Genomic DNA, 115,343 nt, shown 5'->3' with positions numbered 1-115,343 from the left:
AGCAACATTTTGTGCAGATTTTCTGCCTGCTGCTTTTCTTTGGACTCGTACTTGAGTTCGGGTATTTTGGTGACACCGTCAACCAATTTGGCGATTCCGTCGCCAAATGCCGCACGCAACTGTTCCGTGGTGGTTTCGGTATCTTCAACCACGTCATGAAGCAGTCCGGCTACTATCACGTCCTCGCGCATGTGGAGTTCAGCGAGAATTTCCGCAACTGCCAGCAGGTGCGTGATGTAAGGCTCGCCTGACAGTCTGCGTTGGTTCTTGTGCGCATCAAAAGCAAACAAGAATGCACGCTCAACTGTTGCGAGGTCGGCATTGGGGAAGTTTTGGAAAAGAGCAAGTCGAATCGTGTCAAGAGACCGCAGAAACTCAGGCTCGATCCTCGAGAACTGAGGACCTGCCAGTTGTGGGAGAATGGCTACACTTGAATGCGGCTCGTTCTCGGCGAGTTTAGGCGCAGGCTCTGACATTTTATTGCTTCAATCATGTTTTCCCAAAAAAGCTAACGTATTCCGACCGTCTGTGTTTTGTCAGCTATCAGGCTTCAGAAAGGGGTGTCGTCGATCGATGGCATGGAGTTATCACCGAAGTCAACGGACTGATCAAATGCCGGTGCCGGCCGTTCAGATTCAAGCGGCGCGAACATTGTAAACTCCTTTACAAATGAAAGCGGCAATGAGCCTGTCGGGCCGTTACGGTTCTTAGCCACAATAATCTCGGCCAATCCTTCGATCGGATAGGACTGAGTCCCGATCTCGTACTGCGGATCCTTTTTGCCCTTGAACAAATCCTTGTAGTACTCGGGCCGGTAAACAAACATCACGACGTCGGCATCCTGTTCAATAGCACCGGAATCCCGCAAATCTGACAGCAATGGGCGGCGATCGCCGCCTCTGGATTCAGGCGCCCTGGACAGCTGCGAGAGCACAATGATCGGAATCTTGAGCTCTTTGGCTAGATTCTTCAGAGACGCAGAGACATAGGCAATCCACTGCTGTTGATTGTCCACCATTTGGGGAGGAGTAATCAGCTGCAGGTAATCTATGACAATGAGATCAACCTTATACTCCAACCAAAGTTGCCTCGCACGAGCACGCAGCGTGCTCATGTCCAAGCCGGGTTGGTCGTCAAAGAACAGATTCAGGTCGGCAAGCCGGCCTGCATGCACGGACAACCGACCGTATTCTTCCTTGGTCATGCGGCCGGTGCGAAGTCTCTGCAGACTAATATGCGCCTCACCGGAAAGCATACGCAGCACAAGCTGCCTGACGTCCATTTCCAGCGAGAATATTGCGACACGCGCGTTGCTTGCATGCGCGGCACCGGTGGCAATGTTCATCGCAAGTGCCGTCTTGCCCATTGAAGGACGGGCAGCTATAATGATGAGTTCGCCGGGGTTGAAACCGGTGGTGAAGTCATCAAGTCTGTCAAACCCTGACGAAACACCATGCACATGGCCTTCACGCTGCTTCATGTGCTCGATATGCTCAATTGTTGACTTCACCGCTTCAAGTGAAGAAAGAGCGTTCCGACCGCGGCGTCTGCCGATTAAATCCACAAGACCGGTCTGCACTTTTTCAAAGACCTCGTCGGCACGCGCTGTCGGATCGCTGGCAGCGCCGACCGCCTCCGCACTAAGCGAAATTACATTTCGCAGAAGCGCCTTTTCGTGCACAACGCCGGCATAGTGTTCGATATTCGCCGATGTGGGCACTTCCGCGGCGAGCTCGCTTAAGAATGGAACGCCGCCGACTTCATCGAGTTTTCCGATTCGGCGAAGTTCACCCGTGACCGTTATCAGATCAATCGGTTCACGGCGCGCGTCCAACTCGCTCATGCATAGAAACAACGCGCGATGGTTCGGTCTATAAAAAGAAGCCTGTTCAACCAGATGCGCTATCCTTGCGAATGCAGCCCCATCGGAGAGCAGGGCACCAAGCAATGCCCGTTCCATCTCAGGCGCTTGCGGAGGCACGCGCACTCCGGCAAGATCGGGATTCTGTGATCGATCGGATGTTGCTGGGTGTGCCACAATCTTACCTTATTCTGCCTGCAAAACGTGATCAATCATCACGTCAATTCATCCAAGAGCTTTCGCAGCAATCGAAAGTCCGCATCGCCGTGAACTTTCTGCGTCATATTGCGCAGAAAATACGCAGGATGATAGGTCACCAACAGGCTCATGCCTTCCCACGGAATCACCCTTCCCCTCAAATCCTTCATCGGTTCGTCAGTGCCAAGGAGCTCATTCGCAGCATGCTTACCTAAACACACCACTATGTCGGGACTTATTAAAGACAATTGTGTTCTCAAATAGGGCCGGCAGGTGGCCTTTTCAGACGGAAGCGGGTCTCGATTCCCCGGCGGACGACATTTGAGAGTATTGCAAATGTAAACATCCTTGCGATTGATACCTACTTCAGACAACATCGCATTCAGCAGCTGTCCGGCCCGTCCGACGAATGGGCTGCCCGACAGATCTTCGTCGTGTCCCGGTGCTTCACCAACGAACACAATTCGAGCATTCGGGTTTCCATCCCCAAAGACAAACTTCGTTCTCGTTTTACCCAACTCGCACTTTGTGCATGAGCAGATTTGTGCTTCAAACTCAGCAAGGCTGGACGGCAGCGGGGTTATCGAATCCCTTAAGACCAGCAATTCTCTCGTTTTCGCAATACGTGCCACCTGGTGTCCAGCGGGAAGATATAAGTCGTCTTCAAAGAGCGAAAGGTTCTCAAGGTAGCCGATTACTGAGTGGTTACTCATGCAACCGGTTCTGTTGCTTCGGTCTTCTTTGCAGACTTCTTGGAAGCTTTCTTCGAAGCCTTCTGACCTCCGTCCGTGCTTGCCGCAGTCTTCGCGGCTTTCTTCCTTACAGATTTCTTCTCTGCCACAGGCTTCTCCGTGCTTGCTGCTTCGGGAAGTCTTGCTTCAACCGACTGCGATGATTTTGGTCTTCCCTTTGATTTCGCGTTTGGCTTCACGTCACCGCTGGCAGGCTGATTGGCCGCGACTGCTGCAGTAGTCGGTGGCGGAGCAGGCACACCCGCAGGTATCTGAGGCAGACCTGATTGCTGAGCTGCCAGCGCGGCAAGCCGCTCCCTGCGTTCCCGCGCTCTCCGTCCGCCGCGTCGTGATTTCTTTTTGCTCTGAGCTGATTGCTGCTGCGCGGCAGGTTGAGCCAGAGATTGCTGCGGCTTCGAGACCTCCGGCTGCACTGTTCGCGGCTCGGCCTCTTCCTTTCGAACCTGAGTCACTTCCGCAGTTTTTGGTGCCTGTCCGTTCTGGTCTATGATCTTGGGTCTGTCGCCCTTCTTGTGCTTGCCCCTTTTGGTCTTGCGATCCTGTCTCTTAGGAAGCTGCGGCTCCTCCAAGTCGAGACCATCCAGCTTAATTAATCCAAGATCTGTATCGTCCAGGACTTCATCGGGATCGACATCGACTTCCAAATCCAATTCAGGTTCTACCTCAAGTTCGGGAAGCGGATTTCGATAAAGCTCCATAACCGCATTCAAGATTTCCCTTGCCACTTCCCGTTTTGACTGAAGCGGCAAGTCTTGAACGCTACCGTTGCGGTGGATAATGAAAACTTGATTTGTTTCCACTTGAAACCCGCTGCCTTGTGCGAGCGGATTGTTTGCCACAACGATGTCCAGGTGCTTTTCGCGAAGCTTTCGGAGCGCATTATCAAGCACATTCTCGGTTTCCAATGCAAATCCGACGATGACACGGTTTCCTTTGTTCTGAGAAATGCCTTTCAAAATGTCCTCGGTCGGCACGAGATTAATCTCAGGATCTGGATCGCCCTTCTTTATTTTGTTCTTGGCAGTCTGATCAAATGTATAGTCGCTGACGGCCGCAGACATTAAAAGAATGTTGCAGTATGGAAACTCGCGCTTAACGGCTTCGGCCATTTGGCGCGCTGTTGTTATCCTCGTCAGACGAACTCCGCTCGGCGGGATAACTTCGCTCGGTCCGGAAATCAATGACACATCGGCGCCTCGTTCACGCGCCTCTTCTGCGAGCGCAAAACCCATTCGGCCGGAGGCGCGATTCGTCAGAACGCGCACAGGATCCCAACTCTCTTCGGTTCGACCGCCAGTTACGAGGACTTTAACACCGCGCAAGTCTTGCGGCGCGCTAAGCAGATGCCTGACTTCCGCATAAATTGTCTCGGGCTCGGCGAGTCTGCCTATGCCTTGCTCCTCGCCTGGCCTTGCCATATCTCCGGATTCAGGAGGAATAATTCTGAATCCACGCTTGCGAATTGTGTTCAAATTGTCCTGCACAGCAGGGTTCGCCCACATTCGCGGATTCATGGACGGGCAGATCACACGGCGACGTTCATAAGCAAGCAGAATGGTTGTCAACAAGTCGTCCCCAAGTCCGCATGCTATTCGGCCAATATTATCGGCAGTTGCAGGTGCAACCAGAATTACTTCAGCCCACGAAGAGAGTTCGGTATGCCAAGGCGACTCCTTGCCATGCTCAGGAAACATCTCGACGTAGACTTGCCGACCAGTTACCGTCTCGAAAGTGAGCGGCGATACAAACTTCGTAGCAGCGGTCGTCATTACAACCTGTACTTTGGCACCGGCCTGAATGAACAGACGGGCTACTTCCACCGCTTTGTATGCCGCGATACCTCCCGTAACTCCCAACAGTATTCGCCGCCCCCCAAGTTCACCTGCCTGTCGCGTTTCGCGATCCGGGCGGCGGCTACTCTTCATAGCGCTTCTCGATCTTACCGTCGACCATTTCGTTTATCGCGAGGACAACGGGCTTGGTAAACTGAATCTTTTCGCGTTCAATCTCTTCAATTTCCACGGTATCGTCACCGCTTTCGGCGCGAGCGCGGGCAGCGGCTTGTTCCAGAACCTCCGTCTGCCCCAGATGTCTGTCAATTCGTCGCTTCTGCAATTCGCCAATCTGTCGAGCCCGACGCGCGATTACGAGCACTGCTTCGTAAACGTTTTCTGCCTTGCCAACAAATGATTCTGGATGCGTGTCACGTGTGTAAGCCATGTTTCTCTCTTTTTGATAATCCCTGCGAAGATCCCCCATTGAGTCTTCGCGAATACTTGATCTGTCAGGCAAGCGGCCATTTGCTCTCAACGCAGCGCAATACGTCCGCGACGGCCTGCTCAATTTCGTTATTTACAATAATGCAGTCGAATTTATCCATATACGCCATCTCCATTTCGACACGTTCGAGCCGCTTGTGGATAACTTCAGGACTGTCTGTTCCCCGTTTAGAAAGCCGTTGCTTCAGCACTTCCATTGATGGAGGTTTGATGAAGATTGTCAAAGCATCAGGATAGTGACGTTTGATGTTCGATGCGCCTTTGACATCAAGATCTAACACCATTGTGTTCTTGTTTCGAAGCGCTTCATCCACGATTGCTTTCAATGTCCCGTACATGTTTCCGTGGACTTCTTCGTATTCCAGAAAGGCGCCGGCATCTACACGTTGCATGAACTCCGGTCGAGTGAGGAAGAAGTAGTCCTGCCCATGAACCTCACCAGGACGCGGCGGCCGAGTCGTCGCGCTGCATGAGAATTTCCACTCCGGATTTCTCACTCTGACGGCTCTAATGACTGTCGTCTTTCCAGCGCCGGCAGGCGCCGCAAATACGATCAACCGGCCTGTATCACTCAAGATTCTGCACCTGCTCGCGCAGTCTCTCTATTTCCTCCCGTATACTAACCGTCAAATGCGATATCTCCAGACTGGATGTTTTTGATGAAATAGTATTCGCTTCCCTGTTCATCTCCTGCAGGAGGAAACCCAGCTTCTTGCCGACAGGACCATCCGGTTTGTCGAGCGATTTGCGAAACGCCCCGACATGTCCGTCAAGGCGCACACATTCTTCTGTGATGTCAAGTCGATCCGCAATCAACGCGAGCTCCATCTCCAAGCGGTTGCTGTCGTAGCTTTCGGACGGAACCAACCGCTGTATTCTATCTCTTAGCTTCTCCAGCGCACGAGTTGGAAGGCCCTCCTGCGCTTTCCGAACTTCCTCCAAGGCACCTGTGATAACGTCAAGCCGCTCCATCATATCGCGAGTGAGGACTTGTCCTTCTTCCAGCCGCATTTGACGAAGGTTCTCAATTGCCCTTTCCGTCGCGGCCGCTGCAAGCCGGAGGGTTCGTTCTGCAACTTCGGGCGGGTCAACAGGAGTTATCACTTCCGGGAACTGAAGCAGATGCTCAAGGTGAATTGACTCAGTTATGCGCAAGTCAGTGCAAAGATCCTGTAATTGCCCTGCGACTCTTCGCGCCGCGTCAAAATCTATGCGCGCAACCATCGCTCCGGTGGCACGCACTTCATTCAACGTCAGAGTTATCTTGCCCCGCTCGACTCCCTTTCGACAAAGCTCCCGCAACTCCGACTCAAAATTGGATATGGTGCGGGGAGCCCTTAGCCCAAAATCGAAATATCGATTATTAAGTGTGCGAAGCTCTGCGCTAACCGTTGTTCCGTCTTCCGTGGCCTCGCCTCGCCCAAAGCCGGTCATTGAATAAATCATATCAACTTTGCGAGATGAGTACGGGTAAACAAGTTAGAATTCGACTCCGAGTGACGCACGGTGGGTTAATCCTAAGTCTTCATGATCCTCGAGCGCAGCGTGCACAGCCAGACTTCCAAACTGGAGTCCGGCTCCGGCGGTGAATCGTTCACCTTTCACACCTGCGCGTATCGCCACAGCCTTGGAAATCAGATACTCAAGTCCAAGTCGCGGCTCAATAGAAACTGGTCCTGCGGCGATTAGTTCTGCCTCACCGCGTGTTTCAAATCGCACTTCTGCATCACCGACAACGGTAATATCCGCATTCATGGCCTGCAAAGGCGCAGACCAGCTTCCGCCGACTCCAACATTCGGAAGTATTGACTCAGTTCTCCCCGTCGACCAAGTAATCGTGCTAGTTGTTAAATCCTTCACGATTGCACCAAACTCCGCATGGGATCCGATTCTTCGTTGCACTGCCAGATCAAATCCCAACCCCAGCGCAGTTTCGGAGGCCAAGGATTTTGTGAGCAATTTTGCGGAAGCGCCGCAATTCCAACCATTTCCGAGTTCCCTTCCTCCAGAGGCAAGCACAGCGAATTCGTGGTCTCCAGTTTCACCACTTACCTCGACACGATTGTCGTCAGAAAGAGGACGGGATGGATCGCTAAGTTTGGTCAACGGAATGTCGCCAACGCGTGCATATAGAACAGAAATTGCGCCGGATACTCCGCTTCTCATGGGAGTCGCATATGAAGCGAAGTCATATGTAAACAGATTGTCAAACTGGGAGGCATGCATGAATTCTGCCGATCGCTTCTCAAGTGTCGCCAACGCGGCTGGGTTATAATAACCAGCCGTAGACATTAGCGGCGATGCAATTGATGCTCCCCCCATTGCCAACGCACGCGCGCCTGCCCCCAACGACATGAACTCTCCGGCATACCGACCGATAACCCATTGTGCATGAGCATTTTGGCCGACGCAGAGAATGAGAAGTGTTATGGTGCTGCACCAAGTTAAGCGCATACTCCGCTCCATCTTACTAATCGCAAAAACTACAGTGCCCCGCTTGGATTTTCAGACGGGGGATTTGAAAAGCAGAGATCAATTTTTGAGCGCAAACGGCGCGAGCGGTCTCCTACCATACTCCTATATTCTGTAAAAATAAGGATAAACTGATGCAGAGTCAAGACTTCTGGCGTGAGTTTGCACTCCGACGCTCATCAACTAACTTCTTAATTTCATATAATTTAGATAGAGCGTCACGCGGAGTTAAGTCGTCCAAATTGAGGTTTTGGAGGGCATCGGCTACCACCTGAGTATCAGATTCAAATAGAGTTAGCTGGATTTTGGACGCTGATTTGGGGGGCGGCTCGTTCGGTATTTTGTGCGAATCTTCCCAAATTGGTAGTAATTCACGGGCTCTTGCAACGACTTCATGCGGGAGCCCAGCCAGCCGCGCTACCTCCACCCCATAAGACCGGTCAGTTTCACCATGAGAAATTCTGTGAAGGAAAACAACGCGGTCACCCCACTCCTCAACATCGACTCTTGCGTTAAATATCCGCGGAAATCGCTCGGCCATTTTGTTTAGTTCATGATAGTGTGTGGCAAAGAGAGTCTTGCCCGCCACGTCATCGCGTTCATGAAGATACTCCGTAATTGCCCAGGCAAGTGAAAGACCGTCGAAGGTGGAAGTACCTCGTCCGACCTCATCAAGAATGATAAGGGATCTTGGAGTCGCACTTCGTAAGATGTTTGCGACTTCCGACATCTCAACCAGGAATGTTGACTCACCTCCTGCCAAATTGTCACCAGCTCCGATTCGCGTGAATATTCTGTCAACGATGCCAACCTCGGCAAAGTCCGCAGGTACGAATGAGCCAATTTGGGCAAGAAGAACTATGAGCGCTGCTTGCCGCAGGTAGGTGGACTTCCCAGACATATTTGGTCCGGTTAAGATCATGATCTGTCGGCCGGACGCATCCAAATCAAGATCGTTGGCAATGAATCCGTTGGCACCAGACACCAGCCTCTCAACGACAGGATGCCGACCATTCACTATCGAGAGCTTGGTTCCCTCGTTTACAACCGGTCTAACATATCTGTGGTCGCGCGCAACCACCGCAAAGCTGACAAAAACGTCAAGTTCCGCGAGTGACCTTGCAATTCGAGTCAGAATTGGTCCGTGGCTAATCAACTCCGTCCGCAGTTTCTCCCAGATCTCCTGTTCAAGCCGCTCTAGTCTCTCATCGGCGTGCAGAATCTTCTCTTCCCAAATCTTTAAGTCTTGGGTCACAAATCGTTCTGCACCAGTAAGAGTCTGTTTCCTTATGTAATCAGCCGGAATCCGCTCTTTGTGCGCGTTTGTAACCTCAATGTAATAACCGAATACCCGGTTGTAGCCAATCTTGAGAGACTGTATTCCCGTGCGATTACGCTCCTGGATTTGATGTTCCTGCATCCATGTCCGCGCACGTGTCCCAATTGACCGGAGTTCGTCCAATTCTTCCGAATAACCCGTTCGAACTGACTTACCTTCTCCTATCATTGCCGGGGGATCGTCAGCAATGATGGAAGCGATCAGACCTGAAATCTCCTTGGGTTCGTCGAGATCCGCCGCTATCCGTATGAGCGGAGACTGCGGCAAGTTGAACAGCGTACGTTGAATGCCGGGAAGCATTTCCAACGTTGCTCTGATTGCCAGTGCGTCCCGTGGCGATGCACGCCGAGTTGTCAAACGAGACATGACCCGCTGCAAGTCAGCAGTCTCACGGAGCTTCTCGGACAGCGTTGAAAGTACTTGAGGTTCTGAGACCAACGCTTCAACGGTATCCAAACGCTCTGTTATCGCTTTCAAATCTGTCAAGGGTGCCAGAAGCCATCTTCGCAGAAGCCGTCCGCCTGCAGCCGTTCTCGTTTTGTCAATTGCATGCAGCAGCGTCGCTTCCTTCTTCCCGCTTTGAGAATCAACAAGTTCCAGATTTCTTCTTGTCGAAGGATCCAAGACCAATTCCCGTCCGCTGGAAAAGACCCGTAAGTCTGGCAGCAGTTCTTGCGGATCCTTTTGCTGCATGCGAAGATAATGGATCAATGCTCCGGCTGATCTCATTGCAGGCAGCATATCCGAAAGGCCATAACCTTTTAAGTTCGCAACATTCAAATGGCTTTTCAGCGCTCTATCGGCTCCGTCGGCCGCGAATTGCCACTGCGGGACGGTAGTCACTGCACAGCCATGCAGCGAGGTAATCGCTGCCCGCACTCTCTCAACATCCTCAACGCTTGCAACTACTTCCGCCGGTTCCAACGACACCAAACGGGCCGGCAATTCACTCGCAGGCAAGACTCCTGTAAAAAACTCCTGCGCGGTGATATCCGCATATGCCAGACCACAAACATCGTCTTCGAATGTAACGGCCGCCAAGTAGTTATTCTTTTGATCCTCAAGCTGTGTCTCTGAAAACGTCGTACCTGCGCTGACGACTTCCGTCACCCCTCGCTTGACAATTCCTTTTGCAAGCTTGGGATCCTCAAGTTGATCGCAGACCGCAACTCGGTAACCCGCACGCGTCATCTTGCTTAAGTAGCTTTCGAGCTGATGATGTGGAAATCCGGCTAAAGGTACGTCCCCTTCACGCCCGTGGTTTCGACGAGTGAGGGTCAGGCCAAGCACATTGGCCGCCGTCACCGCATCTTCATAGAACAGCTCATAGAAGTCCCCCATGCGATAGAACAGGATCACATCCGGATACTGGGATTTGATCTCTGCATATTGTTTGAGCATAGGTGTGGACATATTTCTGTCAGTCAGAATGAAGCGCCGTCCTCACGGACGGCGCAAGTCATGTCAAGATTCATTCCCGCGCAGGACAATTAAGGTACTGTAACCAGAACCGCCGGCACGTCGAATTTCGCCTTAATTTTGTCACCAACAGCGCGCGCCTGCTCTTTGGATTCAAACGTGCCGACTCGGACCTGCATCAAATTGTCTCGCGGGACAAGGAATACGTCAAATCCTTCAGATCGCAACTTGGCCGCAATCTTGTGAGCGTTGTCATGCAAAGCAAAAGCTCCAACTTGAACGTACCAGCCCAGAGGATTTTTTCGAACAACGTCATGCGGCTGTTTCGGCTCTTCAAGCGGCCTTACGCTCTCAGGTTCGGCGGCACTGGCCTGCAAAGAGCTCAAACTTGAATTCATGATACCGGTGTCCGTCCTTGCTTCCACTGCCTTGCTGTAGTCCAGTGTGATACTCTCGGCTCTTTCCTTGCCGTCTGTGTGCGACTCTGAATTCGCCGGCGTCGTGTCCAACCGCTTTGCTTGGTCCGAACTATCGCTGACGGTCAACTCAGAGGCAGTCTCATCATTCGGCAATGCGTCACGAGTCACCGAAGCAATCAACGGTCTTTCCATTTCATACGTGCTTTGCTCATCCGACGTCCACTGACCAGGCTCGGCTACCGGAGTCGACTCCAGTACAAGTGATGATATGTCAATCCCCATCGAAGCAGCCTGAAGCAGGCGTTCCTGAGCGAATTCGTCACAGTCTGTGCCCGGAAAACGAGCAGAGATTTCGCGATAGAGAAAACACGCTTCGATTGCGTTGGGTTCACGAAGGGCGTCAAGCAGCAGGTGATATCGCTCCGGTGCCTCGGATTCCTCCAGTATTCGCTGTGCTTCAAGGAAGCGGCCTTCCCTCAGCAGATCGACCGGTGACTTCCTTACCGTCTGTCCCACACTCAGGGAGGCAATTAAGAGCACAAAGATAATCCTATACATTATAAGTATCCACCTTACTGCACTTTGGACACATCCACAATGGCTCGCGGGAAATATTCCCGCAGCTTGAGCAGGAATACTCGTAGTTTTCCTTCATGACACGGGAAAGCACGTCACGTGACATCTGCAACACTCCGTCAACATCATGGACGTCATGATACATTCGAATGAGTCTTCTTCGCAGCCACAAACTCTCCGGATTCAATTCCAGACCATTACGCAAGATGGTAATAGCGCCCCCTGCATCACCTTTCTTTCGCATGAATCTCGAAAGTGCCGCATATGCATGAACATTCTGCGGGTAATTCTGGATAACACTCCTGTAAATCTGCTCAATTTCGGAAAACCGCCCGAGGTCAAACAATTGTGACTCAAGCCTCTCAAAAGCAACATAGCTCTGGGCAGGATTCACATCAATAAGTCGCCGCCAAATCTTGACCGCGTCTTCAATTCTGTTTTCCCTGACATAGGAATCTCCCCAATATAGGTAGGGAGCGACAAGTGCGGCGTCGTGCTTAATGGCCTGTCTGAACTGGATACGCCCATCTCGCTCTTTCCCGCTCTGGCACAACCGCACTCCCTCGAGCGTCTTCAGAACTGCAAGTCTGCGGCTTGTACCTGGCTGGGCATGGCCATTCAGTTTCTCTGCGGATTCGTATGCAGCCTGCCATTGACCCTGTGCAGCCAAAAGTTCACTCTTCTGCTGGAGCGCCCACGCATCCTTTTTGGAAATGCCCAGCATTTGGTTAACGCTCTCCAGCGCACGATTGTTATCGCCACTTTTCACGTAATCTTCTGTGAGAGAACGGTAAATGTCGAGCTTCTGTTTGTCGACCAAGTCACCGCGCAAAGTCAGTGCACGGTGAATCTTTATGGCGCGGGAAATGTCGCCGGCCTGCGCGTAGAGCTGACCAAGACGCAAGTACGCGTCGATGTTATTGGTATCGGCAGTAACCGTGTCGCGGAGTTTCTGAATCGCGCGCGGATTGTCACCATCGAGGATTGCTCGCAGGCCTTCGGCGTACGAGGTGGTAGGAGAAGAACTACGTCTTACTTTCCAGTCCTTGAAATAGGACGCGGCGCCAATTCCACCGGCAATGATGACCAGCAGGAACAGGAACTCAAAGAATGTCATGGATGGGGCACTCCGCTTTCAGTTCCTTCCTCTTCAATCATGAAATTCCGTAGTCTTTCCAACTCACTTTGAAGGGCTTGATTCCGCCGCTTTTGTGCCGAAATTTCACTTCTTAACCGCAATTGATTGATAACAGCAACCAGCAGGCTCACAATGTATCCCACAAGCGCGGCGAGAAACAACATAAAAGAGAGAGGCAGCTGCGGTGATTGCCAAGTAATTATCTGAATTTGCACTTTTGGTTCAGAATTCTGCGAAAGGAATCCGACCAGAAAGAATATCACAATTAGAAATAGCAGCCAGCGTATAATCCACATGGATTTGCTCCGATTATGGATGAAAATTAGGGGAGTCTAGAAGCATGAAATGTAAATCCGGAAAGCGAATCAAGGCGGACTCTGACCAAGTCTCCGACCTGCTCTTCCTGCTTCGGGAAGACCACGGGCCGAAAGTCCGGAGTTCTGCCGGACCACATTGACTTGTCTTTCGGTGCAGGTCCTTCTATGAGTACTTCAGTTGTTGTTCCCAACTGCAGCTCGTTACGCTCCCGGGCGATTTTCTGCTGCAGTTCAATCAGACGTTCGAGACGCGATACCTTGACTGCATCCGGCACATCATCCGCAATTCTCGACGCCTTGGTCAACGGGCGTTCTGAATACTTGAACATGAACGCTGTGTCGTACCGCACTTCATTCATCAAGCTATAGGTCTCCTCAAACTCTGCATCAGTTTCAGAAGGGAAACCAACTATGACATCTGTAGAGAGCGCAATGCCGGGAACAAGCCGCCGCGCACGCGTGACTATTCCGAGGTAATGTTCCCTTGTGTATGGCCTGTTCATTTCCCGCAGTATTCTGTTGCTGCCGGCCTGTACGGGAAGGTGCAGATAAGGGCATATCTTGGAATGCCCGCCCATCGTTTCCAGTAACTTGTCGGAGATGTCACTTGGGTGAGAAGTCATATAACGAACCCGCGAAATGCCATCAAGATCCGCAACGGCCGCCAAACAGTCCGCAAAGTCGTGACCTTCCCACCGGTATGAGTCGACATTCTGACCAAGCAGCATGACATCTCGGACACCTTTCGAAGAAAGATGCTCGACCTCGCGCAGAATGCTCGGCAACGGACGGCTGCGCTCCCGTCCTCTGGTTCTGGGCACAACACAGAAGCTGCAGAACTTGTCACATCCGCGTATAATTGTCACAAAAGCGGTAACACCACCGTGATGACGGGGCAGGATATCATCGTAAAGTTCTTCACGAAGAAGGGTAGTTTCCAGCAGTCCCGGACTACCCGGCGGCGAAATGAACCGTTCTTCAAGTAATATTGGTAGACGTCGGTACGAGTCCGGCCCCACCACAATGTCGACGTACGGGTGAGACTCAAGTATCTCTCTTCGCTTAGCTTGCGCAACGCATCCCAGAATTCCGATAACTCTTGACGGATTACCTTTCTTGAGTGCAGAGAGATTTGCAAGCTGACCAAGCGCTCGTACCTCTGCTGTTTCGCGGATCATGCAGGTATTAATTAGAACTACATCCGCTTCTTCTGCTGAACCGCAGAAACGATAGCCGGAATCTGCCAGCATGCTCTCAATAGTTTGAGAGTCGGAGACATTCATCTGACAACCGTATGTCTGTATGTACACACGCGGACCGGTTCCATCGGAATGCGGGAACGGTTTGCGTGCGGACTCGCTTAGTCCATGCTGAAGTGTGACGAGTTCGTGCAATTTTAGAGGTGGATTGGTATTTGTTCGGTAAGAGAGATTTCGAATTCGCTGACTTTGGCCTTCAAAGCGAGTAGTTTAACCCCTCGGTTCTCAGCGGCACGAAGTGCCTTGCCATACACCGGATCAATCCCGTCGGCAGGTGAAAAAGATTCGGCTAAATGATGCTGCACCACGTAGACCATGTACGCCTTCACGCCCCTGGATACGGCCCCCATGAGTTCATGAAGATGTTTTGTGCCCCTTTCAGTGATGCTGTCAGGGAATAATGCAACACTGTTTTCTACAAGGGTTACATTCTTGACTTCCAGCAGTGCTTCGTCATTCCCAAGACCGAAATCAATACGGGATCCGCTTTGCAATCGAACTTCACGGCGATAGGTTTCGAATTCTGCCAGTTCGGGTATGCTCCGCTTATCCAGGCACTCTGCAACAAGAGCATTGGGAAGATGTGTGTTTATTCCGACCCATTTCCCCTGAATTTCAACTAATTCCCAGGTGTAAGGAATCTTGCGCGACGGGGAGTTGGAATAACTCACCATGACAGGCGCATTTGTTACACATAACCCTTTCATGCTGCCGGTATTGGGAGTCACGGCCGTGATCTCCCGCCCGTCGTCCATCAAAATGTCTGCGAGAAACCGCTTATACCTGCGCAGCAATCTTCCGCGTTGCAGAGGCTGTGGCAGTTTCACGAGACTTCAATCGGCTCCAACATCACCTGCAGGCTGGCAGTCAAAGTACTCCGCGACAGACTTACCTGTGTCTGCGATCGCATATCCTTAATCGATATTTCACCACGTGAACGTTCCTCAGGCCCGCAAATCACCACAAGTGGAATCCGCTGCTGATCCGCATAGGAAAACTGCCTCTTTAGTCGGTCACTGTCATACCATATCTCAACTCGAAGCCCAGCGCGTCTCAATTCCGCGGCCACTTCCAGGTTGTGCGAAACACCTTCATCGTCAAAGCGCGCAATTAGTACCTGAGTTTCTGATGGTACTTGGACAAACTGATTAAGTTGTGTGAGTGCAGTTTGAATCCTGTCCAATCCTATTGTTGTGCCCGTCGCAGAAACATTCTGTTTAGAAAAAGTTGCCACCAATCCGTCATACCGGCCTCCGCCAGTCAGCGATCCAAGATGCGGCAATTCAGGCAATGTGGTTTCAAATATGGGACCGGTGTAGTAATCCAGACCTCGTGCCAAAGTCGGGTCAAAATGCAATCTCTCCTTTGGCACACCAAGACTGCAAGCAGAAAAATAGACTTCCTCAATCTCTGATAACCCTTGACTTGCCATATTGCTCTTTGCCACGCGGCTGCGCACCTCTAGTAAGTCCGGAGACTCGCCACTCACTTTGATCAAGTCTGTGATCAGGCTTCGCGCGGCGTCTGCAGGTATACTGTTTTTGCGAAACTCTTCTTCGACCCCGTCCCAGCCGATTTTGTCGAGTTTGTCGAGACATCGGCAGAAATCGTAGAAATGTGTGCTGTCACCTGTAACAATTTCTGACAAGCCGGCCAAGAATTTCCTTGATGAAAGTCGAATCTTGAACCCGCGCAATCCAATTGCCGAAAGAATTTCATTTGTTAGCGCGAGAATTTCCGCATCAGCAAGTGGTGAGTTTGTCCCCAGAATGTCGGCATCACATTGTACGAACTCGCGGTATCTTCCTTGTCTCGGTTGTGGTCTGTCTGCGCGCCATACCGGCTGAATTTGATAGCGTTTGAATGGTCTAGGCAATTCCGCATACTGGGCGATCACGCGCGCCAATGGTACCGTCAGGTCGTATCGCAGGGCAATGGCACTTTCGGCAGACTCGTCGGTTTCACCCCGGGCTCGCTTGATTTCATAAATCAGCTTGTCGTTTTCTTCGGACTTGCCGGTCAAAATATCCAAATACTCGATGGCTGGTGTCTCCAACGGCTGAAATCCGTACCGCTGATATGCCTCCTCGATAACTCGCAGGATCTTACGCCGTGGAATCAGTTCTGATGGCAGAAAGTCCCTTGTTCCTCGGAAAGTGCGTGGTTCGATTCGTTTCAAAACTTAAATTATTGTTTATTATACGCAAAAAGCTCCGAGTCCGGAGCTTTTTCGCAAAGTCAAATTATGCTTGCTTGCTTAGTCCGGTTCGCCTAACCTATTAATATCAGAGTTTTTAGACGGAAAATCAAGCTCCAACTCATCCGCCAATCGGTATCTTCGTCCGCGCCTGTCGCCTTCTGCAGCCAAAACACCCGCGGCGGCCAGCCCTCGAAGCTTTACCCTCATGCAGGATTCTGACATTCCCGTTGCTTCCGCAACTGATGACGTCGTGAACCAGTGGCCACGCGTGCGAACGAGATGGCTGACAAACAGGCTGGATTGAGGGCCAATTGCGCCGCAAATCGTTTCCGCAAGAGATTCGGCAATCTCCCTCGGCACTTCACAGAAATGATTCGTGAAGGATCCCAAAGTAGGTGCGATGTCGTCAACCGAAATGAACTCTGAGTCGCATTCAAGAACCGTCCGTTCGATTACCTGCTCCAATTGACGAACATTTCCGGGCCAATCATAAGCACAAAGAAGTTTTTCGGTCTCGACGGCAAACCCAGCCGGTGTCTTCTTTCCATATATCATTTTCATTTTCTTTAGAAGGCATCGCGAGATCTCGGGGATATCCTCCTTCCGGTCGCGAAGAGAAGGTATCAAGAGTTCGGTCGAGAAAAGCCGGTAAAAAAGTTCTGGCTTGAGATTGCCACGCAACACTTCTTCGCGCAAATTCGCCTTTGTCGATGAAATCACTCGTACGTCGATCTTTCTTGCGAATGCGCATCCCGTTGGCTGAATCTCTCCTGTATCGAGGAGTCGAAGCAATGCCGCTTGTGCACTTGCCGGTAACTCGGTCACTTCGCTTAAGTATAGTGTTCCGCCATCTGCGGCCTCAACTTTTCCAATTTGCGCCTGCGATTCCGCCTCGGCAAACCTGTTTCCAAACAAGTCCGAAAGAGCAAAATTCGGGTCGAGCGCTTCACAGTGCACTTCAATAAACGCGTTGTCCCGGCGAACTGAGTGATCATGAATAAGCCGGGCAAATTGACCTCGACCGGTTCCGCTTTCCCCGTGTATAAGTACTCTTGCATTCGTGCACGCAAGACCCAAGGCACGACCTACGGCAGCTTTAATTGCCTCAGAATTGCCAATAATCCTTGCGTCATTTCTTGCGACCTGCGGCGATGTTTCATCATCAATACCGCAACCAAAGTCGGGTAGTCCGGCCGGAAAAACATGTCCCAATACATCTAAGTCTTCCAGCTTCCTACGGCCGTTCGGACGACTTCCGACGTCAGTTCCGGAAATCAATTCCCGGATTTCAGTTTCGATGTGAGATTGAAGCTGCTCGTCAACTTCCAGTCCACGGTACTTTGCGGTTATCAATGCAATATCAAGAACTTTCTGTTCAAAAGAGGTTTGCGGCCTCGCCTTCATGAGATACCCCCAATGGAATGATAGAGAATTTGTTTACGTCAACCAGCCCTTGATCTGTTAGTTTCAAGCTGGGAATAACTGGTAGTGCTAAGAATGATAATGTCATAAATGGTGAGTTAAGCTTGCAGCCAAGGCTTTTCGCAGCGTTATGCAATTCATCAAGCTCTGGAGCGATCTCCGAAGCCGACTTGTCAGACATTAGACCGGCAATAGGGAGTGGCAGGCAGGCCAGGACTTTTCCTTTCTGCACAACGATCCAGCCTCCACCAACTTCTCCTAAGGTCCTCGTCGCGACGAGCATATCGTCGTCCGACATTCCGCAGCAAATCAGGTTGTGCGAGTCGTGTGCAACCGTAGAAGCAATCGCGCCGGAAGAAATTCCAAATCCGCGAACAAAGCCTCTGCCTATCGAACCTGACTTTCCATGCCTCTCTATTACTATCAACTTTGCGATATCTTGCCCGGGTGAGCACGTTAAGTTACCGTTGCTTTCAGGCAGCCGAGCAGTTGAGCCGCCAGTCACTATCTGGTCCGGGATGACATCAATGATGTTAACTTCCGCATGACTTGGAATCTTGATTGAGTCCAAAGAGACGGGAGGCAGTTTCACCGTGTCCTTAACACCATGTAAGGCAGGCTTCTGAATGCTCACGAGCAATTCACCGTCACGCGCAACTTCAGATCCTTTATGCCAAACTCGCAAGGCTCGAAAACTTTTCAAGTCTTCATAATGGACGAGGTCGGCAAAACGTCCCGGCGCAACCACACCAGTGTCCATGACTCCGAACAGTCGTGCCGTATTGGTGCTCGACATAGACAGTGCGGTCAACGGGTCAAGTCCCATCTTCACGGCCTTTTGCAGCGTTGCATTCATGTGGCCTTCGGTCAGAAGTTCATCGGCGTGTCTGTCATCCGACACAAATGCAAATAAGTGAGCAGTCTCAGGTTTTACCAGCGGAAGCAATGCTTCAAGGTTCTTTGCCGTTGAACCCTCTCGAATGAACACAGCCATGCCTCGACGCAATTTTTCGTGCGCTTCAGCAAGGCTTGTGCTTTCATGGTCCGTTTCAACACCCGCAGCAACATATGCGTTCAGCCACTTGCCGCGAACTCCCGGGGCATGACCATCAATAGGACGTCCGGTGCCCAATTCGATCTTCTCCAGTACCTCGTCGAGACCCAGGACCACACCGGGGAAGTTCATTACTTCCGCAATTCCTCGCACACGTGGATGACCAAGAAACGGCTGCATGTCCCGCGCAAGCATTTTGGCTCCAGACGTTTCCATATTAGTTGCGGGAACACATGAAGGAATCATCACCCAGACAGTCATCGGAAGTCCTTCCGAGCTCTCCAGTATATACTGAATGCCGCCGGAACCAAGAACATTTGCTATTTCATGGGGATCGCAAAACACGCCACCCGTACCAAACGGAACCACTATTCTGGCAAACTCCGGCGGAGTCAGCAGAGTCGACTCAATGTGAATATGACCGTCAAGCAGTGCAGGCCCGATCAAACCGCCGTGCAAGTCAATTGTCTCCACAGCTTGATACTCACCGAAGCCGGCTATTCTTCCCTCAAAAATCGCGACATTGGTTTGCTCCATTTCATGCGAAATCGTGTTGGCCAGCGTCACATTTTTCAAGAGCAGGTCCGCCGGCTTGTCACCGCGAGATACCGCGAGCAATCGCTTTTTGGTTTCCAGATTCATGGGAATGGAATTCCTTTTCCAATCAGTTAAGTTAGCACAGATTGCGCCGATTTTCAATTCTTATCAATAGAAAAAACTGCCAACTTCAATGGCAGTTTCATCATGTGAAAACTCATAGCCTGCTTTAGACCAGCTATTAAACTCTTATTCAATTCCGGAGGTTCTGACAGCGAAATCAGTTCATGTTGTAGGACAATTTGTAGGAATGCTGAAAATGGTCTTTTTGACTTGTACAAGTCAGCCGACAATTAGAAGAATACTATCTTGTGCCGCAAACCGTTTATCCTGAGGTGACGAGACAAAGAGTCTACTTCAGTAAGCGTCTCAGTCAGACGGTGATAGAGCTCGTCATCTGTCATCAGCTTACCCGCAGTCCCAGTTCCGCTGTTCAAGTTCGCTACTAAGGTTCGAATCTCATTCGCCACATTAGTGAGGGATGTCATTGCACTATCCACCGAAGCAAGCGTTCCGTCCGACTTGGCATTCAAAGTTTCTGTCAATTCACGGGCGGATGCCATTGTTGCCCGAAGATCGGCAAGCGACGCTTCTAACTCTTCCCGATTTGCTTTCAACATAGAGGCTGATGTTTCCGCGAGCTCGGCCGTGCTTTGCATGGTCCTTGAGAGATTTGACTGATTCGAAGAATCGCCAAGCACCCTGTGCGCGTCGATCAAGACTGAATCAAGATGGTTAAGCGTTACTTCGATACGACCGGTGAAGTCCTGCATTTTGTTCATCATCGCCGCCATTCCCTGAGGATCGGTACCCTGCAGGTCGACGGTAATGTCGGCTCGCGGCTGACTTGTGCCTGTATAAATGCTCAGAGCTTGTCCGGCCATCACCGTCGGAGACTCAATCGTAATCACATAGTCAGAGTATATTATGACATCTTCATCAACGGTTGCCGATACTCGAACGTATCCGTCGTAAAAGTCGATACTGACAACATGTCCCTTTATGACGCCGTTTGCAAGGAGGTTAGCACCCTCTTCGAGTCCGCCCGTGTTTTTAAACAGGACAGTGAATTCATAGCGTTTAGCCTGTAGTCGGAATCCCTTGCCCCACATGATTCCTCCAATCAGAATTACTAGAGAGACCAACACGGTTATTCCGACCTTTAGTTCTTGCTTCATGAAGTTAGCCGCGATATGCGACCGGAGTTGTTGAAGGGAGGTCCTGACAAGTGATTCGAATTCCACGTTGAATCATTTCGTCCAGCGCCATGCGATCCCAGTTTGATAGAAATACATACGGGAGGAATTCCTCGCTCTCCTCACGGAAGTGCAAGCCGCCAATGTGAAGTTTGGGCAAGTGCGCACCTTTGTGGACAAGCTTAAGGGCGTCGCCAGGGCTTTCAAGTACGAGCATTGACTTTGATTTCGAGTAACTACCTTCAGAAAGTCCAAGTCCTGCTTCATCCAAATCCACAATGTCAATCTTGGTTCCTGAGGGTGCACCGGCCTTTAGTGCGGCAGACATTCCGGAATCGAGGACCATGCGGTCGTTCGCAAGTATCAGCCATTCCAATCCAAGCGCACTTACCCAACCGACCATTACCTGTCCGTGCAGCAATCTGTCGTCAATGCGAACAATCGGGTACTCGTTCTTCTTTCTATTCCAAAGAAAAGAAATCATGCAGGTTGTCGTGTCTGAATTCCGCGCACGGCGTCATTTTCCACTGTCCGGGACAGCTCCGCAAGCGACAGCTTTTCGCGCTTGGTAAAGTAAGATAGAAGCATGGGAAGATTAACGCCGGAAACAATGGCTGTATCGCCTTGAATCTTGCCCAAAGAACAGCAGGCCATGAACGGGGAACCACCACACAGATCTACCATAATCAGTGTAGGTTCATTCGTAAGCAATTCTCTGACCTTGCTTTGAATCTGTTCAAGTGACAGTCCGCTATTCGACAGGACACTTGCACCTTCTTGTGGACCGAGAACGGATTCCGCCGCCTCATACAGTGACTTTCCCAGAGTTCCATGCGTGACAAGTATCGCGCGAATCATAGGTTATTCAAAGTCTTTTTCCAAATAGGACTGAAGCGATGTGCGGTTCTCCATCATCTCTGAAAGAGCTTTTCCAAACTCTTTTGCGGGGTGATATCCGTAGACTTTCAGATGAAGGTTCAGCGCAATTGCCTCTGCAATCACCGTAATATTCTTGCCAGGGAAAATCGGAAGGATAACATGTGGAATTCTAACGCCCAAATATTCCTTGTATTGTTCTTCAAGTCCGATTCTCTCATAGTCCACATCTCCACGCCAATCGACAAGTTCTACTTCGGTCTCAACCCGCTTCTGCATGCGAATGGCGCGAACACCAAACATCCTTCCGACGTCTATGATTCCGATTCCGCGGATTTCCATGTAGTGCCGAAGTTTCTCACGCCCCGTACCCATTAAAACATTTTCAGCGGTTCGCGTGAGTTTGACCATGTCGTCCGAAACAAGCCGATGTCCCCTTTCGACAAGGTCAAGAGATACTTCCGACTTGCCGATTCCGCTTCGACCGGTAAAGAGCAATCCGGTACCGTAAACATCCACGAGCGATGCGTGAATCGACTCAGTCGGAGCAAATTTGTGATCAAGATAATCTGACAGAAGGTGCGTCATCTCCGTCGTCGTTAAAGGAGATGAAAAGATGGCGACATTTGCTCTGTCAGCCGCTTCGACCAACTCAACAGGAAGTGAATTATCGTTTGTAACAATAAGACACGGAATGTTGAACTCAAAGACCCGTGAAAGCGTCTTCCGGCGTTGTTCGTCAGTCAGACTTGCAAGGTACTGAATCTCGGTATTCCCGAGAACCTGCACCCTGTCATATGTAAAGAGCTCAATGAACCCCGCCAATGCCAGTCCAGGTCTGTGCAATTCCTTCTGCGTGATTTCGCGCGACAATCCACGCGGGTTATTCCGCAGTTTCAGCTTCAGCCTGGCCTGATTCTCCTGGTAGAAGGCACTTACTTGCAGGGTGTCGGTCATCTATCTTGGGCCGCCTAATGCTTAGCGTGAGTCTTTTCTTTGTACTTCTTAACTTGTACTTCCAACTTATCAACCGCAAGTACGGTGGACTTTCGGAAGTCGTCGGAAATCGCCGAGGCATTAAGAACTGTTCCGTCAACCGAAATATGAATATTTGTCTTTTTGTCTTGCTTATTGAAGGTGAACTCGATTTCGCAGTGCAGAATGTCGTCTGCAAATTTCAATAGTCGCTGAACTTCGGTTTCGGCGAAGTCTTTTAAGGTGTCTGTAGCGTTGAAATGAACTGCGGTGATCTGGGTTCTCATGGCTCCGTCCTTTTGGCGTTACTTGTCCGCCGTCTGGTTTTCGGGTGATGGTTCGCCGGCATGAGGATGAGCTTGGTTGTACACTTCCTTCAGCCGCCGAGCTGTTACGTGCGTATAGCGTTCGGTCGTCCTGACCGATGAATGTCCGAGCAATTCCTGTACCGCACGAAGGTCGGCACCGCGCGACAGCAAATGTGTGGCAAAACTGTGTCGAAGCTTGTGCGGGCTTGCTCCCGGAAGCCAAGCACCAAGCCTTTGCTTGACAATCTTCGCAGCCCTGAATCTTGTTAACGGCAGTCCTCTATCTGATACCCACAGATGAGAACTTGCCAGTGACGGAAACTGTTTATTCTTCGCCGTTATGTAGTCCCACATTGCGCGAACCGCACCACGTGAAAGCGGTACCACTCGCTCCTTGTTGCCCTTTCCAAGAACCCTTACCGTACCTGCGCGCAAGTCGAGAGTCTCCATAGTAAGACTTAAAGCTTCTGAAATGCGAAGGCCGCCGCCGTAAAGCAATTCAAACAGTGCGCGGTCACGAACGTTTGGCCACGAATTCCCAAGTGCATCGATCGCCTGGGCTAATGTCTCCTCGCTGAACACCCTGGGCAGACTCTTTTTAACACGCGGCGGGTCAAGGAGAACAAGTGGATTATCTCTAAGCAATCCGCGACGACGAAGATATTTTGAGAAATCACTGAGAACGGCGCGCTTGCGCTGCAGCGAGCTTGCAGCAAGGTTAGTTGAAGCCCACGCGTACACGATATCCCGAAGGTTCGTGAAATCCCAGTCAACTATCTGAGGTTCACGACTTAGGTTTGTTCTGAGGAGTTGCAATGCCTGCGCAAGATCCCGGTTGTACGCAGCTTGCGTATGAGCGGATCGGCGTCGTGCCGAAAGCTCGGATAGGTATTCGTCAGCGAGCTCCGCGATACTCAGGGTTTTGCTGCCGTTTCTTTCTCGATTTTGTGTTTGCACTTCGGACATTGGTGAACAAGACCTGCTTTAAGGTTCTTCTCCTCCATGTAGGCATTACCGCACTCTGGGCATTTCACAGCAATCGGCTTGTACCAGCTTACAAAATCGCAATTGGGGTAGTTCGAGCAGCCAAAGAACACTTTTCCGCGACGGGACTTTCTGGCTCCGACTTTGCCGCCGCATCCTTCGCGTGGACAATCAATTGCATTGGGGTCAGGCATCGGCTGAATGGTCTTGCACTCCGGGTAGCCTGTGCAACCCAGGAACCATCCAAATCGACTCTTCTTTGGTGCCATAGGCTTACCGCATTTCGGGCAATCTGTAGGCGGGAACTCGGGAGTCTTTTCGGCTTCCAGTGGTTCCGTGTACCGGCACTCGGGATAGTTCGTACACGCGATGAATTTACCTGCCCTGCCCCATTTTACAACCAACTCGCCTCCGCACTCAGGGCACGGCTTGTCCACAGTTTCCTGGATAGCTTTCTTTAACTCCTGTCTATTCTGGTTGACCCGCTCAAGGTCAACAGAAAAGGGCTTATAGAAATCCTTGACAACTTTCTGCCACGCAATACTATCGTTTTCAATCGAATCAAGTTCTTCTTCCATTTGCGCGGTAAAGGAAACATTGAAAATGTCAGGAAACTGCTCCACAAGAACTTTGTTTACTGCCTCGCCCAAGTCTGTCGGCTGAAAACGCCGCTGTTCATTCGTAATGTACTTGCGTTTGATGAGCACCGAAATAATCTGTGCATATGTACTCGGCCGGCCGATACCAAGTTCATCTAATGTTTTGACCAACGAGCCAGGATTATATCGCGGTGGGGGTTCCGTGAAATGTTGGGTCGGCGTGATCTTTTCCGACGGATACTTCTTGCCAACTTTTAACTCAGGGAGTTCGTTGGTCATGTCCGCTTCAATCTGCTCACGCGCGTCTTTCGGAGTCTCGTCGATCGCCTCAGCAAGAACCTGCAAATGGCCGGGAAACAACATTCGGCGACCGCCCGCTTTGAACTCATACTTGCCGACTATTAAAGTCGCGGTAGTGACTTCGAATCTCGCATCCTCGGTTTGAGACGCGACAAATCTCTTCCATATCAGCTCATACAGTTTGAATTGTTCGGGCTTCAGGAACTTCTTCAGTGAAGAAGGATCCCTGCTGATATCCGTCGGGCGAATCGCTTCATGGGCATCCTGAGCGGAATTCTTGGTTTTGAAGATGCGGGGAGACCCGGGCAGGTACTCTTTGCCATAACGGTTCTTGATGAACTCCCTGACGCTTTCAAGGGCTTCCGGTGATACCCGGACTGAGTCCGTTCGCATGTAGGTAATTAAACCGACTGAGCCATCTTTCCCGAGTTCGATTCCTTCATACAACTGCTGTGCAGCCGACATTGTGCGGTCATTTGAGAATCCCAGTCTGCGGGCGGCATCCTGCTGGAGAGTTGATGTCGTGTAGGGCGCGGCAGGTGACGACTTGGATGGCCGGGACTTGAGGTCAGTTAATGTAAACTCCTGACCGGTACAATCCTTGACAATCTTCTTCGCCGTCTTTTCATCAGGAACCTCGGCTTTCTTTCCGTCAATCTTCGACAGCCGGGCCTCGAAAGTTTCCTTCTTGTTTGCAGCAAGCAATGCCGCGATTGTCCAGTACTCTTGAGGAACAAACGCACGAATTTCCTCTTCGCGTTCGCAAATCAGCCGTAATGCAACAGACTGCACGCGCCCGGCCGAAGTACCTTTTGCCACAATCTTTTGCAGCAACGGAGAAACAAGATAGCCGACAAGACGGTCAAGAACCCGACGTGCCTGCTGTGCATCAACCTTCTGCTCGTCTATTCTGCCAGGTTTTGCAAGCGCTTTCTTTACCGCGTCGCGGGTAATTTCATTGAATAGTACGCGCTGAATCTTGTGTCTGTGTTCATCGCCGATCTCATGCGCGATATGATACGCGATTGCCTCACCTTCACGATCGGGGTCAGTTGCTATGAACACTTCATTCGCATCGCGCGCATTCCTTCTGAGCATAGAGATGACGTCTTCCTTGCCAGAAATCGTCACATACTCAGGTTCAAAGTTCTTCTTGAGATTAACTCCAAGTTTCTTCTCCGGAAGATCACGGACATGCCCGACTGACGCTGCAACTGCGAAATCTTTTCCTAAATAGCCGGACAGAGTTCTTGCTTTGGCAGGCGATTCAACAATGACAAACTTTCTGCCAAGCGATGATACATCGGCAAAGGTTCCGTTTGAAGATCGCGATTGCGCTCTCTTGGCGGATGTCTTATTTGCCGAAGCCGTATTCGAACGACCCGGGGCAGATTTCGTCTTTCCGGCCGATGTCCGCTTTGCCGCCGCCTTCTTGTCAGGTGACTTGGATGCTGACTTGGACGTCGTCGAGGTTTTCTTCTTTTTGGTCTTTATGGGCATTTCAGTTAGAAAGCAAAAGCTTCAAGCGCGAGCTCAAAGCTTTGATTTGACGAGAATTGTGACAGCCGTGTAACATCGGCTAAATACATAGAAATTCGGCGTTTTCGCCTAAATCCCGGATCAGTTATGTCAGTGAATCAGTTCAGGAGTCATACGAGCTGAAGCCACAGGGACCATGCTTTCCCCCGGCAGGAGCTCCTTTTCAAACAAATGGGTTGCCACCATCATCTTCATTTCTGACATTTCGGCGGCAGGCGAGCCCATCATTACACATCTCTCAATCAGTTCTTCAATATCAGAATGCGTCAGCACACCAAGGCGCAAAAGCTGAAGGACGTGTCCCAACGCATCACTGCTGATGTATTGCGATTCAATGTCATGAAGAACGCGGAAGGCATTGGGGTTTTGTGGTTCAGCGATTTGCGAGCGATCACGGTTTCCCATGACGCGCTGGTTAAAAACTGAGAACGCCGTGGCCACTTCTCGCCTCGAAAAACCCTGCTTGATCAGGTCTTCCGAGATTCCATCAATTTCATCCAGATTCACGCGGCGAGATTCAATCTCACCAATTACGTACAAAATAATCTCAACTATTCGTTGGTCCATGCAGTGGCCTTCCATTTTACCCTTGCCGGGGTGGGCGAGTTCCACGGTACTTATGTCTATAGCCTAAGTCATAGACAGATCTGCTTTTAGCCATTCGGACGAGGCTCAAGCCAATTTTAGCGAAAAAAACTACTAAAGGCAAGCCTTCTCAATCGGAAACTTCTTCCGCCGCACCGTGGCACTTCTTGTATTTCTTCCCACTCCCGCACGGGCATGGGTCATTTCTACCCACTCTTTCGCCTACTCTGACAGGCTCCTTCTTGCCAACGGCTTCAGTGCCGCCCTGGGGACGGCTCTGCTGGTCACCGCCGCGAGGTGCCTGGGCATAAGCGAGTCCGGAGGCGCTTGCATGTGAGTAAGTCATCGCCGGAGTTCGTGTTACCGTCGATGGTCGCTGCTGAGGTTCAGTCTGTGAGCTTGGCTGTAAACGGTAACTAAAGATGATTCTCAAGGCATCGGCGTTGACTTCGTCCAACATGCGCTGAAACAGCGCAAACCCCTCCTTCTTGTATTCGATGAGGGGGTCCTTCTGGCCATAGGCTCGAAGCCCAACTCCTTCTTTCAAGCCATCCATTGCATAGAGGTGGTCTTTCCAGCGAATATCTATTACTCGCAGAATAGCTTGCCTCTGGAGGTCTCGGAACAAGTCGGACCCAAGCAGAAGCTCTCTGTTCTTTTTTGCCTCTTGAATCCGGTCCATTAACATAGCAGTCTGGTCCGATGGCTTTGCCAGGAAGAAGGCATCATCCCGTGAGAAATCAATCAGGAATGTTCGCATTACCTCTTCCACAAAGGCATCCCGTGCTATGCCATCTCCTTCGCCATGCTTCTCGAAGATGTAATCCACAAAATCGCCAATCATCTCTTCAACCAGAGGCGCTGGGTCTTCACCCCGCAATGCAATGTTCCGTCTCGAATAGACAACAGACCTCTGTTGATTCATGACATCGTCGTATTCAAGCAAGTGCTTTCGGATGCCGAAGTTGTAGGCTTCGACCCGTTGCTGAGCCCGGCTTATTGACCGGGTAATCATGCCTGCCGAAATCACTTCTCCCTCTTTGAGCCCAAGCCTGTCCATAACCGACGCCATTCGGTCTGACCCGAACAGTCGCATCAAGTCGTCTTCCACTGATACGTAAAACTGACTCGCGCCAGGGTCGCCTTGGCGTCCCGCACGACCTCGCAACTGGCGGTCGATCCGGCGAGATTCATGTCGTTCCGTACCCAGAATGAAGAGCCCGCCTTCCGCGCTACTCTTATCGCCTTCCTTGCCTTTCCATTGGACAACTCCCTTTCCCAACTTGATGTCCGTACCCCGGCCCGCCATGTTCGTCGCAATTGTAACAGCGCCGGGTTCTCCGGCCTTCGCGATTATCTCGGCCTCTTTCTCGTGCTGCTTGGCATTCAAAACACTATGCGGAATGCGCTTGCCCTTTAGCATTCGAGAAATAACCTCGGAAACGTCCACAGATGTCGTGCCCACAAGGACTGGTTGGCGACGTGCATGCAGTTCAGTGACCCGATCGATTATGGCGTTGTACTTCTCGCGCTTCGTGCGATAAATCAGGTCGTCCATGTCAATCCGGCGTATCTTCTGATGAGTCGGAATGACCATTACTTCCAACTTGTAGATCGAATAGAATTCCGTTTCTTCAGTTTCAGCCGTCCCGGTCATACCTGCGAGTTTCGAGTAAAGACGGAAGTAGTTTTGCAAAGTAATCGTGGCAATCGTCTGGGTCTCTCGTTCTACCTTTACCCCTTCCTTCGCCTCGATTGCCTGATGTAATCCATCCGAGTATCGCCGTCCCGAGAGGATTCGGCCGGTGAATTCGTCCACAATTTGGACCTTTCCATCCTGGACCACATATTCGACATCCTTCTCGTAAATCGTGTACGCTTTCAGCAGTTGCGACACATTCTGTACACGCTCCGCACGATGTGCGTACAAATTCTGAATTCGGGTCTTCTCTTCAGCCTTTGCCTCCTGTGAAAGCTCAGGGTTCGCGTCCAGTTTTGCAAACTCGTCGGCGATATCCGGCAAGAGAAAAAGATCTGGGTCCCCTCCAAAATACTTCGTTAACTGTTGTCTGCCCTTCTCAGACAGATCTGCTTGATGAGACTTCTCGTCAATGGCAAAGTAGAGTTCTTCATCAAGAGTGTGCATCTTCTTGTCACGGAGATACTCGTTCTCGACTCGTTGCCGAAGCTGAGCGTTGCCCGGTTCTTGAAACAGCTTCAGCGTGCGCTTATGTTTGGGAAAGCCACGTTGAAGCATCAATAACCGTTTCCCTATCTCGAACTCATCAGGCTTCGACTCTTGAAGCATTTTCTCAATTTCGTCCGCAACTTTAATTGCCAATTGAGATTGCAAACGAACCAGCTGCTCAACCGAAGGTTTCATTTCTTCATAGCGCTGAGTTGAATGCTCAACCGGCCCGGAGATAATGAGCGGCGTGCGTGCCTCGTCAATCAAGACGCTGTCTACTTCGTCGACAATCGCATAGTGATGCCCGCGCTGGACTACGAAGTCAATATGGTGTGCCATATTGTCGCGCAGATAATCGAATCCGAATTCGTTATTGGTTCCGTAAGTAATATCTTTCGCATACTCCTCGCGACGTTTGGTCGGAGACATATCCGAAGTGATAACTCCGACGGTTAAGCCAAGCATGTGAAATACCGGAGACATCCATTCGGAGTCGCGCTGTGCGAGATAGTCATTGACCGTCACCAAGTGGACGCCGAGACCAGGAAGAGCGTTGAGATAGAGCGCAAAAGTTGCGACAAGAGTTTTGCCCTCGCCGGTTGCCATTTCCGCAATCTTCCCTTGATGCAGGGCAATGCCGCCGATGATTTGCACATCATACGGAATCATGTTCCAGGTCATTTTCTGTCCGCGAACCTCATACTCATAACCAACTAGACGACGACACGCATTCTTGACGGCTGCGAATGCCTCGACCATCAAATCATCGACTGATTCGCCGGAAGATAAACGCGACCGAAATTCATCTGTTTTGGCGCGCAGTTCCTGCTCCGTCAAGGATTGGTACTGCTCTTCGATTTGGTTTATGGCACCAACGAGAGGCAACAACTTCTTGGCTAATCGCTCATGTTTGGTGCCGAAGATCTTGGACAGAAAGAAATCGAACATTTAGATGATTCTCGTCTAATGAATGGGCGGCATTTGTGCCGCCCGTCAGTTTCCGTTTTGTTACTACATCCCTATGAATAATCGGGACGCAAGGAATTCAGGCAAGCCCGCATCTCGGATCTTCTGGGCCGCTTTTTGAACATCATAACTCACGCGAGACCACTGGAAATTCCCTGTTTCTGTATCATATACTAAATAACTTGCGTGTGGATTTCTATCGCGAGGTTGGCCGACTGACCCGATGTTAATGATTCTTCGACCTTCAGGTCCAGCAAAATGTGCAGGTATGTGCGAATGACCAATGAATGCTGTCCGGCCTGGCGGCATTATGGCAAAGTGCTGTGCCGCTTCATCTGGGTTGTGAATGTAATTCCATGCACTTGGATCCTTTGGAGTTGAGTGCACAAACAGCACTTCCTCTTCCATGTGAGTCAGAGGTAACTCTCCGAGCCACTGCTGGAATGAGTCCTCAATGCATTTCTGCGACCACTCAATTGCTGCGCGCGCATACGCGTTAAAGAACTGCATCGGTGTAATGCCGCAAAGGGCGCTATCGTGATTGCCCATAACCGTTGCGGCACAGTGTTCCCGGACCAGTTCACAGCATTCATTCGGACTTGCTCCATATCCGACAACATCGCCAAGACATACAATTTTCTCGAGATTCTGGCGACCGCAATCTTCCATGACCGCTTCAAGAGCGGGCAAGTTGCCGTGAATATCGGATATAACGCCGATCTTCATCGTTGCACAGTTTCGGACTCAAGTTTCTGTTTGCGCAGGTCGTTCTTCTTCAGATCTGCACATACTGCATCCAAAATTCCGTTTACGAAACGTCCGCTTTGCCCGGTAGAATACTCTTTGGCCAGTTCAATCGCCTCGTTAATGGTAACTTTGTACGGGATATCATCGAAGTACAGAAATTCCGCAATGGCCATGCGAAGAATGATCAAATCAATTACCGCCAAACGAGCTAAATCCCATTTCTGCACGGCCTTGCGAATTGACTCGTCGATTCGCTCGTCACCGGAAGCAACATGTTCACAGAGTTTTCTGCAGAAACCCAAATTTGGGTCTTCCTTGGCATCTTTGAGTATGTCGCCGAAACACTGCTCGACGGGATATCCGGTAAGCCGGGTGGCATAAAGCACCCGCAGCGCCCACTCGCGAGCGGATCGTCTACTTCGCATTCAGATTAATGTCCTATAGCCAATAATGCAAGTTCAAAGAATCTTCGCGGCGACCTTCAATCAAGTCGAAAAACGCTGATTGAATCTTCTTGGTAATCGGCCCGGCCTTTCCTTCGCCAATGATGACCTTGTCTACCGAACGAACCGGTGTAACTTCTGCAGCAGTGCCGGTAAAGAACACCTCGTCAGCAATGTAAAGAAGTTCGCGAGGAATCAGTGTCTCGGTCACCGTAACACCAAGCTCTTTAGCCAATTGGATAATGCAGCCACGGGTGATTCCCGGCAGGACAGAAGCACCAAGCGGCGGGGTCACAATCTTGCCGTCTCGAATGACGAACACATTCTCACCTGATCCCTCAGACACATATCCATTCATGTCCAATGCTATGCCTTCCGTAAAACCAAGATTCTGCGCGTCAACCACGGTCAGATGCGAATTCGCATAGTTTGCCGCAGACTTGGCCAGAGCCGGGAGCGTGTTTGGCGCAATTCGAGTCCAGCTTGATACCATCACGTCAACACCCTGCTCAAGCGCCTCAGGGCCAAGGTATTTACCCCACCTTAATGGGATGATCACACATTCAGTGGGACAAGCACGCGGATGCACACCCAATGAGTTGTATCCTCTGTAGAAGAGTGGTCTGAGATACGCCTCTTCCATATTGTTTGCAATCACCACTTCAGCACACGCCAGTTCAATCTGCTCGTGAGTAAACGGCATGGGCATGCGGTATATTTTCGCCGAGTCAAAGAAACGGCGGATATGCTGCTTCAGTCCCCAAATTGTGGTTCCGCGCTCCGTCTTGTACGCGCGAATACCTTCAAACACGGCTGAACCATAGTGAAGTGCGTGGGTGGCAACATGTGTCGTTGCATCTTCCCACTTGACGAGTTTGCCACTCATCCAGATCTTAAGTGTTTCGTCAAATGCCGATTTCGCCACTCTCGGCTCCTTTTGTATAACTGTTTCCATTAGCTGCTCAGTAAAGTTCGTGCAATGATAGTTCGTTGTATTTCAGATGTGCCCTCGTAAATCTCAGTTACTTTCGCGTCTCGCAGCATTCGCTCGACTGGAAAATCCTTGAGATAGCCGTTGCCACCGTGAATTTGCACTGCTTCCATGGCTACCTTCATGACCACGTCGGATGCATAGAGCTTAGCCATGGCCGCCTCATTTGTAAATTTCTGACCCGTGTCCTTCTTGCGTGCCGCGCTGTAATTCAACAAGCGTGCAGATTCCGTCATTACTTGCATGTCGGCAAGTTTGAACTGTATCGCCTGAAATTCCGATATTGGTTTGCCAAACTGTTCGCGTATTTTCGAATATTTGACGGCCTCGTCCAAAGCGCCTTGCGCAAGACCAATGGCCTGTGCGGCGATTCCAATTCTGCCGCTATCCAATGCTGTCATGGCAACCTTGAAACCATCGCCTTCCTTGCCCAATAGATTCTCTTTAGGCACGCGGCACTCATCGAGAATGATCATGCAACAGTCGGAGGACCGGATTCCCATCTTCTTTTCATTCGGACCGCGCTTAAAGCCCGGGAAACCATCCTCGACGATGAATGCACTGATTCCCTTCGCCTTTTGCGTCTTGTCCGTACGTGCCATTACAATAAATGTATCTGCAATGATGCCATTCGTAATGAAGGCTTTTTCGCCGCTTAAGATATAGTCATCCCCGTCTCTTATCGCAGACATCGATAGCCCGGAAGCATCAGATCCTGATCCAGGTTCCGTCAAGCAGAATGCGCCAAGTTTCTTGCCTTCCGCCAGAGGACGCAGGTAACGAGCGTGCTGGTCCGGTGAACCATATTTTTGGAGGGGATAGCAAACGAGGGAGTTGTTCACGGACACAACGACACCTACTGCCGGATCAACGCGTGACAGCTCTTCGATAACGATGGCATATGTCACCGTATCCATCCCCGCCCCGCCAAGTTCTTCTGGAGTGTTTACTCCCATGAACCCGAGCTCGGCGATCTTCTTGCAGATTTCGACAGGAAAGATACTTTTCTCGTCGCGCAATGCCGTTGTAGGAGCCACCTCTTTTTCGGCAAATTGGCGAATTACATTCTTTACTTCAAGGTGCTGTTCGGAAAGGAGGTGATCCATGTTAAATACTGCGTAATTTAAATAATCGAATTGGTTTCGTTACACTGACACTTTGACTGCTGTACCACTTGCCGAGACCATGAGCATCGATCCGCCGGAGCCAATCACTTCGTAATCAAGGTCGACTCCAACCACTGCATTCGCACCAAGTTGCTTGGCATTGTCCGCAAGTTCCTGCAATGCAATGTCACGCGCCTTCCGCAATTCGTTCTCATACGCGGAGCTTCGACCCCCAACAATATCTCTGATACCGGCGAACAAATCCTTGAAGATGTTCGCTCCCACAATTGCCTCGCCCGCCACTACACCGAGGTACGCTTCTATCTTTCGCCCGTCGACGCCGGGGGTAGTTGTGATAATCATGAAGTTGCTTCCTATTTTGCGTAGTCGTAAAATCCGCGGCCAGACTTTCGTCCCAGATAACCTGCAGCTACATATTTCTTCAGCAAAGGACATGGACGGTATTTCGAGTCACCCAAATCTCGGTGCAGGACATCCATAATCGCGAGGCATACGTCCAAACCAATTAGGTCTGCAAGTGCCAACGGTCCCATCGGATGGTTCATGCCGAGTTTCATGACTCCGTCGATTGCTTCAGCTTCGCCAACACCTTCCATCAAGCAGTACACGGCCTCATTTATCATCGGCATAAGTATCCGGTTAGACACAAAGCCGGGAAAGTCATTAACCGTAATCGGAGTCTTGCCGAGAGCCTTTGAGAACTCGACGACTGCTTCGTGGGTTGAGTTATCCGTGGCAAGACCACGTATGACTTCAACCAGCTGCATCATCGGAACGGGATTCATAAAGTGCATGCCGATGAACTTGTTTGCCCTTTTCGTTGAAGCCGCGATTGTTGTTATTGAAATTGTGGACGTATTTGACGCAAGAATCGCGTCCGGCTTGGCAAGAGAATCCACTTTCGTGAAAAGATCCTTCTTAACGGACTCACTCTCGACGATTGCCTCTATCACGATATCCGCATTCCGCACACTTTCAACAGAAAGTGATCCATTAATCCTGCTTAGTGTTGCAGTTTTATCTTCCTCGGACAAGGTTCCCTTGCTCACCTGGCGAGCCAGGTTCTTGTCAATCGTCGACAATGCGCGATCAAGCAGTGCCTGTGATGTTTCGATAAGCTGAACTGTGCAGCCTTTCTGTGCACAAATGTGAGCAATCCCGTTGCCCATTGTACCGCCGCCAATCACGGCTACATTTGAAATTGTCATTATGAATTATGATTTAATTTATAGCATTTCAACGGCGAGTGCAGTCGCCTCGCCACCGCCATTGCAAATTCCAACAACACCCCGCTTCGCACCACGATCACGAAGCGCATGAAGCAAGGTAACAACAATTCGGCATCCAGAGGAGCCTATTGGATGCCCCAAAGCCACTGCACCGCCCCAAACGTTTACTTTGTCTGCGGATGCACCGATCTGCTTCATGTTATAGAGTCCAACCACAGCAAAAGCCTCATTCAGCTCAAACAAATCAACATCAGAGACCTTCCAGTCAATACGTCGCAGCAATTTCTGAACAGCCGGTGCCGGTGCAGTAGCGAACCACACAGGCTCATGACTGTATGTAGTATAGCCGACAACTCTGGCCAACGGTTTCAGTCCGCGTCGGTGTGCCTCCTCAAACGACATCATCATGACAGCCGATGCACCGTCGTTGATCTTCGATGCATTTGCCGCCGTGATTGTGCCGTCTTTCTCGAATGCAGGCTTCAGCTGGGACATCTTTTCAAAATTGACATTGGGGGGCTCTTCATCAACTTCGATTGACACCTCACCCTTTTTGCCTTTAATCACGACCGGGACGATTTCGTTCTTGAACTTGCCATCCTTCTGAGCGGAAATGGCACGGCGGTATGATTCAGCTGCGAATTCGTCCTGTTCCTCTCGAGAAATCTTGTGCTCGCGTGCGCACTTTTCAGCGCATGATCCCATGTGGATGTTGTTATGCGGGTCCCAAAGTCCGTCAGTGATCATAAGGTCATTTATTGAGCCGTTACCTAAACGGTATCCACTGCGAGCGCGATCAAGAATGTATGGCGCAAGGGACATGTTTTCCATGCCGCCGGCAAGCATAATCTTTGCTTCCCCCAGCGCGATACTTTGAGCTGCGGACATGATGGCACGCAATCCCGATGAACAAACCTTGTTGACTGTCCATGCAGATACTGTATCGGGGATTCCTGCAAAAAGTGCAGCTTGGCGAGCGGGTGCTTGTCCTGCCCCGCCCTGCAATACCTGACCAAGGATTACTTCATCAACCTCATTGGCTTCGACGTTTGATTTATCGAGATTCGCTTTCAGAACATGTGCCGCCAATGCTGGCGCGGGAACTGATGCAAGCGACCCCATAAAGGTTCCAATTGCCGTGCGTGCGCCTGATGTTATGACAGGTGTATTCGGGTTCATTACGTTTAATGGACTTTAGTGTATTATGATTGTTGAACTATATGTTCAAAAGTGAAATTGTCTTCCGACACTCGTTTCAATCTTCCGAGCCGGTTTCGCGGTGCGTGTACAAGTACGACCGCGTCCTCATTTTCTGCCGCAAGCGACAAATACTTCCTTTTGGCGGCCGCAAGTTCGTCCGGATTCTGGTCGTAAGACATCCCGCTGTCCATCGCGAGCTGAGCCGTTGTGGGAAGCAGATCGCTCAAGTAAAACAGCCCAGGTTGTCCATCATTTCCGACTCTAACAGCCATATGCCCCGCAGTGTGTCCGCCAGTCCAATGGCAACCTAACCACGGAAGAACTTGACTATTCTGTTCGGTCAGCAATTCGAATTTTCGACTTGCGTCTAGCGGTTCATAATCATCCGCGCTATAACCGTCGTCGCCGGCAAGGTGTAAGCGGCGCGCGTTTTCCAGTTCGGTTGCTTGCAAGACCACCTTTGCTCTTGGAAATGTAGGCTCAAGTTGACCGCTGAATCCAATGGTCGTGCACGCCCCGGCATGGTCCCAGTGCAAATGAGTCAATACAACGAGGTCAATGTCTTCACGTCTCAGACCAAGAGTTTTAAGCCGACTAAAGACTCTCCTTGGCCAGTCAAGATTGTAACTGCGTCGCTCCGCGATTCGTTCCTTGTCACCCGTACCCGGATCAACAATAACCGTCAAGTCGTCGCCACGAAGCAGCAGACTATTGAACCCGACCTTGATCCTCGGCCGAAACTTTGACTTGTTGAGCAGTTCAGCGTTCCGGCCTTTTGCGATCTTCACGAAAGTCTCGGGACGCAATTCAAACAGACCATCGTCCAACACATCAACCTGGACTTTACCAACAGTCAAACGCATGTCGAATGTGCGCGCACGATATACATCAGGCGAAAACAATCAACCGTTTGCAGCGTCCCATTCTTTGAGAATCGCTCGCGCAATGACTAATCGTTGAATCTCTGATGTTCCTTCACCAATTTCAGTCAATTTGTTGTCGCGAAACATTCGTTCCACGGGGTATTCGCGAATGTAACCATATCCGCCGTGAAGTTGGATAGCTTGAGATGTCACTTTGGCTCCGACTTCGCTGGCAAAAAGCTTTGCCATCGCAGCTTCCTGAGAGAAGTCTTCGCCCTGATCTTTCTTCCTAGCGGCATCAAAAATCATATGACGTGCAGCTTCGATATTCACGTACATGTCGGCCAACTTGAATTGTGTAGCTTGAAAATCCGCGACTCTCTGGTCAAAGGCCTTTCTCCCGGTAACGTATTTTAGCGTTTCGAGATATGCGCCTTCCGCCAAGCCCAGCGCCATCGCGCCAATGGAGATTCGACCTCCATCGAGCGTCATAAGCATCTGCTTAAAGCCCTCGCCGGGTCGTCCTAATAAATTGTCTTTAGGAACTCTTACATCGTTGAAGTGGAGCACAACAGTGTCGGAACCGCGGACCCCTAGTTTTCGCTCCTTCTTGCCAACGGCAAATCCGTCCCAGTCGCGTTCGACGATGAAGCAGGAAATCCCACGAGTACCTTTGCCTTTTTCGGTGACGGCACTTACCACATACGTCTTTGAATAAGATCCATTCGTGCAATACACTTTTGTGCCGTTAAGAAGGTAGTGATCACCCTGATCAAGGCATGTCGTCTGCGTCGCGCCGGCATCACTACCGGCTTGCGGCTCCGTAAGACCAAACCCACCCATGTGCTTGCCTGCACACAGGTCAGGAAGGTACTTCTTCTTCTGCGCCTCAGTTCCAAACAAGTAGATGGGGCCACAACCTAACGAGATGTGTGCAGCTAATCCTAGCGCTGTTGAGCCGCAGACTTTGGCGACTTCTTCAACCGCCAAGGCATACGAAGTGTAGTCCATTCCGGCACCACCGTACTCCTCAGGGTACGGAATGCCCATCAGTCCGAGCTCGCCCATTTCCGCAAAGATTTCTTCAGGAAATCGTTCCGTCTCATCAATTTCCGCAGCAATAGGCTTAATTCTAGTTTGAGCAAAATCGCGCACCATGTCACGAAGCATTTTCTGCTCTTCAGTCAGAGGGAGTCTGTCTCCAAGGCTCATCGGAGGTCTGGTTCCTTAAGGTTCGTCGTACAAATTATCTAGTGGATTATCACCGGCACCTTCATTCCTTCGCCGGTTTCGTTTCAATTCGTCTTTAAGCGCCTGATACTCCTCTGGAGAGATGTCTGCATCACGCAGCATCCGCTCAATCTTCTCGAGATCAGGCAACTTTTTCTTGTCCGCTGATTTCTTATCATTACTTTTCATGAGTAGATCCAATCGCAGCGGCGATTGACCGCGTCAAATAGTCATTCGAAGATTGCGTCTCGTCCAGTGGGACTTCGAATGTTACGGACGGTCTCGCGCCGCGCGCAATAAGCGGTCCGATTAAGGTTGAGATATTTACTACACCCCGGCCAAGTCCCCAATGCAGATCGGATTCTCCGTCATTGTCGCTAAGATGCAGATGAACGATTTGCTCCGAAAAGCTATCAATCCAAGATTTGGCAGGAACCTTTGAAAAGCACGCAGAGTGACCTGTATCGAAACACATTCCGAGGAAAGGATGTTGAACCCGTTCGAATATCTCCTCAAACAATGTTGTGTCGAGCTCGTAGGTGTTTTCCATGGCCAGTACAATACCATTGTTCGATGCAATATCGAGCAGCTGGTTTAGCTTGACGCAGAACTTGTCAAGCCAGACAGGTCTGTAAGTCGTCGGGTACTGAGGCAAATAGCCCGTGTGAAAAACAATCAGAGGTGAACCAAGAATCCGCGCGCCTTCGATGCTTGCCGCCAGACACTGGTACGAATACTCGGCAATATGATCGTCTTTAGACGCAATGGCAATGCTATTGAACGGACCGTGGCATGCGACCGGCAGCTGTGCCTCCGCAAGATCATCCGATAATCCAAGCAGGGTGTCCCACTTAACCCGGGGCCACAAATCCGAGGTGTCATTGAATACTATTTCTATTCCAAGACCGATGTCTGAGACTCTTGGAATCGCCATGGCAACGTCTCGAATCCCGATATAGACACACCGTGGATGCAGGATGTCTGTCATGGCTTCTTTAGCTGGACAAGCGGTGTATCTGCAGACACAGTTTGTCCGTTGGATACATGAACAGCTTCAATCGTGCCCGCCCTCGGCGCCCGCAGATTATGCTCCATCTTCATTGCTTCAAGTACAGCAACAATTTGATCTTTGGCCACAAATTCACCGGGTCTCGTATCAATCTTTATCACAATGCCAGGCATCGGTGCGCGAATGACATCAGCGTCTCCATGCACCGTGTGTCCTTCAGTCGATTCTTCAAGCTCGGTCAACTCATACACATACCCGTCAAGCCAGACATATGCTTTGTCCTTCTCTCTGGCGCTGACTGCCGTGTAGTTCCGTTCTGAGGTCCGAAGACTGACCCGTTGACCACTTTGTGCGACCCGAAACGTAGTAGCGTCATCACCAATGGCTATTTCGACTTCTGTCGGTGACCGCCGTTGAAATGACGCACAAACTGTCGCATCCCCGATTTGAAAACACCTTTTCACGATCCAGTCCCTGCAAGCCGCCAGTCACCAAGCGTTATCCATGGTGTTGATGCTGATTCAGTTCTTTGATTACCGGAGGTTCGATGTGCAATACGACTGAACTCGTGCGCCACAGAAAGGACAGCTGCCAGTTTATCCCCCGACGGCTTCGGCTGCTTCCAATCATCAAAAAACTCTGAAAGAAAATGCGTTGTTAGATTGCCTTTGTTAAACTCTGGATGTGCCAAGACTTCTTGCATGAAACCAATGGGAGTCTTGACTCCTAACAAGATATAGTGCTTCAATGCGTCTCGCATCCTGCGAATTGCGTGGTCGCGATTGTCTGCCCAGCAAATCACTTTACTCAGGATTGGGTCGTAATATACTGGCACTTGAAATCCTTCACAGATCCCGCTGTCAATTCTCACTCCAGGTGCATGAGGTTCGTCAAGCTTCAAGATTGTTCCTGTTGAAGGAAGGAATCCATTATCCGGGTCCTCTGCGTAGATTCGGCACTCTATCGCATGACCCTGGAACTTGATCTCATTCTGGGTTTTTGGTAAACTTTGTCCGGCGGCGACGGCAAGCTGCCATGCGACCAAATCTTCACCTGTAACCATTTCGGTCACAGGATGTTCAACCTGCAATCGGGCATTCACTTCCAGAAAATAGAATTCACTTCCGTTCAGAAGAAATTCAACCGTGCCAGCGTTACGGTAGTCGGCCGCCTTCACAATCCTGATGGCAGCTTCACCCATTTGCTCACGCAGTTCCGGAGAAAGGGCAACACTCGGACTCTCTTCAATAATCTTCTGATGACGACGTTGAATTGAGCACTCCCGTTCGCCCAAGTGCACCGCATTCCCCGTATTGTCACAGAATACTTGAAATTCGATGTGACGGGGATTCTTAATGTACTTTTCCAGGTAGACCGCGTCATCTCCGAAGGCAGACATCGCTTCTCGCTTGGCGGCATCAATCGACGACTGCATTTCAGAGGAACGCAGTACAACGCGCATGCCTTTGCCGCCACCACCAGCTGCGGCCTTGACTAGGACCGGGTATCCGATTCGCTCTGCTTCCTGCAAAGCTTGCTCGGCGGTTGCATTCGGCAGCAACGCGCCAGGCGTGACCGGAACATTGTTTCTTAACGCTAACTCACGAGATGCAATCTTGTCGCCCAGAAGTCCCATGGCTTCGGCGGGCGGACCAACAAAGATCAAACCGGCGAGTTGTACGGCGTTAGAAAATTTCGGGTTTTCAGACAGAAATCCGTAGCCTGGATGCACGGCATCAGCGCCGTGCTCACGCGCCGCAGCAATTATCTTCTCAATATTCAGATAGCTTTCGCCCGCCGGGGACGATCCAAGGTGAACCGCTTCATCTGCGGTTTCAACATGAAGCGAATCGCGATCGGCATCGCTGTATATTGCGACTGTCTTGATTCCTAGTGCGCGTGCTGTCCGCATTATGCGGACGGCAATTTCACCCCTGTTTGCTACAAGGAGCTTGCGAATCACTTTCTAACGCTCCAGCTAGGTTTACGCTTTTCAAGCAAAGCCGTGAGACCTTCCTGACCTTCCGGACTTACTCTTTGACTTGCTATTTTCTTGGGAGCGTACTCTCGGGCAATGTCAAGCGACATTCTGGGAACATCACGAAGAAGTTCCTTTGCAGTTGCTTGCGCGCTTGGAGCAGCCGCTAACAGCTCATTGATCCATTTCTCGACGGCTTCATCCAAGCCGGATTCTGGAACAACCTCGGTTGCAAGCCCAATTCTCTCGCACTCCCTTGCTGAAATACGACGACCCGTCAAAAACAACTCACGTGCCCGACCTTCTCCAATCCTGCGCAGCACGAAAAGCGATATTGTTGCCGGTACAACGCCGAGTCGCACTTCGCTGAATGCCGTCACTGCATTCTCGGCCATCACGACAATATCTGAACAGCAAAGCAGACCCGCACCTCCGCCAAATGCACCCCCTTGAACGCGAGCTATAATTGGTCTGGGAAACTCGTAAACAGACCGGAACAAATCAAATATCTTCTCCGCATCCCCGATGTTCTCCTGCATGGATACGTCCCTTTGCGCCCGCATCCAGTTTGCATCTGCGCCTGCACAAAAGGTCTCGCCGTCTGCAGTCAGTACAAGAACTCTGAGATCGTCGTTGCTTCGAAGGTATTTCAAACTGTCCGTCAGTTCGGCAATGACTTCGGCATTCAATGCATTGCGAGCTTCGGGTCTTGCCAAAGCAATTCGGGCTATACCGTCAGTGACTTCGAGTCTCAAAAAGCTCACTTAACAACCCCCGGTAAATCACGGAGGGCGGTTTCCAGTTCAGCCAGTTTCGCCGAACCAATCACATATGTCTTCCGTCCGTGCTTAACTTCGAGTCCCTTGCCCATTCGCATATTGTAGTAGGTCTTGCCGCGATAAAAGTGGATTCCAACGCCAGCCAAAAAAGGAATTTTCTGCGGACCTATTATTTCGATCTCGTTCGATGGTATTCGTTTCGTCCAAATGCTCGGCCCAAATGTCAATCCGGAAGCCGTCACTCGCGTTGTCATTTGCATAAAGGAACTCATCAGCCAGCTTATACCAATCCCGGCCGCGAACATACTTAGTACAACAAGCAGCGGCATCTTGGTAAAAACCGGTATCACGAAGAACGCCGCGGCGGAAGCAAGAGTTAAAGGTCCTCGCAAAGGTATGTCCTGTTGCTCCTCAAACAGCGTGCTCTCCATGGTTACATTCGGTAAACGCCCGGCTGGTACTCAGGGACAGGCGCGTTGGCGGACATCGCGATTCCCAATCCCAGCGCGTCTCTTGTTGAGAGCGGATCCAAGATCCCATCATCCCATATCCGAGATGTCGAATAGTACGGATTGCCTTCCCGATCATATTGTTCGAGAACCGGCTGCCGGATTGCCTCTGCCTCTTCGTCCGTCAATCTTTGTTGCTTTGCCTCAAGTTGCTCGCGCTTGACTTGCACCAAAACATCCGCCGCTTGTTGCGCTCCCATCACGTTAATCCGTGAATGCGGCCACATCCATAACAATCTTGGGGAATATCCTCGCCCGCACATCGCGTAGTTGCCGGCACCCGCAGAGGAACCGATTACGACTGTGAACTTAGGGACATTTGCGCATGCTACTGCATGCACCATCTTTGCGCCGTCAGAAGCAATTGCGCCATGCTCGTATTCTTTGCCGACTATGAAGCCCGTAATGTTCTGCAGAAAGACAAGCGGGATTTTGCGCAAACAACAGAGTTCGATGAAATGTGCACCTTTTTTCGCGGATTCACCGAATAGTACACCGTTGTTGGCAACTATACCGACAAGATAGCCGTGAATTCGAGCGAATCCGCAAACAAGTGATGTTCCGTACCGGGCTTTGAATTCCTGAAACCGTGATCCGTCGACGATTCGGCCAATAACTTCCTTCATATCAAAAGGCTTGCGGACGTCAACCGGCACGATGCCAAGAAGTTCTTCCGGTTCGTAGTAAGGTGCTTCAGGCGACTCGTGATCAAACTGAAACTTCGTTGAGTCGCCTAATGACTCAATAACTGATCGGGCAATGTCGAGGGCATGAGCATCGCTCTCGGCAAAATGGTCTGCAACGCCACTGATTCTGGTGTGAACATCTGCACCGCCAAGTTCTTCCGCGCTAACATCCATTCCTGTCGCCGCCTTGACGAGTGGCGGACCGCCGATGAAGATTGTTCCGGTACCTTTGACGATTATCGTCTCATCTGACATTGCAGGAACATATGCGCCGCCAGCCGTGCAGGACCCCATGACAACTGCGATTTGTGGAATTCTCCGCGCACTCAAGTTCGCTTGATTAAAGAATATTCTGCCGAAATGGTCACGGTCCGCAAATGTACCAGCCTGTTCCGGGAGAAAAATCCCGCCTGAATCTACAAGATACACGCAAGGAAGGTGATTTTGCATCGCGATTTCTTGAGCGCGAAGATGCTTCTTAATAGTCATGGGGAAGTAAGTTCCCCCTTTGACTGTAGCGTCGTTCGCAACCACCAATACTTCCTTGCCGTGTACCACCCCTATCCCAGTTACCATCCCTGCCCCGGGCGCTTCGTTGTCATACATGTCGAACGCAGCCAGCGGACTCAGCTCAAGAAACGGAGTTTCCGGATCAAACAGACGATTCAGGCGTTCCCTTACAGGTAATTTGCCGCGGGCAATGTGCCGCTCAATATGCTGTTTTGGCCCGCCGGCAGGATGAAGTGCCGTAAGCTTTGAGCGCAAATTGTCCACGAGCGACTGCATGGCTGCGGCATTCTCTGCAAAGCCCGGATCAGTCGGACGAACGTTAGTCGGTAGTCGCTTCAAGAGGATTAATTCAGTTTGCTCGATTTGCCTTACGAATGGCGATCTGTCCATTCACCGAACTGCATTCCACAAGATACTTGCCGCCATTTACAACAAGTTCAAATTCGTCGCCAATCATTTTCTTCTGGTGGTCACCCGACCACTCCGAATAAACAGAACCGTTTATAACCGAATTCGCGACAACTTTCATATCCGAATTCTCCGGAAGTGCCAGCGTTATCACTCCATTGGCTGTTGACGCAGAGATATTCCCTGCCAATGACCTATGCACGGAAACGTTGATCTCCCCGTTAGCCGTATTGAATTCGCTGTTTCCATTCAAAGTGCCGATGTCAACAGTCACCTGCCCGTTCGCACACGAAGCATTCAAGAAACCACTTACACCCGTTGCTGACAGAAACGTAATCTCGCCATTTGCGCATTCAAGATCGGCGCTGCCTGTCATTTCAGCAGCTTCAATTTCTCCGTTCGCACAAGAAGCGGTCAAGTCAATACTACGTGGAGCGGAAATAATGAAATCGATGTTGGCGCTTATGTCGTTCCACGACAATTTCGATTCTGGATATTCACCATAAACGCGCAAATTTTCACCAGAGCGCTTAACTATGGGTCTGAATTCCTTAAGAAACTCCTCGCCGTCCTCGAGATTGTCTGCCTTGATCTCTACGCAGGCTTCGACATATACAGAGCTGCGGTCTTCGCCGGTCAGCCGGATGAAGCCGTTCAATGATTCGATCTCAAGTGTCTTCAAATCCATTGCGGATTCGTCGAATCGAAGCGTATCACGATAGACGTATTCGTCACCCGTTTTTGCAAACTCGCCGGCGCTCGCTGCGGACAGATATGCGAGCACACAAAACAGTACTTTCTTCATTAATGCTTCCTTTCTAACGTGAAGTTGGAAGCGGGACCTCAAATTTGGGTTCAACATCGCTCGCACGGTCGCGCAAATTAAGGCTGTAATTGCCATAGCCCAACCGCACTATTTCAAGAGGTGGCACTCCGGCACCCCGATAAGCAACTACTTTCGCGCCATCTGCACCGGAGCCAACATACTTGGTAACCAAAAACTCGCCGCTGAAGAGTTTGAGAGTCTGTTCTTCGCCGGCCCGCGGATGATCTTCCCGGTCATAGTCAAGCTGCCCGGTAGGCGGACCAAAATAGCAGTTGGCAAGTTCTTCCTTGTTCAGTCGCCAAAGAGAGCGATAGGCTTCGCCCAGGCCGCCATTAGCCGAGAGAACGAGATCAAAGTCCACAGAAGGTCGGTCATCCTCAAAACTCTTAAATGTGGCCTGAAACCAAGCGGATGGCTTGCCAAGCCAGGTTACAGACCCAAGATAAATCACGGTCACATGTGCAAGCACAGGACCAAAGGGTCCGGAAGTCTCAGACCATTCTGTCAGCGCGTACGTCGCGCTTGTACCGGTAGTCTCGTCGTCAAGAAATCCACGATAAATCAACCTGCGAACCCAAGTGAGTGCCTGAGCCTTGAGTTCCGAAGTTTTGTCACCTTCGCTTAATTGTAAATCCTTAAGTTCACCCGACGAAGATGTATCAGCTTCAAGCGAGTCGGTTTGCAGTGAGTCTTCATTGACTTTCGGCTTGTTCGGGTCATAAGAATATTGCGCCTGCGCAGGCAGCAGAATGAGTAAAAGCAGTGCAAGTGCTGCGTGGCGAGCAATGAGCATCAGAATGTGGCTTTGCGAGTGTTCTTAACAAGGACTTCTGTCAACTTCATGGGTTCAACAATCACAGCACCCTGGACCCCATCACCATCCCAGCCATTCGCATACCAACCTGCGCCATCTTCCACAAACAGGCTGTATTTGCCCTCCTTGCAAGCGATAGTGAACTTGCCGGATTCGTCGCAGACAGTTTCGGCCACCAGCTTTGCTGACACAGAATCCACACTCGCCCCGGGAAGTCCCTTAACCGGTTCATAGAGCCGCACCCGAAGACCTGAACCCGGTTTAATCTGTTTGTCGCGGGTCTCTTTGTCAAGCATCGGCATGAAGTTGCCTTCCCAGATTTCGACTACACCTGTTACACCGCTCGCCGGAGCCGCCGGGGGGTCTTGGTTCTTAGCTTCCTTGCGACCCATACCAAACGCGCTAACCGCCATAAGGAGAATCGCAACCAGTCTTATTCTGCGAAAGTTCATCGAATGTCCTTTATGCGAAGTTGTGTCGTCTTACGATTCTGATACTCGTTCTCCTCAATCACATACACCATTTCATAGGTACGCCGACCATTCATGAATTTGTCAATGTGATCGCCGAGATTAAAGCCGATTGCCTCAAACTGCGCGCCATGCTGAGACGCCATCAGTTTCAGGTGATTCTGACCGACTATTCGCGGAGGGTATGACGTGGAGAGGTCTCGAGTGACAAATGTCGGCCGCATATTCTGCGGGCCAAAGGGCTCGAACTTCTTCAAAGTGTCAACAACTTCAGGCGTTATCTGATCAAGTCCGATCTCGCTTTCGATACGCACTTTGCGGACCAAATCGTCACTTGTCATCAATTCCTTGCAAGCCTCCTCAAACCTTACCTTGAAGGCTGCAATGTTTTCGGCCGGTATCGTAAGTCCCGCGGCATACTTGTGGCCGCCAAACTGCTCCAGCAAATCGGAACAGGCCTTTAGTGCATTAAAGATATCGAAATTTGAAACGGACCTTGCCGAACCTTTTCCCATTCCATTTTCTACCGATATCATGACTGTTGGACGGTAGAATTTCTCAATCAAACGAGAAGCGACTATCCCGATGACTCCAGAGTGCCATCCTTCGCGCGCCAGCACGATGGAATGGCGTTCAAGCGGATTCATGGTGTAGCGAATCTCTTCGAGTGCCTGTGCAAGGGTGTCGTTGTCAATTTCCTTGCGCCGACGGTTCTCCTGCTCCAATACTTGTGCGACTTCCCGAGCCTGTGCCTGATCCCGCGTTGTCAGAAGCTGCACAGCACGCATCGCGCTGCCCATGCGTCCAACAGCGTTGATACGAGGCGCGATGTTGAAGACAATTTGTCCAACATCAATTTTGCCGCCTCGAACGCCGGCCGATTCAATTAGGCTGGCAAGTCCAACCTCGGGAGCATCGTTCAGCTTCTCGAGCCCCTCTTTCACTAACACCCTGTTCTCATCCACCAAAGGAACGATATCCGCCGATGTTCCGAGTGCCACAAGGTCTATATACTTGAAGGCGTAGTCGCTGGCAAGCCCAAGTGTTTTTGTAATGCCTTGGGCTAGCTTGAAAGTAACCCCTACTCCAGCAAGCTCTGTAAACGGATAGCCGGAATTGGCACATTTCGGATCAAGTACGGCAAGTGCATCCGGCAACTCGTCCGCCGGCTCGTGGTGGTCACTGATGATCAGCTCGAGTCCAAGGGACTTTGCATATCTGGCCTCTGCTACGGATGTGATACCGCAGTCAACTGATATGACAAGCTGCGCACCCTGTTTCTTAACTTCATCGAGGCCGGCCTGTGATATTCCGTAACCCTCGTTCTGGCGGTCGGGAATGTAGGCCAGAACATCGCCACCGAGATCCCGCAGGAACAAATAGAGCATCGAGACAGACGTGATTCCGTCAACATCGTAATCGCCGTAAATCGCAATGCGGTCGCGGTTCTGAAGCGCTTCAACGATACGATCAACGGCCTTATCCATTCCTGCCATCAGGAACGGGTCATATAGCTGAGATGGCGAAGGATTAAAGAATCTCTCCACCAGCTCAGGGGTGTCCATCCCGCGGTTCAATAGAATCCGCGCGACGGTATAGGGGACTTGGGCTTGTCGGCTTAGGCGCTCAATCTCCTCATGTGGCCGACTCTCCACCATTTCCCATTTGGGTTGCATGGCTCTTCCTGTATGTCATATAAACAAAAAACTTAGGGGGTAGGGAAAAAATTCGAAATTTGAAATGAGAAATTAGAAAGAAGGCAAAGATATTCTGCTTTTCGAATTTCTAATTTCCTATTTCCTATTTTGGTTTGCTGGGTTCGCCTATAAGCCGAATTCTGTACCCTTGCGGGCAGTGATCATCTATCTGGGATACTGATTACTCAGCACCTCGGGCGGCCTACCCGCCGGAACTTGTGCCCCGCGAGCAACGGAGACTTCCGGCATACTTGGCCTTGCTTCAAGCGGGGTTTTCCCTGCCACATCCATTACTGAATGCGCGGTGCGCTCTTACCGCACCTTTTCACCCTTACCCTTGCGGGCGGTATATTTTCTGTGGCACTTTCCGTTGCGTTGCCGCACCCGGCCGTTAGCCGGCGCTCTGCTCTATGAAGTTCGGACTTTCCTCACCTGAAATCAGGCGCGATCACCCGGCGAACCGTTAATTGTGCGTATTACTCTTCTCTATGTTCTATACTTTTGAGCCAGTCCTTATCGAGTGAAAGCTCAATTGTTCGCAAAGAGTTTGAATCTTGATCAACGTAGAAGATAGAAATTCTATGAAGTCTCTCTTTTTTGGTTTGCGGAGCGTCACCGCCCGTGTCGGTCGACTCAGCAAGTAACATTTTAACAATTTCGGTGGGCAGATCAAATGTGAAGAGCTCTTCATCCCTCGCATTCAGAATTTTCCCACCCAGATCGTCGTCAAGATTATAATAGATCCTAACTTCTTGGCTCTGAAGCGCCATTTCACGAATTCTCGGATTGCTATTTGGCACCAAGAAGATCGGAACGTTTCCTGGAAGCATAGCCAAAAGGCCTGTATCGAGTCGTTTAGTCTCAGTTAGAAATTTGTCAAGTGCAGTTTTATAAGCTCGAGTACGTGATTCGACAAGCCCGCCATTAAAAGCTGTTTCCCCGGGATACAATTCACTTCGCACAAATTTACGCGCATTTTGGATTCTCCCTGGCTCGCGAATATTGGGGTCCATTCCCATGGCTTCATGTGTCACGGCAAACATTTCATTAACAAGGTCGCGAAGAAAACCAGAGTTTCCAACTGGAATCATGTATATATCGTGTGCAAACCCGAAGCGTTCAGCTTCAGGAGAAAAACCTGATGTGGAAACGATCGCATGCTGATAATGGTATCGAGAACTCGGAGTATGTGGTAATCCACACGTTTTCCAGAATTGTTGAACATCGACGGCAACGCCAAGGGTGCTCCGGAGAATCGGGAGGCCAACTGAATTGGGAGGCGTATAAGCTTTCGCTTCAAGAAGAAGTCTCTGAGGATGCGTGAACGGTGCTTGATACTTATAGTCTGCGATGGCGTCAATCTGATGCTCCGCGCCACGTCCAACAACCGCAATTCCTGCGGAATGAGGTGTCAAAGTTTCGTCTTTTGGATCAATAGAGAATAACACACTGTAGCCAGACTTACGAAGCAAATACAGAATTGCCTCTTCTAGGAGCATACCTCGAATCAAGTCAGTAAGATTTGCCACAATTGCCCCTATTTAACCAAATAATCCTATAACTTCTGGATGTCAATTGTGAAACCATTCTTCTGAAGATGCTTTGCCAAATCTACCTTAATTTCTTCGACAGTATGTTTGTATTGATAGTGCACAAGCCCCCTTAGGTCAGTTGGATCTTCAAATGGCATATCGACGTCGCTCTTGTGGATTATTGCCACTTTGTCTCGGCCTAGGCGGCCAAGTGCCCACCCAAGCTCCAGAACTACATTTTGTCTCGCTCTAAGCGCCAAAGGTGAACCGTGACTATCTCGTAGACGTCCTTCGTCATCTGGAGTAAGCAGCACACACACAAATGTACAAGCATTAAGATGCTGTTCAAGTCTGTCAATGATCGTCGAACCATCAGGATGTATACGACCAATGATTATCGGGTTTATGTCAATCCGCCTAAGAATCAACTCAAGTTGATCCCTTGCAGTTGAATCTCTTCCATACACTACGAAGACAGTATCTATTGTAGCTCTTGCTGATTCCTTTGTCAAAATCCGCTCCGTGGATTCTCCATCGAGCGCCTTGTTAACTAACCTATCCGCGTCTTTGTTTTCTTCCCGCGGTATATACCGAATTCTAAGCTGAAAACCAACTTTCTTCTTTGCTTCTCGTACTTCGGAATGAAGCGTGGCCAAGCGCGGCTCTTTGATTTTCCACTCGCCCAGAACTTGATTGACAATCAACAAACTGTCGCAGGCTACGCGCAAAACGCTTGCTCCGCTGGACGTGATGACCGGGTCCGTCGCGCAGACTTCCAATAAGCGAATCAGCGCGCGATACTCGGCTTCGTTGTTCGTGCCGTGTCCGATGTAGGTCCCCTCTTCATAAAGCAGGTTCCCCTTGTCATCGTGTATCACAATTCCAATCGCCGCCGGGCCGGGATTGCCGCGCGCGCCGCCGTCAATATGTGCGTGAAGTTCCAACTACAGGCTGTCGAGATCCGGTGCGATAAAGCGACCGCATGCCTCACAGGCATAAATGTCCCGTGATTGCTTGATTATCACTTGAGTTTGCGGAGGAATCAACGCGAAACAGCCGCCGCACGCTTCGCCAACCAAAGTAGCAATTCCGCGGCCATCCTTGGCATCCCGGATTCGCTCATAATGCGCGAGCAATCGCACATTCAGGTTCGCCGCGGCTTTACTGCGGCGTGCAAGCAACTCGGTTTCAAGGCCTGCCGTTTCTTTCAACTTGCGCTCAAGTTCTTCTTCCCGGGCAATCTTATCCAAACGAAGTTGCTCGAGTTCGGTCTGCCGTTCTTCGACCAATTGAGCCAGCTCAACTGCCTTTGTTGTGTTGGCTGAAATCAGTGCCTCAAACTCGCCTATCTCGCGCTTAGCGGTTTCCTGCTCAGTCGTGATTGCGTCATATTCGCGGGTCGTCGTAACCGAGTATAGCTGCTCCTGATACTTCGTCAGCTTCTCACGGGCCACTGCAAGTTTGTGACCCGACTCGCCCGCGACCTTTTCCGACTGTTCCCGTTCTTTATCCTTTGAAGAAATAAAGGATTCATACTCCCTTATTCGTTCAGCAAGATCATGAACCTGCTCAGGGAGGCCTCCACGTTCTTCTGCAATTTCCGCCAATTCTAAATCAATTTCTTGAATTTCTGACAGTGCGCGCAAGGCACTTCGAACCTGTTCCGGAGTGGCGTCCTGGATGATCACTTCTACTTTGCCTACCTATACTGAAATGGTGTAAACTAAAACGAAAAAAGGTGCGCGAAGATTTGTCCGCACACCTCAATCGAACTGCATTTCCCTGCCCACACTGCACGGGGAGTCAAATGTGATATCACAATACAGCGTGGTGCGCAAGACAAGGAACTCCGTTTTCATCGCTGGTACCGGTGGTCGCCGCGCGGTGGGCCCACCAGGATTCGAACCTGGAACCGACGGATTATGAGTCCGCTGCTCTAACCGTTGAGCTATGAGCCCATGCTCCGCCAGTTGCCTCTTCATCAGAGGAGGAGGCGACTCCACACGGTCACCGCAACACCCGCGCGTCCTCCGAAGCTCCATCACCAGCGTAGACTCTTAATATACAAACCTACCGTGACTTGTCAAGCCACCCGATTTGCCTAGTCAGATAATCAACTTTTTGTTTTTCTTGACTTTATTTCTGACAACGCCTCCTGCTTGAGAGGGCAGTTCGCCGTGTTGCGTTGAGCTACAGGTCGTACCGAAGGTAAAGCGTGGGGTGGACATACCACTTGCCGGTCTCATATCCTCCGTCATCAGTATAAGCTCCGGCGAAATTGCGCGAAATCTCGATTTCCGACCCGAAAACAACATGTCCTCTTCGGACCTGAAATTGGGGCTCGGCTTGAATGGAAACAGGTTGTTCCCCATATTCGTTAGTATTCCAGTCAACGTAGCCCAGGATCTCAAAGGGGGAATTCGCAACCGGCACGAACCATACCCCGGTTAACTGCCAACCCAGTTTCGCTCCAAATTCTTGTCTTGCAAGAATTTGGAGTTCAAATACTGCATTCCCCGACTTCAGTTCCGTCAAGGCCAGACCAGCGAGAAGCGTACGAGGAATCAGCTTGCCCGAATAACCGTCTGACGGCGTTACGCCATCGTTGAACTGCACTGATGCGTTCAAATGTCCGAGTTTCTGTGGCCTCATTAACTCAAAATGCCTTGAAACCTCAAAATACGACTGCTCCTGTCCGCTCGAACCAAAATCAAAGTCGGCAAAGAAGAATGTTGAACCGATTCTGTCACCACTCCAAACTTCCACGGTGGAGGTGAACACCTCTCGGTTAAAATCCCGATGCAGTTGGCCATTTACGTAAGTGTCGGCGGCATGGACAGAAACAGCTATCAGCAACAAACTGAGTATTAGAGGCATGTCCGGTTTTCCTTTCCTTTGTGAAGCCTGCTTGAGGTTTTCCGGTACTCAAGCAGACCAGTCCATTCGGTTACTATCAGTATTTTTGTCGAAGTTTAAGGGCATTTTCCTGCATTGCAGATGGAAACTGCCGGTATGGAGGTTTGATAGACAGCAAGTCTGCATATACAGTTTCATCAATTTCCAGAGATTCTCCCGCCAAGTTTGCACTTAACTGATCAACTGTACGAACTCCAATTATTGTCGATGTCATCCACTCCGGCTTCAAGGTGAATGCAATTGCCAAACTAACCGGAGAAACGCCAATGCTCGATGCAATGCGATTATGCTCGGCGACTGCTCGGTAGTTTGCCTCATTCCCGAACCGATCACCCCACCACCTGCCGGCATCACCGCTGCTGAACCGTCCGAGAGGACTTGTGAAATACTTGCCCGTCAACAGGCCGCCTGCCAAAGGTGACCAGCCAATTATGCCGGCACCATTGTGGGAAGCTGAAGGGACAATCTCAATTTCAATATCCCGTGCCAGCACTGAGTATTCAGCCTGATGTACAACAAAAGAATGCCAATTACGCAGCCGTGAGAGGCCAATTGCTTCACTGAATTGCCAGCCGAAATAGTCGCTTGCCCCAATATATCTGACCTTACCGTGCTCTACCAGTGAATTGAGAGCGCTTAAGGTCTCGTCAAGTGGTGTAATCGGGTCCCAAATGTGGACGTAATAGAGATCCAAAAAATCTGTCTTGAGCCGACGCAGTGAGGCTTCGCATGCATCTACCAGATGCTTTCTCGTTGCGCCACAGTTGTTTGGTCCGGGTTCTACCGCCCAGAAGCCTTTGGAAGCCAGAATCACGTCCTTCCGGCGGGCCCCCAGAATGCGTCCAAGGTATTCTTCAGATTGCCCCTTTGCGTACACATCGGCTGTGTCGATGAAATTCCCGCCCGCATCAATGTAGGCATCGACGATGCTCCGCGCCTCATCAAACTCGCATCCGTATTCCGGATGCCCAAAGGTCATGGTACCTAGACAAACACGGCTTATTCTGACGCCCGTCTTGCCCAGATTTGCAAGCTTCAAGATGACTCCTTCATGATTTTGTGCAAGATAACCGTGAATTACATGATAAGCAAGCGCCAGGAGTTTTCTCCTTGATTATCCCGTTGGCTTAGCTTAAATTAACAGCAATGCATATGAAACTGCTAATTTTCGACATAGACGGCACCCTGACTAGTTTGGACGGCGCAACGTATCGAGCATACTCCAAAGCATTCCTTGAGGTTTTCGGCCGCGAACCGGTTACCGAAGGACTCTCCATGCATGGCCGGACTGACCCACTGATTTTCAGGGAATGCTTTGAACGCACGGGACTGAGAGGTGACTGGCGACAAGGTTACGATGAGTTCAAACCTAGGTATCTGGCGCACCTGCCCGAGGCAATTTCGTCAAGCCCGCGGGCAAAAGTGCATGCAGGGGTACGAGAACTGCTTGACTCTTTGCGGTCCAAGCCAACTGAATTCGCCTTGGCGCTTGGGACTGGAAATATGGAGCCAGGGGCGCGTGCCAAAATCGGACACTTTGGGTTGAACAAGTACTTTCCAGTCGGAGGTTTCGGGGACATCCACGAAGAACGGTATCTGATCATGAGGGACGCCGTAGCCGAAGCCGCGCAGCATTACAAATATAATTTTGAACCTGAAATGACTTGGGTAATTGGGGACACCGCGTTTGACGTTGAGGGCGCGCGCCTGGCCGGTCTGAGAAGCCTCGCGGTGGCAACAGGCGGGAAGTACTCTATTGAAATGTTGCGGCAGACAGGTGCCGACGCCGTCGTTGAAAATCTGAGCGATACGCAGGAGATTCTTGGACTCTTCGTCTAGCAAACCGGTACACGCCAATGGCCGGTTGTCATTGCTCGGCTTAATGGGAGTCCACATTACCTTGACAGGTGGTGGGTACGTTGTGAATAAGCTGGCTCTCCGAGAATTCCATCCATTGGCCTTCGGATTCTGGAGATTGATAATCGGATTGATTGGTCTTTTACTCCTGACAAAGTGGGCAAGTGCATGGCCCAAAATAGAGAAACGCGATTGGACTCGCGTCATCTTGCTTGCAGCCGTCGCCGTCCCGGTCAATCAACTAATCTACCTCTACGGAATGAGCATGACCGTTCCTTCCCATGCGTCGCTGCTTTACGGTACAACTGCGGTGTTTGCTTTGTTTCTTTCAGCCGCGCTAGGTTATGAACGGATTATGCGGCACAAGGTTCTGGCCATTGCTGTCTCATTATCGGGACTGGCACTGGTTGTTACACGCGGAGGTCAGTTTGATGTCAACTCATCCGTGTTCACCGGTGACGTCCTGATTTTTGCCGCCGTGCTCGCATGGGCAACTTACACTGTTCTGGGCAAGCCGCTCGTCATTAAGTATGGCGCTGTTCCGGCAACATGTGTACTGCTTATTGTCGGAACAGTCATCAGTCTTCCCTTTTTGATTACCTCTGCCGTTCATCAGGATTACTCTGGAATCACATGGATCGGATGGGGCGGGGCGTTGTACTCCGGTCTCCTTCTCACCGTCGTTGCCTATATTGTCTGGTATCGGATTCTGTCAAAGATTGACCCGTCGCAAGTTGCCATATTGACTACACCGCAGCCGGTTGTCGCAACGTTTCTGTCGTCTTTTTTCGTTGGGGAGGTCATAGGGTGGCCGCTAGTCATAGGAGGACTGCTTGTGATTATCGGTGTGATATTGATGGATGCACCGGCGTTTGTTCGCCGTGCAGGTGAGTTTCGCAGAAAAGTAGTGGGATAATATGATGTCCATCGCAGGCAAGAAAGTCGGTATCTTCGTAGAACACCATTATCAGGACCTCGAAGTCTGGTACCCAGTCTTAAGACTGCGGGAAGCCGGCGCACGAGTATATCTCATCGGAACGGGTTCATCACCGGAGTATGTCGGTAAATATGGATACCCGGCCAAAGTTGACAAAACGGCGGATAAGGTTAAGGCGGCTGGTCTGGACGGTCTTGTCATTCCCGGCGGTTGGGCGCCGGACAAACTTCGTACCCATGACTCAGTGCTTGAGTTGGTGCGCGAGGTGAACCGTGCCAAGAAACCAATTGCATGCATTTGCCACGGTGGGTGGGTTCTCGTTTCAGCAAATGTCTTGCGAGGTCGCAAGGTGACAAGCTATGTCGCCATTCGCGATGACATGGTGAACGCAGGAGCAAAATGGGTCGACGAGGAGGTTGTTGTTGACAAGAATCTGGTCACTTCTCGAAAACCTGAGGATTTGCCTGTTTTCATGCGAAACTTCATCGAATTGCTGGCCGTATAAAGATGACACGCGGCGACGTCGTTGATTTGCTCGAAGAATACGCATTGCTGCTCGATCTCTTGAATGAAGAGGGAATCCGCAGCAAGGCTTTCGCTAATGCCGCCCGGCAACTCTCCACTGTTGGAGCTTCGCTTGAAGAACTTCTTGTCGGCAATCGGCTCTCCATGGTCAAAGGCATCGGACCGTCATTGGTTCAAGTCATCAGGGAATCCGCTGAAACGGGAACATTTGCTGAACTCGAAGCTACTCGACTACGTGTGCCTCGCGGTGTTCTTGATTTGCTGAAGGTGGAGGGCCTGGGACCGAAGAAAGCCCAAACTCTTTGGCTGCAGGGGAAGATTACTTCTCTTGAAGACCTCGATGCGGCAATAGATTCTGGAAGATTGGCGACACTGTCCGGGTTCGGTGGAAAGACACTTGAGCGGTTCAGAGCCAGCATCGCTTTTATCAGACGGTGCGGAGCCCGGAAACTGCGTCACCATGCGCGTGCCGTGGTGGAAAAACTCACGCATGACTTGCAAGGGATCCCGGGGATAGTTTCTGTTCACTTTTGTGGAAGCTACAGACGTCATGGTGAGACTGTAGGAGACCTGGATTGCGTCGTGTGTGCGGATATACCAAGACACTCAAGTATCCGCGAATGTATACTTGGACATCAGGACATCACATGGAGCTCCACTGAAAGCGACATTTGGACAGGACGGCACTCGTCCGAGATTGATATTGAATTGTCCATCTGTGCTCCCTCCGAATTAGGTACCAAACTGGTGCAGGCAACGGGTTCCAAGGCTCATTTGGCGGAACTCAGGAAACATGGCGAATTGCCATTGTCGTCAACGGAGGAGGAGGTCTACGGCATGTTAGGGCTGGAAAGTGTGCCGCCGCCATTGCGCGAGGAAGGACTTGCGCTGCGAAAAAAAGGACAAGGTCCGTATTCTGAGCAATTGAAGCGACAGGACGTGAGGGGAATCTTGCATGTGCATACGACATACTCAGATGGTCAGCATTCATTAAGGCAAATGGCGGAAGCCATGATCGCTCGAGGCTACGAATTCTTGGGAATAGCAGATCACTCGAAAGTCGCCGCATACGCACGCGGGCTTGACCGGGATCGTGTCTATCAGCAATGGGAAGAAATCGACGATCTGAACAGCGAACTTGCACCGTTCAGGATTCTTAGGGGAACGGAATGTGACATCCTTCCGGACGGCACTCTTGATTTTGACGACAGCCTGCTTTCTCAATTCGATTTCGTTGTTGCATCCATTCACTCAGGGTTCGGCATGAGCGTTGATCAGGCAACAGACCGCATATGCAGAGCTCTTGAGAATCCTCATGTCGACATACTTGGACATCCAACCGGACGGTTGCTGCTGAAGCGAGAGGGGTATCCAATTGACCATGACAGAGTCATTGAATGTGCGTCCCGAAACGGCAAGGCTATTGAGCTAAACTGCAGCCCGCACCGCTTGGATCTCGATTGGAGATGGTATCAGACGGCACTTGAACTTGGTGTTCCAATTCCTTTGAATCCGGACGCTCACCAGGCTTCCGGCCTCGATGAAATTGACTTTGGACTTGAATTAGCCGCAAAAGGCCCAATTCCTGCCAGCCTGTGCCCTTCCACGTGGACAGCAAGCGAATTTATTTCGTGGTGTAATTCTCATAACTAGGCAATGATTAAGTCTTCCCTATCCGCAATAATCAAACAGTTACCTGAGTCTGACTTCAGGTCCCGTTGCCAGGCGCTGTGTGACCTGCTCCGATCAATCAATCCTAAGTACGATTGGATAGGAATTTACTGGGTCGATGGCGATCAGCTCACTCTGGGGCCTTGGACAGGCGATCAGCCGACGGAGCACGTTCGCATTCCGATTGACAAGGGTATCTGCGGAGCTGCGGTCAGGGAGCAGCAGACGATTATCGTGGACGACGTGAATGCTGATCCTCGTTATCTGTCTTGCTTTACCCATACTAAGTCGGAAATTGTTGTCCCGATTTACGCGGACGGACTCATCATCGGCGAGATTGACATTGACGGTAAAGGTATTGGTGACTTTGATGCTTCAGATAAGAATTTTCTGGAAGAAGTTGCCGTTTTAATCGGGAGAGAGTGGCCGGGAAGATGGTAAACAAGCCGCCACTGATGATATCGGTGTCCGGAGTTCGCGGAATTGTCGGAGAGAGTATGACCGCTTCGGTGTGTCTGCGCTGGGCACAGGCCTTCGGACATTTGTGCTCCAAAGGTACTGTTGTCGTCGGCGGCGACAGCCGTGTGAGCAAAACAATGATGCGGGCAGCGACCATCTCCGGACTTGCGTCGGCTGGCGCGAGTATTATAGATGTCGGCGTTGTGCCAACACCGACTGTATCGCTCGCGGTCGAGCGGCATTCTGCATCCGGCGGAATCGCGATTACTGCAAGCCACAATCCTGCCGAGTGGAATGCTTTGAAGTTCTACGGAAGCGACGGACTGTTTATTGACTCAGGCCAAGGTCAACTGCTGCGTTCCCTCGTGGAAGGGGACCGCTCTTTTGATGTCCCTGCATTTGAAGTTGGTACGTACGCAAGGGATGAACATGCAATTGAAAGCCACTTAAACGCAGTTCTCGGCTTGCCATTTCTCGACGCCGATGCAATTCGAAAACGAAAGTTCAGAGTCGGTCTGGATGCTGTTCACGGCGCAGGCGGGGAGCTACTGACCAGAATGCTTGATATGCTGGGCTGCGAGGTCGTGAGCTATCATGTTGAACCAACAGGCAGATTTCCTCGCAATCCGGAACCAACGAACGAAAATCTGCGAAAAATCTCCTCTGCAATGAGAGAGGATCGTGTTGACATCGGATTCGTCCTTGACCCCGATGCAGACAGACTCGCTCTGGTAAGATCGGACGGGTTGCCTGCAGGAGAAGAATTGACACTTTGCGTAGCAGCGCTTGCTGCGTTGCCGCACATACCGGGTCCGGTGGTCGCAAACTGCTCAACTTCGCTTGCGTTACGAGAAATCGCGAAGGACTTTAACCGCGAGTACTTTGAAACAAAAGTTGGCGAGGCCCATGTGGCTCGGAAGATGATAGAGGTCAATGCTGCAATTGGAGGCGAAGGCAACGGTGGAGTGATGCTCCCCATGATTCACGCAGCGCGTGATTCAGCTGTCGGAGCAGCACTTGTCCTGAAGGCGTTACTTGAATTTGGCGGTACTTCAGCGGACTTGTTTGACAGTTTGCCGCGGTTTTCTCTCGTTAAGAAGAAGCGGGAATTTAATTCGCTTGAGGAGCAAAGAGAAGCGATGGAGCGCTTGAATTCGGTAGATTCGCTTGGAACGCCCGATTGCCTAGACGGACTGAAGTGGCGAACCTCTGATGCGTGGGTGCAGGCTCGTCAGTCCAATACAGAACCGATCGTGCGCGTGTTTGCCGAAGCTTCGTCAAGTGAGCGGGCGGAAGAACTAGCTGATTTGATTCTAAAAAAACTAAGCTGAAATTGATTATAACCCTATTTAACTACTAATGGATCATGTCGCATCTGTAATTCTAGGCGGCGGACGAGGCACAAGGCTCCATCCGCTTACGAAACCAAGGTCGAAGCCGGCAGTGCCTTTCGGCGGAATGTATCGGCTGATAGATATTCCCGTTTCAAATTGCCTGCACTCTGACCTCAGTAAAATCTTTGTTGTAACGCAATTCAATTCAGCCTCGCTGAACCGCCATGTGTCGATGACTTATACATTTGATGCCTTTCGTGACGGTTTCGTGACGGTGCTTGCAGCGGAACAGACCATTGATACAAGCGATTGGTTGCAGGGTACCGCCGACGCCGTGCGAAAAAACCTTCGCCACATAAAGCCGTCCAATCCAACCGATGTATTAATCCTGTCAGGCGACCATATATATTGGATGGACTATCGAGGCATGCTTGCTCTACACCGCCGTTCCCGGGCCGATATCACGATCGCCACGTATCCCGTGACAATTGAAGATGCCAAGAGGTTCGGGATTATGCAGGTGAGTGATGAAGGCCGTATCACAGCTTTCAAAGAGAAACCAGAGAACCCCTCCGAAATCAAGGGTTGGGAACTTTCAGGTGAAATGTTTCGTTCCGACGACTTTGACACGGATGAACAGGTTGTCATGGCATCCATGGGTGTCTACATAATAAAGTGGGAGGCTATCGAACAGTTGCTTGCTCCGGACACGGGATCGGATTTCGGAAAACATGTGATACCTGCTGCAATACATTCGCACCGTGTCTATGCCTATCCTTTCAGCGGCTACTGGGAGGACATCGGAACCATTAAGAGCTATTATGATGCCAATTTGGCTTTGACAGACCCTCAACCGCAATTCGCACTTTACGACCCTTCCCTCCGCTTGTTCACAAGACCGAGATTTCTTCCAGGCGCGAGTATGCGAGAAGTCTACTTGAAGAGGGCGATGGTATGTGCCGGTTCGAAGATTGAACATGGTGCAGTTGAACATTCGATACTCGGCACACGGACGATTTGCAAGTCCGGTGTCAAGATTATTGACAGCGTTGTCTGCGGCGCCGACTATTTTGAGACGGCTGAGTCACTCAAGTTAAACAGGGAAATCGGACGTCCTGATGTGGGTATCGGCGGTGACACCGTCATTCGTCGCGCAATCATTGACAAGAATGCACGAATCGGCTACGGTGTTCGCATTGACCCGGGCGACAACATGGCCGATCACGACGGCGATGGATATGCCGTTCGCGATGGAATAGTTATTGTCGAGAAGGATGCGGTTATTCCGGACGGCGCGGTCATCCCCGCTCGTTAGCAGTCGTGCAGCTTACTGATTTAATAGCGCGAAAGCAGCGCGGCTTGCAGTTAAGCGATGCCGAAATAGATGACTTGGTGGGGGACTTCACGAGTGGGTTGATTCCCGACTACCAAATGTCGGCTCTGTTAATGGCGATTTTCTTCCGCGGTTTGAATGACAGGGAAGGATTGAGGTTTCTTGATGCGATGATCCAATCCGGAAAACGGCTGGACTTTAAGCATATTCCCTGCGTCAAGGTGGACAAGCATTCAACCGGCGGAGTGGGTGACAAGACCTCTTTGATTGTTGCTCCAGTCGTCGCAGCTGCTGGTCTCGCCGTTCCGATGATTTCGGGTCGTGCTCTTGGTCACACCGGAGGAACTTTGGACAAGCTCGAAAGCATTCAAGGCATGAAAGTCAACCTTGACGTTGAAGAGTTCGACCGTGTCCTGCGGACACATGGCTGTGCGTTTGGAGCACAAACGGACGAAATTGTGCCTGCCGACCGGAAACTATATGCGTTACGGGATGTCACGTCTACAGTTGCAATTCCGCCGTTGATTGCGGCGAGCATCCTTTCGAAGAAAATCGCCGAAGGGACTGATGCGCTTGTAATGGACGTGAAGATCGGTCCGGGAGGATTCCTTGAAAGTGAACAGGAAGCACGGGATCTTGCGCAGAAACTCGTGACATGGTCGAAGCATTACAGAGTCAGGACCATCGCCTATGGGACGGACATGCACGAACCTCTGGGCAGAACCGCGGGAAACGGCATCGAGGTCGCCGAATGCTTGAAAGTTCTGTCAACCGGTGCCGGAGATGAAAGACTCCTGGAATTATGTGAACTCCTTGGCGGGACGATGCTATGGCTCGGCGGAGTTAGCGAATCTGTGGAAAGCGGTCGTCGCAAATTCACTGATATTCTTTTGTCGGGCAAAGGATACTCACGATTCTGTGAAATTGCAGAAGCTCAAGGTGCAAGCACCAGGGCATGGAGTCAGTTCGCATCGGGTTATCCCGCGCTCTTCAAACGGGAAATCAGGGCTGAAACAGACGGTATAGTTCGTGAGATTAATCCGCGAGACATCGGTTTGGCCCTCGTGGAGATCGGCGCAGGAAGAAGAATTGCCAACGCGGCCATTGATCACACTGCAGGCATTGAGTTTTGCGTGAAGCGGGGCGATAAAGTGCACGCGGGAGACTTACTTGCTGTGATGCAATGGAGCAATCCAGATGTTAATGTGTCGGCATGCCTGTTACAAATCCAGAAGGCGTTCGAAATCGGGGCAGTAAGCTCCCCTCCTCGTCCGCTGAAGTATTTTGAAATTAACTGATTCTTTTAAGCCATGCCTAAATCAAGGAAAGTGCAGTGGTCAAATGGATGAATTGCTTGAAAAGAAACTACGGTCGTTGAAGTTGAAGCTCGCGATTGCTGAGAAAGAACTTCAGGCGTCCTCCGGAAAGTGGAAACTGGGTGCGCTCTTGGGAGCTGGCCATGCAAGCGCAATGAACCGCGAAGTCGTTAAGCTGAAGGATCGCCTTGAAGGCAAAATTGAGAAGTTAAAGTCGGAGATTGACGCTATCGTCGGCGTGGTTCCCGAATCGAAAAAGGCGATAAGCCCCGCAAAGGAATCGTCGGCTCGGGTAAAGGAGCCTGATAAGCCGGTCAAGAAGGCTTCTGCCAGCAAGTCCACTCAAAAGGAGCCCGCGAAGAAGTCCGCCGCACCTTCGAAAAAGACTGCAAAGAGTGCCGCCAAGAAATCCTTGAAGAAGTAAACCGGTAAGAAATGACAAAGGGCCGCTATTCGAAGCGGCCCTTTTGCAATGACGTCATCTCAGATATTACTGCGCGTGATTGCGAAACTTCTCTTCAAGTTTTGCCTTGGGTAAGACCCCTGTCACGGTTTCTACCAGTTGGCCGTTCTTGAAGAAAAGAACTTGAGGGATATTCAGCACTCCGTATTTCCGAGGAACTTCAGGATTATTCGCTATATCAATTTCGCCGATTACGGCCTTGTCTGTCCAGTCAGGTGCAAGTTCCTTCAGCATGGCGTGGACTTTCTTGCACGGGGCGCACCATTCAGCGCCGAAGTCAAGAACGGCAAGGCGGTCTGCCCGCAGAATTGTCTCTTCAAAATTAGCATCTGTCACGTTGACCAGGTCAGCCACGTTGTCTCCTCAAATGATGTTGCTTCGTTCTACAAATTGTGTTGGTCAAGAAGAGCTATGAATTCTTCGGCAGGCTTGAATCCAGTGAATCGAGCTATTTCACGATCACCCTTCTGAAGGATAACCGTTGGCATTCCGGTTATCTTGTATTTCTTCTTCATTTCGGAGACCCAGGGAGTTTCCTTTGTGAAGTCAAGTTTTAGCCGGACAAAGTCTTCAACCCGCTTCTGTACGGCCGGAACGACCCAAGTCTTCTCATCCAGCTCCACGCAGGCGACGCACCAATCCGCGTATACATCGATCAGCACAGGCATATCGTTTGTCGTTGCCAAATCTATCGCCTGTTCTTCCTTGTTCACCATCCATTCGAGTTCCTGATGAGTTCCGGTTGTTGCTGTGCCGGCAATCGCGTTAGGATAGAAGGACTTAAACAAGAATATGCCGCCAAGAAGAAAAATCACCAGTGTAAAGGCCTTGCCAATTTTTTGTCTCGCTGTCGCCTCGTCAGAAAGCATGTCAAATGCACCTGAGAAGACCGAGAAAGTAATCAGCAGGATGGACCAGCAGGCATAATAGATGGACTCGGGAAGCGTAAGTCTGAGCATGTACAATGCTCCAGCGAGCAGAACCCATCCAAAACCCTTCTTAACAGACTCCATCCACGAACCCGCGCGCGGCAGCGCTTGGATAGCTCCCGCAAATGTCCCTATGACGAGAAACAGCAGTCCAAGACCAAGCGAAAAAGTGAATAGTAGCGCCCAGCCGTAAAACAAGTCACCTGTCTGGGCTACCCAGGCCAGCAGCGCAACAATGACAGGGCCAACGCACGGCGCCATGACTAGACCGGAAGCCATTCCCAAGAGAAGCGGCCCGAAGAATCCCTTTTTGGTTGACCCGCCAACAAGACTTGTTTGCAATGCCGATGGCAGCGCAATATCGAAGGCACCAAGCATGCTAATGCCCATCACGGCAAAAACAAGTGCGATGACGATATTCACGACCGGCGAACCTGAGATGGAACCAAACAATGTCCCGGTCGCTGCCGCGAACAGCCCAAGTGAACTGTAAACAATTGCTATTCCAAGAGCAAAAATAAACGAAAGAGCCAGTCCGCGGAGTGGTTTTCCTGCACTCGCCCCGCCAATATACCCAATTGTAATTGGAATGACGGGATAGACACAGGGTGTGAAACTGGCAAGAATTCCCCCTAGGAATGCAACAAAAAACGCCGTCCACGAACCTCTGGCGAGCGCAGCCATCAGCCGTGCCTCAAGACCCTGAGGCTCTTCAGGCTTTATACCTGCACTGCCGGCAAAAATCCGCTCATTGGCTGCAACAACTTCTGTCCCGGCGCCAACTATTTCTGTCGCGGCCGATACGACTTTGTCCTCTGGCAGAAAGCAAACTTCCTGGCCAAATTCTTGACAAATCTGGTAGCCAACACTTACCGGAATTACATGACTACCAACGACGGCGTCACCTGAGGCCGTCACAGGGACTCGAACCAAAACCTCCCCGCGATAACAGACTTCGTCGTGAAAGGGCTCACCTTTGGGAAAAACTGGCGCGCCGAAATCGAGCCCCAGGGTATCGGAAAGTTCAACAAAGAAGAGTCCAAATTCAACATCCGTTATGTGGTGTCTGTCCGGAACTTTGAACAACAGTCCAAGTTCTGATGACCCATTTGCCGGTATTGCCGTGGTACTCCAATGTGCTGTGACGGATACACCCGGCGAGGTTGGTCCGCCGGCTTCATCGTCAATTGCAACGGCCACTTGACCCGGGAGAATCAATGCTAAGACTATAATAAACGGTGCAAACAGACCCATGAAATTGCGTTTCCGGTTGATTTTCGACATCTTATATAATACAACTCTTACTACTTGGAGGTTCCCTTGAAAGTGCTGCTTCGCCACTCCGGCCAAATGGCTTTTTTGGCCAAGGCGGACTCTAATCACTGGCTGCCATTGGACACCGGTCCCGTATCCGGAGGGTCTAACGGAGCCACCTCGCCAATCGAACTGCTGGTCATTGCTGCCGCTGGCTGCGTAAGCATGGACGTCATCTTCATACTCGGAAAGGGCCGTCACGAATTCTCGAAATTCGATCTTGAAGTAGAGGCCGCCCGCGCCGAGAACCATCCCCGCCGCCTTATATCACTCCATTTCCATGCTCAAGTTGAAGGACCTGCGCTGTCTTCCGACGCTGTTTCGAAAGCCCTGACACTCTCCCTGACAAAATATTGTTCGGTGTCCTTGTCACTCGACCGTTCAATCACATTCAAGGCCTCATGCACGGTCAACGGCGTACCAAGTGAAGCATGGAATATCGAGCGGAATCCTGATATCTATGCGCAATCAGGTTTGCAACGGTAAACCGTGCATCATCGCCAAATACGCGAGAAAGCTGCCTGACATAGGTCTTGGTTTGCGGGCTGGCCTGCCGCGCAGCGGCCAATTATCTCGCAGCCATTCCTCTACTGCGATGTAAGCGGGAAACAGCCGTTCCGCTGTTCTGAACTCCGGTGTGTGAAATCTTCTCCCCCCGTTTGGGCCTTCAGTGATTCCAAAGTACAAATGAAGCATCTCATGATGCATCACACCGGCTGTAACCATTTCCGGAATTCGCGCATCATCGAGTGCTGTATTGATTGTAATTATTCGTTTTTCGACATCGCACAGCCCAAGCGTGTAGCGCCAGCGATTCCGGCTCCAGCGCAGGACAGGCTGCTTCAACTCTCCCTTGAACATTACGTCATTAATAATTTCAAAGCACATCTGCAAATCATAAACAAATCCACGCGGCTGATGCCTCGGACCTCGTCGCGTGCGACGTGTATCTGACTCGCTCGAGAGATCGACAGGAGCCGCGACACTGAATAGCTCGAACTGATCAGGATTCGGTATCGGACGCGTTTGGCCTACTGTTGCCACAAGGAACCGTCCGTATTCGTGGGCAATCCCGGGACCTCGCCTGCAGTCAGGCCGCCAACATCACCAGCTTGCTGTATTCCGAAGATCTTTCGATCAAGTTGATCAAGGTCTCCTGAAGCTTCGCTCATATTGTTATTGGCCAATCGTACTTGATTGGCGGCCTTCGCGAAGCTCGTCTTCACTTTCTCCAAATCCCCGGTCAGACCCCGCAGCAGTGCAGAGATTCGCTGTGCGTTTTCGGAAATCTTCATTCCCTTGAACCCGATTACGGTTACCTGCAGCAACGCCCAGAATGACGTTGGGGAAGTCGGAAAAACTCCTTTTATCCGGGCGTACTCCATGAGTTCCGGTATTGAAAGCAACTCATAGTAAACGCCTTCCGCCGGAACATACATGACCGCGAACAGCAGTGTTTCAGGGGGTTGTATGTACTTGTTGGCAATGTCGTCGACGTGCTTTTTTACTGAACGGACGAACTCTTTGCGCGCAACTTCAGCTTCATTGTCACTGCTTGCGGCACGAAGCCTGTTATAGGCCTCAAGCGGAAACTTGCTGTCAACCGGCAGTTTTCCCTGCGGGTTTATGATAACGGCATCAACCCGGCCACCACCAAGTTGATGCTGTATATCATACTGCTCGGGATGCAGGCAATCTCGCAGCATCCTCTCCATCTCAACCTCACCAAGCTCGCCCCGCAGCTTAGGAGCTTTCAAGATACTTTGAAGCTCTTCAAGCTCCTGCGAAAATCTCTGAATCTTTTCGTTTGTGACATGCAATTCAGTGAGCCGATCGGATACTCCTTTGAAAAGCGTGTCATTTCGAGTAATAGTCTCAGAGAGCTTTTCATCCACCCGACGCTGGATTTCAATCAGCCTCTGCTCATTCGATTGCTGTAGCTTCGCAAACTGCTCGGAAAGAGCTGCAACGGTTTGAGTCAGTGTGTCCCGTGACTCAGTTCGAGCCTGGGTCTGGTCCTGTGAAAGCGTAACTCTAAGCTGCTCCAAGCTCCCACGGAAGACTTCAAGGGTCTCACGTGCCTCTTTTCGTCCCGTCTCCTGTTCGGCCGCAAGTTCACGTCTGGATTGCCTCAACTCCTCGGCTATTAAAATCTGGCTATCCTGCCGGGCTCGCTCTACGCTGTCCTGCAACATACTCAGTCGGTTTTCCAGCGCGCCTGACCGGTTGCGTTCATCATCAAACTTCCGGTTAATCCGGTTTATCTGGATACCGAGGAGGATTGCCAGGCCGGCGACAGCCGCCAAAATGAATATGACATCTGAACTAAACATAACAATCGTCTAAATTACGCATATACTGGCAATTCTGCAATCAACTTGAAAAAGCTTACTAAACCATTCATATTTTATCATCATAACATAATGTTTATTAAGTGCTTGAAATAAAATATCTTCTGCTATTCCTTTTTCAAGTGTGCACCAAAAAAAGGTTATTACGCCTCAAGAGGCATGACCGCGCTAATGTCCGTAAGTCAATTCTTTTGTTACTTTAATAATTTTATCTCGTAAAATGGGCTGTTGATTTTCTGAACACATTTTCCGATACTATAAGTCTAATTGTAAACCTATAGTTTATCACTTAACGAGTCTGCATACTATGTCAATGATTCACGACAAACTGTCGAAAACTCTGCCACCTTATCAGGAAGCTATTAAGTCACTGGCAAAATCGCACGGCGAAACGGTAATTGATAGCGTTTCAGTCGGAGCGCTGCTCGGCGGCCAACGCGGTATTAAATCACTCTTATGTGATACCTCCGAAGTTCCCGCCGATCATGGATTGATTATTCGTGGGATTCCGATTATGCAGCTTGTGGATAAACTCCCGGAGGAAGTCTTCTGGCTGCTGCTGACCGGAGACCTGCCGAGTGCTGAAGAACTCAGGGATTTCCAGGCCGAACTTGCAAGCCGAAGCGAAGTCCCTGATTATGTGTGGAATGTCCTGAACGCCTTGCCGAAGGACAATCATCCTATGGCGACTTTCAATCTTCTCATACTCGCTCTGGAACGCGAATCGCATTTCAGGAAGCGGTATGATGAGGGAATGGCTAAAGACGAGTACTGGCGTGCGACGCTTGAGGACTCGCTGAATCTTGTCGCCAAACTGCCTGCCATTGCTGCTGGAGTGTATCGTTGGCGGTATAATCTGGGTCCGCGCATTGAGCCGAAAACAGGACTCGACTGGGCAGCGTCCTATGCCTACATGATGGGTGTTGAAGACAAAGACGGCGGTTTTACTCGATTAATGCGGCTCTACATGACGCTGCATACCGACCATGAAAGTGGAAACGTCTCCGCCCATACCGCTCACTGCGTCGGCTCAGCACTGTCCGATCCCTATTACTCGGTTTGCGCCGGTTTGAATGGACTTGCCGGTCCATTGCACGGCCTGGCCAACCAGGAAGTGCTGGAATGGTTGCTTCATGTGCTTGAGAAGTTCGGCGGTGTGCCGACCAATCAACAACTTCATGACTTTGCCCAGGAAACCTTGAACAGCGGCCGGGTGATTCCCGGGTACGGCCACGCTGTCCTTCGGGTTGTTGACCCGCGATTTACGGCGTTCATGGAATTTGGAAAGAAGGAGTGTCCGGACGCACCGGTATTCAAGCTCGCAGAGCAGGTCTTCAATGTGGTTCCCGATATCCTGAAGACCATTCAAAAGATCAAGGACCCATGGCCAAATGTAGACTCCATTTCGGGCAGTTTGCTCCATCACTACGGAGTTACGCAAGCCCGTTATTATACGGTGTTATTTGGAGTTTCGCGCGCAATTGGAATCACTTCGCAGCTCGTGATAAGCCGGGCATGGGGCGAACCTATCCAGCGGCCCAAATCTATTACCTTCGGTGCACTGAAGAAATTGGCCGGCGCATAAAACAAGCTGTCAATTGCTGAACAAGCCCGATCACTTGGTGGTCGGGCTTGTTTGCTCTATGTTAACCATCTAATTCGACGGCTGGGTTCTCAGGAGCTTATACCGCGAGTTCTTGTCGCATTTTGTTACAAGCGAAAGTTCCCAGCTCTGTGAAATGGCGTCACGGTACAATGAAACATCGCACATTCCGCTGCCGGCTTCAATCGGGCACCCCGAAAGATTCAATGCATCCTCGGCAAGGCGTTCCAACAAATCTCTTGCGCGCCGGGCTGTGCGTTGTTCATCATCCGGGTGTAAGACCCAAACATTCAGGTATCCTCGGTCAAGAGTTCCCCATAACGCGACGTCCACGCTCCTGTCCTTGGCAAGCTGTCGCACTCGTTCGTCAAAATCACAAAGCGCTTCCGCGGGCAATCTGTATCGACCAACACTGCGGTGAGGGAATAGTCGGCCTAGGGTTCTTGGCAGTCTGAATAGATTCTGCCATACTTGATTGACTTGAGTAACCCCGTCTACGCGCAAGCTCCGCACATCGCTGTCCACCTCAACTCCTACGCTTCCCTCCCATTCACCAACGATCATTCCAACCGTCGAATTAGAAATGAAGTCATCGTTTCCCTGCCGGACTGCGTTCACCGCAGTTGTCGTCCACACGGGAAGTGCGCTTGGCATCGGCGTACCATATCTCCAGCCGCTGTGTAATTCGCTCACTCGGCCCACGGAATCACACTCGCAAAGTACTAACGTCCGGGTTTCCGGCACCTGCTCCAGCGCAAGCTCAAATCGCGTAATAATTCCATAACGAGCTCCGCTGCCGTACAGCAAAGCTGTTACATCAACACCATCGCCCGGGCAACCTGGACCGGTTGCATAACAGTTTCCTTCATAATCTACCCACTCAACGCGGCGGATGTTGGATAATACGCTGCCGCCGCGATGACAACGTACGCCTTCACATGCACGCGCAAAAAACGTTGCCACTGTTTCACCGGACTCCAGTGGATGCAACGGCAGCCAAACCAGCCCTCGCTGAGCAAGTTCAACTGCTAATGTTTCCAACGGTGTTCCCGACCCAACCCAGATTCCGCTACCATCGGAAGAGAGTTGCGCACTGCCGACAAGTCCATGAGTGAAGATCAACATCGCGCCTTCGAGCTCCTGCACCGATACGGGAGTGTGACCTGACGCCACCGCGACCCGCATGTCCTTTTCCGCTGCAAACCTCAGGATTGTCTGAAGCTCAATTACATTCGTCGGTACGACGATCAGTTCAGGAAGGTCATTCTTTCGGAGTGTTCCGCTCAGCAGTGGCAGCAGTTGTTTCTGGCCCACATGAATTGCCGCCCCGGGCAATTGCTTTCTCAATTTGCTGTAGCGGTCAAACAAGATCATGGTTTGTTGTCCGATTTGGCCGTGCTCGTCTCTCCTGCAGCCGGACTTGACTTGGTCTCCGATACGGTCTCCGACTTGCCAGGACTGCTGTTCTTCTTGACGTAATCCGTAAGATAGAATCCCGATCCCTTGAAGATGAGCCCGGAACCGCCGGAAATCTTACGGTGAGCTGGCGCACCGCAAATCGGGCATACTTCTATCGGAGGAGCAACGATACTCTGAAACTCCTCAAACTCGTGTCCGTTTTGACAGATGTGCTCGTAGGTTGGCATAACCTCAATTCACCAGGTTTATGTGATATCCTTTACCGCAGAGGCAATTCTTGCTACGGCCTCGCGAACGTTTTCATCCGATGTCGCAAACGAAAGTCTAATGCAATCAGGAGCCCGGAACGCTGAGCCCGGAACAACCGCCACATGATACTTGTCCAGCAGATAGTGCGTGAAGCCAGTTGAGTCCTTTAAGGGTTTTCCCTCAACGCTGCCGGTCAACATGGAAGGAATATGCGGGAACGCGTAAAACGCTCCTTCCGGCTGATCCAAATGCACGCCCGGTATGTTCTTCAATCCCTCAAAACAAATATCCCGACGCCGTGTGAAGTCCTTCACCATTTTGTTCGGGTAGTCAAGACCGCCATTCAAACCAGCAAGAGCGGCTCGTTGTGAGACGGAGCATGCTGAGGATGTCATCTGACTCTGAATCTTGAGAATGGCATCCGCGACGTCTGCGGGTGCGGCACAATAACCGATTCTCCAGCCTGTCATAGAGTAGCTCTTCGACACGCCGTTCACCACTATCGTTCTGTCGAACAACCATGGGTACTGCGCCGGACTGACGTGCTCGCGTCCGTCAAAGCGAAGATACTCATAGATCTCGTCGGATATCACGTAAGCACGATGCCGTTTCAAGACGTCAGCAATCGCATCCATTTCTGCTTTCGTCACTACCGCACCTGTCGGATTGCAGGGGCTGTTCAAAAGCACCGCCTTCGTGCGCGGCGACATCAAGCGCTCCAGCACCTCCGCTCGAAGATGGAATCCATCCTCCACGCGCGTCGGCGCAAAGATAACCTCACCACCGGCGAGCCACACAAGTTCCGGATATGAAAGCCAACTCGGCTCAGGAACTATGACCTCGTCGCCCGGTTCAACAAGCGCCAAGAGTGAGCTCGCGAGTATGTGCTTCGCTCCGTTGCCAACTACAATTTGCTTTGCAGGATACTCAAGTCCGTTATCCCGCTTCAGCTTCTCTACAATTGCCTGTCGGAGTTCAATGATCCCCGCAGCGGCCGTGTAACGCGTAAAATCTTCACTAATTGCCTGAATACCGGCCGCCTTCACATCAGGCGGCGATGGATGATCCGGTTCGCCGACCGACAAGTCGTAAATGGTGACGCCCTGCTTCTGCAGTTCGCGGACCTTTTCAACTATGGCCAATGTCTGTGATATCGTCAGGCGCGAAACTCGGGACGAAAGCACGAGTGCCCTTTCTTAATTATTCTTCCTAAAAATCATCCTGCCAAAACAGGATTCGAAATCTATTATTAGTTGGTTTATAAACCGTGAATCTTGCAAGACCCAGAAGTGGAGATAAGTTGTCCAGCACAAGTTGATACTGCGCACGAAACTCGATCAAACTGTCCGGGGTCGATAGCTCCGTAAGCTCACCTGGAATTCCAGCCCATATCAGACTTATTCGGTCATAGGCTCGAAACAGCCGGGCTGTGGCACGCAAATCTGTCTCTCGCAGCCAACCGTCTTGACGCTGCAAATCGAGATCAAAGTAGCTGAATTGAAATGACTCATCGAGCAGTTCCGCGTATCGAAGCGAATCCTTTAACTCATAGGCCGTGACGAAATTCTCCAACAGGCCGCCGACCGTTTGAGCGTCAGACCAAATCGTGCCCGCGTCGCCCCGCAATGTCGGCGCAAACGGGTTCGTACATGAAATCTGCAGTGCAAGCCCGCAGACTAGCGCGATTGAACAAGCGCCTTTAAATCGCTCCACGACGCCGCCTCCTCGGTTCGCTGATCGCTCCATCGGCGGATTTCCCAATAGCCCTGATCTCCAATCTCGAGTGAGAATTGCGCTTCACCAGCCATCCGTCCTGGTGAACCTGCAATCGCAACTTGAGCAGTTAACTCATAGTGAGTTGTTATGTGTGCCGTGTCGCCAAGCAATGTCTGCTCTATTGCGGAAAACACGACAAAAAGTATGCTGTCGCTTGGTAGAACACCCTCGCTGAACAGGCTGTTAATGTGCGATTGCTCATTGGCAGTTTCCCAAACAGACATTGAAGGATGCTGTTGCAGTACAATCGGGTCAGCCATGAAGACAAAACTGTCCGGTGAGAATGAACGCATGTAATTCGACGAATTCCGTTCAAATAAAGAAAGTGAGAGATTCGTCAAGACGTCCTCCGGCGAAATCGGCACTTCCCAGCTGCCCCGCGCTCCAGCCGGAGGCTCCGGTTCGCGAGTCTCAAACAACTCACAGCCTGCCGCAAACAACAGGGGAACGCTGAACGTGACGACTGTTAAATAACGAGAAACCACGTCAGAATCAGCACTGGCAGCAGGAAGGGAATTGCATATCGCCACACATATTCTATGAATGTAGGTGTCGGCAATTTCTCATGCTCGACAATCGCTTTCACCATGAAGTTCGGTCCATTGCCAATGTAGGTCATCGCTCCAAAGAACACCGCCGCAATGGAAATAGTTCGTAATAGATCAGGATGGCTAATTGCAAATTGCAAAACATCCGCTCGAGATCCTACATCCGCACCGTATTGTCCCATCGCCGTTGTCAGGAAATTCAAGTATGTCGGAGCGTTGTCAAGCATCGCCGAAAGTGATCCAGTCAACCAATAGAACTGCGTCGCAGATTGAATACCCAGACTTGACGCATTCGCAGACAGCCAGTCAAGCGCAGGCATCATCGCGGCGAATATTCCGAGAAACAGAACCGCTACTTCCTTGACGGGATGCCAATTGAAATTGTTTCTGCTGTGAATTTCGTTCGGAGTTAGAAAGTAAGATGCGGCCGCGGCACCAATCATTATAAATTCTCGCAGAAACAACGGCTTTTGAACGAACGCGGCGCCTATGATAATGAGCAGAAAAGGAATATTGATTAGACCGCGGACTCGAAAGTGGTCCACTAACATCGCTGCTTCTCGTTCGCGTACGTCATGGGACATGAACTCCCTTCTATCCACCCAATAGAAGAGTCCCAGCAGGACTGATACTCCAAGGAGCCACTTATACCAAAGGACCTCGAATACCCAGAAAAAAGGTACACCTCGAAGATACCCCAAAAACAACGGAGGATCTCCAATTGGGGTCAGCGCGCCTCCGCAGTTGGAAACTATAAAAATGAAAAACGCAATGTGATATTTCTTGAACCGCCACTCATTGCCCCGCATGAACGGTCGTATCAATATCATGGAGGCGCCGGTGGTTCCGATCACATTTGCGAGAACTGCCCCAACTCCAAGTATAAACAAGTTCTGATGAGGGGTCAACCGCCCGGTCATTGCTACGAGCATCCCCCCCGCCACAACGTATAGCGATCCGATCAGCGCAATAAACGAGAAGTACTCGTGACCGACATGGCCAAGTTGAACGGTCGCGCCGCGTCCAAACCAATAGTAGAGCGCAACAACGGCACCAAGGGGCACAACCAGCCACGGATAATACCGCTCCCAGAACTTGTGATTCACGAGCGGCCAGATCGCGATTTGAAGCAGTATCAATGCAAACGGAATTGCCCAATACAGGGAAGGAGGATCAACTGGCAATGCCGCAGCGAGAAGTGTGGATGACGGATTTATCAATTGGAATATGTCGAATGCAAATCAACCGCCAAGCAAGACTCCTATGCAGCGATTGGTCCATTCGCTCAGAACGGGCCTGAAGCGGCTTCTCGCATCTTCATTCTCGCGACAAACTCTCGGAATTTCAACGTGGAGACCATATCTGCACACCTTGGGGGACAAAGAACCTTGCGCCTTCGCCCCTTTGGCGTTGTAATGCAAGGTGTCAAGCGGCTCGATCGCGAGCTTTGGAAGCCTGAGGTCAGTTGAAGCAAGCTGCTCATAAGAGTCTTTGAGAGCCTTTGCTTCTGATTCAGTGATTCCGGACGTGGCAACTTCGAGTGATTCGTGCTTGCGGTGTCCGTGAAGCTCAATGAGAAGCGCAAGCGGCATGATTCGGCCAGCGTCATGCAGCGCAGAACGATATTTGTGAAAAGCGGCAATCGCTCGTGGAGTTTCGCGTTCAGCGCCGCCTTTGCGTTTCGATTCCGTCGGACGGTTAACATGTAAGTGCCTTCCGATGGAAACGGGAATCAATCCACCGTCTTCATCTCTGAAATTCCTGGCCAATACCTGACCGCAATTTAGATCGAAAGCCAGTCGATTGGCGAAATACTCAGTCCAATTATCAAAACTAACGTGAGGCGCCGCTACGACGATACCCTCGCTCTCGCCGCAGACCCGCTTCACCTCCACGGTCGCTGGAATCCACTCCTGAAGCAACTCCTGCATTTCAAGCTTCAAATATGTCCGTCCGTCAGTCGAAGTGAACTCGTGGGCTCCTTCGCCGAGGGCGGCTATCATTTCGCCGATTAACGCTTGCCTGTCTCTTTCCATGCCTTGTACTTCTCAAAGGCCTCAAGAAAACTCTCTTTGCGATATCCGTTTCCATTCTCGTCAACCGTCACAATTCTGCCGGATTCGAGATCGTCCCGCGATACCCAAACGTATTCAGTGTGCTCTCCGCTTAGCTGCGGTTCACCGCGGAAACTCTCTGCGAGGTAATTAATGCATAGTATCGGCGACGTACCGGCAGTATAGACTCCAAACCATGTTTGTGCCACGCCAAAAATCTCAACATCCACGCCGCATTCTTCTTTCGCCTCACGCAGCGCACCCGATACAGGATCTTCATTGATATTCAATCTCCCGCCCGGCGGGGCAAAAGTCTGGGGAGGCGCAACCCGTTTCAGCAGTAGTAGTCGGTCATCTCGAAAGACATACACCGCCGCCGCAACACGATGCGTCAATTCTGTCATACGACGGAGTCCCAAATGCTCACGGTTGTATCACCGAAAACACGCGACTTGCGCAACTTCAATCCTATGACATCCGGAGGAGCCTGACGCTTTGAATGCTCGAACACGATGATGCCGTTGGGTGCAAGAAGTTTTGAGTCAAGAATATTCTCCAGCAATTCCGCAGGTACGACCTTTTCATAAGGCGGATCGGCGAAAATAATATTGAAAGGCTCAGTGAATCTCGATGCATTGTGCAAGAAGTGATTCACATCCTCACAGTGTACCACGGAACGGTCTTCAAGATGAAACTGCGCCAGCGCGCGCTTCATTCGCTTTTCTGATTCGCGCGACTTGTCCACAAATACTGCGACATCGGCTCCGCGGCGCAGCGCCAATACTCCATATGAACCTATTCCGGCATAAAGATCAAGCACTCGCGTTTCCGCAATCTCGGCGTGCAGCATGTCAAAGACGGATTCAAGAGTGCGTGCTGATGTGGGACGCATTTCTACTTGCGTTTTCCCCCGCCGCAAGCCCGACGACATTCGAACCGGCATGGTTCGCTCCTTTATCTCTAAGCCGCAGTGCGGCAGGACTATTCGCTTGTTATGACGCGATCTCTCATCGCAGCAATTTTCTTCTCGCCGATTCCGGGTACTCGCTCAAGATCATCCGCGGAAATGAAAGGCCCACCGGTCTCACGTTCTTCGATTATTCGCGCAGCCAGCACAGGTCCGATCCCAGGCAGTCTTTCCAATTCGATTTCATTTGCAGTGTTGATGTTGATCGGGCGGTTGAGCAGCGCAACACGCGCTGCATGAATTGAATCCGCCGCTCTTAAAACTTCATGGTTCTTCCCCATGTACACGATTCGTGTATTGGAAGCGGCAGAGCGGCTGTACCATTGTTCACGAAGCTCAAGAACAGTCCCGAGCACAAAGCTCAGTCCAAGAAGCCACGCCAGCGCGCGGCGGCTGTAATCAAACCGCCATATCACGATCCAAGCGCTTCCTTCACACGCGCGAAGAAGCCTTTCTCGTTTGTCTGTACTTTGAAATTCTCGCTGTTCCCAAGTCGCTCAACCATTTCCCGCTCGCTCGTACTAAGCTTCTTAGGAACATGAAGCTCAATTTCCACAAGCTGGTCGCCCCGCCCGTAACCATTCAATGACGGAAGACCTTTTCCGCGCATGCGTAGCAACTTACCCGGTGTCATCCCCGGCTCAATCTTTAGCTGCGCCCGGCCGCCGAGCGTTGGGACTTCCACGGTCGCGCCGAGCAAGAGCTGAGGAATCGAAACACTTAACCTGTAAATGATGTTGTCCCCGTCTCGCTCGAAATACTCATGCTCCTTCTCGTCTATCAAGACAATCAAATCCCCCGCGGGACCGTTTCGAGGACCGCTATGCCCTTCTCCTCGAAGTGTCAGGTATTGACCGCTGGCCACTCCCGCCGGTACGTCAACATGTATCGTGTCTTCTGTGCGTACACGTCCGTCGCCATTGCAGGTCTTGCACGGGTTCGCCACAATTCGGCCTTCGCCGTGGCACTGCGGACAAGTCTGAATATTGACAAATTGTCCGAGAATCGTCCGTGACACTTGCCGGACTTGTCCCTGACCCCGGCATGTCGGGCATTCCTGAGGCGCACTGCCTGCCGCTGCACCGCTCCCGCCGCAGGTCGTACACGGACGGAATCTCTTCACCTTGATGGTCTTGCGAACCCCCTCCGAAATCTCTTCAAGCGTGAGTGAGAGTTTCAATTGCAAATCGTTGCCGCGCACTCGTGCTGAACCGCTGCGTCCACCACGCTGCTGGCCAAAGAAGTCCCCGAACATCCCGCCTTCCATGAACTGCCGTAACGCATCCGAAAGGTCAAACTCGAAACTCCCCCCTTGTCCGGGACGAGGTCCCGCGCCGCCCTGCATGTGACCAAAACGATCATACTGCGCGCGCTTTTGAGCGTCGGAAAGCACCGCGTACGCCTCTCCGACTTCCTTGAATTTCTCCTCTGCAGTCGCATCTCCCTTATTGCGGTCAGGATGATACTGCATCGCAAGCTTTCGGTAAGCCTTCTTGATCTCCTCCTGAGTGGCTCCGCGATCCACCCCCAGAATCTCATAATAGTCACGCTTCGCCATTTATCCCTCTGTCACCTCACCCTGCGAACCGGGCTCCTCGGCCTCGATCGATACGATTACCTGCGCATGGCGGATCACACGCTCTCCAAGCTTGTAGCCTGGCGAGACCTCTTCAAGCACGACTCCCGCAGGAAAGCCTTCTCGCGGTTGTGTGAGAATCGCGTCATGCTCATTCGGATTGAATTCCTTGCCGCGGCACTCAAGCCTGGTAATCCCCTTGGATTCCAAAAAACTTTTGAACTTCTGCTGTATCAGTTCCATACCTCGACGAGAACCGTTTTCCTCCGCGGCTGTGGTTTCCAGCATTCTGTTCATGTCGTCATACACTGTCAACAAACCTGACAGAACGTTCTCAACCACGTTCTCTCGAATATTCTCAATCTCCGCTCTGGTACGCTTCCGGAAATTGTCAAACTCGGCCAACTGACGGACATATTTGTCCCTCCACTCGGCCGCTTCTGCACGTGCCTGTGTCAACTCGTCCTGCGCTTCCGGAGTCGTACTCCCCGATGGCTCCTGGTCCAGCACTTCGTTGTTCTCTCTATCCAGTTGATTCATATTTCTCTAATTCAGATTATGAAAGCCGTTTACTGACTACTCTCGCGGTGTATTCAAGCAGAGTCGTCAGGCGCGAATAGTCCATCCGTGTCGGTCCAATCACGCCAAGCTTGCCCGCGCTGGAGTTTGTCTTGTAATCCGCGGAAATCACCGATAGATCCTTGGCGCGGCTGTCCTGATTCTCGCGGCCGATCTTTATGGTAATCTGTCCCCGCGCCTCGCTGCTTTGCAGCAAGTGTATGATGATATCTTTGTCTTCAACTAACTCAATGATGCCACGCATTGAACCAGGCGTGGAAAACTCCGGTTGAGTGATAACCTGGGCACGCCCCCCGATCTTGACATGTTCACTCCGCGACGCAAAATTGAACAACTCATCCGTCGATTCCACAAACAGGCGAATCAGGCTCTGAGGTGTCTCGGCAATATTCTGAATTCTCGTCGCAATCTGCTCTCGAATTTGGCCGACGGTCAAACCTGCCAGCCGCTGATTCAATGCGCTCGTCACTTTTCTGACCGAGTCTTCAGACATTTCCTGCTCAATCTCAAGCATGATCGACTTCATCGGACCTGCTTCCAAACTGATAACCACCAGCAGCCGGCGCTCAGCCAGCCGGGCAAGTTCAATCCGGCTCAGTACAGCGTTCTGCAGCTCGGGAATCACCACAATCCCCAACAGCTGCGAGGCCGAGGCTAAAACCCGCGTGGTTGCGTCAAGAACTGACTCCAGCTCCGCAGGGACCGACTCAATTTCACGGTCTATCGCTTCCCTCTCTTGACTGGTCAATTCACCAAGGTCCATCAAGTCATCCACGTAAAACCTGTACCCCAGGTCCGAAGGCATTCTCCCCGCTGAAGTGTGTGGATGACTAAGCAGCCCCATCTCCTCCAAATCAGACATAACATTCCGAATAGTCGCCGGAGAAAGATCGATCCCGAACTTCCGGGCAATGTGCCTCGAACCGACCGGATTTGCCGTCAGAATGAAGTGTTGCACAACCGCCCGAAGAATCAACTTCTCTCGTTCGGTAAGTTTCGGTATTGGCTGGGGCGAAGTCATTCGTGGTGATAGTGCTTAAACAGATAAGATAACGAGATATGGCTCGATTGTCAAGCCGATTTGAATCAAGCAACTATATTAAAATCCAATAACTTAACACGTTTCACCCGCCTCTGCCCCCTTTCCGGTCGACCAAATGTCCACTATCCTCTTAGAAACAATAGTTTACTTTCTCGGGAACTATAAACCTCGGATTCACCGACAGTGTTCCCGATAATGAAAACGCCCGGCAGTTTCCTGCCGGGCGTGGGTAAAAACTAATTTTCGGCTTAAATGCTGCCGGTAATGTGGAATCCGAATACGATCCCAGTCAATGTGAAGCAGTAAACATCCTCGTTGCCCAAACCGAAGGCTTGAAAGCGACCCTCACGCACTGCATCCACCAACCGATCTGTGTTTTGCAGCAGAGCTATGGTCTCGAAACAGGTGAATTGTTTGATTTCATTCGGCGCCAAGGCCATGCCTTCAAAAACCTTGAACGCGCCGGAATGATTGCGAACCGCATCGGGATCGCCGGCCGGGTCAAACTCCGTATCCATCACAATCCAAATCTCTCCCGAGACGGGCGTATTCAGGTGATTCTCAGCATGCACACTTATACAGCCGTCCTCGACCCCTTCAATCGTGAAATCCGACCAATCACTGTTGTCCGTCAGATCTACGACCACACCTTCCATTTGAGTATCGAGAGCGCCTTCGCCGCGCAATCCGCCCGGACGAGTGTCCGTGGTAATCACTCCGTCCACTTCCTGCGAAACAAAGGCCGTTCCCGAGGTCAAGCCGCATCCGCTCAATGCAAAGACCAGCGAAGCGGCAAGAATACAAAGTATCGTCTTCATGTGTTTCTCCTTCTGCTCCGCTTAATTTGATTTGCCTTTGATAGGAATGAAATACTGCACACCAAGCATCGTCTGCCAGTTCTTGCGCGAGGCTTTGTTGTCATGAAACGGCATGACCAGCAAGGACGTGCTCACGTCAAGATAGACTTTTCGCTGATAGAGGTTGAAACCCGCGCCACCGCCGCCGCTAATGCCGGAAAGACTCTCTTCTTCCTTGTAATCAACTCCCGGCGACACTGTGTTTGTGGAAACACCGAGTTGAAGATAGGGCCAAACGGATGCGGGAGTCTTCTTTGCCAACAGGAGATTCAGTCCAAATCCAGTCAGTGAACCACCCGGTATGGTCAATGTTGGCTCGTTTGGGAAATCAATGTCCTCTTCCACGTCTGCCTGAGATGTGCTCCTGAAGAAGAGCTGGCCGTGCAGCGGCCCGACAATGTTCCCTCGGACTGATACTCCGAAAACCGGTCCGGCACCAACATCCTCTTGTATTACGGGCATGTCATACCCCCCGTGAATCCCGACACCAAGAGGATAGGCACCAAATCCTGGCAGGACAAATCCAGCAATCAAAACCAAAGTTCCAAGCAGTTTCATAGCTTTGCTCCTTTGAATTGCGTTGTTTCTACCGCAATTTACGAACACCTTGTCGGATAGTCAACGGATACCCCCCCTTTTCTTCAGAATTGTTCAAATATGAGCAAGTTGTTTTGTTCGGTAAGGTTCCCTAAATTGAATCTATCAGAATTCAAGGAGACCGTAATGCGAACGCTTGCTTCTTTTCTTTTTCTTGCACTGTCAATCCCTGTCTGGGCCGACCCGGGTGACACAACCGTGGTTGTTACTTTCGCTCAAAGACTCCAGAACTTCGGTGCCGGCGGCCGGGACGTCGTGGAGGTTTTTGAATTCCCCGGTTGGGATGTTGAGTTCAGTGAGATCTACATGGTGTATCGCTTGGATTGTCCAAGTTCACCGGGCGATTGCGACCCCTGGGACAGAACAGCCCGCCTGTTTGTCCAACGTCCGCTAACAGATTCGACTCACGAAGATATTGAAATTGCTCGTGTTATTACACCGTATGATATCACAGGCGGAGGAGGCCCGGGACACTGCGAATGGACATTCGACATGCTTGATTATCAATCCCTGCTCAGAGGCCAGGTCACTCTTCACAGCTTTGTGGATACGTGGGTTGGTGGAAATCAAGGCTGGTTGGTAACTTGCACCTTTTACTTCGTCGAAAACCCCCTTCAGCTACGTCCTATTGCAGTCGAGCAGCTCTGGAACTTCGGCGGGCTGGTGTACGGAGACCCCGCCGATCCTGTCGAGAATCACCTTGACATCTCCTTTGTGCCGATACCTGCGCAAGCCGAATTTGCAACGGTCCGCATCTGGACTACCGGTCACGGGCAGGGAAACACTCATAATGCTGCCGAGTTCTCTCAAAAAACTCACGGGGTGTGGATTGGTACCGACCATTTCGAACACCTCCTGTGGAGAAATGACTGCTCTGTCAATGCTTGCAGCCCGCAAGGCGGAACATGGCAGTTTAACCGTGCCGGGTGGTGCCCGGGGGACCGGGTGTATCCGTGGGATATTCCGTTTGTCGAAGTCGTACCCGGACAAACTATAGATGTTTGGCCAACTATCGAAGCTTACGAAAACCTTTGCCGCCCGACCAATCCTGAATGTGTTTCCGGAGTCACCTGCCCGGATTGCAATTACAACAGCACCGGTCACACACAACCCGTTTACATCACCAGCGGTCAAGTTATCTTCTGGACAACTCAAACGGTATCAGCCGAAGAGCAGCCTGATTTGGTTCCTGCCAATGCCGTGCTCCACCAGAACTACCCGAACCCGTTCAATCCCGAAACGACCATCTCATTCTCGCTTGCAAAAACGGGGAATGCGAGAGTAGATATCTTTGACGTCAACGGACGTCTTGTACAAACGCTGTTGGATCGGGAGATAAGTCGGGGTCAGCACAAGCTTCGTTTCGATGGAAGCGGATTGTCGAGCGGAGTCTATTTCACCCGATTGATGACACAAGGAGAGCAATTCACGAACAAGATGTTGCTGCTGAAGTAAGCCCGATGCAAGAATCGAAGAGCCCGGTATTCACCGGGCTCTTTCCTTTGCTCATCGGGTAAGTCTTGGCTTGTCTTTGTGCCTGCCAGCCAGCACATAGGGTTGAAATGCTTCAATAACAAAGTGTTTCCATACACCATCAACAATCGTCGCCCATTCTGTGTCAATGGCACCACTCAGCTGCACAGTAACTTTAACTTGGGTGCTGTCTTGCTGCGGCGTGAACTCATATGTTACAACGTGCGTCAATGCCTTTCCGGTTAGTCCGAGTGGCCCATCAAACCGAATCATGTTCGGTCGGTTACAGAGAATAACCGTTGCATGAAGAGCTCCATTCCCTTCATCATCAAATTCCTCTATGAACCTGCCTCCCACCCAAGGCTCAATTCTGAGACTCTTGGGATTCTCGCTAAAATGATGATCCCACCACGGCAAGATGTCACCGGTCATCGCGTCGAAGATTTCGTCCGGGCTTCCCGGCAAAGTCGTGACGTGCGTCGAAGTGAATCCGCCCTGCGGGTTAGTCGTAAGTTCGGCGAAGGAAGCGTGTGCCGCCAACAGCATCAAAACAAGCAAAGCTCTTTTCATCTAATCCTCCATTATGGTAATCTACTCCGCGTAGCTCTGTTTATCTCCCACCCCACTCCGAATCCACTGATTCGCAACGATTCATGCCAGTCAAACCGCGACTTGCGTTTGATGGGCTGCGGGTGCCGCAGAGTCTTTATCCGTCCATCTTTGAGAGTAACACCCCACTCAAGACCTGCAAGCTTTCTCACTTGCTTCGGCCCAAGCCGTTCGACAAGCCAAGACTCAAATCGGAATCCGCTGTCAAGGGTTGGTCTATCCAATAGCCAGAACTTCCCGTCCCTGAAAATCTCAGCTTGAAGTTCCCGATTCACAAGATCTGCTTCAGAATAGTAGGCAGGATCTTCGTCTTCTCCTTTTGCACCGGGCAGTCCCGAACCGCCACTTTGGGGGTCAATTCGTGGATACCCGGGACGATCCTCCCGTTCAGCCAATTGCCACCATTCAATCGAACTTGAATTGCGCGTGCCGGAATCGGGTTCGAAGGCCAGGCGAAGTGTTCCATCCAACCCCAAGGGTCGAACTTCAATATGCCCAAGGGTTTCACCACGTGAATCTACGATCGCAAGTCTATATTCCCCAGCGACTTCAAGTAACGTTGGCGGGGACTCTCCCAGAGTCATAATTAATGAAATAAATACTGCAGAAACAGCAACTTGAAATAGTATGCTCGATGTCTCTTGTTTGGCAGCGAAAGAGGTGTGACTTTGTTCCATAAACTACAAGATAAATAACTAAGTCTTTAGTTGCACGTATCTTGACTTTGTAAAATGATGTTGACATTAACGCGTTTATTTTTTATACTGTGTACCTTTAGTAAACAGCGTTCAGAAAGCCGCCGTGACGATCATTGATCGCAAGCTCAGAGAAAAGCAAGAGATGCGCGCCTCCATCCTCGAGGCTGCTAAGGATCTCTTCGCCGAGGATGGCTTTCAAAATGTCTCAATCCGCAAGATTGCAGAGAAGATAGAATACAGCCCTGCCACTATCTATCTGTATTTTAAGGACAAAGATGCTATCCTCTTTGACCTTCATAATGAAGGTTTTCGTAAACTCTTTACCCGCCAAAGAGATAGAGCAAAAATCAAGGACCCGGTACAAAGACTTAAGAGTCTGTTGGAAGGATACTTGGAGTTCGCGTTGGCTGAGCCAGAGTATTACGATTTGATGTTCATGCTCTTTACTCCGCTGCCCAAAATCATTAAGACGGCGGAATGGAGGTATGGACGACGGGCCTTCAGAATGCTCATGAAAACCGTCGCTGAATGTCAGGCGTTGGGACTTTTCCGAGAGACTCGTACCGAGGCTGCCTCCCTCGGACTTTGGGGCTCCGTCCATGGACTTGCTTCTTTACTGATTCGCCAGCGTGCTTCCATGCTGCCCGAAACTGAGCAAGCCAATTTGGCAAGAGAGGCATTAAGCATGTTTAACAGCAATTTGCTGGCTACTTCTGCGTGAAATTGCTGTTTTCTTAATGAAATTTTCTTATCTTATGATAGTTGGTGAACGGTTAGCAACCGTTGACCCACGGGCCGCCAAGGTTACCCGGCCGCAACGACTCCGTGTCAATCCACTCCAAACCGGGTTTAGGAAGGACACCATGAAGAAGACATTGTTTGCCGTTCTTTGGATCGCCCCCCTGCTGTTCCTTGCAGGTTGTGCCGAGCCCCCCAAGGCTGAAGCTGATGCCGCAAATGCCGCGCTGCAAGCCGCCAAGACTGCCGAAGCTGAGCAGTATGCCGCCCAGGCGTTCCAGGCCGCTCGCGACACCTTGAATGCCGGCTTGGCCGCTGTCAAGGAGCAAGATGGTAAGTTCGCACTGTTCCGCAACTACGACGCCGCCAAGGCGCAATTGGTTAAGGCGACGGAAATGTCGAACCAGGCAGCGTCGGCTGCCGCCGCAGAGAAGGAGCGTCTTAAGAACGAACTGACTACGATGCAAGCTACTTTGACTGCCGCACTCGCCGCCGCCGACACCGCCCTGATGAAGGCTCCCGTTGGCAAGGGAAACAAGGCTGACATCGAGCTCATCAAGAGCGACCTCTCGGCCGCTCGCACTGCCTACGACGCTGCGGTTGCCGAGTTCAATCAGGGCAAGTACCTGTCAGCCCGTACCAAGATGCAGACGGTTCAACAGCGTGTTACCAACATCATGAACGAAATCACCCGCGCCTCCGAAATGGCAAAGGGTGGAAAAAAGAAGTAATTGCGTCGCCGCTACGCGGCCGTAACTTCTGATAATTTTGCAGGGAGCCGCGCCCAACGACGCGGCTCCCTGCACGCTCTAAACTGTTTTTGAATAGCACCATTAGCTTTCGCATCGAATGCTCAGACGACTGATCCTTGTCGCTCCGATTGCCCTTGCCCTGGTATGGCTGGGGTGCGACACACCGCCGCTGGTTGACATGGTGATCGCCGAATCGGCGCTCTCCAATGCGCGCAGCGGTCCTCCCCGCAAATATGCCAAGGAAGAACTTGAGTCCGCAGAGGTCGCGCTGCAGAAGGCCCGTGAAGAAATGGCCTTTCAACAGGGCAGGATGTCGATCATGCGCAATTATGACTCCACGGATACGCTTATTGCATATGCCCGGACACTGACTCAAATTGCGGAAGACTCGGCGAAAGCAAGAAGGGAAATTGCCCTTGCAAATGCCGAGCATGAACTGAAGATTCTGACTGACGATTTGAACAACTGGCGGGAGTCGCTTGATTCAAAACTGACGCTGTATCGCGCTGAGAAGCTGTGGACCCTGGCACAGATGAGCCAGATGAACGCCATGAGTCTGCTCGCGCAGGAAGATATTGAGGGGGCGCTGGATGCCGGGCAGGAGTGCCGTGAACAGCTCGCCGCCCTCCGTATGGCCATCAACAATCACGGCGCGGATGAACTCGAGCGAATTCGTGCCGCCAAGCACTGGGTGGCGAATACCCTTGAAGACAGCCGCCGGAACGGCACGGTCGCTATTATCGTTGATAAAGAAGAGCACCGCCTCCACCTGTTCGATGGCGGAAAGAAGCTGAAGTCCTACAAGGTTGATTTGGGCTTTAATGCGGCCTACCAGAAGATGTTCGCCGGCGACGGGGCAACTCCGGAGGGTCGGTACAAGGTCACGGAAGTGAAGCATTCGAGCCGGTATTACAAAGCTTTGCTGCTGAATTATCCAAACGACGACGACAAAAAGCGTTTTGCCGCAAACAAGAAGAGCGGCAGAATTTCAAAACGAGCCGGAATCGGTAAACTCATTGAAATCCACGGACATGGCGGTCAGAACAAGAATTGGACAGACGGCTGTGTCGCATTGGCGGATCACGATATGCTCGAACTAATGAAATATGCCCGGGTGGGTACACCTGTCACCATCGTACGCAAACTCGAGGGATTGTGATGAAATGGGTCGTACTTAGCGTAATCGCTGTTCTCATCATCGGGACTGCATCCGTTTTCGCCCTGGCGGAGAAGCCTGCGGAGATTCCGCCGCCTGACATGATGTCTCGCTTGGACTCCGTCTTGAATGCCGTTCCCAATGAAAAGAGTATCGCCAAGGAGATCAAGCGGCTCAAAAGGGATCTTGAAAAGTCTCTTCCGAAGGGAAAGTACATTGTCATTGATCCGCATACAAACCATGCCTATCTGCGAACTGCTGATTCCGTGTACTTCAAAGCCGTCTGTTCTACCGGTTCCGGAGGCGAGCTGACTGATCCCAAGACAGGCAAAAAGTGGGTGTTCCACACACCGCAGGGTGTCTTCGCTATCAAGAACAAAATCGTGGAACCGTGGTGGCGCAAACCTGATTGGGCATTTGTGGAGGAAAACGAACCGATTCCGACTAGCAATGCCGATCGGCTGGATCCCAACGTCATGGGTGATTATGCGCTGGGCTTCGGTGACGGGTACTTTATTCACGGAACTCTTTATGAACGGCTCTTGGGCATGTCGGTAAGTCACGGTTGCGTAAGATTGGGGTCGGATGACTTGAAATTCTTCTACGATCGTGTCCCCATCGGAACAGGAGTCTATGTTCTCTAAGTTAACGGGTGTTCAACTGCTGATGCTGTTCTGTGCGGCGCAAGCGGTTTATGCTCAGCCTGACAGTCTGAAGCAGGAGTGGAAGCTGCTTGCCGCGCAAAATGAACTTGTGCAGTCGAACGATCCTTACATCGTCATCGACAAGCGCAGTGAAAGTTTTGTCCTGAAACTCGGCAACGCCGTCGTGTCCACTTTGCACGAAGACTCCGGGACCGCCAAACTGAACATCGCTTCGTTAGCTGACGATTTCTCACCTGATTCTGTCTTTTTGTTCTCAACGGCCGGTATCCGGCTGATCAAGTTTGAACCACGATTTCCTGATTCCCTGCTGAAGATTGTCAGCGAGGCCATGGATATGGATCCATCGCTTCTGCAGCGCGAGATTCCGGTGGCTTTCGAAGTCACGTGGCGAAACGGTCCCACCCTGCTCGTTCACTCAACACCGGAGAATGACCCGGTCGAAGTAAAAGTCCCCTTTCGAGAGAAGCTCGGACTTTGGCTCCAAAGTTTCAAAGGCCACGACAAGTTCTCCATTCAAACGAATCGGGAAGTCGCGCTCACACTTTATCGCACACTTAAGAACGGGGCGCTAACGCTGGTGCTCCGTTAGGCTGACAACTATCCAAACAGAAAACAGGCCGCCCATCGGGCGGCCTGTTCTTATTTGTTGCCGAAGATAACTACTTCAGCAGAAGCATCTTGCGTGTTGCAGTGAAACTGCCGGCGTCGAGACGGTAGAAATAGACACCGCTTGGAAGCGAAGCCGCGTTGAAGCTGACAGTGTGACTTCCAGCTTCCATATTGCCGTTCACAAGGATGGCGACTTCTGCGCCGGTCACCGAGTACACTTTCAACGAAACATTAGCCGAATTCGCCAGAGTGTAGCTGATATTCGTCTCCGGGTTAAACGGATTCGGGTAGTTCTGTGCCAATGCGAACTCGTTGACTGTGCCTGCACCGTACGGCGTGGCATTGACAATCTGCGAATGAACTGAAACTGCGCCATCCAGATCAACTATCGTCAGACGATAGCTGTACGTCGTACCGACTGTGACATTTTCATCGGTGTAGCTGTAGTGTGTCTCCGATGAACTCTCTCCGCGTGCTGCGACCTGGGCTGCCAGCGACCAGCTGTTCATATCCGTCGAACGCTCAAGCAGGAAGTGGCTCGTCGCCTGTTCCGTCGCCGTTGACCAATCAATCCGCACGGCATTCTCAAGTGCCACGGCATCAAACGACGCCATCTCCACCGGCAAAATGTCGTCAATCGTGATGCAGAAACAGCCGGCATAAACATCCTCCGCCGGCGGAATCGCACGGCCTGCGTCCGGCGGCAGACAGAGCACAAGATACCAGTTCATGTCTTCGCCCTGACGGACATCCCAAATGATATCGCCACTGCCGGGAGTACAATCCGGGTTACCGCACTCGACACAGCCATAAACCCAATCGAGACCGGTGATAACGGGATTCGAATACGACGTGACTAGGCGAATCCACAGCTCTTGCGAGCAGCAGCAAAGACTGACACAGTAGGAACCTGCGCCCGAAATTTCACTCGGGCCCCAGACTTCGCAGCAGTAAATCTGAATGTCAAGTGTCTGAGTCGGGTTGCTATCGTCAATGGTGAAGAAACGATTGCCGCCACACTCCCAGTTACAGAACTCTCCGTCGTTACGCTGGAACTTATATTGAACACTGGTATTCGAGCCGCCCGGGAACACGAACGTGCCTTCCCAGATTCCGTCTGCGTCAACGTCGCTCATCGAACCATTTGGATTGCACGTACTCCAACCGAGAAAATCACCCGTGAAGAATACGCCGCCGTCAAACAGATCGGGGTTAACGCAATTCATATCAACTCGGAAGGTCACGGCAACATCCCGTGACGTGCCCGGTTGAATATGCAGGACGAACGGAGGATTGTTTCCGGCCTGATCCTGAGCACCAGTATACGTCGAACCGTCTTCCGCGTCATAAATCTCCACGTAGAACAATTCGTCCTCGCCGCCATTCAAAGCGGCCGCTGGAATATCAGCCCACCATTCGTCGTTGCTTCCGATTTGCACGTTAAACGACATGGGAACCGATGTGTAAGACCCTTCGCTGGCACGTTTGTAGAATAGCGAAGCGCTGATTCCGGCACCCGGTCCGGGGGCTTCAGTAACGCCAGCCTTCCAAACTTGAACATACACTCCGATGTTCTGATTCGGCAAGCGAACTTGGCCACTGGTCGGCCAGATCTGTCCTGCCCAGCCAATGGCAGCCTCTGCCGTGCTAGCCCCAACAAAGGCCAACATCAAACAAATTAACAAATACTTAAACTTTTTCATGGAACTGCTCCACGTCCTTTCATGTTGACAAGTTGTAGCGTTGCAGTATATCTAATATATTTGCATCCTCTCGCGAAGTCAAGGAACTTCAACTTTTCCTTCAATTAATTCTGATTCAAAAAGCGGAGTTTCATATCGGGGTCAGCACCTTTAATATTTTATAAATTAGTACTTTATGACGGGTTCTCGCACCTCAAATTGACTTCCAGAGCATGTCCGTCAAGTCCCATTCTAAAATTAGGAGAGGCATTACCAAAATTGATTGGTTACTATTGACTTTCGATTGACCTGACATTATATTGTGAATAATCAACTAAAACTTATGAATTCACCTTTTTCCGCCACCATGTCCATGAGCTGGCGCTGGCAATTCGGCAGCGTGGCGATTGGTATTGTCTAATTTCGAATAGAAATCTGTAAATTCCAGAGCCACGCTTGAACACGGCGTGGCTTTTGTTTTTCCACCTTATCAAATGAAAACTTATACGATATCCGGCGATCTCCTGACTCCGGTCGCGGCTTTCTTGAAACTTCGAAACCTTGGAAGCGCACCGTTTCTTATGGAAAGCGTCACCGGCGGTGAAAGATTCGGCCGATTCTCCTTTATTGGACTGAATCCAGACGGAGCCATTTCTGCTGAAGCTCCAGGTAAGGCGTCGGCGACGATTCCTTCAATCTCGCAAACTGGCCCCCTTCGTCTGTTGCTGTGCGAGTTCGAACAGAACTGTACTGCCCGACATGAACAACACCTTCCCTTCAACGGAGGATTAATAGGAGTAATCGGGTTCGATTGGATTCATGAACTGGAGCAAATGGACGCAAGCAAGCAGAGCTCAACTCCTCTTGCATGGCTCGGCAACTACGAGCAAATCATTATTTTCGACCACCTCCGGCATGAAGTTATTCTCGCTGAACAAGGCAATTCAAAATCCGCCGTCACTTTGCATGAGATTACCCAAGCGCTCGAGAAACCTGTTCAGGCAGTCAAGCGTTCATTCAAAACAGGGCATCGTTCAAGCAGTTTTGAGCCCGCGGATTTCTGCGCGTCGGTTGACAAACTAAAACATCATATTGTGGCCGGAGATATTTTTCAGGCCGTGCTTTCACAGCGATTTCAGCGTCCTGCTGAAGGAGATGCCTTTGAACTCTATCGTTCGCTCCGGCGCGTGAATCCGTCTCCTTACATGTTCTATCACGAAACTCCCGTCGGCACCTTTATCGGCGCCTCTCCGGAACTGCAAGTCGGTGTGAGTCTGCGCGAGGTTCGCATCAATCCTATTGCCGGCACGCGGCCGAGAGGAGCAAACGAAACTGCCGACAAGCTGCTCGAACACGAACTCGTCTCTGACCCGAAGGAACGGGCTGAACACATGATGCTCGTCGATCTTGCCCGCAACGATCTCGGCCGCGCCTGTGAGTTCGGTTCGGTCGCAGTCAGAGACCTCGCATCGGTTCATCGCTTCAGTCATGTAATGCATCTTGTGAGCGACATCCGCGGCAGATTACGCGATGGGAAATTCACGACGGACGCTCTCGCTGCGTCTTTTCCCGCCGGCACAGTGTCCGGTGCGCCAAAGGTTCGCGCACTGCAGCTCATTCTTGAAAACGAACCCGTCCCCCGTGAATTCTACTCCGGTGCCGCAGGCTTCCTCGGTAGTGACGGCAACGCCGAATTCTGTATCATGTTGCGGACTGCGGTTCTGCGCGACGGAGTGCTCAGTTATCAGGCGGGGGCTGGAATTGTCGCCGACAGCACTCCGGAAAATGAACTGGCCGAAACCGAACACAAGGCAGCTGCAATCGAACGCGCTTTGGCTCAGCTTGAAAAGTCATGATCTTCGTCCTTGACAACTACGATTCGTTCACCTATAACCTCGTGCAGGCAATCGGCAAGCTCGGCGTGCGTGTTGAAGTTGCTCGCAATGACGAAATTACATGCCAGGAATTGCAGGTCATGAATCCCGCAGGGCTTGTTCTTTCGCCCGGACCGGGACGACCGGAAGATGCCGGGAATATGCCGGCAATTCTTGCGGGTTCAATCGGCATTCTTCCGATACTCGGTGTCTGTCTCGGCCACCAGATGATTGGTCTGCATTTCGGTGGCAACGTCGTTTCTGCGCCGGAACTGGTGCACGGGAAATCCACTCGAGTATTTCACGACGGCAGAACCATCTACAAGGGATTGCCTGACCCGTTCGAGGCCGGAAGGTATCATTCTCTGATCGTCGCACAGGAAGGTTTGCCCGCTGAACTGGTCGTTACATCCCGCACGGGAACCGGTGAAATCATGGGTCTGCGCCACAAATCACTGCCCGTCGAAGGTGTACAGTTTCATCCTGAATCCATACTGACTCCCGATGGCGAGCGACTCCTCGCCAACTTCATCGCCATGACTGCGACAAAGTGACTCTCAAAGACTACCTCAAGTATGTCGTACATGGCGGCACTCTGGCGGTTCACGATGCGGAACGCTGCTGCGAGCTGCTCTTCAAAAGCGAGGCCTCGCAGATGGATATCGCAGCTCTCTTGTGCGCCATGCATGCCCGCGGTGAAACTGTTGATGAACTGTGCGGATTTCTCTCTACAATGCGCCGTCACATGTCGCGTGTGGATGGTTTCGAGGCAACTGCTGTCGATATGTGCGGCACAGGCGGTGACGGCAGTCACAGCTTCAACCTCTCTACGGCTGCTTCACTGGTTGCTGCCGCCTGCGGAGTAACAGTTGCCAAGCATGGCAACCGTGCGGTTTCCTCTAAATCCGGAAGCGCAGATGTGATTGAGGCGCTTGGCCTGCCGTTCTGTGAGTCTCCGGCACAAGCGGCTTCGCTCCTCGGTGAGCACGGATTTGCGTTCCTGTTCGCACCCAATTTCCATCCTGCAATGAAAAGCGTCGCTCCGGTGCGCAGAGAGCTCGGTGTACGGACGATTTTCAATCTGCTCGGTCCGCTGGCCAACCCTGCGCAAGTTCGCCGGCAGATTATTGGTGTCTATAACCCCATTTGGCTAAGGACGGTTATCGAAACTCTTGCGCGTTCCGGCTCCGATTGGGTGATTGCCTGTCATTCCGAAGGCGGACTCGACGAAATTTCACTATGCGGAACAACGTACTACTGTATGCTGAAAGACGGCGGCATTTCAGAAGGAAAATGGACTCCCGCAGACTGGGGCCTTATTCCATCCCAAGTTGAAGTAGTAGATGGCAGCTCTGCAGCAAACAATGCGGTACGACTTCGCGATATCGCCAACGGGCGCGAACCCGACCTGCGCGAGTGGATTGTCGCGAATTGTGCCCCTGCACTTTGGATATCCGGACTGGCTGAGGACTTGCGCGACGCCGTGGTCATCGCCCGCAGATGTATTGTAAACGGTCAATTCGCGGAATTTCTTGCAAGAGTCGGCTGCGCATGAATCTCCTGCATGCAATTCTTGACAAACGTCTCAAGGCACGTGTCATATCGCGTTCAACCGCAGACTTGCGCGCCGTCTGCAGGGATACTCCACCGGCCAGAGACTTCTTCGGTGCGCTGTCCTGCACGAACCTCCCCGCTGTCATCGCGGAAATAAAGTTTCGCTCGCCAAGTGCAGGTATCCTGCGAGCTGACCACGATGTGGAGTTCGTCGCGCATAGCTATGAGAAAAATGGAGCCGCTGCCCTTTCCGTGCTGACCGAGAAAGGCTCGTTCTGCGGCGATCTGTCATACATTGACCGTGCGAAATCTGCCGCCGCGCTGCCTGTCTTGCGCAAGGATTTTCTCTGGGATGAATATGACATTCTTGAATCCCGGGCTGCCGGGGCTGATGCCGTTCTTATCATTGCCAAACTCTTGTCTGAAGGTCAAATTGAGAATCTCTGCGGGCTTGCTTCGGAAGTCGGCCTGTCCGTCCTTTTGGAGCTCCACGATGAATCGGACCTTGTCAAGTCGGACAAGGTGACCAACGTAATTCTCGGTGTCAATCATCGCGACCTTGATACATTGGAAATCAATCTGGACTTAAGTGCCCGGCTCTTCCCGCTCATGAATGGAATCAAGGTTGCCGAAAGCGGCCTGCGAAGCAGGGAGGATTTGCTCCTCATGCGTTCGCGAGGTGCGGACGCGGTACTTATCGGAACATCCTTTATGTGTCACTCCGATCCCGGCGCTGCACTCGCGCGCTGCTTGAAATGAATACCTGGATAAAATTCTGCGGCCTCTGCCGCCCGGAAGATTTCGCCTACGCGGTCGAATTGGGAGTTAATGCTGCGGGTGTCGTGTGTGTTCCAAACACGCCGCGCTTCCTCGACCTGGAAGAACTCCGTGCCCTGTCACGGCTTCCTCGCGGAAACACAAAGTTCGTGCTCGTCTTTCAGGATGCATCCGCTGAATTCGTGAAGGTGTGCATTGATATCGCTGAGCCCGATGTCTTGCAGTTTCATGGTACCGAATCCGCTTTCTTTTGCCTGACTTTCGGAATTCCCTACATCAAAGCGACCCGCGACGGTAGGCACATCACCGCTCTGCTTGACCACACTCAAGCACGCGCAATTCTGATTGACATCCCTGAACTCATGCGGCCGATTCAGTCGCTTCAAATAAAGAACCCGATTGTCCTCGCAGGTCAACTGTCACCGGCAAATGTCTTGTCGGTTATCAACCGGCACAAACCGTTCGGCGTGGACGTATCCCGAGGTATCGAGCTCGAACCCCGAAAGAAAGACCACCTGCTCATGACTCAATTTGTATCCGCCGTGCGCGGGATGACAGAAAAATGATTTACAATGTCCCGGACTCGAACGGCTTCTTCGGCGAATATGGCGGTCAGTTCATCCCTGAAACACTTGTAGCACCGTGCCGCGAGCTTGTTCGCGAATTTCGCGCTGCCGCTCTCGATCCCGGCTTTCATCAGCAACTCTCGTGGCACCTTCACGATTTCGCCGGCCGCCCGACTCCGCTCTACCCCGCTGAACGATTGAGCGACAGCCTTGGCTTTCAAGTATTTCTGAAGCGCGAAGACCTCGTTCATACCGGCGCCCATAAACTCAATAACGCTCTCGGTCAGGCGTTGCTCGCGCTTCGAATCGGCAAACAGCGAATCGTCGCTGAAACAGGAGCCGGACAGCACGGAGTGGCAACCGCCACTGTCTGCGCGCGGTTCGGACTTGATTGTGTCGTGTACATGGGGGCTCGTGATATCGAACGTCAAGCTCCAAACGTTGCCAGAATGAAAATGCTCGGTGCGGAGGTCAAACCCGTTTACTCCGGAACACAGACCTTAAAGGATGCCACAAGCGATGCCATCCGCGACTGGGTGACAAATGTGCGCGATACGTTCTATCTCATCGGCAGTGTCGTCGGTCCGCACCCCTACCCGCTTATGGTTCGTGAATTTCAAAAAGTCATTGGCGAAGAAACGCGTGTGCAATGTGCCGAGCGAGGCATCCTGCCGCGGACTCTCATTGCCTGTGTCGGCGGCGGCAGCAACGCGATTGGCTTATTCTATCCGTTTCTTGATGAACCGTCAATAAAACTCATCGGAGTTGAGGCCGGAGGCGAAGGAGACGACTCCGCATGTCATGCCGCCGCGTTGACCCGCGGGACTCCCGGAGTGCTTCACGGCTCCCGCACCTACGTCCTGCAGAACATCGACGGACAGATTCTTGAAGCACATTCTGTTTCAGCGGGACTTGACTACCCCGGAACCGGACCGGAGCATAGCTACCTGTTTGACATCGGAAGAGTAACCTACGTGCGCGCAAGTGATACGGAAGCGTTAGCCGCGGCAAAAAATCTCGCCCGGCTTGAAGGCATCATTCCTGCACTCGAATCCGCGCACGCGCTCGCCTGCTTGCACACACTGAAAGACGAAGGTGTTCCTGCGCCGGTGATTGTCTGTCTGTCCGGCCGCGGTGACAAAGACATGGGGACCTATGGCAAGCAAGTGTGACCTCAGTTCTTTCATTCGCCAATGTCGCCACAAAAAACGTAAACTGTTGGCGATATATCTCACCTGCGGCTTTCCGAATCGTGAATGGACTGTGCCTCTCGCGCAATCGATTTTCGATGCCGGTGCTGATATCATTGAGCTTGGCATGCCCTTTTCCGACCCGCTTGCGGATGGACCAGTAATCCAAGCCGCTTCGCAATCTGCTCTTGAAAACGGTATCACACTTGACAACTACTTCGCCATAGCCGCCGAGATTTCAACTCTCGGTCCGACGCTCTTCATGGGATATCTGAACAGCGTCATTGCGATTCCGAGATTTCTCGACTGTGCGCAGCAGGCCAACCTTTGCGGTTTGATTATACCGGATTGGCCGGTCGCGGGGGAAAGTTTCTCGCGTCTTGAGATTTTCGCTGCCCATCAGAATCTGCCGCGCATCCCTTTCATTGCCCCGACCACAACTCCCGAACGAATGCAGGCCGTGGATGATTTGGACGCGCCTTTCGTTTATGCTGTTGCGGTTACCGGTGTCACCGGATCCCGGGCCGGAGTCGGAGCTCAAGCATCTGACTATTTGAAGTCCGTTAAACGAAGTCTTAGATCTCCACTCCTTGCCGGTTTCGGTATTTCCAGCCCCAGGGATGCCGCTCAAATTGCCGAAATTACGGACGGAGTCATCATCGGCAGCGCGATACTTGAAGGCATCCGCGCCGCGAACAGCGTTGACGAAGCGCAGGAGTTTGTACATCAATTCATTACCAGAATCAGACATGAACTTGACAAAACCAAGCACCTATAGGAGCTTTCCCGCGTGCTGATTATCATGAACCGCGATGCGACTGCGGAGCAAATCCGCAATGTCGTTGCCTTTATCGAGTCGCTTGGATTACGCGCACATGAAATTCCCGGAGAGTCCCGGACTGCCATCGGTATCACCGGCAACGACGGGCCCTTACCTGCCGCGCAGTTCGAAGAGTTGCCCGGAGTTGTGCAGGCTGTTCGCGTCACAAAGTCCTTCAAACTGGTCTCACGCGAAACCAAGCCTGAAGATACCGTTGTTCAAGTAGGTGACGTACGCGTCGGCGGGACCGAAATCGCTATAATCGCCGGACCATGCTCCGTCGAGTCCCGGGAACAAATCTTCAAGTCCGCCGAGCAAGTTCGCAAAGCTGGCGCAAGGATGCTCCGCGGCGGTGCATTCAAACCCCGCACCTCACCCTATTCCTTCCGCGGCCTTGGAATCCAGGCTCTTCAGTGGATACGCGATGCCGGCCGCGAATTCAGCCTGCCTGTTGTCTCCGAAGTTGTGGACAACGAATCTTGCGAGCTTGCCTTGCCCTTCGTTGACATGCTGCAGGTGGGTGCGCGAAACATGCAGAATTTCTCACTCCTGGAAATCGTCGCTCGCAGCGGCAAGCCCGTCCTGCTCAAGCGTGGACCTGCCGCCTCACTCGATGAATTGCTGAATGCGGCGGAATACGTTCTTTCCACTGGTAACTACAATGTCATCCTGTGCGAACGAGGCATCCGCGGCTTCTCCGATTTCGCGCGCAATACGCTCGACCTGAACATCGTCCCCGCTGTGAAAGAAATTTCGCACCTGCCCATCATCGTAGACCCGTCTCACGGTACGGGTCACCGGAAAATGGTCTCTCCCCTTGCGCGAGCGGCCATTGCCGTCGGCGCAGACGGCCTCATCGTGGAGGTTCACCCCGACCCGGACCATGCTCTCTCGGACGGATACCAATCCCTCTACCCCACGCAACTGCACGGCCTGATCGACAGTCTCCGGCAAATTGCCCCCGCCGTCGGAAGGACTTTGAGCCCCGCCTAACTTTCGTAAACTCTATACAGAACATGGATAAACAAGTCTTTGTTTGACCTGACTTCCGAGTCTTGTTTATGGAGGGAGATTTCATTATCTTTAGGGTCTATGGAACTATCCGGCATCCAAAATCGTTCATCTATTTGATCCCGGGAGCGGCGCCGATGAAATTCAATTCTCGCAAGATAAACTCGAAAGCCTCTATGAAAGCACTCTTTTCTCTCGCTCTGGCAACGTTTATGCTCGCATCCATCGGGTGCGGTCAATCCGGTGAAAAAGCCGCTGCCGCAAAAGTGGACGATGCCAAGAAACTGAATTTCACTTACAAGACTACCGCGGGCGAAGTCGTGGACGCGCGCCAGTTCTACGGCAAAGTCGTAATTCTCGATATCTGGGACACGTGGTGCGGTCCGTGCCGCAAAGGCATTCCCCACTTCATCGACCTCTACAGTCAGTACAAGGGACAGGTCGAAGTGGTCGGCCTTGCCTTTGGCCGTGAAGGTGCCCAAAAGGTTCAGCAATTCTCCGAGCAAATGAAGATTAACTACCCGGTCGGCATCTTCAGCGAAGAAGCATCCAAAATCTTTGGCAGCCCGCGCTCAATCCCAACCTGCTTTATCATTGGCAAGGATGGCGAAATTGTCGAAACCGTCGTCGGATATCGTCCCAAGGAGTTTTTCGAACAGAAAATCCAAAGCCTGCTTTAATCTGACTTAATTCCCTGCTCTTATTCATACGTTAATTCTGGAGTTTCCAGCTATGTCGAATACTGCTGCCAACGCAGTTCTGAAAGTTACTGACCAGTCTTTTCAGGATGCCGTTAAAGCGAATAAGCTCCTGGTCGTTGATTGCTATGCGGATTGGTGCGGACCCTGCCGCATGATCGCGCCGCTCGTCGAAGATCTTGCCAACGAATATTCAGGCCGTGTCGCCTTCGCTAAGGTCGATGTGGATCAGGCGCCAAACGTTAGCCGTCAATATCATATCAGCTCAATCCCCACCCTCCTGTTTTTCAAAAACGGCGAAATGGTGGACCGGCAGGTCGGCGCTCTGCCGAAGCATGCTCTGCAGTCAAGGGTCGAATCCCTGCTCGCAAACTGAGCCAAGTGTCTTTGATTACAATTTAGCCCCGTGAAAACACGGGGCTATTTTTTGAAATCTTTCCGTTCCTGAACAACTCACAAGGAGTCGAATGTCAAACAAGAAAATCATTGCTGTCATGGGGGCTACCGGCGCACAGGGTGGAGGCCTTGTACGTGCCATTGCCGCCAATCCCGAATCGGGATTCGTCGCCCGCGCAATCACACGCGATGTCACGTCCGAAAAAGCCAAAGCCCTATCCGCATTGGGCGTTGAAGTCGTTGCTGCGAACATTGACGACGTTGAATCCCTGAAAAAGGCCTTCGCAGGCGCCCACGGCGTATTCGGGGTTACCTTCTTCTGGGATCACTTCGACCCCGTGAAAGAAACCGGTCAAGCCAAAAACATGGCTGATGCCGCGAAAGCTGCCGGAGTCAAACACTTCGTCTGGTCTTCTCTGGAAGACACCCGGAATTTCCTTTCGTTGGAAAGCACGTCGATGCCGACTCTGCATGGCAAGTACAAGGTTCCCCATTTTGACAGCAAGGGTGAGGTTGACCCCTATTTCGCGCAAATCGGTCTGCCCACCACCATCTTGTGGACAAGCTTCTATTGGGAAAACCTCATCTATTTCGGAATGGGGCCGCAGAAAATACCTGACGGCAGCCTCGCGTTGGTGATTCCCATGGGGGACAAAAAGCTCCCCGGTATCGCCGCCGAAGACATTGGCAAGTGTGCCTTCGGTATCTTCAAAAAGGGAGATGAACTGATCGGCAAGACCGTTGCTGTCGCCGGAGAACATCTCACCGGAAAGCAGATGGCTGACGGCCTTAGCGCCGCAACCGGAAAGCAAATCGCACACGTCAGCGTTCCCTTCGATGTCTATCGCGGCTTCGGCTTCCCCGGTGCTGAAGATGTCGGCAACATGTTCCAGTTCAAGTATGACTTCCAGGAGCAATTTGTCGGAGTACGTGATTTGGATTTTGCGAGAAAACTGAATCCGGAACTCAAGTCATATTCAGCATGGTTGAAGGAAAACGCCTCAAAAGTACCCTTTCCTGAATAATCGCGCTTCACGGCATGCAAAAGCCCCGGAAAGTTCCGGGGCTTTTTGATTCTCTGTACTAAATAACTACTCGCGCACTGCTTTGACCCGGAAGAATTGTACGGAATCAACCGCTGCCAATACCAGTTCGTTCGCAGTTATAGTCGTGTAAACGGGCGGCCAAACGTCTGTCTCGCCGGACGAATAAACATGATACGCATTTGCACCAAAGGTGTTATTCCACCTGAGGCGTATACTGTCGTTTTCTGCAGTGATGGTCAGCACAGGCTGCTCAAGCGGACCGATAATCTCACTCAGAAACCAGTCCGCATTCTCAGGTGTTATCTGAACATGATCTTGATTCTGCACCGGATAATACACTGCGTCGAATGGCGTCAACTCACTGATGTTACTGACACTGTCAATATTGAAGAACGGATTGCTTGTGTTCAAGTCAAGCGCGCTTACCGAGGGAATGAAGCAATGTGATGGGTGCAGTGCCTGGATGTCTCCGTACGGCGCTGCTGTCGAATCCAGTTCAGCCATTGTGGCCGTCAACCCTCCGGGTGCGTTGTCCCACGGCAGACAGGGTGCGATGAAAACGTTTCGTGATTCGTCAGGCAAAGGCCAGATAACGTCTATCAATCCTTGCAGAACTCTCGTGTTGATCGAGTCGCTTACCGCCCACACATTCCCCCGGATATCAACAAGAAAACTATCGTATTGCCACCGCAGAATCTGTGCACCATCAACAAATCCACTGTTCTGCATCGTACCGCTTCCATTGATGACCGAAACAAGTCGAGGCAGCTGCGGATAGTCTCCCAATGACTGCAAATTATTCTGGAATGCGGCAAATAGCGGGTCGGCGTTGGCAATTCCGCTTGACGATGATGATAGATGATACAGCAACAGCTGACGCGGCGCCGGTGTCAGCAAGGCGTCCCGCGCGGCGGCCGCTTCCGCCGACTCTCCAGAAAAAAAGTCAGCCCAATACTGGATTCCTATCGGAATATTCGCCCCATTCTGCGGAGAATCCACAGAGATAAACGTCTCGACATTATGCGGCAAACTATTCGCTTCCATATACGTCAACGCGTATCGCGTCGTCACGCCGCCAAGGCTTGTCCCCGCTATCACCAGAGGATAAACACCGCCCGTCGCCGAATTTACTTCTTCAATCAACTCCTGCACCAGATAGGCATTGTCCCGTATATCAATCGTGGAATTCCCGTAATTCAGCACCACCGCGTCATACCCGATGCTCAGCAGCGTTTCAATCATCAGCTCCTGATTCATCAGGTCATACAGTTCATCCCAATTCAGACTATTGTCCAAATCCAGACCTTCGACCAATACCACCGGACGTGTCAGCATCGTGTGCCCCGGGGCATAGAGTATGTACGCTTCACCGGTTGCAGGAGACCCCCCCGTGCTGTGACTCGCGGTCAAGCTCCAAGTCTCTGATGGCGGCGGAGCATCTAAATGACGTACTCTAAAACGGCTTCGTCCAAGCAGCACCCGGCCGTCACGCGTCTCAATCCTCGACTGAATAGTCTTGCTTCCCGTTTCGTTGTATGAGACGGACATTTTCCCGTCTTTAGGCACATCTCGGAAACCCAGGCCGTCATCGAAATCAAACTGGATGCGAAGCACCTCGCTCATGTTCGTGAACACTTCGTTCAAATCAAACGAGAAGATTACATCCCGCCCCTGATACGTCCAGTCATGCAGCGTTGTCAGCGCAAAGACGGTCTCTTGTCTGAGTAGCTCGCTCTGAACTCCGGTTACTTTGCCGTCCGAGTAACCAATCACTGCGTCTCTCTCACCTGTCACACGGGCGCGCTGATAGTCAAACAAAAGCAATGCAAGCGGATGTTCGCCATTCCTCTGTGCGTTTTGTCTCTGTTGCAGAACCTCTCGATAATCAGGAATCCCTGTCTCCGTCAACGAGGCTCGCTTCAATTCATAGGCAATCTGTTGCCACGTCGAGAAATCCGCGGACTCCGAATTTTCCGTACCGTCAAATCGCTCTATGCCGGAAAGCGGAACCACCAGGTCATACAGAATTCCTGTCGGAACCGGGTCTTTCTCTTGCGCAACCCTGAACAACTGCAACTGGTCCCTCAACTCCTCGCGGGACGGAGCCGCGGCGTTTGCATTCGCCGCCATGACCAGTCCCATTAACAAACAAATGTATATACTGCGCATAACTCGTGCTCTCCTCATTGTCCTGTTCATCCCTAAAGATAACGCCAATCAACACGTATTGCAACTCCGAATGACCTCAAAATCAAAAAGCCCCCGATGAAACCATCGGGGGCTTTGCCAATCAAAAGTTATGCGGTTACTCTTTCCGTCCGATCTCCGGCAGAGACGCTCTGCCCAAAACCGTGCCGTCCGTCGCCACCACGTAGAAGAACTTCCTTACAGAACCATCATAGGTAATCAACAGCGACGTTCCGGGTGTAGTTCCTTCCAGCGTGTTGTACGGACCTTGGCTGTCCGTTGCCGACCACAACTCATAAAACGGAGCGCCTGTCCCCGTCCAGATGAATTGCAGTTGATTCGTCGTCGGCAAATAATAAATCGTCAGGCTCGTCGGAGGATCAAATGAACCGACCGTGAAATTCACCGGCACGTTCACTTGTGCTTCGTCCGGATCGTTGCTTGACACCTGAAGATTGCCTGTGTACGTCCCTGCAGGCAAATCACCAGCGTCAAACGTCACGTCCACCGTTACGCATTGTCCCGGCTCAACTGTGCCCGATAGAGGCGGAGTTATCGCCAGCCAATCCACCGCCGCTTGGTACTGAATCGCCAAATTCGTGTGCAAGTACGCCGCGTTGTTCACCACTTGCAAACCGTCTGTGCCTGTCGGGCTGTTCAGTCCCACTGTGCACGTGGTCAATCCAACCGATCCCGTTACGAAATCCTCATACTGCACCACGATTCTTCCGTTCGCGTACAGCATTATCTGGAACGTGTAGAAGTCACCTGTACCCGGATAATGCGCAATTCCGTCCCATTCAATGATGAAACGATTGTTCGCCGCATCGTGATACCGGTATACAGTGCCGCCGCCCGGCAGGTAAAGGTCATCCCAGAACGCCGCAATCATGCCCAATGGAGCCGAAACGCTTGGAATCGCGAAATTCGAGTACTGCGCGCTTGCCGGTCCAAAATGAATATTGCCGTTTGAGGAGACATTCACGGAAGAATAGTCGGTTCCGTAGAAATTGAATATGAATGGCAGCGTCACGTTAACGACTTGATCGTCTCCTGTCAATCCCACGTTCGTGCCGATCGCGTTGATCTCAACCCAGTTGTACGTCGGGCCGCCCGGCTCGTCCGAGTCAATCCACGTGTAACCGAATGCGTCCGGACCTCCCTGCGCATCCAACGGAGATCCGCTCGAACGGTCCTCTACATCTGCAACAGGCTTCTCACCACGGTTAATGGCCTCGATGAGCAGTATCTCTTCTTTGCTCATCTCGATTGTCACTGGCATCGTCGCGCTTGACAACGCAACTGCCGGTGTAATCTGATCCCAAACAATGTTCCAAGTCAACGGACATACTCCCGTATTGCAAATCTGAATCGAACCTGTGTCCGTGCCGCCAAGCGGTGCGTTGCCTGAAAGCGACGCAGGAGTTACTGCGATGTCAGCCGGCCCAAGGTCGCAGCCCTGACCCGTTGTAAACAGAATCACTCGACCATTCGCCAGCCCTTGCGCGTTTGCGTCATACGAACCGTTGCAAACATATTGCGAGAATGCTCCGGCCGCTGTCTTGATTCCCACCGTGCTGCTGCCCAGAAGTGACATCGAGTTGTACTGAACTGCGATGTGGTTGTCTCCCGTCTCCGACGGATAGAAACTCTGATCGTACACGATGATTTGGAACTTCTCGTTGTTGCCTTCGCCGCAGCAATGGCAAACATTGTAATACTCAACGATCAAACGGTTATTCGCGGCGTCGTAGTACGTCGCAAGTTCCGCCGTCGAGCAAGCCGTATACAGGTCATCCCAAAACGCGTAAATACCCGCCGGCTGAGAATTCGGGAAACAAATGTTTGTGAATGCAATTGAACTCGTTCCAAACGTCATCATGCCGTTTGAACTCAGATAGTACTGAGTATACGTTGTGCCGTAGAACTGGAACGCAAACGGGAAATTGTACGGACCGCTTGGGCAGTCGTCACAGCTTTGGCCGGTGTCCGTTCCCGGGCCGCCGGCCGATGGGGCAATTTCAAACCACGAGTAGGCGGGACCGCCGCCGTCGCCGTTCTCGCACATATAATATCCGTACGCGTCCGGCTGGCTGCATGAATAGATGGGATCGGAAAGCAGCGTGAAATTCCGCGTTGTCGCCGCACCAATGACTACTCCGTTTACCTGATGAGGTGCACAGCCCGCGCCGGAAGCACGCATGTCGTACGTTCCCTGCGGCAGTGTAATCGAATAGAATCCCGCGCCGTTTGTCGTCGCGTCAGGAACTGGAGTTCCCAGCACCTCAACCGTTGCACCCACCGCAGGACCACCGTTGCAATCCGTCACTGTGCCCGAGACCGTTCCCTGCGGCGCCAGCGATAGATTGAAATTGCGCGTCACGGTGTCGCCTTCCACTATCGTGAATGACGTGGACGTCTGCGATATATATCCGAACGCCGAAGCGACCGCCGTGTAGGTTCCTTCCTGCAGCGCCAGGCAATACGAACCGTCCGCTTCGGTTGTCGTCGAGTTTGGCTGTCCGGTAATCGAAACCGTTGCGCCCGCTATCGGGTTGTTCGATGCGTCACGCACAACACCGCAAACACGGCCCAATGCCGAAACGGCGACAACTGCGTCATAAGCGTCAATGAAACCGTGTCCATACTGATTGTCCTGCCCTGCCGGACCGTAATCAATCGCCGTCTGCATGATCGCGTCTTTAATCGTAATATGATCGCAGTTCGGACACGCTTCACGCATCAGCGCAACCACGCCTGCCACGTGCGGACCCGCCATCGACGTTCCGGAATAACCGCTCGAGTAACCGCCGCCGGGAACGGACGAATACACATTGACGCCCGGTGCGGAAATTTCCGGCTTGATGTTGTCAGGTACTGCCGGAACGCAGGGAGTTGGTCCCTGACTGGAAAACGATGCCAACGGATACGGCGCCGGGAAATTCGTAGCATCTACCGCGCCGACGGAGAAAATCTGATAAGCATTAATGGAATAAATCGCCGGGCTCCGCAGTCCGCTCGTGGACTCATTTCCCGCCGACCAGGTAATCACCGGACCTGCTGCTTCACAGTTCAGGATCACCGTATTCCACAAGTCGAAGCACTGCGCATAGCCAAGGCCTGTGAACACGCCCCAACTATTCTGAATCACATCCGGAACATCGTCCAGCGAACCCGGATTGCCGTCCGGATCCGCAAACCACTGATAGTCCGCGATGATATCATTGTCAAACGGCGCGCCAACACCCTGATTAATCGAGTTCGTCGCAATCCAGCGCGCATTCGGCGCCGAACCTACCGTGTTCGTGTCGTTGCCCGAAATCGCGCGGCCCGTGATGGTGCCCATGACGTGCGTGCCATGCCCGTTGGCGTCGGCAGGCGTCGGGTAACCGCCCAACGCATCGCGCCAGCATTCTGATACTGGCTCCGTATTACCTCTCCAGCGCGAGGCCAGAGCCGGGTGAGTGCCTTCCACACCGGTGTCACAGTTCGCCACCAGCACACCCTGACCCGTGATACCAAGTACTCTGTTCACTTCCGTGGCACGAATTGCGTCTTGCCCCGGAGTAGTTGTTTCTGTGTCAAGTGGATTACGCTCCGGATCGCGGCCTTCCGTGATAATCGGCTCGATGAGCTCCGCACGGAAATTCTCCGTCACGTATTTCACATCCCCGCGATTCCGCAGCGATTCGATAAAATCCTTGCTCGCGTGGATGACAAACAGATTCTCAATCCAATACGCCGTATATCCGTTCAGCTCGCCGCGCGCCTTCGCCGCGTCAAGCTCTCCGCGGAATGCCGGCTGTGTTTGGTCGGCGTTGTACTTCAATGCCGCCAGAACTTCCTGGTGGCGCTCGGCCAGACTCGCCTTCCGTGTGTGCAGCGCGAAGTCCAAAGCCCGAATGTCAATCGGACTCTCCAAAATCACAATCGCGCTCACAAAATCCTTGCCCTGAGCCTTCTCCAACTCGTACTCCAGCGCCGGGGAAAATTCCGCCGCCTTTGCGCTGGTCACCCAGAAAACCAGCAGCATAACCATCAAAATCCGGGACCCTTTGCTCATCGTGAGACCTGCCTCTCTTGATATCGGTAATATCCATTTCGTGGGAATTCCACGTCCATGAAACTTATCGTATTTCCGAGCAGTTGTCAACAGTCCGAATATCTGTTCACAAACTGACCGGAAACGTCCTTTTCGTCAATCAAACGAAAACAAAACTCATCGCCAGACTTGTGCCAAAATCCATCGCTGTTTATAAAGAAGTTAGTGTGTAAGTTTCTTCACACGTCTTGACTGTGCAAAATACGCACATCCTCGTAGAGAGGCACACTATCAGCCCCAGTTTTGCAGACCCGAAAGCGTCCTGACCAAAGCTCGCTCTCACAACGCCGCCTGCGCCCAACACCGCGACCTGCCCGCCAAGGGAGTTGATCACGATCAACTCGACTTCCCGCTCATTCGCAAGCCAAGAGGAACCGTCACCGGGTTGAGTAGTCTCGGTAGGCTCCTTGAAAGTATAGATTCTATCACAATTCCTCTGGTCACGGTCGGTAGCGCGATTTCGCTTGCAGGATGCACGACACAATGAACTTCACAGAGTGCCTCTCCCTATTCTCAAATCGGGTCACTGTTACTAAACTGCTTAAACCTATATTTTTGATACCACGCAACTATACTTATTACACCTTCTTTGCATACTGCAATCCGCAAAAGTTTACCATTACTATCGATTTCTGTTTTACGGAATCCGTTGACGATGTATATTTATGGTGAACTTTGAGTCGGATAATCTAAAAGGAGAGAAACATGAGAAAATTCCTGACCCTGTGTTGTATGCTTTGTGTGGTTGCCGCCGCTTTCGCTGCAAATTACCGCGATCCGGTGACGCAGGCAATCGATCCCAACGCGAAACTGCTTTCGCTGTCCGCACAAATCGATGCGGCGAAACAAAACGGTCTCCCGACTGAAGACCTGCAGAAGATGTATGACATCCTGACCGGAAAGACCGTTCCGGCCGGAAGACGCACGCAGTCGCTTGACGAATGCCCCGATGCACAGCTCGCTGCGCCCGGCTTCCTGAATGGCGGCACATGCGGCAATGGTAATAGCTGCGACTCGTGGAGCTCCGAAGACTACTCCATCGCGGTAAGCATTCCTTATTCCGGTCTTTGGTCAATCCGTTATGACGGTTTTGCCTATGACCCCGTCCTCTATGTGGGAACAGAATGCTGCCTCGGTGACATTTGCGTCAACGATGACTACAACGGCCTGAATTCAATGTGTCCCTGCATCTTCTTGGAGCAAGGCACGATCTATTTGACCCTTGAAGCTTTCAGTCCCGGTGAATGCGGTTCCTTCCTTGTTTCCGTCACCGAGTGCGAAAGCGGACGTTGCTGCTACATGAATGATTTCGGTGCGCCGGCCTGCGCCGATGTAACCATCGATGAGTGTATTGACCTCGGCGGTGTCTGGGACGAAAACGCCAACTGCGAAGACAACCCCTGCACGATCGGCCGTTGCTGTTACTATGATGACGGTGAACCCGTCTGCGAGACCACCCGCGAAGACTTCTGCGCATACGTGCTCGGTGGCGAGTGGACCGAAGGCGTCTCCTGTGAAGAGGCCTGCCCGGCTCCCGGTGATTGCGGTCCCATCGACCTCGTCTTCGCCGTCGACGTCACCGGCTCAATGGGCAACGCCATCGGCAATGTCGTCAGCGAGCTCCCCAACATTATTATGCTGGCAAATCAGGCGTCTGGAAACGACTTGAGACTCGGTCTCGTCACGTTCACTGATTCCGTCTACACGCATCACAACTTGACCTTCAATCACGCCGCTGTTCAGGCTTCCATCGCAGCACTTGTTGCAGCCGGAGGCAATAGTCTGCCCGAAGCATCCGATGTGGCGCTCCGTGAAATCATCACCAATGATGGTGCCTGTGTGTCTGCGCACTTCACGTCACCTTTCCGTCCTGCCGCCTCCAAAATCATCGTCTTGATAACCGACGCCACCAACGGCGGCTGCGATGACACTCACGACGGTTCTGATATCGCCTTTGCGCATCAACGCGCCCTCGATGCCGCTGGCCTCGGGATTCGTATCAGCTCAGTGTATGTTCCCAATCCGTTCGGCGAATCACCTTTGAACATCCTCCCGGTTTTGGATGATTATGCGGCAACGACCGCCGGCTCTGTACGCATCGTCGCCTCCAACGGCTCCGGCACGGGCGGCGCCATCAATCAAATCATCTCTGACTGCGGCCAGGGCGAACTCCGTCTGTCCTCGGCTGGCGTGACGCTTCGTTGTGACCCCAACGGCGGCGGTATCACCACACCGACCTTTGATGTCCGCGTAACCACCTTGAACGACGGCTCGGCCGCTTGCGAAAACGTCTCTCTTGAAGTCACCAATGTCGGCGGCGATTTCGGATCCGCCGTTTTGAATTCCGCAAATCCCGTTGCGCTCGGCAATCTCGCCGCCAACCAGTCCGTATTCACCGACTTCAATTTCACCATTACACCCGACGGCGACGGCGGTCTCATGATTGTCACGGTCAATCTGACTAGCGACAACTGCCCGCCCAACTTCCTCGATATCGTCATTGAAGTTCCCGACTGTTCGCCGTGCGACGCGGAAACCGCCATCTACTTCTTTGAAGATGACCTCCGCATCCCACCCGCGTGCATTTGCGCCTATCTCTGTCTTGGCGAACCCGTTCACGTCTTTGTCTGCGGAGATGGACTTACGCAAGGCAACTATCCAATTCTGAACATCACGCCCGGCTGCATGACCGAAGATTGCTCCGAAGAGTGTGATCCGGCGCAGTTCCTCTTCAGCAACACCGGTTGGACACTGTGGGGCGATTCCTGCTGGCACAACCTCATCATTCCGCAGTCAGACGGCTGTATCTGCGTCTGCTTCGAGCGTTACCTGCCGGTTGAACTTGCCAGCTTCTCCGCTGTCGGTCGTGACACTGAAATCCAGCTCACTTGGAGAACGGCTTCCGAAACCGAGAACTCACATTTTGAATTGCTCCGTGATGGTCTGATGGCCGCGCAAATTACCGCCACCAACAACGCGTCCGGTTCGACCTACACCTTTGTGGATCGTGCGCTTGAAAACGGCCGCTCCTACCACTATGAGCTTGTCAGCGTCAGCTTGAACGGTGACCGCGCGGTTGCCGGTGAACTGAATGCGACACCGGCCGCGGGTGCTGCCGTCGTGACGGAAATCGCGCTGCATCAGAACTACCCGAACCCCTTCAATCCCGAGACCAACATCACTTTTGATCTCGTGGAAACAGGTGCGGTAACTTTGGACATTTACAATGCCGTCGGACAGAAGGTCGCCGCGCTCGTGAACGGCACGCTTTCCGAAGGCCGTCATACTGTCGTCTTTGATGCGTCCGGTCTGCCCAGCGGTCTCTACTTCTACCGCCTAACCGCCGGTGCGACCACCATGCAGAAGAAGATGCTTCTCCTGAAGTAATCCTTGTTAAGCACATCTTGAGCTAATGCGGCATTTGCCAATCGTTAGCGTACGTTGATAGATCTAAGCGGGCTGGACACGAGATGTCCGGCCCGCTTTGTCTTTGGCAGAGAGCCTCCTTTTTGAGCGCAAATCTTAGCTATTATTCCAGATTGTTCGCTAAAAACGTTGATTTTTAGTGTCTTGGCCCTCTCCACAATAATCCAAAATCTGATACCGACCCCTTGACAAATGGGGGGGGGGGTAGTATTATATTGTGGATAAGCTGGCCGCACGACGCGACGGGCATTATCATCTTTAGGGAGAAAGACGATGAACTGGAAGCTACCTTGCCTTGTGTTGATGTTGGTCTTGGCGATGAATGTGAATGTTTTTGCACAGGGGTGTTCGTGGTGTACTTCGCATACTGATGCATGCTGTGATGGGCACACATCGTTGGACTACACGTTACCTTGTGCAACTTCGCTTATTTATTATCAGTACAATGGATCTGCAAACAACAGGGTTGAGGTTGTACTTTACGATATCACGGGAGGCGGAGAGACCCTATTGCAAGGCGCAGTATCTGGTGCTTGTGATTGCCAGAAAGGGCTACTCTATGACTCTGGTATGACCCCGATACCTTCCGGCAACACGCTCCGTTTCAAGGTGCGCTGTTATGACTGTACCGATGACTGTGATACTGGGAACATTACTGTCAGATTCTATACTCCATCGAGTAACAATTGCGCTCCAAGTTGTGTGGGCAGTTAGGTCATGACTTCCATACTCATATGGGTAGTGATGTTAGCGTGGGCTGGTACGGCCCACGCGGTCATTCACTTTGTGCCGGATGACTTCAACAACTTGCAACAGGCGCTGGATGAAAGCAATTCCAATGACACGATAGTCTGCCGGGCCGGGACGTACCGCGGCCCGTTTTTTGTTTGGGCGCGTAACATCACGATTGCCAGTGAATTTATTCTGACACACAATCCGATTGACATCGCCAACTGCATCGTTCGTCCGAGCAATGGCGCACCAGACAACGGTTGTTTTGTCACACAGCCCGCTGACTCGACGGACACGACATTGCGTATGGTTGGCATAACACTTTCCCTTGGACGCGCCATCACGGTTGGCAACAACAAGGGCGGCGGCATTTACATTCGTAATCGAACGGCGGACATTAAAGATTGTGTATTTAAGTCCTGTCTGGCTGGGTACGGAGGAGCGATCTATGCCGACTCATCGGTGTTAACACTGAAGCGCTGTTTTATGCCAGGCAACGATGCGCTTTATCGTGGTGAAGTCCTGTATGCTCGGCATAGCACAGTCCATATTATGGATTCTGACATTGGCCCGGACGGATATTTCATGCCGCCAAGTAACACTGAAGCTCAGATTGATTTGAATAGCTCTTCTATCACAATTTCAGGCACACACATCCACGGTTTTGGTTACGGTCCCGAGGGCTCGGCAATTTTCTTGCGAGCGTATGATGGATCAGTTGGATATATGCGGTTACACGGTTGTGTGATAGGAGATAATTCCCTCAGCTTTTTTTTGGTCGGTAGTGGTGGCTTAGGTCCAAACGAGTTAACTATTGACTCATGTCTTTTCACTGAAAACTCTTTACCTTTTGGACTGTGGGTTCCGAGTTTCATTGAACGCAATGGCACGACGACAATTACCCGTTGTACCTTTGAAAATTCAACGGTTCCCCCGAACACAGCTGGTGCTCCAATTCTCAATTTTTCACAAACGAGAGCAACCTTCGAATGTGAACAAAACCACTTCCATAACAACTACGGAGGTACTGCGGCATGCATTGGCCTGGGAAATCAATTCAATCCTAGTCAGGGTCGTGTGCAACGCAATTATTTTTCGAACAACTCAAGTTGGGGTTATCCGACTTGGCAAAGTAGAACCATTGGGATGGGGAATGTTGGTGAGGGTGTTCTTGAATTCAACGCATTTGTTGGTAATATCGGTTATGCTGTTTACACGTCTGATTTCTTTTGGCCTACGAGCTACGCCCTCCATAACTTCTGGGGTGATTCTACCGGCCCCTATGAAGCGACCCGCAACCCCGGCGGATTGGGAGACACGACGAATGCGGCGACGATATATGACGAATGGCTGTTGAGCGAGGACGAAATTCCTGACACGACGCTCTATCCGCCGCCGAATGCTGCGGATGATCGCCGCTGGACTGTCCCGAGTACATGGTTCATCTCAAACGTCTATCCTAATCCATTTAACAGCGAATTTCGGATTGAACTCGACGGCATGACGGGAGCGGATTTTGAGGTTCGGTTGTTTGATTTGCTGGGCCGCGAAGTTGCCCTTTTGCACTCGGGCAGAACCCTCCGCGGCTCTTTGTCATTTCAAGCGCCAAGTGATCTTGCCGCAGGAGTTTATTTCTTGCATGCAAAGGATCACCTATATGCGGAAACCAAGAAAGTCTTGTATCTGAAATAGATTCACAAATCGTCCTACTTCTATAAACGCGGCGGCTCATTTAGCCGCCGCGCTCGTTTTTTCCCCCAACCCAATTTGCACCCATTTATTGCTCATACCTCCCCAAAGATATACATTGTGACCCTGTCACGTTAATCCATTCTTTCCTTAAGGATTTGCTGATTATTCAGTCCGGATTCTGCCTTCTCATTCCAAACTCACTATCTCTATCAATTATTGACGTTTGCAAATTATTGGTGCAATTAAAAACATCGAAATTCGTCCGAAAACACCCCTTAATCTGACTGCAAATATCATATTTGCAAGGACATACCCCGGAAACTCAGGTTGCTATTTCCGAGTGTATCTTGTATATTGATGGTGTCTTGAGAGGGTGCAATACCCTTCCCCGGGCAAATAAAACCTCCCCCGGGCGGATTCCCGTCACGTTGGGGATGGTCTGTTTCTTTTTCAATCTGAGCAATCGTCAATTGTGCCGAAGATTCGCAAACGAATCCGGCGCGTCATTTAACGTTAAGTGGAAAGAGCTATGAGCAGAATCACTGCAAAATCTCTCGCGGCATTGGTCATCATTGGGTTCGCCCTGTCAACTGTGACCGTCTTTGCCGAAGATGAAGCCCCCGCCGGCGATCCGACTTACATCGGCTCCGGCAAATGCAAAATGTGCCACAAAGGCGAAAAGAATGGCAACATCTGGGAAACTTGGCTGGAAACAAAACACGCCAAAGCAATGGAATCCCTGATCGCAAAGGGTGAGCAAAACAATCCCGAGTGCTTGGCCTGCCACACCACCGGCTACGGAACCCCCAGCGGTTTCGGTGCCGACACCACGATGCACAACGCCGAAGCCCTCGGCGGGGTGGGTTGCGAATCCTGCCACGGTCCCGGCTCGAATTACAAATCCAAAAAAGTCATGGAAAACCGTGAAGCCGCTCTCGCTGCCGGTATGATTATTCCGACCGAAGCAACCTGCAAGACGTGCCACAACGAAAAATCACCGACCTTCAAGGGCTTCAATTATGAGGAAGCTCTCGCAAAAATCATTCATCATATTCCGGAAGCTCCCGCTGAAAAGACCGAGTAATCCGTTCGAAGTTAACGGAAGCCGGTGCAGCTTGACCAGCTTCGCGACCGGTGCGCCGGCTTCCACCCTTTTATCAATACCTTCTGACTTGGAATTTCTATAAATCATCGCAACTGTTCATGTGAAAAAAATCACATAAACCTGCGCCAAGTGAAGGGGGAAATCAAATGAATATTAATCGCAGAGACTTCTTAAAACTGGCCGGCGTCGCTGCCGTCAGAGTCGCTGCAGGCTCAATACCCGGCGAATCCTATGCCGCGGTAGAAGAGTTCGAGGGTCACCCCGAACGAAAGGGAATCCTCGTTGATACCACCCAATGCATCGGCCTCAATTGCCGCCGCTGCGAACTCGCCTGCGCAAAGGAGCATAACCTCCCCACTCCTGACAAACCGCCCGAAGACCCAACCGTCTTCGATGCGCGCCGCCGAACAAGCCCCACTCAGTTTACCGTCGTTAATCGTTTCCCCGGTGACTCTCCCGATTCACCTATCTACGCAAAAAAACAGTGCATGCACTGCGACGAGCCCGCCTGTGCGTCAGCATGCCTCGTCAAAGCCTTCACCAAAACCGACGAAGGCGCCGTCACCTACGATGCCAGCGTTTGCATCGGCTGCCGCTACTGTATGGTGGCCTGCCCCTTCGACATCCCGACTTATGAATACAACAGTGCACTTCACCCCCGCGTGAGAAAGTGCACTTTTTGTTTTGAAGAACGACTCAAGGAAGGACGTGCCCCGGCGTGCACCGAAGCCTGCCCGCGTGAAGTGATGACCTTCGGCAAACGCGAAGACCTCATTAAACTCGCGCGACAGAAAATTGCCCGCAGCCCCGATCGGTACGTCGAACACATCTACGGTGAACACGAAGTCGGAGGCACAAGCTGGATGTATCTGTCCTCGAAACCCTTCGACCAAATCGGCTTCCGCACAGACCTCGGCACAACCCCATATCCGTCTCTGACTCGTAATTATTTGTCCGCCGCTCCGCTCATTATGGCCATCTGGCCTGCGTTCTTCCTGAGCATATATCTGTTCTCGAAGCGCAAGGACGATCTCGCCAAACGGAACGGCAATCATATTGATGATCATACTCAAAGCGACAACCACCGGGAGAATGCCTGATGCCTACACTGACTGCTCCCGTTGAGCGCCCGCCGCTCATCGCGCCCAATTTCATGCGGGATAAAATTTTCCTCGGCATGACCCCGCGCGAGTATTTCAAAAGCCTGATGACTCCCGGCCATTACATCGCATGGGCAATTCTCGCTATCGGGCTTCCCATTACCTTCCAGCGCTTCACCGGAGGTCTCGGAGCCATTACAAACCTCACCGACAATAACCCGTGGGGTATCTGGATTGGCATTGACGTTCTCTGCGGAGTCGCCTTGGCCGCAGGTGGTTTCATCATCGGCACGATTTCGCATATCTTCGGAATGAAGGAGTACAATCCGCTCGTCAGACCTGCAATCCTCACCGGATTTCTCGGCTACGCGCTCGTCGTCGTCGGACTCGCCTTTGACTTGGGAAGGCCGTGGCGTCTCCCCTATCCGATGTTTGTTTCCCTCGGCACAAGCTCCGTTATGTTCGAAGTCGGTTGGTGCGTCGCGCTGTATCTGTTCTGCCAATTCGTGGAGTTCTTCCCGCCCCTTTTCGAATGGCTCGGTGCCAAACGGCTCCGCGCATGGGCGGTCAAGCTTACCCTCGGCGCAACGGTTATGGCCGTCGTCCTCTCGACTCTGCATCAATCTTCTCTCGGCGCACTGTTCTTAATCGCACCGGGAAAATTGCACCCGCTCTGGTACAGCATGTACCTCCCTGTCTTCTTCATTATCTCGGCCGTCTCGGGCGGCATCGGCATGATTATCATCGAGGCGAGCCTCGCCCATCGCTATTTCAAAATGCAGACCGCTCACATGAGCCATCGCGATCTCGACAAGCTCATCCTCGGTTTGGCCAAAGGCGGAGCGCTGGTACTCTACATGTACTTCTGGTTGAAAATCATCGGCGTCGCGCATGAACATCAATGGCATCTGCTCTTTAGCTCCGGCTACGGACTCTGGTTCCTGTTCGAAATCTTCGGTTTCATTCTCGCGCCTGCCTTCCTGTTCCTGTTCGCCGTCCGTCACTTGAATGCGACCATGGCGCGTGTTGCCGCTGTCTGGACGGTCGTCGGACTCGTGCTGAATCGCCTCAACGTGTCGGTCATTTCATTCAACTGGAACGCCGCCGAACGCTACATCCCGCATTGGAAGGAAATCGCCGTCACCGTGACGATTTTCACGGTCGGTGTGCTCCTCTACCAGTTCATTGTCAACCGAATGCCGATTCTGCTCCAGCATCCCGACTACAAGGGCGATGCCCACTAAGGAGACGATGACAACATGCATACATTACACGAATTCACGCTCGTCACTCAAGCCGGAGAGTATATTGTTGCTATTCTGGGTCTGCTCTCCTTCGTTCCCTTCTGGAAGGCTTTGAACTCGCGACCCAAACGTCATTAACCAACTATATTGTGGCGGAGAAATCCGGCCATGCAAATACTTTATACTCTCGCTACACTCCTTGCGCTGCTTCTGTGTAACGATTTCGCCCTCGCCAAAGCACAGCCCGTCAAAGCGACGTCCAATGGCTGCGGCGAGTGCCACGTCTGCAGCACTCCGACCGTTGAAGACCCCTGCCTTCGTGGCTGCCCGCGACCGCGCGCGACTCCCGAAGATTTGAAAATGGGGCCTGATGAAATCATGATTGACGACCTCGAAGCCGAATACGAACCTGTCCGCTTCTCCCATCGTCTGCATGCTGAAATGACTGCCATGGACCGCGGCTGTCAGGACTGCCACCACTTTCAGGAAGTCGGCGGCATCACGGCCTGCAAGAACTGCCATCCCGCGCACATCGCCGATGAGAATCTCGAACAGCCCGGACTCAAAGGCGCCTATCACCGGCAATGTCTCGGCTGCCATCAGGATTGGAGCCACGACACCGCCTGCGAAGTCTGTCACGCCAAAAAGGGACAGGAACTCGCGTCACCGCATCCGCAAATGCCGAAGTCCGGCAGCCGCTTCAAAGGCTTGGTCGAGCCGGAAAAGAAAGTCTGGCACTCCACCTACGGCGGCGGTACTGTCGTGACCTTGTTCCACCGCAATCACACCGAGAAATACGGTATTGATTGCGCTTCATGTCACCATGCTGAAGGCTGTGCCTCCTGTCACGCCAAGTCTGCCGAAACGAAAACCGAAATCCGGCACAGTGAAGAGGCGCTGCACGGTATCTGCAATCAGTGTCACTCTGAAATGAGCTGCGACCAGTGCCACATGAAACAGGAGGCTACTGCCTTCTCTCATGACCGCACCGGCTGGCCGCTCAAATCCTATCACAGCCGGTTGACGTGCAAGCGCTGCCATGGTTCACCGTATCACTTCACGAAACCGTCCCCGGACTGCGCGAACTGCCACAAGAACTGGGACCAGAACACGTTCAAACACGCGCGCACTGGCTTCGCTCTGAATGAGGCTCACGCCGAAATCAATTGCGATGAGTGTCACGTGAATCGCAACTTCGCCGTTGCACCGACGTGCAACTCCTGTCACGACGAAGATATTACCTATCCAGCGTCTTTACCCGGCGCGAAGATAAAGAAATAATCATGAAACGCATTCTTCTTCCTATTCTGCTTCTGGCGTTCTTGGCGCTTCCCGCCTATGCGGGCGACGACGCCGCATGCGTGGATTGCCACTCCGATGCGACGTTGACCCGCACCAACAAGGACGGCACGATTACGTCACTCTGTGTGACCTCCGACTCACTGGCCAAAACGAAACACGCCAAGCTCGCCTGTGTGGACTGCCATGCCGATCTCAAAGGATTCGATGACTTCCCGCATGACGAAGACCTCGCCGCCGTCAATTGCGCCGCCTGCCACAAGGACGTGGCCGCGCAAGTTGCTATGGGCGGGCACGAAGGTGTCTTGAAGTGCGCGGCCTGCCACGGCACGCACAATATGCACCCCATCACCGGAGGTGATTCTAAAGCCGACCGTGTTCGCATTGACCGCTCGTGCGAACAATGCCACAATAGGATGCATTCGCCCGTTCGCGGACGAACCGCTGCCTACGAAAGCTATGATGTCGGCATTCACGGACGGCTTGCGAAAGCCGGCAAGGAAGGCTTGCCCGGCTGCACCGAGTGCCATACCGCACACTCCGTTCACTCCGAGGACCGCTTGCCTGCAAAATTGGAAGAAGCATGTTTGAACTGCCACACGGA

Annotated in this window: 110 protein-coding genes, 1 tRNA gene and 1 other RNA gene (1 of these 112 running past the window's edge); 35 read left to right on the top strand and 77 right to left on the bottom strand. The window is 51.7% G+C overall.

The window, feature by feature from the left end; genetic code table 11:
- The 53 genes from HUU59_04110 to HUU59_03850 form a co-directional block, all read right to left on the bottom strand.
- Positions 1-476, bottom strand: partial view of a bifunctional (p)ppGpp synthetase/guanosine-3',5'-bis(diphosphate) 3'-pyrophosphohydrolase gene (locus HUU59_04110; GenBank protein NUO18611.1) — the beginning only. 1,783 nt of this gene lie to the left of the window's left edge; the window shows 476 of its 2,259 coding nt (coding positions 1-476); it begins with the start codon at positions 474-476; its stop codon lies off the left edge, out of view.
- Positions 477-550: 74 nt separating this feature from the next.
- Positions 551-2,038 carry a replicative DNA helicase gene (dnaB, locus tag HUU59_04105; GenBank protein ID NUO18610.1) on the bottom strand — a complete coding sequence of 496 codons (1,488 nt, stop codon included), beginning with the start codon at positions 2,036-2,038 and terminating at the stop codon, positions 551-553.
- A 38-nt stretch (positions 2,039-2,076) separates the two neighbouring features.
- A complete protein-coding gene (locus HUU59_04100; protein NUO18609.1) occupies positions 2,077-2,772 on the bottom strand; it encodes a uracil-DNA glycosylase in 696 nt (231 codons plus the stop codon).
- Entirely contained in the window at positions 2,769-4,736 is a 1,968-nt protein-coding gene (gene coaBC / locus HUU59_04095; protein ID NUO18608.1) for a bifunctional phosphopantothenoylcysteine decarboxylase/phosphopantothenate--cysteine ligase CoaBC, read from the bottom strand. Before coaBC ends, HUU59_04100 begins: the two co-directional genes overlap by 4 nt.
- The gene (locus HUU59_04090) at positions 4,726-5,031 is read right to left on the bottom strand and encodes a DNA-directed RNA polymerase subunit omega (GenBank protein ID NUO18607.1); all 306 of its coding nucleotides are present in this window, start codon (positions 5,029-5,031) and stop codon (positions 4,726-4,728) included. Before HUU59_04090 ends, coaBC begins: the two co-directional genes overlap by 11 nt.
- Positions 5,032-5,095: 64 nt before the next feature.
- A complete protein-coding gene (gmk, locus tag HUU59_04085; GenBank protein ID NUO18606.1) occupies positions 5,096-5,665 on the bottom strand; it encodes a guanylate kinase in 570 nt (189 codons plus the stop codon).
- Positions 5,658-6,536, bottom strand: coding sequence for a YicC family protein (locus tag HUU59_04080; protein NUO18605.1), 879 nt, complete (start codon positions 6,534-6,536; stop codon positions 5,658-5,660). The genes gmk and HUU59_04080 overlap by 8 nt, the downstream gene beginning before the upstream one ends.
- A 33-nt stretch (positions 6,537-6,569) precedes the next feature.
- Positions 6,570-7,544: a hypothetical protein gene (locus HUU59_04075; GenBank protein NUO18604.1), complete on the bottom strand. Its 975-nt coding sequence runs from the start codon at positions 7,542-7,544 to the stop codon at positions 6,570-6,572.
- A 160-nt stretch (positions 7,545-7,704) separates the two neighbouring features.
- Entirely contained in the window at positions 7,705-10,314 is a 2,610-nt protein-coding gene (gene mutS, locus HUU59_04070) for a DNA mismatch repair protein MutS (protein NUO18603.1), read from the bottom strand.
- A 77-nt stretch (positions 10,315-10,391) separates the two neighbouring features.
- Positions 10,392-11,297, bottom strand: a complete 906-nt coding sequence (locus HUU59_04065; protein NUO18602.1) for an SPOR domain-containing protein — start codon at positions 11,295-11,297, stop codon at positions 10,392-10,394.
- Entirely contained in the window at positions 11,290-12,432 is a 1,143-nt protein-coding gene (locus tag HUU59_04060) for a hypothetical protein (GenBank protein ID NUO18601.1), read from the bottom strand. Before HUU59_04060 ends, HUU59_04065 begins: the two co-directional genes overlap by 8 nt.
- Positions 12,429-12,749 (bottom strand): LapA family protein, encoded by a 321-nt coding sequence (locus HUU59_04055; protein NUO18600.1) that lies wholly within the window; start codon positions 12,747-12,749, stop codon positions 12,429-12,431. The genes HUU59_04060 and HUU59_04055 overlap by 4 nt, the downstream gene beginning before the upstream one ends.
- A gap of 26 nt (positions 12,750-12,775) precedes the next feature.
- The gene (gene miaB, locus HUU59_04050; GenBank protein ID NUO18599.1) at positions 12,776-14,164 is read right to left on the bottom strand and encodes a tRNA (N6-isopentenyl adenosine(37)-C2)-methylthiotransferase MiaB; all 1,389 of its coding nucleotides are present in this window, start codon (positions 14,162-14,164) and stop codon (positions 12,776-12,778) included.
- Positions 14,165-14,166: 2 nt separating this feature from the next.
- Entirely contained in the window at positions 14,167-14,856 is a 690-nt protein-coding gene (sfsA, locus tag HUU59_04045; GenBank protein ID NUO18598.1) for a DNA/RNA nuclease SfsA, read from the bottom strand.
- Entirely contained in the window at positions 14,853-16,208 is a 1,356-nt protein-coding gene (hisS, locus tag HUU59_04040) for a histidine--tRNA ligase (GenBank protein ID NUO18597.1), read from the bottom strand. Before hisS ends, sfsA begins: the two co-directional genes overlap by 4 nt.
- 78 nt (positions 16,209-16,286) lie before the next feature.
- Positions 16,287-17,582, bottom strand: a complete 1,296-nt coding sequence (locus HUU59_04035) for a sigma-54-dependent Fis family transcriptional regulator (protein NUO18596.1) — start codon at positions 17,580-17,582, stop codon at positions 16,287-16,289.
- A gap of 22 nt (positions 17,583-17,604) precedes the next feature.
- Positions 17,605-19,347, bottom strand: a complete 1,743-nt coding sequence (gene ade / locus HUU59_04030) for an adenine deaminase (GenBank protein ID NUO18595.1) — start codon at positions 19,345-19,347, stop codon at positions 17,605-17,607.
- Between the two features lie 248 nt (positions 19,348-19,595).
- Positions 19,596-20,480, bottom strand: a complete 885-nt coding sequence (locus HUU59_04025; protein NUO18594.1) for an MCE family protein — start codon at positions 20,478-20,480, stop codon at positions 19,596-19,598.
- Between the two features lie 4 nt (positions 20,481-20,484).
- On the bottom strand, positions 20,485-20,982 hold the full coding sequence (locus tag HUU59_04020) for a PTS sugar transporter subunit IIB (GenBank protein NUO18593.1): 498 nt from the start codon (positions 20,980-20,982) through the stop codon (positions 20,485-20,487).
- Positions 20,979-21,356, bottom strand: a complete 378-nt coding sequence (locus tag HUU59_04015) for a hypothetical protein (GenBank protein NUO18592.1) — start codon at positions 21,354-21,356, stop codon at positions 20,979-20,981. Before HUU59_04015 ends, HUU59_04020 begins: the two co-directional genes overlap by 4 nt.
- Positions 21,357-21,359: 3 nt before the next feature.
- Positions 21,360-22,331, bottom strand: a complete 972-nt coding sequence (gene hprK, locus HUU59_04010; protein ID NUO18591.1) for an HPr(Ser) kinase/phosphatase — start codon at positions 22,329-22,331, stop codon at positions 21,360-21,362.
- A 14-nt stretch (positions 22,332-22,345) separates the two neighbouring features.
- Positions 22,346-22,636: a ribosome-associated translation inhibitor RaiA gene (gene raiA / locus HUU59_04005; GenBank protein NUO18590.1), complete on the bottom strand. Its 291-nt coding sequence runs from the start codon at positions 22,634-22,636 to the stop codon at positions 22,346-22,348.
- 18 nt (positions 22,637-22,654) lie between these two features.
- A complete protein-coding gene (locus HUU59_04000) occupies positions 22,655-23,623 on the bottom strand; it encodes a tyrosine-type recombinase/integrase (GenBank protein NUO18589.1) in 969 nt (322 codons plus the stop codon).
- Complete coding sequence (gene topA, locus HUU59_03995) at positions 23,572-26,040, bottom strand: type I DNA topoisomerase (protein ID NUO18588.1); 2,469 nt, start codon at positions 26,038-26,040, stop codon at positions 23,572-23,574. Before topA ends, HUU59_04000 begins: the two co-directional genes overlap by 52 nt.
- A gap of 129 nt (positions 26,041-26,169) precedes the next feature.
- The gene (locus HUU59_03990; GenBank protein NUO18587.1) at positions 26,170-26,646 is read right to left on the bottom strand and encodes a DUF494 family protein; all 477 of its coding nucleotides are present in this window, start codon (positions 26,644-26,646) and stop codon (positions 26,170-26,172) included.
- A 148-nt stretch (positions 26,647-26,794) separates the two neighbouring features.
- Positions 26,795-29,800, bottom strand: coding sequence for a preprotein translocase subunit SecA (gene secA / locus HUU59_03985; GenBank protein ID NUO18586.1), 3,006 nt, complete (start codon positions 29,798-29,800; stop codon positions 26,795-26,797).
- 63 nt (positions 29,801-29,863) lie between these two features.
- Positions 29,864-30,544, bottom strand: a complete 681-nt coding sequence (locus HUU59_03980; protein NUO18585.1) for a metallophosphoesterase family protein — start codon at positions 30,542-30,544, stop codon at positions 29,864-29,866.
- A complete protein-coding gene (nusB, locus tag HUU59_03975) occupies positions 30,541-30,990 on the bottom strand; it encodes a transcription antitermination factor NusB (GenBank protein NUO18584.1) in 450 nt (149 codons plus the stop codon). Before nusB ends, HUU59_03980 begins: the two co-directional genes overlap by 4 nt.
- A 13-nt stretch (positions 30,991-31,003) precedes the next feature.
- Positions 31,004-31,963, bottom strand: a complete 960-nt coding sequence (locus HUU59_03970) for a branched-chain amino acid transaminase (GenBank protein NUO18583.1) — start codon at positions 31,961-31,963, stop codon at positions 31,004-31,006.
- Positions 31,963-33,105 carry an acyl-CoA dehydrogenase family protein gene (locus tag HUU59_03965; GenBank protein ID NUO18582.1) on the bottom strand — a complete coding sequence of 381 codons (1,143 nt, stop codon included), beginning with the start codon at positions 33,103-33,105 and terminating at the stop codon, positions 31,963-31,965. The genes HUU59_03970 and HUU59_03965 overlap by 1 nt, the downstream gene beginning before the upstream one ends.
- Before the next feature lie 39 nt (positions 33,106-33,144).
- Positions 33,145-33,468 carry a heavy metal-binding domain-containing protein gene (locus HUU59_03960; GenBank protein ID NUO18581.1) on the bottom strand — a complete coding sequence of 108 codons (324 nt, stop codon included), beginning with the start codon at positions 33,466-33,468 and terminating at the stop codon, positions 33,145-33,147.
- 11 nt (positions 33,469-33,479) lie between these two features.
- Positions 33,480-34,334 (bottom strand): 3-hydroxybutyryl-CoA dehydrogenase, encoded by an 855-nt coding sequence (locus HUU59_03955; protein NUO18580.1) that lies wholly within the window; start codon positions 34,332-34,334, stop codon positions 33,480-33,482.
- Positions 34,335-34,352: 18 nt separating this feature from the next.
- Entirely contained in the window at positions 34,353-35,534 is a 1,182-nt protein-coding gene (locus tag HUU59_03950) for a thiolase family protein (protein ID NUO18579.1), read from the bottom strand.
- Between the two features lie 23 nt (positions 35,535-35,557).
- Positions 35,558-36,418, bottom strand: coding sequence for an MBL fold metallo-hydrolase (locus HUU59_03945; protein ID NUO18578.1), 861 nt, complete (start codon positions 36,416-36,418; stop codon positions 35,558-35,560).
- A 39-nt stretch (positions 36,419-36,457) separates the two neighbouring features.
- The gene (locus HUU59_03940) at positions 36,458-37,630 is read right to left on the bottom strand and encodes an acyl-CoA dehydrogenase (GenBank protein ID NUO18577.1); all 1,173 of its coding nucleotides are present in this window, start codon (positions 37,628-37,630) and stop codon (positions 36,458-36,460) included.
- 15 nt (positions 37,631-37,645) lie between these two features.
- Positions 37,646-37,837 (bottom strand): hypothetical protein, encoded by a 192-nt coding sequence (locus HUU59_03935; GenBank protein ID NUO18576.1) that lies wholly within the window; start codon positions 37,835-37,837, stop codon positions 37,646-37,648.
- Positions 37,827-38,636, bottom strand: coding sequence for a sugar phosphate isomerase/epimerase (locus HUU59_03930; GenBank protein ID NUO18575.1), 810 nt, complete (start codon positions 38,634-38,636; stop codon positions 37,827-37,829). Before HUU59_03930 ends, HUU59_03935 begins: the two co-directional genes overlap by 11 nt.
- Entirely contained in the window at positions 38,633-39,121 is a 489-nt protein-coding gene (locus tag HUU59_03925; GenBank protein NUO18574.1) for a biotin/lipoyl-binding protein, read from the bottom strand. The genes HUU59_03930 and HUU59_03925 overlap by 4 nt, the downstream gene beginning before the upstream one ends.
- Positions 39,118-40,620 carry an acetyl-CoA carboxylase biotin carboxylase subunit gene (locus HUU59_03920; protein NUO18573.1) on the bottom strand — a complete coding sequence of 501 codons (1,503 nt, stop codon included), beginning with the start codon at positions 40,618-40,620 and terminating at the stop codon, positions 39,118-39,120. Before HUU59_03920 ends, HUU59_03925 begins: the two co-directional genes overlap by 4 nt.
- Positions 40,617-41,399 carry an enoyl-CoA hydratase/isomerase family protein gene (locus HUU59_03915; protein NUO18572.1) on the bottom strand — a complete coding sequence of 261 codons (783 nt, stop codon included), beginning with the start codon at positions 41,397-41,399 and terminating at the stop codon, positions 40,617-40,619. The genes HUU59_03920 and HUU59_03915 overlap by 4 nt, the downstream gene beginning before the upstream one ends.
- Complete coding sequence (locus HUU59_03910) at positions 41,396-41,845, bottom strand: hypothetical protein (protein ID NUO18571.1); 450 nt, start codon at positions 41,843-41,845, stop codon at positions 41,396-41,398. Before HUU59_03910 ends, HUU59_03915 begins: the two co-directional genes overlap by 4 nt.
- A gap of 2 nt (positions 41,846-41,847) precedes the next feature.
- Entirely contained in the window at positions 41,848-43,509 is a 1,662-nt protein-coding gene (locus HUU59_03905; protein NUO18570.1) for a methylcrotonoyl-CoA carboxylase, read from the bottom strand.
- Entirely contained in the window at positions 43,469-44,332 is an 864-nt protein-coding gene (locus HUU59_03900) for a DUF4097 family beta strand repeat protein (GenBank protein ID NUO18569.1), read from the bottom strand. The genes HUU59_03905 and HUU59_03900 overlap by 41 nt, the downstream gene beginning before the upstream one ends.
- A 13-nt stretch (positions 44,333-44,345) precedes the next feature.
- The gene (locus HUU59_03895) at positions 44,346-45,146 is read right to left on the bottom strand and encodes a hypothetical protein (GenBank protein ID NUO18568.1); all 801 of its coding nucleotides are present in this window, start codon (positions 45,144-45,146) and stop codon (positions 44,346-44,348) included.
- Entirely contained in the window at positions 45,146-45,619 is a 474-nt protein-coding gene (locus HUU59_03890; GenBank protein ID NUO18567.1) for a hypothetical protein, read from the bottom strand. Before HUU59_03890 ends, HUU59_03895 begins: the two co-directional genes overlap by 1 nt.
- Entirely contained in the window at positions 45,616-47,313 is a 1,698-nt protein-coding gene (gene recJ, locus HUU59_03885) for a single-stranded-DNA-specific exonuclease RecJ (protein ID NUO18566.1), read from the bottom strand. Before recJ ends, HUU59_03890 begins: the two co-directional genes overlap by 4 nt.
- A gap of 134 nt (positions 47,314-47,447) precedes the next feature.
- Positions 47,448-47,798, bottom strand: an RNA gene (rnpB, locus tag HUU59_03880) — RNase P RNA component class A.
- A 12-nt stretch (positions 47,799-47,810) separates the two neighbouring features.
- On the bottom strand, positions 47,811-48,863 hold the full coding sequence (locus tag HUU59_03875) for a hypothetical protein (GenBank protein NUO18565.1): 1,053 nt from the start codon (positions 48,861-48,863) through the stop codon (positions 47,811-47,813).
- A 26-nt stretch (positions 48,864-48,889) separates the two neighbouring features.
- The gene (locus HUU59_03870; protein NUO18564.1) at positions 48,890-49,810 is read right to left on the bottom strand and encodes a nucleotide-binding protein; all 921 of its coding nucleotides are present in this window, start codon (positions 49,808-49,810) and stop codon (positions 48,890-48,892) included.
- Positions 49,811-50,554, bottom strand: a complete 744-nt coding sequence (locus tag HUU59_03865) for a hypothetical protein (GenBank protein NUO18563.1) — start codon at positions 50,552-50,554, stop codon at positions 49,811-49,813.
- Between the two features lie 197 nt (positions 50,555-50,751).
- A tRNA-Ile gene (locus HUU59_03860) sits at positions 50,752-50,824 on the bottom strand.
- A 232-nt stretch (positions 50,825-51,056) separates the two neighbouring features.
- On the bottom strand, positions 51,057-51,743 hold the full coding sequence (locus HUU59_03855; protein NUO18562.1) for a DUF5020 family protein: 687 nt from the start codon (positions 51,741-51,743) through the stop codon (positions 51,057-51,059).
- Positions 51,744-51,819: 76 nt separating this feature from the next.
- Complete coding sequence (locus tag HUU59_03850) at positions 51,820-52,821, bottom strand: aldo/keto reductase (GenBank protein NUO18561.1); 1,002 nt, start codon at positions 52,819-52,821, stop codon at positions 51,820-51,822.
- A gap of 113 nt (positions 52,822-52,934) precedes the next feature.
- Between HUU59_03850 and HUU59_03845 the strand changes: the two genes are divergently transcribed.
- From HUU59_03845 to HUU59_03805, 9 genes are read left to right on the top strand one after another with little or no spacing between them, the layout of a single operon-like run.
- A complete protein-coding gene (locus HUU59_03845; protein ID NUO18560.1) occupies positions 52,935-53,621 on the top strand; it encodes an HAD family hydrolase in 687 nt (228 codons plus the stop codon).
- The gene (locus HUU59_03840; protein NUO18559.1) at positions 53,605-54,555 is read left to right on the top strand and encodes a DMT family transporter; all 951 of its coding nucleotides are present in this window, start codon (positions 53,605-53,607) and stop codon (positions 54,553-54,555) included. Before HUU59_03845 ends, HUU59_03840 begins: the two co-directional genes overlap by 17 nt.
- A 4-nt stretch (positions 54,556-54,559) precedes the next feature.
- Positions 54,560-55,081, top strand: a complete 522-nt coding sequence (locus HUU59_03835; GenBank protein NUO18558.1) for a type 1 glutamine amidotransferase — start codon at positions 54,560-54,562, stop codon at positions 55,079-55,081.
- A 2-nt stretch (positions 55,082-55,083) separates the two neighbouring features.
- Positions 55,084-56,754, top strand: coding sequence for a hypothetical protein (locus HUU59_03830; protein NUO18557.1), 1,671 nt, complete (start codon positions 55,084-55,086; stop codon positions 56,752-56,754).
- A gap of 3 nt (positions 56,755-56,757) precedes the next feature.
- A complete protein-coding gene (locus tag HUU59_03825; protein NUO18556.1) occupies positions 56,758-57,213 on the top strand; it encodes a GAF domain-containing protein in 456 nt (151 codons plus the stop codon).
- Complete coding sequence (glmM, locus tag HUU59_03820) at positions 57,207-58,562, top strand: phosphoglucosamine mutase (GenBank protein ID NUO18555.1); 1,356 nt, start codon at positions 57,207-57,209, stop codon at positions 58,560-58,562. The genes HUU59_03825 and glmM overlap by 7 nt, the downstream gene beginning before the upstream one ends.
- Positions 58,563-58,590: 28 nt before the next feature.
- Positions 58,591-59,880 carry a glucose-1-phosphate adenylyltransferase gene (locus HUU59_03815; protein NUO18554.1) on the top strand — a complete coding sequence of 430 codons (1,290 nt, stop codon included), beginning with the start codon at positions 58,591-58,593 and terminating at the stop codon, positions 59,878-59,880.
- A gap of 5 nt (positions 59,881-59,885) precedes the next feature.
- Positions 59,886-61,196 (top strand): thymidine phosphorylase, encoded by a 1,311-nt coding sequence (locus HUU59_03810; protein ID NUO18553.1) that lies wholly within the window; start codon positions 59,886-59,888, stop codon positions 61,194-61,196.
- A 43-nt stretch (positions 61,197-61,239) separates the two neighbouring features.
- Positions 61,240-61,638 carry a hypothetical protein gene (locus HUU59_03805; protein NUO18552.1) on the top strand — a complete coding sequence of 133 codons (399 nt, stop codon included), beginning with the start codon at positions 61,240-61,242 and terminating at the stop codon, positions 61,636-61,638.
- 66 nt (positions 61,639-61,704) lie between these two features.
- On the opposite strand, the gene HUU59_03800 is transcribed toward HUU59_03805, so the two are convergent.
- Both HUU59_03800 and HUU59_03795 read right to left on the bottom strand, forming a co-directional pair.
- Positions 61,705-62,022 (bottom strand): thioredoxin fold domain-containing protein, encoded by a 318-nt coding sequence (locus HUU59_03800; GenBank protein ID NUO18551.1) that lies wholly within the window; start codon positions 62,020-62,022, stop codon positions 61,705-61,707.
- A gap of 38 nt (positions 62,023-62,060) precedes the next feature.
- Complete coding sequence (locus HUU59_03795; protein ID NUO18550.1) at positions 62,061-63,890, bottom strand: thioredoxin family protein; 1,830 nt, start codon at positions 63,888-63,890, stop codon at positions 62,061-62,063.
- A gap of 36 nt (positions 63,891-63,926) precedes the next feature.
- Between HUU59_03795 and HUU59_03790 the strand changes: the two genes are divergently transcribed.
- Positions 63,927-64,406: an OsmC family protein gene (locus tag HUU59_03790; protein NUO18549.1), complete on the top strand. Its 480-nt coding sequence runs from the start codon at positions 63,927-63,929 to the stop codon at positions 64,404-64,406.
- On the opposite strand, the gene HUU59_03785 is transcribed toward HUU59_03790, so the two are convergent.
- The gene (locus tag HUU59_03785) at positions 64,389-64,964 is read right to left on the bottom strand and encodes a SprT-like domain-containing protein (GenBank protein ID NUO18548.1); all 576 of its coding nucleotides are present in this window, start codon (positions 64,962-64,964) and stop codon (positions 64,389-64,391) included. The two genes, HUU59_03790 and HUU59_03785, sit on opposite strands and share 18 nt — an antisense overlap.
- Positions 64,952-66,253: a DNA recombination protein RmuC gene (gene rmuC / locus HUU59_03780; protein NUO18547.1), complete on the bottom strand. Its 1,302-nt coding sequence runs from the start codon at positions 66,251-66,253 to the stop codon at positions 64,952-64,954. Before rmuC ends, HUU59_03785 begins: the two co-directional genes overlap by 13 nt.
- A gap of 325 nt (positions 66,254-66,578) precedes the next feature.
- Here rmuC and HUU59_03775 point away from each other — a divergent pair, with 325 nt between their 5' ends.
- Positions 66,579-67,856, top strand: coding sequence for a citrate (Si)-synthase (locus tag HUU59_03775; GenBank protein ID NUO18546.1), 1,278 nt, complete (start codon positions 66,579-66,581; stop codon positions 67,854-67,856).
- A gap of 69 nt (positions 67,857-67,925) precedes the next feature.
- Here the strand turns inward: HUU59_03775 and HUU59_03770 are convergent, their stop codons facing one another.
- From HUU59_03770 to HUU59_03700, 15 genes are all read right to left on the bottom strand, one after another.
- Complete coding sequence (locus tag HUU59_03770) at positions 67,926-69,248, bottom strand: FAD-binding oxidoreductase (protein ID NUO18545.1); 1,323 nt, start codon at positions 69,246-69,248, stop codon at positions 67,926-67,928.
- Positions 69,245-69,520 carry a zinc ribbon domain-containing protein gene (locus HUU59_03765; protein NUO18544.1) on the bottom strand — a complete coding sequence of 92 codons (276 nt, stop codon included), beginning with the start codon at positions 69,518-69,520 and terminating at the stop codon, positions 69,245-69,247. Before HUU59_03765 ends, HUU59_03770 begins: the two co-directional genes overlap by 4 nt.
- An 18-nt stretch (positions 69,521-69,538) precedes the next feature.
- Positions 69,539-70,684: a pyridoxal phosphate-dependent aminotransferase gene (locus HUU59_03760; protein ID NUO18543.1), complete on the bottom strand. Its 1,146-nt coding sequence runs from the start codon at positions 70,682-70,684 to the stop codon at positions 69,539-69,541.
- A gap of 67 nt (positions 70,685-70,751) precedes the next feature.
- Positions 70,752-71,255 carry a hypothetical protein gene (locus HUU59_03755; protein ID NUO18542.1) on the bottom strand — a complete coding sequence of 168 codons (504 nt, stop codon included), beginning with the start codon at positions 71,253-71,255 and terminating at the stop codon, positions 70,752-70,754.
- Complete coding sequence (locus HUU59_03750) at positions 71,219-71,803, bottom strand: hypothetical protein (GenBank protein ID NUO18541.1); 585 nt, start codon at positions 71,801-71,803, stop codon at positions 71,219-71,221. Before HUU59_03750 ends, HUU59_03755 begins: the two co-directional genes overlap by 37 nt.
- A complete protein-coding gene (locus tag HUU59_03745; GenBank protein NUO18540.1) occupies positions 71,785-73,086 on the bottom strand; it encodes a sodium:proton antiporter in 1,302 nt (433 codons plus the stop codon). Before HUU59_03745 ends, HUU59_03750 begins: the two co-directional genes overlap by 19 nt.
- Positions 73,087-73,107: 21 nt before the next feature.
- Positions 73,108-73,902: a hypothetical protein gene (locus HUU59_03740; GenBank protein ID NUO18539.1), complete on the bottom strand. Its 795-nt coding sequence runs from the start codon at positions 73,900-73,902 to the stop codon at positions 73,108-73,110.
- Positions 73,878-74,324 carry an NUDIX hydrolase gene (locus tag HUU59_03735; GenBank protein NUO18538.1) on the bottom strand — a complete coding sequence of 149 codons (447 nt, stop codon included), beginning with the start codon at positions 74,322-74,324 and terminating at the stop codon, positions 73,878-73,880. Before HUU59_03735 ends, HUU59_03740 begins: the two co-directional genes overlap by 25 nt.
- On the bottom strand, positions 74,321-74,863 hold the full coding sequence (locus HUU59_03730; GenBank protein ID NUO18537.1) for an RsmD family RNA methyltransferase: 543 nt from the start codon (positions 74,861-74,863) through the stop codon (positions 74,321-74,323). Before HUU59_03730 ends, HUU59_03735 begins: the two co-directional genes overlap by 4 nt.
- Before the next feature lie 38 nt (positions 74,864-74,901).
- Positions 74,902-75,168, bottom strand: coding sequence for a ComEA family DNA-binding protein (locus tag HUU59_03725; protein NUO18536.1), 267 nt, complete (start codon positions 75,166-75,168; stop codon positions 74,902-74,904).
- Between the two features lie 131 nt (positions 75,169-75,299).
- On the bottom strand, positions 75,300-76,445 hold the full coding sequence (gene dnaJ / locus HUU59_03720; GenBank protein NUO18535.1) for a molecular chaperone DnaJ: 1,146 nt from the start codon (positions 76,443-76,445) through the stop codon (positions 75,300-75,302).
- The gene (locus tag HUU59_03715; GenBank protein ID NUO18534.1) at positions 76,446-77,003 is read right to left on the bottom strand and encodes a nucleotide exchange factor GrpE; all 558 of its coding nucleotides are present in this window, start codon (positions 77,001-77,003) and stop codon (positions 76,446-76,448) included.
- 16 nt (positions 77,004-77,019) lie between these two features.
- Complete coding sequence (gene hrcA / locus HUU59_03710) at positions 77,020-78,063, bottom strand: heat-inducible transcription repressor HrcA (GenBank protein ID NUO18533.1); 1,044 nt, start codon at positions 78,061-78,063, stop codon at positions 77,020-77,022.
- 269 nt (positions 78,064-78,332) lie between these two features.
- Positions 78,333-78,902 (bottom strand): hypothetical protein, encoded by a 570-nt coding sequence (locus tag HUU59_03705; protein NUO18532.1) that lies wholly within the window; start codon positions 78,900-78,902, stop codon positions 78,333-78,335.
- Positions 78,903-78,923: 21 nt separating this feature from the next.
- Positions 78,924-79,499: a hypothetical protein gene (locus tag HUU59_03700; protein NUO18531.1), complete on the bottom strand. Its 576-nt coding sequence runs from the start codon at positions 79,497-79,499 to the stop codon at positions 78,924-78,926.
- A gap of 165 nt (positions 79,500-79,664) precedes the next feature.
- On the opposite strand from HUU59_03700, the gene HUU59_03695 reads away from it, so the two are divergent.
- Complete coding sequence (locus HUU59_03695; protein ID NUO18530.1) at positions 79,665-80,993, top strand: T9SS type A sorting domain-containing protein; 1,329 nt, start codon at positions 79,665-79,667, stop codon at positions 80,991-80,993.
- A 51-nt stretch (positions 80,994-81,044) separates the two neighbouring features.
- On the opposite strand, the gene HUU59_03690 is transcribed toward HUU59_03695, so the two are convergent.
- Together HUU59_03690 and HUU59_03685 are read right to left on the bottom strand one after the other, a co-directional pair.
- Complete coding sequence (locus tag HUU59_03690; GenBank protein ID NUO18529.1) at positions 81,045-81,581, bottom strand: SRPBCC domain-containing protein; 537 nt, start codon at positions 81,579-81,581, stop codon at positions 81,045-81,047.
- An 11-nt stretch (positions 81,582-81,592) separates the two neighbouring features.
- Positions 81,593-82,204 carry a hypothetical protein gene (locus HUU59_03685; GenBank protein ID NUO18528.1) on the bottom strand — a complete coding sequence of 204 codons (612 nt, stop codon included), beginning with the start codon at positions 82,202-82,204 and terminating at the stop codon, positions 81,593-81,595.
- Between the two features lie 217 nt (positions 82,205-82,421).
- Between HUU59_03685 and HUU59_03680 the strand changes: the two genes are divergently transcribed.
- From HUU59_03680 to HUU59_03660, 5 genes are all read left to right on the top strand, one after another.
- Entirely contained in the window at positions 82,422-83,039 is a 618-nt protein-coding gene (locus HUU59_03680; GenBank protein ID NUO18527.1) for a TetR/AcrR family transcriptional regulator, read from the top strand.
- Between the two features lie 142 nt (positions 83,040-83,181).
- On the top strand, positions 83,182-83,787 hold the full coding sequence (locus HUU59_03675) for a hypothetical protein (protein ID NUO18526.1): 606 nt from the start codon (positions 83,182-83,184) through the stop codon (positions 83,785-83,787).
- A 118-nt stretch (positions 83,788-83,905) separates the two neighbouring features.
- Positions 83,906-84,967 carry a L,D-transpeptidase family protein gene (locus tag HUU59_03670; protein NUO18525.1) on the top strand — a complete coding sequence of 354 codons (1,062 nt, stop codon included), beginning with the start codon at positions 83,906-83,908 and terminating at the stop codon, positions 84,965-84,967.
- Complete coding sequence (locus HUU59_03665; GenBank protein ID NUO18524.1) at positions 84,964-85,608, top strand: L,D-transpeptidase; 645 nt, start codon at positions 84,964-84,966, stop codon at positions 85,606-85,608. Before HUU59_03670 ends, HUU59_03665 begins: the two co-directional genes overlap by 4 nt.
- Positions 85,598-86,218, top strand: a complete 621-nt coding sequence (locus tag HUU59_03660; GenBank protein NUO18523.1) for a hypothetical protein — start codon at positions 85,598-85,600, stop codon at positions 86,216-86,218. Before HUU59_03665 ends, HUU59_03660 begins: the two co-directional genes overlap by 11 nt.
- Before the next feature lie 70 nt (positions 86,219-86,288).
- On the opposite strand, the gene HUU59_03655 is transcribed toward HUU59_03660, so the two are convergent.
- The gene (locus HUU59_03655; protein NUO18522.1) at positions 86,289-87,941 is read right to left on the bottom strand and encodes a T9SS type A sorting domain-containing protein; all 1,653 of its coding nucleotides are present in this window, start codon (positions 87,939-87,941) and stop codon (positions 86,289-86,291) included.
- 473 nt (positions 87,942-88,414) lie between these two features.
- Here HUU59_03655 and HUU59_03650 point away from each other — a divergent pair, with 473 nt between their 5' ends.
- From HUU59_03650 to HUU59_03600, 11 genes are all read left to right on the top strand, one after another.
- Positions 88,415-89,776, top strand: a complete 1,362-nt coding sequence (locus tag HUU59_03650) for an anthranilate synthase component I family protein (GenBank protein NUO18521.1) — start codon at positions 88,415-88,417, stop codon at positions 89,774-89,776.
- Complete coding sequence (locus HUU59_03645; GenBank protein NUO18520.1) at positions 89,773-90,348, top strand: aminodeoxychorismate/anthranilate synthase component II; 576 nt, start codon at positions 89,773-89,775, stop codon at positions 90,346-90,348. Before HUU59_03650 ends, HUU59_03645 begins: the two co-directional genes overlap by 4 nt.
- Entirely contained in the window at positions 90,345-91,349 is a 1,005-nt protein-coding gene (gene trpD / locus HUU59_03640; GenBank protein NUO18519.1) for an anthranilate phosphoribosyltransferase, read from the top strand. Before HUU59_03645 ends, trpD begins: the two co-directional genes overlap by 4 nt.
- Positions 91,346-92,107 carry an indole-3-glycerol-phosphate synthase gene (locus HUU59_03635; GenBank protein NUO18518.1) on the top strand — a complete coding sequence of 254 codons (762 nt, stop codon included), beginning with the start codon at positions 91,346-91,348 and terminating at the stop codon, positions 92,105-92,107. Before trpD ends, HUU59_03635 begins: the two co-directional genes overlap by 4 nt.
- Entirely contained in the window at positions 92,104-92,691 is a 588-nt protein-coding gene (locus HUU59_03630; GenBank protein NUO18517.1) for a phosphoribosylanthranilate isomerase, read from the top strand. Before HUU59_03635 ends, HUU59_03630 begins: the two co-directional genes overlap by 4 nt.
- On the top strand, positions 92,688-93,863 hold the full coding sequence (gene trpB / locus HUU59_03625; protein NUO18516.1) for a tryptophan synthase subunit beta: 1,176 nt from the start codon (positions 92,688-92,690) through the stop codon (positions 93,861-93,863). The genes HUU59_03630 and trpB overlap by 4 nt, the downstream gene beginning before the upstream one ends.
- 46 nt (positions 93,864-93,909) lie before the next feature.
- Entirely contained in the window at positions 93,910-94,659 is a 750-nt protein-coding gene (trpA, locus tag HUU59_03620) for a tryptophan synthase subunit alpha (GenBank protein NUO18515.1), read from the top strand.
- Between the two features lie 12 nt (positions 94,660-94,671).
- Positions 94,672-95,694, top strand: coding sequence for a 3-deoxy-7-phosphoheptulonate synthase (aroF, locus tag HUU59_03615; protein ID NUO18514.1), 1,023 nt, complete (start codon positions 94,672-94,674; stop codon positions 95,692-95,694).
- A 194-nt stretch (positions 95,695-95,888) separates the two neighbouring features.
- Positions 95,889-96,392 carry a TlpA family protein disulfide reductase gene (locus HUU59_03610; GenBank protein NUO18513.1) on the top strand — a complete coding sequence of 168 codons (504 nt, stop codon included), beginning with the start codon at positions 95,889-95,891 and terminating at the stop codon, positions 96,390-96,392.
- Between the two features lie 52 nt (positions 96,393-96,444).
- A complete protein-coding gene (gene trxA / locus HUU59_03605) occupies positions 96,445-96,786 on the top strand; it encodes a thioredoxin (GenBank protein ID NUO18512.1) in 342 nt (113 codons plus the stop codon).
- A 91-nt stretch (positions 96,787-96,877) separates the two neighbouring features.
- Positions 96,878-97,831, top strand: a complete 954-nt coding sequence (locus HUU59_03600) for an NmrA/HSCARG family protein (protein NUO18511.1) — start codon at positions 96,878-96,880, stop codon at positions 97,829-97,831.
- Between the two features lie 66 nt (positions 97,832-97,897).
- On the opposite strand, the gene HUU59_03595 is transcribed toward HUU59_03600, so the two are convergent.
- Both HUU59_03595 and HUU59_03590 read right to left on the bottom strand, forming a co-directional pair.
- The gene (locus HUU59_03595) at positions 97,898-100,021 is read right to left on the bottom strand and encodes a hypothetical protein (protein NUO18510.1); all 2,124 of its coding nucleotides are present in this window, start codon (positions 100,019-100,021) and stop codon (positions 97,898-97,900) included.
- Positions 100,022-100,157: 136 nt separating this feature from the next.
- Positions 100,158-104,102, bottom strand: coding sequence for a S8 family serine peptidase (locus HUU59_03590; GenBank protein ID NUO18509.1), 3,945 nt, complete (start codon positions 104,100-104,102; stop codon positions 100,158-100,160).
- 744 nt (positions 104,103-104,846) lie between these two features.
- Here HUU59_03590 and HUU59_03585 point away from each other — a divergent pair.
- The 7 genes from HUU59_03585 to HUU59_03555 form a co-directional block, all read left to right on the top strand.
- Positions 104,847-107,528 (top strand): T9SS type A sorting domain-containing protein, encoded by a 2,682-nt coding sequence (locus HUU59_03585; protein ID NUO18508.1) that lies wholly within the window; start codon positions 104,847-104,849, stop codon positions 107,526-107,528.
- Between the two features lie 756 nt (positions 107,529-108,284).
- The gene (locus HUU59_03580) at positions 108,285-109,991 is read left to right on the top strand and encodes a T9SS type A sorting domain-containing protein (GenBank protein NUO18507.1); all 1,707 of its coding nucleotides are present in this window, start codon (positions 108,285-108,287) and stop codon (positions 109,989-109,991) included.
- A gap of 529 nt (positions 109,992-110,520) precedes the next feature.
- The gene (locus HUU59_03575) at positions 110,521-111,075 is read left to right on the top strand and encodes a cytochrome C554 (GenBank protein ID NUO18506.1); all 555 of its coding nucleotides are present in this window, start codon (positions 110,521-110,523) and stop codon (positions 111,073-111,075) included.
- 167 nt (positions 111,076-111,242) lie between these two features.
- Positions 111,243-112,196: a 4Fe-4S dicluster domain-containing protein gene (locus HUU59_03570; protein NUO18505.1), complete on the top strand. Its 954-nt coding sequence runs from the start codon at positions 111,243-111,245 to the stop codon at positions 112,194-112,196.
- Between the two features lie 77 nt (positions 112,197-112,273).
- Complete coding sequence (gene nrfD, locus HUU59_03565; GenBank protein ID NUO18504.1) at positions 112,274-113,440, top strand: polysulfide reductase NrfD; 1,167 nt, start codon at positions 112,274-112,276, stop codon at positions 113,438-113,440.
- 168 nt (positions 113,441-113,608) lie between these two features.
- Positions 113,609-114,721: a hypothetical protein gene (locus HUU59_03560; GenBank protein ID NUO18503.1), complete on the top strand. Its 1,113-nt coding sequence runs from the start codon at positions 113,609-113,611 to the stop codon at positions 114,719-114,721.
- Positions 114,722-114,723: 2 nt separating this feature from the next.
- Positions 114,724-115,343, top strand: a 620-nt coding sequence (locus tag HUU59_03555; GenBank protein NUO18502.1) for a hypothetical protein, incomplete at its 3' end; no start/stop codon positions are given.

This window comes from bacterium, from assembly GCA_013360195.1.
Classification (GTDB): Bacteria; Electryoneota; RPQS01; order RPQS01; family RPQS01; genus JABWCQ01.
The sequence above is the reverse complement of the archived record's forward strand: the minus strand, read 5'-3'. Positions and strand labels throughout refer to the sequence as shown.

What these genes read in the sequence shown, in the direction of transcription:
- HUU59_04100 (NUO18609.1), bottom strand. Translation starts at nt 2,772, where the DNA reads ATGAGTAACCACTCAGTAATCGGCTACCTTGAGAACCTTTCGCTCTTT.
- coaBC (NUO18608.1), bottom strand. Translation starts at nt 4,736, where the DNA reads ATGAAGAGTAGCCGCCGCCCGGATCGCGAAACGCGACAGGCAGGTGAA.
- HUU59_04090 (NUO18607.1), bottom strand. Translation starts at nt 5,031, where the DNA reads ATGGCTTACACACGTGACACGCATCCAGAATCATTTGTTGGCAAGGCA.
- HUU59_04080 (NUO18605.1), bottom strand. Translation starts at nt 6,536, where the DNA reads ATGATTTATTCAATGACCGGCTTTGGGCGAGGCGAGGCCACGGAAGAC.
- HUU59_04075 (NUO18604.1), bottom strand. Translation starts at nt 7,544, where the DNA reads ATGCGCTTAACTTGGTGCAGCACCATAACACTTCTCATTCTCTGCGTC.
- mutS (NUO18603.1), bottom strand. Translation starts at nt 10,314, where the DNA reads ATGTCCACACCTATGCTCAAACAATATGCAGAGATCAAATCCCAGTAT.
- HUU59_04065 (NUO18602.1), bottom strand. Translation starts at nt 11,297, where the DNA reads ATGTATAGGATTATCTTTGTGCTCTTAATTGCCTCCCTGAGTGTGGGA.
- HUU59_04060 (NUO18601.1), bottom strand. Translation starts at nt 12,432, where the DNA reads ATGACATTCTTTGAGTTCCTGTTCCTGCTGGTCATCATTGCCGGTGGA.
- HUU59_04055 (NUO18600.1), bottom strand. Translation starts at nt 12,749, where the DNA reads ATGTGGATTATACGCTGGCTGCTATTTCTAATTGTGATATTCTTTCTG.
- ade (NUO18595.1), bottom strand. Translation starts at nt 19,347, where the DNA reads ATGAATCTGGAAACCAAAAAGCGATTGCTCGCGGTATCTCGCGGTGAC.
- HUU59_04025 (NUO18594.1), bottom strand. Translation starts at nt 20,480, where the DNA reads ATGAAGCAAGAACTAAAGGTCGGAATAACCGTGTTGGTCTCTCTAGTA.
- HUU59_04020 (NUO18593.1), bottom strand. Translation starts at nt 20,982, where the DNA reads ATGATTTCTTTTCTTTGGAATAGAAAGAAGAACGAGTACCCGATTGTT.
- HUU59_04015 (NUO18592.1), bottom strand. Translation starts at nt 21,356, where the DNA reads ATGATTCGCGCGATACTTGTCACGCATGGAACTCTGGGAAAGTCACTG.
- hprK (NUO18591.1), bottom strand. Translation starts at nt 22,331, where the DNA reads ATGACCGACACCCTGCAAGTAAGTGCCTTCTACCAGGAGAATCAGGCC.
- raiA (NUO18590.1), bottom strand. Translation starts at nt 22,636, where the DNA reads ATGAGAACCCAGATCACCGCAGTTCATTTCAACGCTACAGACACCTTA.
- HUU59_04000 (NUO18589.1), bottom strand. Translation starts at nt 23,623, where the DNA reads ATGTCCGAAGTGCAAACACAAAATCGAGAAAGAAACGGCAGCAAAACC.
- topA (NUO18588.1), bottom strand. Translation starts at nt 26,040, where the DNA reads ATGCCCATAAAGACCAAAAAGAAGAAAACCTCGACGACGTCCAAGTCA.
- HUU59_03990 (NUO18587.1), bottom strand. Translation starts at nt 26,646, where the DNA reads ATGGACCAACGAATAGTTGAGATTATTTTGTACGTAATTGGTGAGATT.
- secA (NUO18586.1), bottom strand. Translation starts at nt 29,800, where the DNA reads ATGTTCGATTTCTTTCTGTCCAAGATCTTCGGCACCAAACATGAGCGA.
- HUU59_03980 (NUO18585.1), bottom strand. Translation starts at nt 30,544, where the DNA reads ATGAAGATCGGCGTTATATCCGATATTCACGGCAACTTGCCCGCTCTT.
- nusB (NUO18584.1), bottom strand. Translation starts at nt 30,990, where the DNA reads ATGCGAAGTAGACGATCCGCTCGCGAGTGGGCGCTGCGGGTGCTTTAT.
- HUU59_03970 (NUO18583.1), bottom strand. Translation starts at nt 31,963, where the DNA reads ATGGAAACAGTTATACAAAAGGAGCCGAGAGTGGCGAAATCGGCATTT.
- HUU59_03965 (NUO18582.1), bottom strand. Translation starts at nt 33,105, where the DNA reads ATGGATCACCTCCTTTCCGAACAGCACCTTGAAGTAAAGAATGTAATT.
- HUU59_03960 (NUO18581.1), bottom strand. Translation starts at nt 33,468, where the DNA reads ATGATTATCACAACTACCCCCGGCGTCGACGGGCGAAAGATAGAAGCG.
- HUU59_03955 (NUO18580.1), bottom strand. Translation starts at nt 34,334, where the DNA reads ATGACAATTTCAAATGTAGCCGTGATTGGCGGCGGTACAATGGGCAAC.
- HUU59_03950 (NUO18579.1), bottom strand. Translation starts at nt 35,534, where the DNA reads ATGAACCCGAATACACCTGTCATAACATCAGGCGCACGCACGGCAATT.
- HUU59_03945 (NUO18578.1), bottom strand. Translation starts at nt 36,418, where the DNA reads ATGCGTTTGACTGTTGGTAAAGTCCAGGTTGATGTGTTGGACGATGGT.
- HUU59_03940 (NUO18577.1), bottom strand. Translation starts at nt 37,630, where the DNA reads ATGAGCCTTGGAGACAGACTCCCTCTGACTGAAGAGCAGAAAATGCTT.
- HUU59_03935 (NUO18576.1), bottom strand. Translation starts at nt 37,837, where the DNA reads ATGAAAAGTAATGATAAGAAATCAGCGGACAAGAAAAAGTTGCCTGAT.
- HUU59_03930 (NUO18575.1), bottom strand. Translation starts at nt 38,636, where the DNA reads ATGACAGACATCCTGCATCCACGGTGTGTCTATATCGGGATTCGAGAC.
- HUU59_03910 (NUO18571.1), bottom strand. Translation starts at nt 41,845, where the DNA reads ATGGAGAGCACGCTGTTTGAGGAGCAACAGGACATACCTTTGCGAGGA.
- HUU59_03905 (NUO18570.1), bottom strand. Translation starts at nt 43,509, where the DNA reads ATGGACAGATCGCCATTCGTAAGGCAAATCGAGCAAACTGAATTAATC.
- HUU59_03900 (NUO18569.1), bottom strand. Translation starts at nt 44,332, where the DNA reads ATGAAGAAAGTACTGTTTTGTGTGCTCGCATATCTGTCCGCAGCGAGC.
- HUU59_03895 (NUO18568.1), bottom strand. Translation starts at nt 45,146, where the DNA reads ATGCTCATTGCTCGCCACGCAGCACTTGCACTGCTTTTACTCATTCTG.
- HUU59_03890 (NUO18567.1), bottom strand. Translation starts at nt 45,619, where the DNA reads ATGAACTTTCGCAGAATAAGACTGGTTGCGATTCTCCTTATGGCGGTT.
- recJ (NUO18566.1), bottom strand. Translation starts at nt 47,313, where the DNA reads ATGCAACCCAAATGGGAAATGGTGGAGAGTCGGCCACATGAGGAGATT.
- HUU59_03855 (NUO18562.1), bottom strand. Translation starts at nt 51,743, where the DNA reads ATGCCTCTAATACTCAGTTTGTTGCTGATAGCTGTTTCTGTCCATGCC.
- HUU59_03845 (NUO18560.1), top strand. Translation starts at nt 52,935, where the DNA reads ATGAAACTGCTAATTTTCGACATAGACGGCACCCTGACTAGTTTGGAC.
- HUU59_03835 (NUO18558.1), top strand. Translation starts at nt 54,560, where the DNA reads ATGTCCATCGCAGGCAAGAAAGTCGGTATCTTCGTAGAACACCATTAT.
- HUU59_03830 (NUO18557.1), top strand. Translation starts at nt 55,084, where the DNA reads ATGACACGCGGCGACGTCGTTGATTTGCTCGAAGAATACGCATTGCTG.
- HUU59_03825 (NUO18556.1), top strand. Translation starts at nt 56,758, where the DNA reads ATGATTAAGTCTTCCCTATCCGCAATAATCAAACAGTTACCTGAGTCT.
- glmM (NUO18555.1), top strand. Translation starts at nt 57,207, where the DNA reads ATGGTAAACAAGCCGCCACTGATGATATCGGTGTCCGGAGTTCGCGGA.
- HUU59_03815 (NUO18554.1), top strand. Translation starts at nt 58,591, where the DNA reads ATGGATCATGTCGCATCTGTAATTCTAGGCGGCGGACGAGGCACAAGG.
- HUU59_03805 (NUO18552.1), top strand. Translation starts at nt 61,240, where the DNA reads ATGGATGAATTGCTTGAAAAGAAACTACGGTCGTTGAAGTTGAAGCTC.
- HUU59_03795 (NUO18550.1), bottom strand. Translation starts at nt 63,890, where the DNA reads ATGTCGAAAATCAACCGGAAACGCAATTTCATGGGTCTGTTTGCACCG.
- rmuC (NUO18547.1), bottom strand. Translation starts at nt 66,253, where the DNA reads ATGTTTAGTTCAGATGTCATATTCATTTTGGCGGCTGTCGCCGGCCTG.
- HUU59_03775 (NUO18546.1), top strand. Translation starts at nt 66,579, where the DNA reads ATGTCAATGATTCACGACAAACTGTCGAAAACTCTGCCACCTTATCAG.
- HUU59_03770 (NUO18545.1), bottom strand. Translation starts at nt 69,248, where the DNA reads ATGATCTTGTTTGACCGCTACAGCAAATTGAGAAAGCAATTGCCCGGG.
- HUU59_03765 (NUO18544.1), bottom strand. Translation starts at nt 69,520, where the DNA reads ATGCCAACCTACGAGCACATCTGTCAAAACGGACACGAGTTTGAGGAG.
- HUU59_03740 (NUO18539.1), bottom strand. Translation starts at nt 73,902, where the DNA reads ATGGAAAGAGACAGGCAAGCGTTAATCGGCGAAATGATAGCCGCCCTC.
- HUU59_03735 (NUO18538.1), bottom strand. Translation starts at nt 74,324, where the DNA reads ATGACAGAATTGACGCATCGTGTTGCGGCGGCGGTGTATGTCTTTCGA.
- HUU59_03730 (NUO18537.1), bottom strand. Translation starts at nt 74,863, where the DNA reads ATGCCGGTTCGAATGTCGTCGGGCTTGCGGCGGGGGAAAACGCAAGTA.
- HUU59_03725 (NUO18536.1), bottom strand. Translation starts at nt 75,168, where the DNA reads ATGGGGAAGAACCATGAAGTTTTAAGAGCGGCGGATTCAATTCATGCA.
- dnaJ (NUO18535.1), bottom strand. Translation starts at nt 76,445, where the DNA reads ATGGCGAAGCGTGACTATTATGAGATTCTGGGGGTGGATCGCGGAGCC.
- HUU59_03715 (NUO18534.1), bottom strand. Translation starts at nt 77,003, where the DNA reads ATGAATCAACTGGATAGAGAGAACAACGAAGTGCTGGACCAGGAGCCA.
- hrcA (NUO18533.1), bottom strand. Translation starts at nt 78,063, where the DNA reads ATGACTTCGCCCCAGCCAATACCGAAACTTACCGAACGAGAGAAGTTG.
- HUU59_03705 (NUO18532.1), bottom strand. Translation starts at nt 78,902, where the DNA reads ATGAAGACGATACTTTGTATTCTTGCCGCTTCGCTGGTCTTTGCATTG.
- HUU59_03700 (NUO18531.1), bottom strand. Translation starts at nt 79,499, where the DNA reads ATGAAACTGCTTGGAACTTTGGTTTTGATTGCTGGATTTGTCCTGCCA.
- HUU59_03695 (NUO18530.1), top strand. Translation starts at nt 79,665, where the DNA reads ATGCGAACGCTTGCTTCTTTTCTTTTTCTTGCACTGTCAATCCCTGTC.
- HUU59_03690 (NUO18529.1), bottom strand. Translation starts at nt 81,581, where the DNA reads ATGAAAAGAGCTTTGCTTGTTTTGATGCTGTTGGCGGCACACGCTTCC.
- HUU59_03685 (NUO18528.1), bottom strand. Translation starts at nt 82,204, where the DNA reads ATGACTCTGGGAGAGTCCCCGCCAACGTTACTTGAAGTCGCTGGGGAA.
- HUU59_03675 (NUO18526.1), top strand. Translation starts at nt 83,182, where the DNA reads ATGAAGAAGACATTGTTTGCCGTTCTTTGGATCGCCCCCCTGCTGTTC.
- HUU59_03670 (NUO18525.1), top strand. Translation starts at nt 83,906, where the DNA reads ATGCTCAGACGACTGATCCTTGTCGCTCCGATTGCCCTTGCCCTGGTA.
- HUU59_03660 (NUO18523.1), top strand. Translation starts at nt 85,598, where the DNA reads ATGTTCTCTAAGTTAACGGGTGTTCAACTGCTGATGCTGTTCTGTGCG.
- HUU59_03655 (NUO18522.1), bottom strand. Translation starts at nt 87,941, where the DNA reads ATGAAAAAGTTTAAGTATTTGTTAATTTGTTTGATGTTGGCCTTTGTT.
- HUU59_03650 (NUO18521.1), top strand. Translation starts at nt 88,415, where the DNA reads ATGAAAACTTATACGATATCCGGCGATCTCCTGACTCCGGTCGCGGCT.
- HUU59_03645 (NUO18520.1), top strand. Translation starts at nt 89,773, where the DNA reads ATGATCTTCGTCCTTGACAACTACGATTCGTTCACCTATAACCTCGTG.
- HUU59_03635 (NUO18518.1), top strand. Translation starts at nt 91,346, where the DNA reads ATGAATCTCCTGCATGCAATTCTTGACAAACGTCTCAAGGCACGTGTC.
- HUU59_03630 (NUO18517.1), top strand. Translation starts at nt 92,104, where the DNA reads ATGAATACCTGGATAAAATTCTGCGGCCTCTGCCGCCCGGAAGATTTC.
- trpB (NUO18516.1), top strand. Translation starts at nt 92,688, where the DNA reads ATGATTTACAATGTCCCGGACTCGAACGGCTTCTTCGGCGAATATGGC.
- HUU59_03610 (NUO18513.1), top strand. Translation starts at nt 95,889, where the DNA reads ATGAAAGCACTCTTTTCTCTCGCTCTGGCAACGTTTATGCTCGCATCC.
- trxA (NUO18512.1), top strand. Translation starts at nt 96,445, where the DNA reads ATGTCGAATACTGCTGCCAACGCAGTTCTGAAAGTTACTGACCAGTCT.
- HUU59_03600 (NUO18511.1), top strand. Translation starts at nt 96,878, where the DNA reads ATGTCAAACAAGAAAATCATTGCTGTCATGGGGGCTACCGGCGCACAG.
- HUU59_03595 (NUO18510.1), bottom strand. Translation starts at nt 100,021, where the DNA reads ATGCGCAGTATATACATTTGTTTGTTAATGGGACTGGTCATGGCGGCG.
- HUU59_03590 (NUO18509.1), bottom strand. Translation starts at nt 104,102, where the DNA reads ATGAGCAAAGGGTCCCGGATTTTGATGGTTATGCTGCTGGTTTTCTGG.
- HUU59_03585 (NUO18508.1), top strand. Translation starts at nt 104,847, where the DNA reads ATGAGAAAATTCCTGACCCTGTGTTGTATGCTTTGTGTGGTTGCCGCC.
- HUU59_03580 (NUO18507.1), top strand. Translation starts at nt 108,285, where the DNA reads ATGACTTCCATACTCATATGGGTAGTGATGTTAGCGTGGGCTGGTACG.
- HUU59_03575 (NUO18506.1), top strand. Translation starts at nt 110,521, where the DNA reads ATGAGCAGAATCACTGCAAAATCTCTCGCGGCATTGGTCATCATTGGG.
- HUU59_03570 (NUO18505.1), top strand. Translation starts at nt 111,243, where the DNA reads ATGAATATTAATCGCAGAGACTTCTTAAAACTGGCCGGCGTCGCTGCC.
- nrfD (NUO18504.1), top strand. Translation starts at nt 112,274, where the DNA reads ATGACCCCGCGCGAGTATTTCAAAAGCCTGATGACTCCCGGCCATTAC.
- HUU59_03560 (NUO18503.1), top strand. Translation starts at nt 113,609, where the DNA reads ATGCAAATACTTTATACTCTCGCTACACTCCTTGCGCTGCTTCTGTGT.